Source organism: Actinomadura opuntiae (assembly GCF_030283205.1).
Lineage (GTDB): Bacteria > Actinomycetota > Actinomycetes > Streptosporangiales > Streptosporangiaceae > Spirillospora.
On the sequence record NZ_JASNWF010000016.1, the window covers coordinates 112,813 to 226,529 of the forward strand.

107 protein-coding genes and 3 tRNA genes (1 of these 110 running past the window's edge) are annotated in these 113,717 nt (G+C 73.1%); 78 read left to right on the plus strand and 32 right to left on the minus strand.

Annotated elements, in window-relative coordinates:
* The 3 genes from QP089_RS31540 to QP089_RS31550 all read left to right on the plus strand — a co-directional run.
* On the plus strand, positions 1-673 hold the 3' portion of the coding sequence (locus QP089_RS31540) for an NAD(P)H-dependent glycerol-3-phosphate dehydrogenase (protein ID WP_285916751.1). It extends 317 nt beyond the left edge of the window; 673 of the gene's 990 nt are visible here — the last part of the coding sequence; the start codon falls outside the window, past its left edge; its stop codon occupies positions 671-673.
* Positions 674-760: 87 nt separating this feature from the next.
* The gene (locus QP089_RS31545) at positions 761-1,885 is read left to right on the plus strand and encodes a D-alanine--D-alanine ligase family protein (protein ID WP_285916477.1); all 1,125 of its coding nucleotides are present in this window, start codon (positions 761-763) and stop codon (positions 1,883-1,885) included.
* 134 nt (positions 1,886-2,019) lie between these two features.
* A complete protein-coding gene (locus tag QP089_RS31550; protein ID WP_285916478.1) occupies positions 2,020-2,697 on the plus strand; it encodes an acetamidase/formamidase family protein in 678 nt (225 codons plus the stop codon).
* Here the strand turns inward: QP089_RS31550 and QP089_RS31555 are convergent.
* Positions 2,694-3,407 (minus strand): enoyl-CoA hydratase-related protein, encoded by a 714-nt coding sequence (locus QP089_RS31555; protein ID WP_285916479.1) that lies wholly within the window; start codon positions 3,405-3,407, stop codon positions 2,694-2,696. The genes QP089_RS31550 and QP089_RS31555 overlap by 4 nt on opposite strands.
* Before the next feature lie 77 nt (positions 3,408-3,484).
* On the opposite strand from QP089_RS31555, the gene QP089_RS31560 reads away from it, so the two are divergent.
* The 7 genes from QP089_RS31560 (at position 3,485) to QP089_RS31590 (ending at position 8,123) form a co-directional block, all read left to right on the plus strand.
* On the plus strand, positions 3,485-4,060 hold the full coding sequence (locus tag QP089_RS31560) for a TetR/AcrR family transcriptional regulator (RefSeq protein ID WP_285916480.1): 576 nt from the start codon (positions 3,485-3,487) through the stop codon (positions 4,058-4,060).
* 114 nt (positions 4,061-4,174) lie between these two features.
* Complete coding sequence (locus tag QP089_RS31565; protein ID WP_285916482.1) at positions 4,175-5,068, plus strand: metal-dependent hydrolase; 894 nt, start codon at positions 4,175-4,177, stop codon at positions 5,066-5,068.
* Positions 5,065-6,096 (plus strand): PDR/VanB family oxidoreductase, encoded by a 1,032-nt coding sequence (locus tag QP089_RS31570; RefSeq protein ID WP_285916484.1) that lies wholly within the window; start codon positions 5,065-5,067, stop codon positions 6,094-6,096. Before QP089_RS31565 ends, QP089_RS31570 begins: the two co-directional genes overlap by 4 nt.
* A 75-nt stretch (positions 6,097-6,171) precedes the next feature.
* Positions 6,172-7,626 carry a protein kinase domain-containing protein gene (locus QP089_RS31575; RefSeq protein WP_285916486.1) on the plus strand — a complete coding sequence of 485 codons (1,455 nt, stop codon included), beginning with the start codon at positions 6,172-6,174 and terminating at the stop codon, positions 7,624-7,626.
* A gap of 237 nt (positions 7,627-7,863) precedes the next feature.
* Positions 7,864-7,937: transfer RNA gene (locus QP089_RS31580), tRNA-Leu, on the plus strand.
* A 5-nt stretch (positions 7,938-7,942) separates the two neighbouring features.
* Positions 7,943-8,015: transfer RNA gene (locus tag QP089_RS31585), tRNA-Leu, on the plus strand.
* A gap of 26 nt (positions 8,016-8,041) precedes the next feature.
* A tRNA-Tyr gene (locus QP089_RS31590) sits at positions 8,042-8,123 on the plus strand.
* An 18-nt stretch (positions 8,124-8,141) separates the two neighbouring features.
* Here QP089_RS31590 and hpnR read toward each other — a convergent pair.
* Complete coding sequence (hpnR, locus tag QP089_RS31595; RefSeq protein WP_285916488.1) at positions 8,142-9,617, minus strand: hopanoid C-3 methylase HpnR; 1,476 nt, start codon at positions 9,615-9,617, stop codon at positions 8,142-8,144.
* A gap of 134 nt (positions 9,618-9,751) precedes the next feature.
* On the opposite strand from hpnR, the gene QP089_RS31600 reads away from it, so the two are divergent.
* Entirely contained in the window at positions 9,752-10,366 is a 615-nt protein-coding gene (locus QP089_RS31600) for a TetR/AcrR family transcriptional regulator (RefSeq protein WP_285916490.1), read from the plus strand.
* On the opposite strand, the gene QP089_RS31605 is transcribed toward QP089_RS31600, so the two are convergent.
* Together QP089_RS31605 and QP089_RS31610 are read right to left on the minus strand one after the other, a co-directional pair.
* Positions 10,363-10,839: a DUF3515 domain-containing protein gene (locus QP089_RS31605; RefSeq protein WP_285916491.1), complete on the minus strand. Its 477-nt coding sequence runs from the start codon at positions 10,837-10,839 to the stop codon at positions 10,363-10,365. The two genes, QP089_RS31600 and QP089_RS31605, sit on opposite strands and share 4 nt — an antisense overlap.
* Positions 10,826-11,059, minus strand: a complete 234-nt coding sequence (locus QP089_RS31610) for an Lrp/AsnC family transcriptional regulator (RefSeq protein WP_151542521.1) — start codon at positions 11,057-11,059, stop codon at positions 10,826-10,828. The genes QP089_RS31605 and QP089_RS31610 overlap by 14 nt, the downstream gene beginning before the upstream one ends.
* A gap of 188 nt (positions 11,060-11,247) precedes the next feature.
* On the opposite strand from QP089_RS31610, the gene QP089_RS31615 reads away from it, so the two are divergent.
* The 3 genes from QP089_RS31615 to thiD all read left to right on the plus strand — a co-directional run bounded on the left by QP089_RS31615 (position 11,248) and on the right by thiD (position 14,093).
* Entirely contained in the window at positions 11,248-12,168 is a 921-nt protein-coding gene (locus QP089_RS31615; RefSeq protein WP_285916493.1) for a thiamine-phosphate kinase, read from the plus strand.
* A 101-nt stretch (positions 12,169-12,269) separates the two neighbouring features.
* On the plus strand, positions 12,270-13,229 hold the full coding sequence (locus tag QP089_RS31620) for a cellulose binding domain-containing protein (protein ID WP_285916496.1): 960 nt from the start codon (positions 12,270-12,272) through the stop codon (positions 13,227-13,229).
* 51 nt (positions 13,230-13,280) lie between these two features.
* A complete protein-coding gene (gene thiD, locus QP089_RS31625) occupies positions 13,281-14,093 on the plus strand; it encodes a bifunctional hydroxymethylpyrimidine kinase/phosphomethylpyrimidine kinase (RefSeq protein WP_285916498.1) in 813 nt (270 codons plus the stop codon).
* Positions 14,094-14,320: 227 nt separating this feature from the next.
* Here thiD and rpmB read toward each other — a convergent pair whose 3' ends face one another.
* Positions 14,321-14,515 carry a 50S ribosomal protein L28 gene (rpmB, locus tag QP089_RS31630; protein ID WP_285916499.1) on the minus strand — a complete coding sequence of 65 codons (195 nt, stop codon included), beginning with the start codon at positions 14,513-14,515 and terminating at the stop codon, positions 14,321-14,323.
* A 201-nt stretch (positions 14,516-14,716) separates the two neighbouring features.
* On the opposite strand from rpmB, the gene QP089_RS31635 reads away from it, so the two are divergent.
* From QP089_RS31635 to QP089_RS31775, 30 genes are all read left to right on the plus strand, one after another.
* Complete coding sequence (locus tag QP089_RS31635) at positions 14,717-16,300, plus strand: fatty acid kinase ATP-binding subunit FakA (protein WP_285916501.1); 1,584 nt, start codon at positions 14,717-14,719, stop codon at positions 16,298-16,300.
* A 33-nt stretch (positions 16,301-16,333) separates the two neighbouring features.
* Entirely contained in the window at positions 16,334-18,523 is a 2,190-nt protein-coding gene (gene recG, locus QP089_RS31640) for an ATP-dependent DNA helicase RecG (protein ID WP_285916503.1), read from the plus strand.
* A 62-nt stretch (positions 18,524-18,585) separates the two neighbouring features.
* Positions 18,586-18,654 carry a putative leader peptide gene (locus QP089_RS48925; RefSeq protein ID WP_353070652.1) on the plus strand — a complete coding sequence of 23 codons (69 nt, stop codon included), beginning with the start codon at positions 18,586-18,588 and terminating at the stop codon, positions 18,652-18,654.
* A 64-nt stretch (positions 18,655-18,718) separates the two neighbouring features.
* Positions 18,719-19,579, plus strand: coding sequence for a HEAT repeat domain-containing protein (locus QP089_RS31645; protein WP_285916505.1), 861 nt, complete (start codon positions 18,719-18,721; stop codon positions 19,577-19,579).
* A gap of 183 nt (positions 19,580-19,762) precedes the next feature.
* Positions 19,763-20,329, plus strand: a complete 567-nt coding sequence (gene rsmD / locus QP089_RS31650) for a 16S rRNA (guanine(966)-N(2))-methyltransferase RsmD (protein ID WP_285916507.1) — start codon at positions 19,763-19,765, stop codon at positions 20,327-20,329.
* An 84-nt stretch (positions 20,330-20,413) separates the two neighbouring features.
* A complete protein-coding gene (locus QP089_RS31655; protein WP_285916508.1) occupies positions 20,414-21,868 on the plus strand; it encodes a penicillin-binding transpeptidase domain-containing protein in 1,455 nt (484 codons plus the stop codon).
* A gap of 134 nt (positions 21,869-22,002) precedes the next feature.
* The gene (gene coaD, locus QP089_RS31660) at positions 22,003-22,485 is read left to right on the plus strand and encodes a pantetheine-phosphate adenylyltransferase (protein WP_285916509.1); all 483 of its coding nucleotides are present in this window, start codon (positions 22,003-22,005) and stop codon (positions 22,483-22,485) included.
* Positions 22,486-22,590: 105 nt separating this feature from the next.
* A complete protein-coding gene (locus tag QP089_RS31665; protein ID WP_285916511.1) occupies positions 22,591-23,232 on the plus strand; it encodes a YceD family protein in 642 nt (213 codons plus the stop codon).
* Position 23,233: 1 nt separating this feature from the next.
* Positions 23,234-23,413: a 50S ribosomal protein L32 gene (gene rpmF, locus QP089_RS31670; protein WP_151545395.1), complete on the plus strand. Its 180-nt coding sequence runs from the start codon at positions 23,234-23,236 to the stop codon at positions 23,411-23,413.
* A gap of 314 nt (positions 23,414-23,727) precedes the next feature.
* The gene (rnc, locus tag QP089_RS31675; protein ID WP_285916513.1) at positions 23,728-24,561 is read left to right on the plus strand and encodes a ribonuclease III; all 834 of its coding nucleotides are present in this window, start codon (positions 23,728-23,730) and stop codon (positions 24,559-24,561) included.
* On the plus strand, positions 24,554-25,447 hold the full coding sequence (gene mutM, locus QP089_RS31680) for a bifunctional DNA-formamidopyrimidine glycosylase/DNA-(apurinic or apyrimidinic site) lyase (protein WP_285916514.1): 894 nt from the start codon (positions 24,554-24,556) through the stop codon (positions 25,445-25,447). The genes rnc and mutM overlap by 8 nt, the downstream gene beginning before the upstream one ends.
* Before the next feature lie 205 nt (positions 25,448-25,652).
* On the plus strand, positions 25,653-25,961 hold the full coding sequence (locus QP089_RS31685) for an acylphosphatase (protein WP_285916516.1): 309 nt from the start codon (positions 25,653-25,655) through the stop codon (positions 25,959-25,961).
* A 178-nt stretch (positions 25,962-26,139) separates the two neighbouring features.
* The gene (locus tag QP089_RS31690; protein WP_021598747.1) at positions 26,140-26,337 is read left to right on the plus strand and encodes a hypothetical protein; all 198 of its coding nucleotides are present in this window, start codon (positions 26,140-26,142) and stop codon (positions 26,335-26,337) included.
* 335 nt (positions 26,338-26,672) lie between these two features.
* A complete protein-coding gene (gene smc, locus QP089_RS31695) occupies positions 26,673-30,341 on the plus strand; it encodes a chromosome segregation protein SMC (RefSeq protein WP_285916522.1) in 3,669 nt (1,222 codons plus the stop codon).
* 329 nt (positions 30,342-30,670) lie between these two features.
* On the plus strand, positions 30,671-31,042 hold the full coding sequence (locus QP089_RS31700) for a globin domain-containing protein (RefSeq protein ID WP_353070648.1): 372 nt from the start codon (positions 30,671-30,673) through the stop codon (positions 31,040-31,042).
* A gap of 7 nt (positions 31,043-31,049) precedes the next feature.
* Positions 31,050-32,258 (plus strand): globin domain-containing protein, encoded by a 1,209-nt coding sequence (locus QP089_RS31705; protein WP_285916526.1) that lies wholly within the window; start codon positions 31,050-31,052, stop codon positions 32,256-32,258.
* 5 nt (positions 32,259-32,263) lie between these two features.
* A complete protein-coding gene (locus QP089_RS31710) occupies positions 32,264-32,950 on the plus strand; it encodes a DivIVA domain-containing protein (RefSeq protein ID WP_285916528.1) in 687 nt (228 codons plus the stop codon).
* Positions 32,951-33,075: 125 nt separating this feature from the next.
* Entirely contained in the window at positions 33,076-34,239 is a 1,164-nt protein-coding gene (gene ftsY / locus QP089_RS31715) for a signal recognition particle-docking protein FtsY (RefSeq protein ID WP_285916530.1), read from the plus strand.
* A gap of 274 nt (positions 34,240-34,513) precedes the next feature.
* Entirely contained in the window at positions 34,514-35,857 is a 1,344-nt protein-coding gene (locus QP089_RS31720) for an ammonium transporter (protein WP_285916532.1), read from the plus strand.
* Positions 35,854-36,192, plus strand: a complete 339-nt coding sequence (locus QP089_RS31725; protein WP_285916533.1) for a P-II family nitrogen regulator — start codon at positions 35,854-35,856, stop codon at positions 36,190-36,192. The genes QP089_RS31720 and QP089_RS31725 overlap by 4 nt, the downstream gene beginning before the upstream one ends.
* A gap of 7 nt (positions 36,193-36,199) precedes the next feature.
* Positions 36,200-38,557 (plus strand): [protein-PII] uridylyltransferase, encoded by a 2,358-nt coding sequence (locus QP089_RS31730; RefSeq protein ID WP_285916534.1) that lies wholly within the window; start codon positions 36,200-36,202, stop codon positions 38,555-38,557.
* 141 nt (positions 38,558-38,698) lie between these two features.
* The gene (gene ffh, locus QP089_RS31735; protein ID WP_285916535.1) at positions 38,699-40,312 is read left to right on the plus strand and encodes a signal recognition particle protein; all 1,614 of its coding nucleotides are present in this window, start codon (positions 38,699-38,701) and stop codon (positions 40,310-40,312) included.
* A 281-nt stretch (positions 40,313-40,593) separates the two neighbouring features.
* Positions 40,594-41,043 carry a 30S ribosomal protein S16 gene (gene rpsP, locus QP089_RS31740; RefSeq protein WP_285916536.1) on the plus strand — a complete coding sequence of 150 codons (450 nt, stop codon included), beginning with the start codon at positions 40,594-40,596 and terminating at the stop codon, positions 41,041-41,043.
* 1 nt (position 41,044) lies between these two features.
* Entirely contained in the window at positions 41,045-41,287 is a 243-nt protein-coding gene (locus QP089_RS31745) for an RNA-binding protein (protein ID WP_021598307.1), read from the plus strand.
* Between the two features lie 137 nt (positions 41,288-41,424).
* Positions 41,425-41,937, plus strand: a complete 513-nt coding sequence (gene rimM, locus QP089_RS31750; protein WP_285916542.1) for a ribosome maturation factor RimM — start codon at positions 41,425-41,427, stop codon at positions 41,935-41,937.
* Complete coding sequence (gene trmD, locus QP089_RS31755; RefSeq protein WP_285916544.1) at positions 41,934-42,716, plus strand: tRNA (guanosine(37)-N1)-methyltransferase TrmD; 783 nt, start codon at positions 41,934-41,936, stop codon at positions 42,714-42,716. Before rimM ends, trmD begins: the two co-directional genes overlap by 4 nt.
* Positions 42,717-42,831: 115 nt before the next feature.
* On the plus strand, positions 42,832-43,182 hold the full coding sequence (gene rplS / locus QP089_RS31760; RefSeq protein WP_151591224.1) for a 50S ribosomal protein L19: 351 nt from the start codon (positions 42,832-42,834) through the stop codon (positions 43,180-43,182).
* A 172-nt stretch (positions 43,183-43,354) separates the two neighbouring features.
* Positions 43,355-44,254 (plus strand): signal peptidase I, encoded by a 900-nt coding sequence (gene lepB, locus QP089_RS31765; RefSeq protein ID WP_285916546.1) that lies wholly within the window; start codon positions 43,355-43,357, stop codon positions 44,252-44,254.
* Positions 44,255-44,855: 601 nt separating this feature from the next.
* Positions 44,856-45,584: a ribonuclease HII gene (locus QP089_RS31770; protein WP_285916549.1), complete on the plus strand. Its 729-nt coding sequence runs from the start codon at positions 44,856-44,858 to the stop codon at positions 45,582-45,584.
* Positions 45,581-45,895, plus strand: coding sequence for a DUF2469 domain-containing protein (locus tag QP089_RS31775; RefSeq protein WP_285916551.1), 315 nt, complete (start codon positions 45,581-45,583; stop codon positions 45,893-45,895). The genes QP089_RS31770 and QP089_RS31775 overlap by 4 nt, the downstream gene beginning before the upstream one ends.
* Positions 45,896-45,995: 100 nt before the next feature.
* Here the strand turns inward: QP089_RS31775 and dprA are convergent, their stop codons facing one another.
* From dprA to QP089_RS31790, 3 genes are read right to left on the minus strand one after another with little or no spacing between them, the layout of a single operon-like run.
* Positions 45,996-47,135, minus strand: a complete 1,140-nt coding sequence (gene dprA / locus QP089_RS31780; RefSeq protein WP_353070649.1) for a DNA-processing protein DprA — start codon at positions 47,133-47,135, stop codon at positions 45,996-45,998.
* Between the two features lie 11 nt (positions 47,136-47,146).
* Positions 47,147-48,700: a YifB family Mg chelatase-like AAA ATPase gene (locus QP089_RS31785; RefSeq protein WP_285916553.1), complete on the minus strand. Its 1,554-nt coding sequence runs from the start codon at positions 48,698-48,700 to the stop codon at positions 47,147-47,149.
* Positions 48,701-49,054 (minus strand): YraN family protein, encoded by a 354-nt coding sequence (locus QP089_RS31790; protein ID WP_285916555.1) that lies wholly within the window; start codon positions 49,052-49,054, stop codon positions 48,701-48,703.
* 153 nt (positions 49,055-49,207) lie between these two features.
* On the opposite strand from QP089_RS31790, the gene QP089_RS31795 reads away from it, so the two are divergent.
* Complete coding sequence (locus QP089_RS31795; RefSeq protein WP_285916556.1) at positions 49,208-50,113, plus strand: tyrosine recombinase XerC; 906 nt, start codon at positions 49,208-49,210, stop codon at positions 50,111-50,113.
* Between the two features lie 133 nt (positions 50,114-50,246).
* Here the strand turns inward: QP089_RS31795 and QP089_RS31800 are convergent, their stop codons facing one another.
* Positions 50,247-50,963, minus strand: coding sequence for a murein hydrolase activator EnvC family protein (locus QP089_RS31800; RefSeq protein WP_285916558.1), 717 nt, complete (start codon positions 50,961-50,963; stop codon positions 50,247-50,249).
* A 399-nt stretch (positions 50,964-51,362) separates the two neighbouring features.
* Between QP089_RS31800 and rpsB the strand changes: the two genes are divergently transcribed.
* The 5 genes from rpsB (at position 51,363) to QP089_RS31825 (ending at position 55,831) form a co-directional block, all read left to right on the plus strand.
* Complete coding sequence (gene rpsB, locus QP089_RS31805; protein ID WP_285916561.1) at positions 51,363-52,415, plus strand: 30S ribosomal protein S2; 1,053 nt, start codon at positions 51,363-51,365, stop codon at positions 52,413-52,415.
* Positions 52,416-52,497: 82 nt separating this feature from the next.
* A complete protein-coding gene (gene tsf, locus QP089_RS31810; protein ID WP_285916563.1) occupies positions 52,498-53,334 on the plus strand; it encodes a translation elongation factor Ts in 837 nt (278 codons plus the stop codon).
* A gap of 101 nt (positions 53,335-53,435) precedes the next feature.
* Positions 53,436-54,170, plus strand: coding sequence for a UMP kinase (pyrH, locus tag QP089_RS31815; protein WP_285916753.1), 735 nt, complete (start codon positions 53,436-53,438; stop codon positions 54,168-54,170).
* 51 nt (positions 54,171-54,221) lie between these two features.
* Entirely contained in the window at positions 54,222-54,779 is a 558-nt protein-coding gene (gene frr, locus QP089_RS31820) for a ribosome recycling factor (protein ID WP_285916565.1), read from the plus strand.
* 56 nt (positions 54,780-54,835) lie between these two features.
* A complete protein-coding gene (locus QP089_RS31825) occupies positions 54,836-55,831 on the plus strand; it encodes a phosphatidate cytidylyltransferase (protein ID WP_285916567.1) in 996 nt (331 codons plus the stop codon).
* A 43-nt stretch (positions 55,832-55,874) separates the two neighbouring features.
* On the opposite strand, the gene QP089_RS31830 is transcribed toward QP089_RS31825, so the two are convergent.
* Positions 55,875-57,020: a suppressor of fused domain protein gene (locus tag QP089_RS31830; protein ID WP_285916570.1), complete on the minus strand. Its 1,146-nt coding sequence runs from the start codon at positions 57,018-57,020 to the stop codon at positions 55,875-55,877.
* 128 nt (positions 57,021-57,148) lie between these two features.
* Here QP089_RS31830 and rlmN point away from each other — a divergent pair, with 128 nt between their 5' ends.
* The 3 genes from rlmN to QP089_RS31845 all read left to right on the plus strand — a co-directional run bounded on the left by rlmN (position 57,149) and on the right by QP089_RS31845 (position 59,757).
* A complete protein-coding gene (gene rlmN, locus QP089_RS31835; protein ID WP_285916572.1) occupies positions 57,149-58,297 on the plus strand; it encodes a dual-specificity RNA methyltransferase RlmN in 1,149 nt (382 codons plus the stop codon).
* Between the two features lie 66 nt (positions 58,298-58,363).
* Entirely contained in the window at positions 58,364-58,864 is a 501-nt protein-coding gene (locus QP089_RS31840; RefSeq protein ID WP_285916573.1) for a DivIVA domain-containing protein, read from the plus strand.
* Between the two features lie 77 nt (positions 58,865-58,941).
* Complete coding sequence (locus tag QP089_RS31845; protein WP_285916575.1) at positions 58,942-59,757, plus strand: DUF1963 domain-containing protein; 816 nt, start codon at positions 58,942-58,944, stop codon at positions 59,755-59,757.
* Positions 59,758-59,798: 41 nt separating this feature from the next.
* Here QP089_RS31845 and QP089_RS31850 read toward each other — a convergent pair whose 3' ends face one another.
* Positions 59,799-60,488 carry a hypothetical protein gene (locus QP089_RS31850; protein ID WP_285916577.1) on the minus strand — a complete coding sequence of 230 codons (690 nt, stop codon included), beginning with the start codon at positions 60,486-60,488 and terminating at the stop codon, positions 59,799-59,801.
* Between the two features lie 229 nt (positions 60,489-60,717).
* Positions 60,718-61,443: an ABC transporter ATP-binding protein gene (locus tag QP089_RS31855; protein ID WP_285916579.1), complete on the minus strand. Its 726-nt coding sequence runs from the start codon at positions 61,441-61,443 to the stop codon at positions 60,718-60,720.
* Positions 61,444-61,530: 87 nt separating this feature from the next.
* On the opposite strand from QP089_RS31855, the gene QP089_RS31860 reads away from it, so the two are divergent.
* Entirely contained in the window at positions 61,531-61,983 is a 453-nt protein-coding gene (locus QP089_RS31860) for an HIT family protein (protein WP_353070650.1), read from the plus strand.
* A 493-nt stretch (positions 61,984-62,476) separates the two neighbouring features.
* On the opposite strand, the gene QP089_RS31865 is transcribed toward QP089_RS31860, so the two are convergent.
* Positions 62,477-62,746: a type II toxin -antitoxin system TacA 1-like antitoxin gene (locus tag QP089_RS31865; RefSeq protein WP_285916582.1), complete on the minus strand. Its 270-nt coding sequence runs from the start codon at positions 62,744-62,746 to the stop codon at positions 62,477-62,479.
* A gap of 115 nt (positions 62,747-62,861) precedes the next feature.
* A complete protein-coding gene (locus QP089_RS31870; protein ID WP_285916583.1) occupies positions 62,862-63,353 on the minus strand; it encodes an Lrp/AsnC family transcriptional regulator in 492 nt (163 codons plus the stop codon).
* A 164-nt stretch (positions 63,354-63,517) separates the two neighbouring features.
* Between QP089_RS31870 and QP089_RS31875 the strand changes: the two genes are divergently transcribed.
* From QP089_RS31875 to QP089_RS31900, 6 genes are all read left to right on the plus strand, one after another.
* The gene (locus QP089_RS31875) at positions 63,518-64,951 is read left to right on the plus strand and encodes a gamma-aminobutyraldehyde dehydrogenase (protein WP_285916584.1); all 1,434 of its coding nucleotides are present in this window, start codon (positions 63,518-63,520) and stop codon (positions 64,949-64,951) included.
* A 116-nt stretch (positions 64,952-65,067) separates the two neighbouring features.
* Positions 65,068-66,219, plus strand: a complete 1,152-nt coding sequence (locus QP089_RS31880; protein WP_285916586.1) for an ABC transporter ATP-binding protein — start codon at positions 65,068-65,070, stop codon at positions 66,217-66,219.
* Entirely contained in the window at positions 66,216-67,460 is a 1,245-nt protein-coding gene (locus QP089_RS31885) for an ABC transporter substrate-binding protein (protein WP_285916588.1), read from the plus strand. Before QP089_RS31880 ends, QP089_RS31885 begins: the two co-directional genes overlap by 4 nt.
* Positions 67,460-68,329, plus strand: coding sequence for an ABC transporter permease (locus QP089_RS31890; protein WP_285916590.1), 870 nt, complete (start codon positions 67,460-67,462; stop codon positions 68,327-68,329). Before QP089_RS31885 ends, QP089_RS31890 begins: the two co-directional genes overlap by 1 nt.
* Entirely contained in the window at positions 68,326-69,153 is an 828-nt protein-coding gene (locus QP089_RS31895) for an ABC transporter permease (RefSeq protein WP_285916592.1), read from the plus strand. Before QP089_RS31890 ends, QP089_RS31895 begins: the two co-directional genes overlap by 4 nt.
* 18 nt (positions 69,154-69,171) lie before the next feature.
* A complete protein-coding gene (locus QP089_RS31900; RefSeq protein WP_285916594.1) occupies positions 69,172-70,581 on the plus strand; it encodes an NAD(P)/FAD-dependent oxidoreductase in 1,410 nt (469 codons plus the stop codon).
* Positions 70,582-70,693: 112 nt separating this feature from the next.
* Here QP089_RS31900 and QP089_RS31905 read toward each other — a convergent pair whose 3' ends face one another.
* Complete coding sequence (locus QP089_RS31905; protein ID WP_446474103.1) at positions 70,694-71,194, minus strand: PH domain-containing protein; 501 nt, start codon at positions 71,192-71,194, stop codon at positions 70,694-70,696.
* Positions 71,195-71,360: 166 nt separating this feature from the next.
* Here QP089_RS31905 and QP089_RS31910 point away from each other — a divergent pair, with 166 nt between their 5' ends.
* The gene (locus QP089_RS31910; protein ID WP_285916596.1) at positions 71,361-72,035 is read left to right on the plus strand and encodes a hypothetical protein; all 675 of its coding nucleotides are present in this window, start codon (positions 71,361-71,363) and stop codon (positions 72,033-72,035) included.
* Here QP089_RS31910 and QP089_RS31915 read toward each other — a convergent pair.
* From QP089_RS31915 to QP089_RS31950, 8 genes are all read right to left on the minus strand, one after another.
* Entirely contained in the window at positions 71,996-73,204 is a 1,209-nt protein-coding gene (locus tag QP089_RS31915) for a hypothetical protein (protein ID WP_285916597.1), read from the minus strand. The two genes, QP089_RS31910 and QP089_RS31915, sit on opposite strands and share 40 nt — an antisense overlap.
* Positions 73,205-73,370: 166 nt before the next feature.
* Positions 73,371-74,243, minus strand: coding sequence for a glutamate ABC transporter substrate-binding protein (locus QP089_RS31920; protein WP_353070651.1), 873 nt, complete (start codon positions 74,241-74,243; stop codon positions 73,371-73,373).
* Positions 74,244-74,263: 20 nt separating this feature from the next.
* Positions 74,264-75,805: a GlnX family signal transduction membrane protein gene (locus QP089_RS31925; protein WP_285916598.1), complete on the minus strand. Its 1,542-nt coding sequence runs from the start codon at positions 75,803-75,805 to the stop codon at positions 74,264-74,266.
* Positions 75,802-76,599: an FHA domain-containing protein gene (locus QP089_RS31930; RefSeq protein ID WP_285916599.1), complete on the minus strand. Its 798-nt coding sequence runs from the start codon at positions 76,597-76,599 to the stop codon at positions 75,802-75,804. The genes QP089_RS31925 and QP089_RS31930 overlap by 4 nt, the downstream gene beginning before the upstream one ends.
* A 2-nt stretch (positions 76,600-76,601) precedes the next feature.
* Complete coding sequence (locus tag QP089_RS31935) at positions 76,602-77,957, minus strand: vWA domain-containing protein (RefSeq protein WP_285916601.1); 1,356 nt, start codon at positions 77,955-77,957, stop codon at positions 76,602-76,604.
* Positions 77,954-79,339, minus strand: a complete 1,386-nt coding sequence (locus QP089_RS31940; protein WP_285916602.1) for a protein phosphatase 2C domain-containing protein — start codon at positions 79,337-79,339, stop codon at positions 77,954-77,956. The genes QP089_RS31935 and QP089_RS31940 overlap by 4 nt, the downstream gene beginning before the upstream one ends.
* Positions 79,336-81,705: a serine/threonine-protein kinase gene (locus tag QP089_RS31945; protein ID WP_285916603.1), complete on the minus strand. Its 2,370-nt coding sequence runs from the start codon at positions 81,703-81,705 to the stop codon at positions 79,336-79,338. Before QP089_RS31945 ends, QP089_RS31940 begins: the two co-directional genes overlap by 4 nt.
* 62 nt (positions 81,706-81,767) lie before the next feature.
* Entirely contained in the window at positions 81,768-83,027 is a 1,260-nt protein-coding gene (locus QP089_RS31950; RefSeq protein WP_285916604.1) for a hypothetical protein, read from the minus strand.
* A 197-nt stretch (positions 83,028-83,224) separates the two neighbouring features.
* Between QP089_RS31950 and QP089_RS31955 the strand changes: the two genes are divergently transcribed.
* On the plus strand, positions 83,225-83,755 hold the full coding sequence (locus QP089_RS31955; protein WP_446474102.1) for a helix-turn-helix transcriptional regulator: 531 nt from the start codon (positions 83,225-83,227) through the stop codon (positions 83,753-83,755).
* 187 nt (positions 83,756-83,942) lie between these two features.
* Here QP089_RS31955 and QP089_RS31960 read toward each other — a convergent pair whose 3' ends face one another.
* Positions 83,943-84,824, minus strand: a complete 882-nt coding sequence (locus tag QP089_RS31960) for a lysophospholipid acyltransferase family protein (protein ID WP_285916606.1) — start codon at positions 84,822-84,824, stop codon at positions 83,943-83,945.
* A gap of 134 nt (positions 84,825-84,958) precedes the next feature.
* Between QP089_RS31960 and QP089_RS31965 the strand changes: the two genes are divergently transcribed.
* A complete protein-coding gene (locus QP089_RS31965) occupies positions 84,959-85,792 on the plus strand; it encodes a TrmB family transcriptional regulator (RefSeq protein WP_285916607.1) in 834 nt (277 codons plus the stop codon).
* Between the two features lie 5 nt (positions 85,793-85,797).
* Here the strand turns inward: QP089_RS31965 and QP089_RS31970 are convergent, their stop codons facing one another.
* From QP089_RS31970 to QP089_RS31985, 4 genes are all read right to left on the minus strand, one after another.
* Positions 85,798-86,934, minus strand: a complete 1,137-nt coding sequence (locus QP089_RS31970; RefSeq protein ID WP_285916608.1) for a carboxylate-amine ligase — start codon at positions 86,932-86,934, stop codon at positions 85,798-85,800.
* A gap of 89 nt (positions 86,935-87,023) precedes the next feature.
* Positions 87,024-87,791: a methyltransferase domain-containing protein gene (locus tag QP089_RS31975; protein WP_285916609.1), complete on the minus strand. Its 768-nt coding sequence runs from the start codon at positions 87,789-87,791 to the stop codon at positions 87,024-87,026.
* Between the two features lie 40 nt (positions 87,792-87,831).
* Positions 87,832-88,611, minus strand: coding sequence for an alpha/beta fold hydrolase (locus tag QP089_RS31980; RefSeq protein WP_285916610.1), 780 nt, complete (start codon positions 88,609-88,611; stop codon positions 87,832-87,834).
* Between the two features lie 82 nt (positions 88,612-88,693).
* Positions 88,694-90,322 carry a PucR family transcriptional regulator gene (locus tag QP089_RS31985; RefSeq protein WP_285916611.1) on the minus strand — a complete coding sequence of 543 codons (1,629 nt, stop codon included), beginning with the start codon at positions 90,320-90,322 and terminating at the stop codon, positions 88,694-88,696.
* 171 nt (positions 90,323-90,493) lie between these two features.
* Between QP089_RS31985 and QP089_RS31990 the strand changes: the two genes are divergently transcribed.
* Both QP089_RS31990 and QP089_RS31995 read left to right on the plus strand, forming a co-directional pair.
* Complete coding sequence (locus QP089_RS31990) at positions 90,494-91,825, plus strand: aspartate aminotransferase family protein (RefSeq protein WP_285916612.1); 1,332 nt, start codon at positions 90,494-90,496, stop codon at positions 91,823-91,825.
* A complete protein-coding gene (locus QP089_RS31995; RefSeq protein WP_285916613.1) occupies positions 91,825-93,342 on the plus strand; it encodes a CoA-acylating methylmalonate-semialdehyde dehydrogenase in 1,518 nt (505 codons plus the stop codon). Before QP089_RS31990 ends, QP089_RS31995 begins: the two co-directional genes overlap by 1 nt.
* Here the strand turns inward: QP089_RS31995 and QP089_RS32000 are convergent.
* Positions 93,278-94,813, minus strand: a complete 1,536-nt coding sequence (locus tag QP089_RS32000; protein WP_285916614.1) for a hypothetical protein — start codon at positions 94,811-94,813, stop codon at positions 93,278-93,280. The genes QP089_RS31995 and QP089_RS32000 overlap by 65 nt on opposite strands.
* 360 nt (positions 94,814-95,173) lie before the next feature.
* Between QP089_RS32000 and QP089_RS32005 the strand changes: the two genes are divergently transcribed.
* The 12 genes from QP089_RS32005 (at position 95,174) to QP089_RS32060 (ending at position 110,647) form a co-directional block, all read left to right on the plus strand.
* Positions 95,174-95,521 carry a hypothetical protein gene (locus tag QP089_RS32005; RefSeq protein WP_285916615.1) on the plus strand — a complete coding sequence of 116 codons (348 nt, stop codon included), beginning with the start codon at positions 95,174-95,176 and terminating at the stop codon, positions 95,519-95,521.
* Positions 95,522-95,940: 419 nt separating this feature from the next.
* Complete coding sequence (locus tag QP089_RS32010) at positions 95,941-97,218, plus strand: extracellular solute-binding protein (RefSeq protein ID WP_285916617.1); 1,278 nt, start codon at positions 95,941-95,943, stop codon at positions 97,216-97,218.
* 759 nt (positions 97,219-97,977) lie between these two features.
* Positions 97,978-99,198 carry a 1-deoxy-D-xylulose-5-phosphate reductoisomerase gene (dxr, locus tag QP089_RS32015; RefSeq protein ID WP_285916760.1) on the plus strand — a complete coding sequence of 407 codons (1,221 nt, stop codon included), beginning with the start codon at positions 97,978-97,980 and terminating at the stop codon, positions 99,196-99,198.
* Positions 99,199-99,305: 107 nt separating this feature from the next.
* Positions 99,306-100,505 carry a M50 family metallopeptidase gene (locus QP089_RS32020; protein ID WP_285916618.1) on the plus strand — a complete coding sequence of 400 codons (1,200 nt, stop codon included), beginning with the start codon at positions 99,306-99,308 and terminating at the stop codon, positions 100,503-100,505.
* A 109-nt stretch (positions 100,506-100,614) separates the two neighbouring features.
* A complete protein-coding gene (gene ispG, locus QP089_RS32025) occupies positions 100,615-101,808 on the plus strand; it encodes a flavodoxin-dependent (E)-4-hydroxy-3-methylbut-2-enyl-diphosphate synthase (protein ID WP_285916620.1) in 1,194 nt (397 codons plus the stop codon).
* A gap of 402 nt (positions 101,809-102,210) precedes the next feature.
* Positions 102,211-103,863 (plus strand): alpha/beta hydrolase, encoded by a 1,653-nt coding sequence (locus QP089_RS32030; protein ID WP_285916622.1) that lies wholly within the window; start codon positions 102,211-102,213, stop codon positions 103,861-103,863.
* 295 nt (positions 103,864-104,158) lie between these two features.
* Positions 104,159-105,763 carry an alpha/beta fold hydrolase gene (locus QP089_RS32035; RefSeq protein ID WP_285916623.1) on the plus strand — a complete coding sequence of 535 codons (1,605 nt, stop codon included), beginning with the start codon at positions 104,159-104,161 and terminating at the stop codon, positions 105,761-105,763.
* 138 nt (positions 105,764-105,901) lie between these two features.
* Positions 105,902-107,500 (plus strand): alpha/beta hydrolase, encoded by a 1,599-nt coding sequence (locus QP089_RS32040; protein WP_285916624.1) that lies wholly within the window; start codon positions 105,902-105,904, stop codon positions 107,498-107,500.
* A 71-nt stretch (positions 107,501-107,571) separates the two neighbouring features.
* Positions 107,572-107,700, plus strand: a complete 129-nt coding sequence (locus QP089_RS32045; RefSeq protein WP_285916625.1) for a hypothetical protein — start codon at positions 107,572-107,574, stop codon at positions 107,698-107,700.
* Positions 107,701-107,708: 8 nt separating this feature from the next.
* On the plus strand, positions 107,709-108,551 hold the full coding sequence (locus QP089_RS32050; RefSeq protein ID WP_285916762.1) for a GNAT family N-acetyltransferase: 843 nt from the start codon (positions 107,709-107,711) through the stop codon (positions 108,549-108,551).
* Between the two features lie 96 nt (positions 108,552-108,647).
* Positions 108,648-109,622, plus strand: coding sequence for a hypothetical protein (locus tag QP089_RS32055; RefSeq protein WP_285916626.1), 975 nt, complete (start codon positions 108,648-108,650; stop codon positions 109,620-109,622).
* A 116-nt stretch (positions 109,623-109,738) separates the two neighbouring features.
* Positions 109,739-110,647, plus strand: a complete 909-nt coding sequence (locus QP089_RS32060) for a hypothetical protein (RefSeq protein ID WP_285916628.1) — start codon at positions 109,739-109,741, stop codon at positions 110,645-110,647.
* A 4-nt stretch (positions 110,648-110,651) separates the two neighbouring features.
* Here QP089_RS32060 and QP089_RS32065 read toward each other — a convergent pair whose 3' ends face one another.
* Positions 110,652-111,053, minus strand: coding sequence for a DUF3037 domain-containing protein (locus QP089_RS32065; protein WP_285916630.1), 402 nt, complete (start codon positions 111,051-111,053; stop codon positions 110,652-110,654).
* A complete protein-coding gene (locus tag QP089_RS32070; RefSeq protein ID WP_285916632.1) occupies positions 111,050-111,877 on the minus strand; it encodes a HipA family kinase in 828 nt (275 codons plus the stop codon). Before QP089_RS32070 ends, QP089_RS32065 begins: the two co-directional genes overlap by 4 nt.
* A gap of 45 nt (positions 111,878-111,922) precedes the next feature.
* Here QP089_RS32070 and QP089_RS32075 point away from each other — a divergent pair, with 45 nt between their 5' ends.
* Complete coding sequence (locus tag QP089_RS32075; protein WP_285916634.1) at positions 111,923-112,588, plus strand: cyclase family protein; 666 nt, start codon at positions 111,923-111,925, stop codon at positions 112,586-112,588.
* Here the strand turns inward: QP089_RS32075 and QP089_RS32080 are convergent.
* Positions 112,585-113,664, minus strand: coding sequence for a glycoside hydrolase family 113 protein (locus QP089_RS32080; RefSeq protein ID WP_285916635.1), 1,080 nt, complete (start codon positions 113,662-113,664; stop codon positions 112,585-112,587). The two genes, QP089_RS32075 and QP089_RS32080, sit on opposite strands and share 4 nt — an antisense overlap.
* Positions 113,665-113,717 lie beyond the last annotated feature (53 nt).

The window sequence follows — 113,717 nt, forward strand, 5'->3', positions numbered from 1 at the left end:
CACCCGGCGGATGTCGGAGGTGGTCCGCGAGGTCGCCGACGTCCCCGAGGAGCGGGTCGCGGTGTTCAGCGGCCCGAACGTGGCGCGCGAGATCGTGACCGGCGAGCCGAGCGCCGCGGTCGCCGCGTGCGTGGACGAGGAGGCCGCGCGGCAGCTGCAGGCCGCGACCATGACCCCCTACTTCCGCGTCTACACCTCCACCGACGTGATCGGCGTCGAGCTCGGCGGGGCGATCAAGAACGTCGTCGCGCTGTGCGTCGGGATGTCGGTCGGGCTCGGCTTCGGGTCCAACACCCAGGCGGTGCTGATGACCCGCGGGCTCGCCGAGATCACCCGGCTCGGGATCGCGCTCGGCGCCGACGAGCACACCTTCGCCGGGCTCGCCGGGATGGGCGACCTGGTCGCCTCCTGCGTGTCGCCGCTGGCCCGGAACCGGACCTTCGGCGAGAACCTCGGCCGCGGGATGACCCTCGAGCAGGTCATCGCCGTCACCAAGCAGACCGCCGAGGGCGTGAAGTCCTCGGAGGCGGTGCTGGAGCTGGCCCGCAAGCACAACGTGGAGATGCCGATCACCGAGGCGGTCGTCTCGGTGCTGTACCGCGGCACCCCGATCCGGGAGGCGGCGATCGCGCTGATCTCCCGCTCGCCGAAGCCGGAACGGTACGGGGTGTGACGCGCCCGCGGCGGGCCGGCGGGCGGCCGGGGCGCGCCCGGATCGTTCGTGGCCGGTCCGTACCGATCACCGATAGGGTCGGGAATCATGTCCGAGGTTTCTAAGACGCGCGTGGCCGTGGTGTTCGGCGGGCGCAGCTCCGAGCACGCGATCTCCTGCGTCACCGCGGGCGCCGTGATGGCCGCGATCGACCGGGACCGCTACGACGTGCTGCCGATCGGCATCGCCCGCGACGGCCGCTGGGTGCTCGCCCCGGAGGACCAGCGGCTCGCGATCGAGGACGGCCGGCTCCCCGAGGTGTCCGGCGCCGGCAGCGCCCTCGCGCTGCCGTTCGACCCCGACGACCGCGGCCTGATGGTCGTCGAGCCCGGGAAGGTCCCCGCCACGCTCGGCGAGGTCGACGTCGTCCTGCCGCTGCTGCACGGCCCGTACGGCGAGGACGGCACCATCCAGGGGCTGCTCGACCTGGCCGGCGTCCGCTATGTCGGCGCCGGGGTGCTCGCCAGCGCGGTCGGCATGGACAAGGGGTTCATGAAGCTGGTCTGGCAGGCGCGCGGGCTGCCCGTCGGCCCGTACGTGCTGATCGGCGACCGGGAGTGGCGGCGCGAGCGCAAGCGCAAGCTCGACGAGGTCAAGGAGCAGCTGGGGCTCGTCGCCGGCCGCGCGGTGTTCGTCAAGCCGGCCCGCGCCGGGTCGAGCATGGGCATCACCCGGGTCGCCGCCGAGGCCGACCTGGAGGCGGCGGTCGAGATGGCCCGCGAGCACGACCCCAAGGTGATCGTGGAGGCGGCGATCGAGGGCCGCGAGATCGAGTGCGGCGTGCTGCAGGGCCTGGACGACGGCCCGCCCGAGGCCAGCCTGCCCGCCGAGGTGCTGACGGCGAGCGGCCACGACTTCTACGACTTCGAGACCAAGTACCTCGACGCCGGCACCCGGATGGTCATCCCGCCGGACCTGCCCGCCGAGGCGATCGACGAGGTCCGGACGGTCGCGGCGCAGGCGTTCGAGGCGCTGGACTGCGAGGGCCTCGCCCGGGTCGACTTCTTCCACACCCCCGACGGCCGCTGGATCCTCAACGAGATCAACACGATGCCCGGCTTCACCCCGGCGTCGGCGTTCCCGCAGATGTGGGCCGCGACCGGCCTGGACTACCCGTCCCTGGTCGACCGCCTGATCCAGACGGCGCTGCGCCGCCCCATCGGCCTGCGCTGACACGGCACCGGGCGGCTCTTCCGCCCGTGGTGAAGGCCGGGTGACCTGACGTTCGCGGCCGTGAAATCCGGCGGAAACGGGGCCGGGACAGGATCGGATCGTTCCCGGTCGCCGTTCTGGAAGGACGCCCCGCCTTGACGCTCTCACCCGCCGTGCTGCCCGTCCCGTCCGCCGCGCCCGCCGCCGCGGAGGTGACGCGGCCGGTCCCCGGCCACAACCGGTGGCACGCCGCGATCCCCGGCGTCGCCGAAGTGATCACCGGCGGTTCGGTCCGGCTGGAGTGCGCGGGCCGCGAACCGGGGGAGGACCCGGTGCTGTGCGGCCCCCTCGTGGTCGTCGGCGCCGAGCCCGGCGACGTCATCGTGGTGGACGTCCTCGGCGTCGGCCGCGCCGACGGGCTGTACTGCGCGTCCGGGCATCCCGGCGTCATCGGCTGCGCCCCGCCCGAGCGGTCCGTCCGCGCGGCGGCGCCGGAGGATGCGGGCCCGGTGCTGCTCGGCGGCGTCCATCCGGCGCTGCGCGCGCGGGTCGAGGCGGAGGCGGTGCGAAGCCGGGCGCGCGGCCGGGACATCGGCGGCTGCGCGATCGCGCCGCTCACCGCCGGGTCGCGGATCCTGCTGCCCGTCCACGTGCGCGGCGCGAAGCTGTCGGCGGGCGACCTGCACTTCCCCGCGCGCGGCACGCTCGACTGCGCGGCGGCCGCGCTGCCCGGCTGGATCGACCTGCGGATCAACCTGACCCGGCGCGGGGTCGAGCGGTTCCGGGTGGACGGGCCGATGCTGATGCCCTCCCCGTCTCCCCGGATCGCCTAGCGGAGGCTCGGGGCCGGGCCGATGGCCTGGAGCGCCAGGGCCGTCTCGTGTTCCAGGGCCGCGCGCTCGTCGCGCCCGGCCTGGCCGAGGATGGACGCGCGGGCGGCCTGGAGCGCGGGTTCGGGCAGGGACGCCAGGCGCGCGGCCAGCGCCAGCGCGGCCGGGAGCGCCTCTCCGGCGGGAGTGAGTTCGCTGATCAGGCCGCAGCCGAGGGCCTCGCGGGCGGGGACGCGGCGCGCGGTGAGCGCGATCTCGAGGGCGCGCGCGATGCCGATGAGGCGGGGCAGGCGGACCGTGCCGCCGTCCAGTGACGGAAGGCCGTGCTCCAGGTTGAGGAAGCCGAACTCGGCGGTCTCGGACGCGACGCGCAGGTCGCACCAGAGGGCCAGCTCGAACCCGCCGCCGAAGCAGTAGCCCTCGATCGCGGCGATGACCGGCTTGGACGGCGGCGTGCGGGTGACCGCCATCGGCGGCGGGCCGTCGGCGGTGGGCGGCGGGAAGTCGCCGGCGGCCATCGCCTTGAGGTCGTTGCCCGCGCAGAACGTCCCGCCCGCGCCGGTCAGGACGGCGACCCGCGCGTCGCCGTCCGCGAACTCCTCGAAGGCGCGCGCCAGCCCGGCGGCGGTCGGGACGTCGACCGCGTTGCGGCGGGCGGGCCGGTCGAGGGTGATGATCTGGACGGCGCCGTCGCGCTCGGTCCGCACGGTCATGGGGGCCTCCGGTCTGAATAGATTGATCGTCATATTAGATAGATCGATCTAGCGGCGACAAGGGCTAGGGTGGGGCCATGGCGCGCGACACCCGGACCCGGCTGCTGGAGGCGAGCGCCCGGCTCTTCCGCGAGCAGGGGTACGCCGGCACCGGGCTGAAGCAGATCACGTCGGCGGGCGAGGCCCCCTGGGGCTCGCTGTACCACTTCTTCCCGGGCGGGAAGGAGCAGCTCGGCGCCGAGGCGGTCGCGCACTCGGGCGACCGGTACCTGAAGCTGTTCGACATCGTCTTCGACGGGGCGGGCGGCGATCTCGTGCGGTCGGTCCGCGACTTCTTCCAGCTCAGCGTCGAGGCGCTGGAGCGGTCGGGCTGGGCGGACGGGTGCCCCATCGCGACCGTGGCGCTGGAGACCGCGAGCACGAGCGAGCCGCTGCGGCACGCGTGCGCCGAGGTGTTCGCGGCCTGGCAGGAGGCGGTCGCGCGGCGGCTGCGGGCGGCCGGGCTGCCGGACGGGCAGGCCGCCGACCTCGCGACGTACGTGCTGAGCGCCTTCGAGGGCGCGATCGTCCTCAGCCGGACGGCGCACGACACGCGGGCGCTGAGGGTGACCGGCGGCATCGTCGCCGAGACCGTCCGGGCCTCCCTTCCCTGACCGCGGACGCGGGGGTGACGATCCTCACCGGACCGTGCCATTGTTGGGCGCCGGAGCCGCCGGTAACTTACTGGACAGTTCGTCAATAACCCGTGGCGCGCGGGAGGGAAGCCCATGTCGGTTCAGCGTCCGCCGGTGCGGCCCCCGGAGCCGGAGAACATCGTCCTGCAGGCCCGGGACGTCCGGTTCGACTGGTCGGACGTCCCGCTGCACTGGATCCCCCGCGACCCGGTGGCGACCCACCTCATCAACGTCCTGCACATGCTGCTGCCCGCCGGTGAGGAGTGGTTCGTCCGGGTGTTCAAGGAGGCCGTCCCCTACATCAGGGACGACCGGCTCCGCGAGGACGTGCTCGGCTTCATCGGGCAGGAGGCCATGCACGCCGCCTCCCACGACGCCGTCCTCGACCACTTCGTCGAGCAGGGCCTGGACGTGCGGCCATTCGTCCGGCAGGTCGAGTTCGTCTTCGAGGACCTGCTCGGCGACCGCGGCCTGGAGGGCGAGCGCAGGCGCGCCTGGCTGTTCGAGCGGATCGCGCTGATCGCCGCGATCGAGCACTTCACCGGCGTGCTCGGCGACTGGATCCTGAACGCGCGGGCGCTGGACGAGGCGGGCGCGCACCCGATGATGCTGGACCTGCTGCGCTGGCACAGCGCCGAGGAGGTCGAGCACCGGCACGTCGCGCACGACCTGTTCATGCACCTCGACGGCTCCTACGGGGCCCGGCTCCGTGCGATGGGCGAGACGATCACCATGCTCGGCGCGCTGTGGCACCGCGGGCACCGCTTCCTGATGGCCCGGGACCCCCTCGTCCGGGGACGGATCAAGGGCGGGATGCGGCATCTGCGCCGCACCGGCCCGGCGGGCCTCACCCCCAGCGGCCGGATGGTCGGCGCCTCGGTGGTCCGCTACCTCAAACGCTCCTACAGCCCGCTGAACGAGGGGTCCACCAGCCAGGCACTGGCCTACCTGGCCTCCTCCCCGGCGGCGCGGGCGGCGCAGCGATGATCCCGCCCGACCTGCGGGGCCGGCGCGAGCGCGACCCGTTCTGGGTGGCGGTGAACGCCGCGTTCAACGGCATCCAGCGCTTCCGGTCACTGCGCGCGCCCGCGCCGCCGCGCGTCCGCCCGGTCGACCGGACGATGCGGCTGATCGTCCTGGAGGTGCGCCCCGAGGCCGAGGACGTGGCGTCGGTCCGCCTCGGCGCCGTCGACGGGCGCGCCCTGCCCGGCTGGCAGCCCGGCTGCCATCTGGACGTCCTGCTTCCCTCCGGGCGCCGCCGCCAGTACTCGCTGTGCGGGGACCCGGCCGACCGGCGCACGTACCGCATCGCCGTCCGCCGCCTGCCGGACGGGGGCGGCGGCTCCGTGGAGATGCACTCCCTTCAGGAAGGCGCGTCGCTCGCCGTGCAGGGGCCGCGGAACGCGTTCCCGTTCCTGGCGCACGACCGGTACCTGTTCCTGGCGGGCGGTATCGGCATCACGCCGATCCTGCCGATGGTCACGGCCGCCGAACGGTTCGGCGCGAACTGGCGCCTCGTCTACACCGGCCGGACCCGGGCGTCCTTGCCGTTCCTCGACGAACTGCCCACGGGACGCGTGACGGTCCGCACCGACGACGAGCACGGCGTCCCGTCCGCCGCAGATCTCCTCGGCGACGTCACCGGTGGGACCGCCGTGTACTGCTGCGGCCCCGCCCCGATGATCGACGCCGTCCGCGCGGCGGTCGGCCCGGACGCGACGCTGCACTACGAGCGGTTCGCGCCATCGCCGATCGTCGGGGGGAAGCCGTTCGAGGTGGAGTTGCGGCGCAGCGGCCGGGTCCTCGCGGTGCCCGCCGACCGGTCCGCCCTCGACGTCATCCGGGACGTGCTTCCGGACGTGGCCTACTCCTGCCGGCAGGGGTACTGCGGCACCTGCCGGACCGGCGTGCGGGCCGGCGACGTCGACGACCGCGCGCCGTCCGACCAGGGCGACGCCACCATGCTGACCTGCGTCTCGCGCGCCACCGGCGGGCGGATCACCCTCGATCTGTGACCCGGCGGCGGCCCCGGCCGCCACCGGAATATGCCAGGCTTGGGGGATCTGGTCCCGCCCCGAGGAGAACGCGCCGTGCCGCCTGCCGACCTGCCGGACCGCATCGGCCCCTACCGGGTGGTGGACCGGCTCGGCGAGGGCGGGATGGGCACGGTCTACGTCGGGCTCGACGGCACCGGCCGCAAGGTCGCGATCAAGGTGATCCGGCGCGAGTACGCCGCCGACCGGCAGTACCGCGCGCGGTTCCAGGCGGAGGTGGCGGCGGCGCAGCGCGTCCGCCCGTTCTGCACCGCGCCGGTGCTGGACGCCGACCCGCTGGCCGACCCGCCGTACCTGGTGACCGAGTTCGTGAACGGCCCCAGCCTGGACGCCGCCGTCGACAAGGACGGCCCGCTGCGCGGCGCCGACCTGGAGGCCGTTGCGGTCGGCATCGCCACCGCGCTCACCGCGATCCACGACGCCGGCGTCGTGCACCGCGACCTGAAGCCGGCGAACGTCCTGCTGTCCACCTTCGGCCCGCGCGTGATCGACTTCGGCATCGCCCGGTCGGTGGACGGGACGCGCCTCACAGCGACCGGCGGCATCGTCGGCACCCCCGCGTTCATGGCGCCCGAGCAGCTGGACGGGCGCGGAGCGACCTCCGCGTCCGACGTGTTCGCCTGGGGCGCGACCGTGGCGTTCGCCGCGCGCGGCGGCCCCTGCTTCGGCGGCGACTCGATCCCGGCGATCATCCACCGGATCGTCAGCGGCGAACCCGACCTCGGCGGGCTGCACGGGACGCTGCTGGGCGCCGTCGAGGCCGCGCTCGCCAAGGACCCGGCGCGCCGCCCGTCCGCCCAGGCGCTCCTGGACCGCCTGATCTCCGGCGGCGCGCCGCGGCAGATCCCGGCCGCCCCGTCGCGGACCGGCGCGTCCGACCGAGGGCCGCAGACCCCGCCGCCCGCCGCGCGGCACACGGGCCTGTCCCAGACACCGCCCCCGCCGCACGCGCAGACGCCGCCGCCCGGCCCCGCGCCGTCGCCCGCGCTGGCGGCGGGCGAGGCCGACGCGCTCGTCGAACGGCAGTACCGGCAGGCCGCCCAGGCGGGCGACCCGTCAGCGATGCGCAACCTCGCGGTGCTGCTGAGCATGCAGGGCCGCACGGCCGAGGCCGAGTCGTGGCAGAAGTACGCCGACGCGGTCGCCTCCCGGCAGGCGCCGTACGCGCCGCCGGCGGCCGCCGGCGCGTACGGTCCGTCGACGCAGCCGCCGCATGCAGCCGGAGCCCGGCCGAACCCGTACGCCAAGCGGTCCTACAACCACGCCTCGATCTACGCGCTGACCTGCGGGCTGGTCGGGCTGATCTCCTGCGGGCTGACCTCCATCCCGGCGATCGTCGCCGGGCACATCGCGTGGGCGCGGGTGCGCCGGTCCGGGCAGCGCGGCCTCGGCTTCGCGATCACCGGGATCTCGCTCGGCTGGCTCATGGTCGCGTTCTGGCTGCTGGTCCTGCTCGGCTGGTCGCTGCCGGACGACACCTCCGGCGGCTGAGCGCCGCCCGCCCGCCCGCGCGATAAATGCGTTGCCGGCCCCGCGCGGCGGATGGCACCGTGGAACACGTCAGCCCGTCCAAGACGGTGACACGAGACCTCGAGAGGAGGACCGGCCATGGCGATGGAGCAGCTACGACTTCGACTGCCTTCGGCGTCGCACGCCCGCCCCGGCCGGTATCCCCTCTTCTAGAGGCCCCCTGGCCGAGCCGCCGCGAGCGACGCCTCGCACAGACCTGCGGCTCTACCCCAACAGGCAGAGGGGCCATCCTCAGACGGTGGACGTTCCGGGTTCGAATCCCGGGAGCCGCACGCACGCCTCCGTAGTCCAACGGTAGAGACAGCGGCATGAGGTGCCGTGTGCTGGGGGTTCGAATCCCTCCGGAGGTACGGCGCGGGCCATGGTGCCCGCACACGGGGCGGCGCCGACGTGGGAGAGTCGGGCCTGTCTGTAAAACAGGTGCATTGTCTGAGCGGGTTCGAATCCCGCCCGCCCCACCGCGACCCCCGACGCGCTCAGCGCTGGCGTTCGTGGATGTAGAGCTCCTTGCGGCCGGCGGGACCGACCGCGCGGTGGTCCGGGATCGGCAGCTCGTAGCGGACCTTCCGCAGGTGGTCGCCGTACTGCCGGTCGGCGTTGTAGACCGACCGGAACTTCCAGATCGACCGGGCGAAGTTCGTCTGCCCGCGCCACAGGTGGCGGCCCATGATGCCGAGCGTCTGGGCCGCCGCGGCGACGCCGAGATGCTTGCGGTTCATCACCGCCTGGGTCCGCACCAGCTCGCGGTAGAACTCGTGCAGCGGCAGGTTCGTCGGCACGACCGCGTGCTGGATGTCGAAGAGCCGGTAGTCGCGGGTGGTGAGCTTGCGCGACTCGGTGTGCCAGATCTCCGTGCCGGGATAGGGCGTCATCACCGTGAGGTTGACGATCTCCGGCACCGACAGCGCCCACTCGCGGACGAGCTTGAACTGCCGCGAATCCCACGTCGGGTCGACGATCAGGTTGACGGCGACGGTGAGGCCCATCGCCCGCGCGAGCTCCAGGGCCTTGATGTTGGTGTCGGGGCTCGTCCGCTTGCGGTACCGGTCGAGGCCCTCCTCGTCGAGCGCCTCCATGCCGAGGAACATGTAGTTCAGGCCGAGCCGCCGCCACCGCTCGAAGACCTCCGGATGGCGCAGCAGCACGTCCGCGCGGGTCTCCAGGTAGTACTCCTTGCGGATGCCGCGCCGCTCCACCTCGGCGGCGATCGCGTCGCCGTGCTCGGGCTTGATGAACGCGACGTCGTCCACGATGAACAGGCCGGGCTCGCGGATCGAGGCGATCTCTTCCGCGGCGGCCTGCGCCGACACCTTCCGGTAGGTGCGGCCGTAGAACGTCCACGCGCTGCAGAACGAGCAGTCCCACGGGCAGCCGCGGGTGAACTCGATGGACGCGGCCGGGTCCAGGACGCCGATGAAGTACCGGTGGCGGCGCCTCGTCAGGTCCCGCGCGGGCCGGGGCGCGTCGAGGCTGTCGAGCAGCAGCGGCACCTTCTTGCAGGTGCCCTCGGCGGTCACCGCGCCCGGCACCTCGCCGAGTCCGCCGTCGCGCGCCGCCTCCAGCAGCAGCGGCGCCGCCACCTCGCCCTCGCCGCGCAGCACCGCGTCCAGCGCCCCGTTGGCCTGGTCGAGGACGTGCGCGGCGATGAACGACACGCTGTGCCCGCCCGCGAAGACGAAGCAGCGCGGCAGCCGGCGCTTGACCTCCTTGGCGAGGTCGAGCACCTCCGGCACGTTGGCCAGGTAGTTCACCCCGAAGCCGACCGCCTCGGGCTGGAACTCGCGCAGCTCGCGGCGCAGGTCGTCGTGGGTGAAGACCTGGAGGTCCAGCAGCCGGACCTGGTGCCCGGCGGCGCGCAGCGCGGCGGCGACCCGCTCCACGCCGAGCGGCTCCAGCCGCAGGAAGATCTCCGAGTACATCAGGCCGCTGGGATGGACCAAGAGGGTGCGCATGGGTTCCTTCCCGGCTCAGCGGGTGTCTCCGTGGGTCTGCCGGGCGCGCTCGCCCGCACAGCGGACTGTTACCCGTGATCACACAGGGTTAACAAAGTTGCCGGAGCGTCGCCGTCGAACTAATGTCCGGACATGTGTCCGGAGACCTGACGACCGAGCCCACCCGCCGCCGCCTCACCCCGCGGCAGGCCGACACGGTGCGGCGGCTCACCGACGCCGCCGTCGAGGAGGTCCGCGACACCGGCTACGAGGGGCTGACCGTCCGCAACGTGGCCCGCCGCGCGGGCGTCGCGCCGGCCACCGCCTACACCTACTTCGCGTCCAAGAACCACCTGATCACCGAGGTGTTCTGGCGGCGGCTCAGCGCGCTGCCGGACGTCGGGCCCGGCGGCCCGGACGGCTCCGGCGGGGCGGCCGCGCGGGTCGAGCGGGTGCTGCGCGAGATCGTGCTGCTGGTCTCCGACGAACCCGAACTCGCGGCGGCGTGCACCACCGCGATGCTCGGCACCGACCCCGACGTCCGCGAACTGCGCGGCCGCATCGGCGCCGCGATCCGCGCCCGGCTGCGCGCGGCGCTCGGCGAGCACGCCGACCCGGCGGTCCTCGGCACGCTGGAGATGGCCTACTCCGGCGCGCTCCTGCAGGCGGGCATGGGCTACACCTCCTACGCCCGCATCGCCGACCGGCTCGCCGAGGCGGCGCGGCTCATCCTCACCGGCCCGCGCCAGGCCGGCCCGGGGTCCCGCTAGATCTGCCCCTCGGGCTTGGCCGGGATCGTCGCCTTGATCGCGGGGGTCAGCTCGATCAGCACGTCCCCGGCCGGCCGGTACTTCGCCGGGACGGTCACCTCGACGTAGGCCTGCCGGCCCACCGCCGTCCAGGTCACCGGCCGGTCCACCGGCTCCCCGAACCAGCTGATCCCGTTGATGTCCACCAGCTGCGACGTCTGCCGCAGCGTGGCCGGGACCGGCACGCCGCAGCGCAGCGCGATCGCCGGCGACCCCCACGCGGCCGTCAGCTGCGAATCGGGCTTCGTGTCGCGCAGCGATTGGCCATGCACCTTCGCGGGCAGCCGCAGCCCTTCGCAGAGCCGGAGCGTCGCCGTGTCCGGACGCGGCACCGGGACCTCCACGGCCCCGTCCCCGCAGGCCGCGGGCAGCAGCGCGAGCGGGACCAGCAGCACCGGCGCCCAGCGGACCCGGAACCGGTCAGATATGGACAATGGGGCACGTGAGGGTGCGCGTGATCCCCTCGACCGTCTGGATCTGCGCGACGACGAGCTTGCCCAGCTCGTCCACATTCCGCGCCTCCGCTCGGACGATCACGTCGTAGGGTCCCGTGACGTCCTCCGCCAGGGTCACGCCCGGAACACCGGAGATGTGGCCCGCGACCTCGGCCGCCTTGCCCACTTCTGTCTGGATGAGGATGTAGGCCTGCACCAACACGTCCTCCCAGGGCGGAGAAATAGCCGTCGGACGGTCACCGTATCGTGTTACGCGCCGCCGCGGGCGCCCGGGGGGCGCACAGTACGGGCACAGAACGGCCACCAGGCCCGCATGGCACGGGCACGGTGCGCGCACGGGGCCGGACGGGGCGGGCGGTACAGGGTCGCGAAGCGGGAACGGGGCGGATGGGCACCATCGGGGAGCTGGGGGAGTTCGGGCTGATCGGCGAACTGACGCGCGGGCTGCCGCAGGGGGCCGACGTCCGGCTCGGCCCCGGCGACGACGCCGCGGTCATCGCCGCGCCGGACGGACGGGTCGTCGCCACCACCGACCTGCTCGTCGAGGGGCGGCACTTCCGCCGCGACTGGTCGGGCCCCTACGACATCGGCCGCAAGGCCGCCGCGCAGAACCTCGCCGACGTCGTCGCGATGGGCGCCCGCCCGACCGCGCTGCTCGTCGGGTTCGCGGCGCCGCCGTCCACCGACGCCGGCTGGGCCGTCCGGCTCTACGAGGGGCTCGCCGACGAGTGCCGCCGCGCGGGCGCGTCCGTCGCGGGCGGCGACGTGGTCGGCGCACCTCAGGTCACCCTCGCCGTCACCGCGCTCGGCGACCTGGCCGGCGCGCGCCCGCTCACCAGGTCCGGCGCGCGCCCCGGCGACGTCGTCGCCGTGCGGGGCAGGCTCGGTCACGCCTCCGCCGGGTGGGCGCTCCTCGCCGAGGGGCGGGACGGCCCCGCCGAGCTGATCGCCGCGCACCGCCGTCCCGAGCCGCCCTACGAGGCGGGGGCCGAAGCGCGGAAGGCGGGCGCGACGGCGCTGCTCGACGTCAGCGACGGCCTCGTCCAGGACCTCGGGCACATCGCCGCGGCGAGCGGGGTGCGGATCGACGTCGACTCCGCGACACTGGTCGTCCCGGAGGTCCTCGGCCCGGACGGGCTGCGGCACGTGCTCACCGGCGGCGAGGACCACGGGTTCGCCGCGACGTTCCCGCCGGATTCGCCGCCGCCCCCGTCCTGGACGGTGATCGGAGCCGTACGGGAGGGGGACGGGGTGCGCGTCGACGGGCGCGTTCCGGACGCCGCCGGATGGGACCATTTCCGGGGGTGAACAGCCCATTAACGCCGGAGGTCCGCCGGTGCGCTTTCCCGCATCCGGTAGGCATGTTTGGTACTGGTTTGGTATACATCCTGTGATCGAAGAGGAATGGGATGGGACGACACACCAAGCGCGAGCAATCCGAGGACGAGCCCGTGCCGGACGATCCGGCGCCGACGGGACCGTTCTACGGAGCTCCCCCCGGACCGTCCTTCGAGGCCTTCTCCGGCCCGACCGACGACCAGGTGTTCTTCTCCTACGAACCCTTCCCGGCCGGTACGCCCGCGGGCCCGCCGCCCGCCGCGCAGCGCCAGCACGGCCCTCCGGAGCAGCTCCGCTTCGAGCCCTACCCCGGTGACTACCCGGGCGGCCTGCCCGCCTCCGTCACCGGCCACGACGACCGCGCCTACGGCGACGGGCCCTTCCCGGGCCCGGCCGACGACCGCGCTCCCATCCCCGCCGCCGCTCCCGCCCCCGGCCACCCGGACGACCCCGCGCCCGCCGCTTCGGCGCCCGCCGCACCCGGCGACGACCCGGCTCAGCCCCGCTCGGCCCGGACCCGCGTCGCCAGGCTCGTCTCCGCGCTGCCCGTCCCGATGCTGCCGATCGTCGCGCTCGTCATCGCCGTCGGCGTCGTCGCGTACGCGCTGAGCACCCAGCAGATCTCCCTCAACTTCGCCGGCGGCGCCCCCAAGGACCCGGTCAACCCGCGCGACAGCACGGTCTCCCAGCGCGGGCCGGGCAACCGCGCCAGCCGCGCGAGCCGCCCCGACGGGCTCGTCATCGCCTTCCACGTGACGTCCCGCACCAGCACGGCGTTCCGGGCCACCGGCACCATCACCAACCAGGGCCGCAACCCCGTCGAGCGCTGGGCGGTGGCCTTCCGGATCCCGGACGTGACGTTCCGCGCGGTCAGCGGCGCGACCCTGGTGAAGACCGGCAAGCTCCTCTACGTCCGCGGCCGTGCCGGGATCGCGCCGGGGCGCTCGGTCCAGTTCGTGTTCACCGCGACCGGCAAGCCCCGCAAGCCGACCTACTGCATCATGAACAGCCTGGCCTGCACCATCCTGTGACACCCCGGCCGGGAGCGGCGCCGCGCTACAGATCGCCATAGAGTGGACGCCATGCAGCAGAACGCGTCCGCGCCCCGCCAGGCCCCGCCCCTCGTGCTCACGATCGCGGGCTCGGACTCCGGCGGCGGCGCCGGGATCCAGGCGGACCTGAAGACCATGCTCGCCCTCGGCGTGCACGGGATGAGCGTCGTCGCCGCCGTCACCGCGCAGAACTCCCTCGGCGTCCAGGGCTACTGGGAGCTGCCGGCGGAGGCCGTCCGGGCGCAGCTGGACTCCGTGCTGTCCGACATCGGCGTGCACGCGATCAAGACCGGGATGCTGGCGTCCACCGCGCTCGTCGAGACCGTCGCCGAGGCGCTGGCCGCCTCCGACGCCCCGTCCGTCGTGGACCCGGTCGGCGTCTCCAAGCACGGCGACTCGCTGCTGGCGCCGGACGCCGTCGACGCCGTCCGCTCGGCGCTGCTGCCCGCCGCGACGGTCGTCACCCCGAACCTCTACGAGGTCGAGCAGCTCACCGGTGTGAAGGTGGTGGACGAGGCGGGCCTGCGCGAGGCCGCCGAAGCGGTCAAGGCGCTCGGCCCCCGCTGGGTGCTGATCAAGGGCGGCCACCTGCCGGGCGAACCCGCCGACCTGCTGTTCGACGGGGAGCGCGAGCACCGCTTCACCGCGCCGCGGCACGACAACCGGCACACCCACGGCACCGGCTGCACGCTCGCGTCCGCGATCGCCTCGCACCTGGCGCTCGGCGACGACGTCCCGACGGCCGTCGGTAAGGCCAAGGAGTACGTCACCGGCGCGATCGCGGCGGGGTTCCCCCTCGGCGCCGGTATCGGCCCGGTCGACCATGGCTGGCGATGGCGCTGACACAACCCCGGCCCAAGGGCCTCGCCTAGCGGCTCGGCCCTTGACCGTGCTTGGGCGAGTGCGGCATCGCTTCGCGCTCTTCCCGGGGGAGGCTCGCCTCCACCGGTCAGTCAACGCGCTCGCTTGGCGGCTGCGCGCCGAAAAGAGGTCCGGACATGCGAAAGTCGGTTCACCGGGCCTTCCCGATGAACCGACTCAGGCCCGGCCGAACCGACTCGGCCGCGTGCTCAGACGGTCGGCTTGACGATCTTGCCGGCCTTGATGCAGGAGGTGCAGACGTTGATCCGCTTGGTGCTGCCGTTCACGACGGCGCGCACGCGCTGGATGTTGGGGTTCCAGCGGCGCGGGGTGCGGCGGTGCGAGTGGGAGACGCGCATGCCGAAACCGGGTCCCTTGCCGCAGACGTCGCAGACGGAAGCCACGGGAAACTCCAAGTGGGTGTCGATGCTCTACCGGAGCGCAACCGTCGCCGCCGCGGGCGGGCCGGGTGTCATGAGCGCTCACTGATGAGCGCCTCGGACGAGGCGCACGGATCAGACTAGCCGAACGGCCCACGACTAAGCGAATCGATCCCGCGGTCAGGTGCCTGGCGCCCGGTGGGGAGCGCACTGCAAGATGACCCGATGGTCCTTGATGCGGCGTCGGTGCGTCGATGGTGCAGGCTCGCGGCGGACGCGCTCGGCCGCACCCGCGGGGAGATCGACGCGCTGAACGTGTTCCCCGTGCCCGACGGCGACACCGGCACGAACCTGCATCTGACGGTGCTCGCGGCGGCGGACGCGGCGGACGCCCTGCCGCCCGGCGCGGGCGCGGCGGACGTGTGGCGGGCGCTCTCCCAGGCCGCGATGCTGGGCGCCCGCGGCAACTCCGGGGTGATCCTGAGCCAGGTCCTGCGGGGCATGACCGAGGTCCTCGTGGCGGCGGTGCGGCCGGACGGCGAGGCCCTGGCGGAGGCGCTGAAGCATGCGTCGGCACTGGCCAGGACGGCGGTCGAGCATCCCGTCGACGGCACGATCCTGAGCGTGCTGGACGAGGCGGCCTCCGCCGGGTCGGCCGCGTCCGGCGCGGGCCTGGCCGGGACGGCCCGCGCGGCGGCGGACGGCGCGCGCCGGGCCCTGCGCCAGACCACCGGGCAGCTCGACGTGCTGGCCCGCAGCGGGGTGGTGGACGCGGGCGCCGCCGGGATGTGCGTGGTGCTCGACGCGCTCACCGCCGTGGTCACCGACGAGTACCCGGAGCACTACGAGGTCCCGTCCCGCACCGCCGGCACGGCGCGGCCGCAGGCCGGGCCGCCCGAGCCCCAGGGCCCCGGTTACGAGGTCATGTACCTGCTGGACGCGCCGGACGAGGCCGTCCACCGACTGCGGGAGAAGCTCGACGGCCTCGGCGACTCGCTCGTCGTGGTGGGCGGCGACGGCCTGTGGAACGTCCACGTGCACGTCGACGACGCGGGCGCGGCGATCGAGGCGGGCATGGCCGCCGGGCGCCCGCACCGCCTCCGCGTCACCTACCTGCACGCCGCCACCGGCGAGGGGCACCCGCCGCACGTCGGCCGCGCCGTGATCGCGGTGACCGCCGCCGACGGGCTGGCCGCCCTGTTCGAGGAGGCCGGGGCCAAGGTGGTGCGGCGCGAGCCCGGCGCGGTGCCGCCGCTGGCGGTACTGGCCGAGGCGATCCTGGCGGCCGGCGACGAGGTGGTGGTGCTGCCGAACGAGCCGGAGGTCCTCGCGCTCGCCGAGGCCGCCGCCGAACGCGCCCGCGACGGCGGCGCCCGGATAGCGGTGGTGCCCGCCAAGGCGTCCGTGCAGGGGCTCGCGGCGCTCGCGGTGCACGACCCGCTGCGCCGCTTCGGCGAGGACGTGATCGAGATGACGCGGGCCGCCGGCGCCACCCGGTTCGGGCACCTGGAGGTGGCCGCACAGGAGGCGGTGACGAGCGTCGGCCTGTGCCGTCCCGGTGACGTCCTCGGTCTGATCGAGGGCGACGTCGCGACGATCGGCTCGGACATCGCGCAGGTCGCCCGGAACGTCCTGGACCGGATGCTGTCCGGCGGCGGCGAGCTGGTCACGCTGGTCGCCGGGCGGCACGCGCCGCCCGGGCTGGCCGGGACGCTGGAGGAGCACCTGCGCGGCGCCCATCCCGACGTGGAGGTCGGCGTCTACGACGGAGCGCAGCACCGCTACCCGCTGCTCGTCGGAGTCGAGTGATTGCCGTCCCCGGCATGGGCTAGAAAGGAGTCCGTGGCGAATCTCGACGAGCCGTTGCGCAAGGTCCTGGGCGACAAGACCGCCAAGGTGCTGGAGAAGGGCCTCGACCTGGGCACGGTCGGCGACCTCCTGCACCACTACCCGCGCCGCTACGCCACCCGGGGCGAGCTGACCCCGTTGAACGAGCTGCTCGACGGCGAGCACGTCACCGTCATGGCGGAGGTCGTGAAGGTCCAGGGCCGCACGCTGACCCGCAGTCCCGGCTACGTCCTGGAGATCACCGTCACCGACGGGACGGGGCAGCTGAAGCTGAGCTTCTTCGGCCGCAAGGGCTCCTACCGTCCCGAGAAGGACCTCTCGCCGGGCACCCGCGGCCTGTTCGCGGGAAAGATCAGCACCTACCGGCCGCGCAGCGGGAACGTCCAGCGCCAGCTCACCCACCCGCAGTACAAGGTCGTCGCCGAGCGGACCGCCGAGCAGGCCGCGCAGGAGTGGGCCGACGAGATCATCCCGATCTACCCGTCGACCAAGGGCCTGGACATCGAGACCATCGGCAAGTCGGTCGGGATGGTCCTGGACCAGCTCGACCTCTCCGCCGACCCGATGCCCGAGACGCTGCTGCGCCGCCGCGACCTCATCGGCCTGCGCGAGGCTTATGAAGGCATCCACCGCCCCAAGAGCTGGGACGAGCTGAGCCGCGCCCGCGCCCGCCTGAAGTGGGACGAGGCGTTCGTGGTGCAGGTCGCGCTGGCGCAGCGCCGGCTGGCCGCAGCCGCGCTCCCGGCCAAGCCGCGCCCGCCGTCCTTCGGCGGCGTCCTCGCCGAGTTCGACGCCCGCCTGCCGTTCGAGCTGACCAAGGGCCAGCGCGAGGTCGGCGACGAGATCGCCGCCGACCTCGCCCTGGAACACCCCATGCACCGCCTCCTCCAGGGCGACGTCGGAGCCGGCAAGACCGTGATCGCATTGCGGGCGATGTTGCAGGTGGTGGACGGGGGCGGGCAGGCGGCGCTGCTGGCGCCGACCGAGGTGCTCGCGCAGCAGCACTACCGGTCGATCACCGGGATGCTCGGCGACCTGGCGCAGGCGGGGCAGATCGGCGGCGCGGAGCACGCGACGCGGGTGGCGCTGCTCACCGGGTCGCAGGGGGCGAAGGCGCGCAAGGCGGCGCTGCTGGACGCGGCGTCCGGCACGGCCGGGATCGTCGTCGGCACGCACGCGCTGCTGCAGGAGACCGTGCAGTTCGCCGACCTCGGGCTCGTGGTGGTGGACGAGCAGCACCGGTTCGGCGTCGAGCAGCGGGACGCGCTGCGCGAGAAGGTCGACGGCGGCCGTCCGCACGTGCTGGTGATGACGGCGACGCCGATCCCGCGGACGGTGGCGATGACCGTGTTCGGCGACCTGGAGACGTCCGTGCTGGGGCAGTTGCCTGCGGGGCGCTCGGAGATCCAGACGCATGTGGTGCCGCCCGAGCGGCCGAACTTCCTCGCGCGCACGTGGGAGCGCATCCGGGAGGAGGCCGCGCAGGGGCGGCAGGTCTACATCGTCTGCCCGCGCATCGGGGAGAAGGAGGGCGACGAGGGCGACGCCGTCGCCGCCGACGAGGACGGCCGGCGCTCCCCGCTCGGCATCATGGAGCTGCTGCCGCAGCTGGAGGAACTGCTGGCCGGGCTGCGGATCGGTGTCCTGCACGGCAAGCTGCATCCCGACGAGAAGGAAGCGGTGATGCGCCGCTTCACCGAGCGGGAGCTGGACGTCCTGCTCGCGACGACGGTGATCGAGGTCGGAGTGGACGTGCCGAACGCGACCGTGATGGTGATCATGGACGCGGACCGGTTCGGGGTGTCCCAGCTGCACCAGCTGCGCGGCCGGGTCGGGCGGGGCTCCCTGCACGGGCTGTGCCTGCTGGTGACCGACGCCGAGCCGGGGAGCAAGGCGCGCGAGCGGCTGGACGCGGTGGCCTCCACGACCGACGGGTTCCGGCTGTCGCGGCTCGACCTGGAGCAGCGGCGCGAGGGCGACGTGCTGGGCGCCGCGCAGGCGGGCCGCGCGTCGAGCCTGCGGCTGCTGACGCTGCAGCGCGACGAGGACGTCATCCGCGACGCGCGCGAGGAGGCGACGTCGCTGGTCGAGGCCGACCCCGACCTGTCCGGCCACCCGGGCCTGGCGACCGTGCTGGCGTCGCTGCTGGACGAGGACCGCGCCGACTTCCTGGAAAAGGCCTAATTCCTACCTATTAAGTTGACTTTACGCCGGTTCGCCGCCACCATGGTCGTGTGACCCCGAACGTGGCCCTCATCGCCCGGCTGCACGTCGATCTCCGGCGGGTGGCCAGCGCCCTGTGTTCCCGTCGCTGATCCCGCCCGGGCCCGGCACTCGCCCGGCCCGCTTCCGGACCGACGGCTTCCAGGAGGCCACACCATGACGATCACCCAGCTCAACGACGTGGAGGAGTCCCTCCGCGCCCCCGACCCCGCGACCCGCGCCGCCGCCCTCACCGCGCTCACCGCCGCCGTCCGCGCCGGGGACGCGCCGCGCGGCGCGGGCGACACCCTCGCCTGGGCGCTCGCCGACGAGGACGGGCAGGTCCGCTCCGCCGCCGCCGACGCGCTGCGCCGGCTGCCCGAGCTGTACATCGGCGAGGACGGCATCGAAGCGCTGCGGCTCGCCGCCGCCCGCGGCCGCGACGGGCTCGTCCGCGACACCGCCGCCGAACTGCTGGCGATCCTGGCCCGGGGCGCCGGCGAGCTGTACGCCCAGGGCCTGCAGGACGACGAGCCGCAGGTCCGGATCCAGGCCGTGCTCGGGCTGACCGCGCTCGGCGCCGTGCCGGAGGTCGCCGACGCCGCCGACGACCCGTCCCGCGAGGTGCGGGTCGCCGTGGCCGAAGGCCTCGCCCGGCTCCCCGGCCCGGCCGCCCTCGCCGCGCTGGAGCACCTGCTCGCCGACCACGACCCGGTCGTCCGGATGGCCGCCCTCGACGCCGCGGCCGACCTGGGCGTCCCCGGACCGCTGGAGGGGCGCGTGGTGGCCGCCGCCGCGCACGCCGGCTGGCAGGTGCGCCGCCGCGCCGTGCGCGCGCTCGGCAGGGCGCGGGCCGACGTCGCGATCCAGCCGCTCGTCCGGGCCCTCGGCGACCGCGTCGTCGACGTGCGCCGCGCCGCCGTGCGGGCCCTCGAGCAGTGGGCGGCCGACCGTCCCGAGGTGCTCACGGCGCTCACCGAAGCCCTCACCGACCCGGACCCGGGTGTGCGCACCCAGGTCCGCTGGGCGCTCGCGTAGGCGTACGCGAGCGTGCGGGCGGGCCGCCGGCGTGGCACGGCGCCGGCGGCCCGCCCGCCTTCCCCGCGCCGGTCTCGATGCGGGCGGGACGTTCTGGGGTGGGACGCCCTGCTCGCTTCGAGGCCGGCGCGGACCGATGCAGCGGCGCACCGGCGGGCCATCCGGTCCTGGGAGACTGGACCCATGACCAGGGTCATCGCGGGAACCGCGGGAGGGCGGCGGCTGGCCGTCCCGGCCGGACGGGACACCAGGCCGACGAGCGACCGGGCGCGGGAAGGGCTGTTCTCCACCGTGCAGGCGCTGCTCGGGCCGCTGGACGGGCTGCGCGTCGCCGACCTGTACGCCGGGTCGGGCGCGGTCGGGCTGGAGGCGCTGTCGCGGGGCGCGGCGCACGCCCTGCTCGTCGAGTCGCATCCGCGGGCGCTGAAGGTGATCCGGCAGAACGCCGGCGCGCTCGGGCTGCCGGGGGCCGTCCCGCTGGGCGAGAAGGCGGAGCGGCTCGCGCGCACCGCACCCGACGCGCCCTACGACCTGATCTTCGCCGATCCGCCGTACGCGCTGCCGGACGACGCCGTCACCACTCTCCTCGAAGACCTGCGCGACCACGGCTGGGCGGCGCCGGACGCGCTGGTCGTCGTCGAACGTTCCGTCCGCGGCCGTGATCTGGTCTGGCCGGACGGATACGAGGGGGAGAGGGATCGACGCTACGGCGAGGCCGTGTTCTGGTACGGAAGGGCGGTCGGCGCCTGAACGTTCCCTGAACCGACGCCGTAAGGCCCCTGAGAGTTGCGCGGTGCAACGGGTCGCGCGGCGCCGCGCGGGTAGATGCCGGGCATGAGACCCGGGATCGACCGCGCCTTGGGAGCCACGTGGGTCGTCGCACTCGTGATGACGGTCGCGCTGCTCGCCAACGTCACCTACGTGCAGGGGTTCGAGGCGCAGGATCTGCGGGACAGCAGCCTCAACGCGCGCCGCCTGCTGGACCGCAACAAGGTCGAGCGCGGCCCCATCGTCGCCGGCGGGCAGCGGCTCGCCTGGTCGGAGCTGACCTCGGACGGCAAGACCTACCAGCGGCACTACGCCTACAGCAAGATCTTCTCTCCGATCACGGGGTACTTCTCGCCCTTCACGCAGACCGGGCTGGAAGGCGCCGAGAACCACTTCCTGGACGGCAGCGACTCCCGGCTCGCCACGACCAACCTCGTCGACAAGCTCATCGGCAAGAAGATCCCCGGCGGCACCGTCGAGACCACGATCGACGTAAAGGCGCAGCGCGCCGCCTACGAGGCGCTGCAGGCCACCGGCGCGCGCCGCGCGGCGGCCGTCGCGATCGACGCCGAGACCGGCGCGATCCTGGTGATGGCCTCCACGCCGTCCTACGACGCCAACGACGTGTCGGTGCTGAGCGGCGACAAGGCGCAGGCCGTGTTCAAGAGGCTGAACGCCGAGCCGCTCAAGCCGCTGCTGAACAAGGCGACCGGCGAGGTGTACCCGCCCGGCTCCACGTTCAAGACGATCGTCGCCTCCACCGCCCTGACCGCGGGCAAGAGCGAGGACTCGCAGGTCCGCGCCGGGCGCAGCTACCAGGCGCCCGGCGGCGGCCAGCCGATCAACAACGACGCCGGCGACATCGGCGGCGAGTGCGACCAGAGCGCGATCCCGCTGATCGACGCCTACGCCCAGTCCTGCAACACCACGTTCGCCTACATGGGCGCGCAGAGTCCGGGCAACGCGGCCGTCCGCGCGCAGGCGCAGAAGTTCGGGTTCGGCGACCGGATCGAGATCGAGGACGAGATGTCCGCCGCGCCGAGCTCGTTCCCCAAAACCGACCAGCCGGTGCTGAGCGCGCTCGGCTCGATCGGCCAGGGCAGCACCGTCGCCACTCCGCTGCAGATGGCGCTGGTCGCCGCGGGCGTGCTGAACGACGGCAAGATCATGAAGCCGTACCTGGTGGACAAGCTGCGCGCCTCCAGCGGCACGGTGGTCGACCAGGCCCGCCGCGGCGTGCTGGCCCGGCCGCTGACGTCCGACCAGGCGAGCCAGATGCGCGACCTGATGGAGGCCGTCGTCAAGAAGGGCACCGGCAAGACGCTGCAGGGCACCTCGGTGCTCGGCGGCAAGACCGGGACCGCCGACGTCACGAACGCCGCGTACAACGACCGCTGGTTCATCGGCTTCGGCCCGCGCCCGGACGCCAGGTACGCGGTCGCGGTGATGACCGAGAAGGACGGCTACGGCATCGAGTCCGGACCGATCGCCGCGAAGATCATCGACGCGCTGGGCGGCTGATCCCGCCGGCGCGGCGCCCGGGGGAGGCCGGGCGAGGCGGGGGCGCCGGGGGCGAGCCCGGGTGAAAGCGGGCCGAACCGGATTTGGTACGTTCGCGCCGCAGGTCAGAAACCGGGACCGAAGGGGTTCGCGCCGTGCGCCGTGTCGTCTGTCCGGGATCGTTCGACCCCGTTACCAACGGGCACCTCGACATCATCAGCCGCGCCTCCCGCCTCTACGACGAGGTGGTGGTGGCCGTGCTGATCAACAAGAACAAGAAGAGTCTCTTCACCGTCGACGAGCGCGCCGACATGATCACGGCCGTGGTCAAGGAGTACGGCAACGTCAAGGTCGACAAGTTCTACGGGCTGACCGTGGACTACTGCAAGGAGCAGGACATCCCGGTGATCGTCCGGGGGCTGCGGGCCGTCAGCGACTACGAGTACGAGCTGCAGATGGCGCAGATGAACCACCGCATCGCGGGCGTGGAGACCCTCTTCATGGCGACCAACCCCGAGTACGCCTTCCTGTCCTCCAGCCTGATGAAGGAGGTCGTGAAGTTCGGCGGCGACATCTCCGGCCTCGTCCCCGACAGCGTCCACGACCGCCTGGTGGAGCGGCTGCAGCAGCAGCCCTGACCGCGGGGCGGCGGGGCCGCCGCAGGTGGCGGGGCCGCGAGTTGGGGCATCGGCCGGTCTTCGGTACCCTGGGACATCGGCCATCACCGGCGGCCGCAGTTCGCCATGCCTCACGAAAGCAGGATTCCGCTGACTCGCCTCGATCCCAACGCCCCGCTCGTGCTCGACACCCGAGCTCTCAGCAGGCAACCCGGGTCGTCGCGGGAGATGCGCCTGTCCGTGCCGGCCCCGGAGGACTTCGGCGTCGAGATGGTGGGCGTCCCCGAGGGCGCCGCGATCGAGCTGGACCTGCGGCTCGAGGCGGTGCTGGAGGGGGTGCTCGTCACGGGCACGGCGACGGTCCCCCTGGAGGGGGAGTGCGCCCGCTGCCTGGACCCGATCGCCTCGACCTTCGAGGCGGACTTCCAGGAGCTCTTCGTCTATCCTGACACCCGCTCCGGCGGGAACGCCGAGGACGACGAGCTCCGCCTCGAGGACGATCTGATCGACCTCGAACCGGTGCTCCGGGACGCGGTGCTGCTCGCGCTGCCGCTCTCGCCGCTGTGCCGGGACGACTGTCCCGGGCTGTGCGCGGAGTGCGGCGCACGGCTGGCCGACGACCCGGACCACCACCATGACGTCGTCGACCCGCGCTGGGCGGCGCTGCAGGACCTCGCCGGCGAACCGTCGCCGGGGCCTCCCGAGGGGGGACGCGGGGACTCCGGTCCCCGTGGATCAGTCGACCAACAAGGAAAGCAGGAGGGCTGACGTGGCCGTCCCGAAGCGGAAGAAGTCGCGCAGCAACACGCGGCACCGGCGCTCGCAGTGGAAGGCCACCGCGCCGACCCTCGTCGAGTGCCCGACGTGCCGTGACAAGAAGCTGCCCCACACGGCGTGCGCGACGTGCGGCACCTACGACCGGCGGCAGGTCATCGCCCCGTCGGCCTGAGCCTTTTCGCATCCCGGGGGGCGGACCCGCCGGCGGCGCGCCCTCGCGGCGCGGCGCCGGCGCCCGCCCCTCGCGGATGCGCGGCAACCCGACCACCCCGGCGCGTGACGTCGGCGTGGTGAGCGGCGCGGACCCTGCGCCCGGAGCCGTGGTGCACGCCGGGACGACCGACCGGCGCGCACCTCGTCTTCGCGGACGGCGTCCTTCCCGGGCCACCCGGGCGCCTCGTGCTTGCTCGCCGTCGCGGCCTCCCCGGCCGCCGCGCCCTTGCGGCGACCGCGCCCCGCGCGGTGCCCGGCCTGCGAGGAGGGCCTGTGAGCAAGAAGTCGTCCGATCCCGCTCCCGACCGCGCGGAGCTGTCCCGCGCCCTCGGCGTCGAGGTCGGCGCCGAGCTGCTGGAACGCGCGCTGACGCACCGTTCGTACGCCTACGAGAACGGCGGCCTGCCCACCAACGAGCGGCTGGAGTTCCTCGGCGACTCGGTGCTCGGCCTGGTCGTCACCGACACCCTGTTCCGCGGGCATCCCGACCTGCCCGAGGGGCAGCTGGCCAAGCTGCGCGCTGCCGTGGTGAACATGCGCGCGCTGGCCGGCGTGGCCCGCGCGCTCGGCGTCGGCGCGCACATCCGGCTCGGCCGGGGCGAGGAGGGCACCGGCGGCCGCGACAAGGCCTCGATCCTCGCCGACACCCTGGAGGCGCTGATCGGCGCCGTCTACCTCGACCGGGGGCTGGACGAGGCGTCCGCGCTCGTGCACCGGCTGTTCGACACGCTGATCGCCCGGTCGGCCGGGCTCGGCGCCGGGCTGGACTGGAAGACCTCGCTGCAGGAGCTGACCGCGGTCGAGGAGCTGGGCGTCCCGGAGTACCACGTCGCCGAGAGCGGCCCCGACCACCAGAAGACGTTCCGCGCCTCGGTGCGGGTCGGCGGCACGACCTACGGCGACGGCGAGGGCCGCAGCAAGAAGGAGGCGGAGCAGCACGCCGCCGAGGCCGCCTGGAACGCCATCCGCGAGATCGTCGTCGCGCGGGAGACGGCCGCGCAGGCCGCCGCCCATGACGAACCGCCCGCGGCCGGGCCCGACGAGCAGCCCGCGGCCCGCAAGGCCGGCGCCAAGGGATCGCGCTCGCCCGGGCTCGCCGGTGCCTGAGCTTCCCGAGGTCGAGGTCGTCCGGCGGGGGCTGGACCGCTGGACGGCCGGCCGGACGATCGCCGCGGCGCAGGTGCTGCACCCGCGATCGGTGCGCCGGCACGAGGCGGGCCCGGCCGACTTCGCCGGGCGGCTCGCCGGGCGCACCGTGCTGAGCCCGCGCCGCCGCGGCAAGTACATGTGGCTGCCGCTGCGCGCCGCCGCGGAGGACGAGCCGGGCGAGGCGCTGCTCGCCCACCTCGGGATGAGCGGGCAGCTGCTGGTCGGCGAGCCGGACCGGGAGCGCGAGAAGCACCTGCGGGTCCGGGTGGTCTTCGACGACGGCGGCCACGACCTGCGCTTCGTCGACCAGCGGACGTTCGGCCACCTCATGGTCGCCGACCTCGTCCCGGACGCGTTCGCCGCCGGTGCGCTCGTCCCCGAACCGATCGTGCACATCGCCGCCGACCCGCTGGAGGACGCCTTCGACGCGGAGGCGTTCTACCGCGCGCTGCGCCGCCGCAAGACCGGGATCAAGCGGGCGCTGCTCGACCAGTCGCTCATCAGCGGGGTCGGCAACATCTACGCCGACGAGGCGCTGTGGCAAGCGCGGCTGCACTGGGCCCGGCCGACCGAGACCATGACGCGGGCGGAGGCCGTCCGCGTGCTGGAGGCCGCCAGGGAGGTCATGGGCGCCGCCCTGGCCGTCGGCGGCACCTCGTTCGACAGCCTGTACGTCAACGTCAACGGGGAGAGCGGTTACTTCGAGCGGTCGCTGGAGGCCTACGGCCGCCGCGACGAGCCCTGCCGCCGCTGCGGCACCCCGATCCGCCGCGACGAGTTCATGAACCGTTCGTCCTACAGCTGCCCGGTCTGCCAGCCCAAGCCCCGCCGTGCGCGCTACTAGGGCGGCGTTGTTGTCGCAATCCCGGCCCAAGGGGTTCGCCTAGCGGCTCGGCCCTTGACCGGGCTTGGGCGAGCGCGGCCTCGCTTCGCGAGCTTCCCGGTGGGGGCTCGCCTTCGGCTTCGCCCCACCGGTCAGGTAGCGCGCTCGCGTGCGGGGTGAGGCGCGCTGGCAGACTGGATCTTCGGATTCACGGTGGGGGGGCGCCATGGGTGACTTGGAGCAGGAGACGGTGCGGGTGACCGCCTGGGTGCGGGGGCGCGTGCAGGGGGTCGGCTTCCGCTGGTGGGTGCGGGCGCGGGCGCTGGAGCTGGGCCTGGCGGGCAGCGCGACGAACCTGAGCGACGGGCGCGTGGAGGTCGTGGCGGAGGGCCCGCGCGAGCGCTGCGAGCGGCTGCTGGAGCTGCTGGAGGGCGATGCGCCCGGCGGCGTGCCGGGACGGCCGGGGCGGGTATCCGGCGTGGTCAGGCGGTGGAGCGAGCCGCGCGGCGAGGCCGCCGGTTTCCTGGAACGGTGACCGGGTAGGGGGTTCCGGTTTTTACCTGCTAAACTAGTAGAGGAAGGTTGTTACCGGCCTGTGATGTCCGTCTTGACCAGGACACCGGCCGGTGCGACTCTAGTTGATACGCGCACCGACTTCAGATGCTTCTCGTGCGCGATCCCTGCTGGTTACTCAGCGTGGAGGACCCTTAGTCATGGCGAAGGCTCTACTCGGCCACGTCGGCGGTCCCGACCCCCGGATGGTCGCGGAGATGCGGCGCCTGCAGCAGCGCGTGCGGGATCTGGAGGCCGAGCTCGTACGGCTCCAGGCGGAGAACGACGCGCTTGCGACGGCGACGGACGACGACGTGATGTCGCTCGCGGTGAAGGACCGTGAACCGGCGCTGACCTGATCGGCGCCTTTCTTCTCGAAGTGGACACAGGGGACGCCGATCACCAGGCGTCCCTTCTGTTTTGCCCGTCGCCGGCCGACCCGTCCGTCCAGGTGACCGACGGTTCGGCGGGCCGCCGGGCGGTCGTCCTCCGGTCAAACCTTCGTCGCGTTTTGGTCTGACCGGCTTCGAGCGCTCCGCGGCGATCGCCGCATTTACGGGCATGTGTCCGGCGTCCCGGGTCGTGCCCCGAATCCGCCTCCCATCCGTGCGGGTGCCGTGCCCGCACCGCCCGCGGCCGGTATCGTTCGTTCGGATTCCCGGAGCCGGCAGCGCAGGAGGAGGACGACGGGCGCGTGTACCTGAAGACCCTGACGCTGCGCGGCTTCAAGTCCTTCGCGTCCTCGACCACCCTGAAGTTCGAGCCCGGCATCACCGCGGTCGTCGGACCCAACGGGTCGGGCAAGTCCAACGTCGTGGACGCGCTGGCATGGGTGATGGGCGAGCAGGGCGCCAAGTCGCTGCGCGGCGGCAAGATGGAGGACGTCATCTTCGCCGGCACCGCCAGCCGGGCGCCGCTCGGCCGCGCCGAGGTCGTGCTGACGATCGACAACTCCGACGGGGCGCTGCCGATCGACTACACCGAGGTCACGATCAGCCGGCTGATGTTCCGGTCCGGGTCCAGCGAGTACGCGATCAACGGCGACTCCTGCCGGCTGCTGGACATCCAGGAGCTGCTGTCGGACTCCGGCATCGGCCGCGAGATGCACGTCATCATCGGCCAGGGCCAGCTCGACCGCGTCCTGCACTCCGGGCCGGAGGGCCGCCGCGCGGTCATCGAGGAGGCGGCCGGCGTCCTCAAGCACCGCAAGCGCAAGGAGAAGGCGCTGCGCAAGCTGGACGCGATGCAGGCGAACCTCGCCCGCGTCCAGGACCTCACCACCGAGCTGCGCCGCCAGCTGAAGCCGCTCGGCCGGCAGGCCGAGATCGCCCGCCGCGCCGCCGTCATCCAGGCCGACCTGCGCGACGCCCGGCTGCGGCTGCTCGCCGACGACCTGGTGACCCTGCGCACCAAGCTGGAGCAGGAGGCCGCCGACGAGGCCGCGATCCGCGAGCGCCGCACCGAGACCGAGCGTGCGCTGAACGAGGCGCAGCAGCGCGAGGGCGTGCTGGAGGCCGAGGAGGCCGAGCAGGCGCCCGAGCTCGCGCAGGCGCAGGACACCTGGTTCCGGCTGTCGGCGCTCAAGGAGCGGCTGCGCGGCGTCGCCGACCTCGCCGCCGAGCGGCACCGCAACGCCTCCGAAGCCCGCGAGGAGGAGCGGCGCGGCCGCGACCCCGAGGACATGGAGCGCGAGGCCGCCGAGATCCGCGAGCAGGAGGAGATGCTCCGCGCCGCGCTCGACGAGGCGCAGGACGCGCTCGCCGACGCGGTCGAGCAGCGCACCGGCGCCGAGGAGGCGCTCGCCGCCGAGGAACGCCGGCTGCAGGCCGCGGCCCGCGCCGCCGCCGACCGCCGCGAGGAGCTGGCCCGGCTGCGCGGCCGCGTCGAGGCGCTGCGCAGCAAGGCCGCGGCGGGCCGCGCGGAGATCGGCCGGCTCGTCGACGCGCGCGACGAGGCCGGGCAGCGCGCCGAGACCGCGCAGGCCGAGTTCGAGGCGTTCGAGGCCGAGGTCGTCGAGGACCCGGCGCTCGCCGCCGAGCACGAGCTGGCGCAGGGGGCACTCGCCACCGCCAAGGACGCCGCCGAGGCCGCCCGCGCCGCCGTCGACGAGCCGCGCCGCGCGCTCAAGGACGCTCGCGCCGCCGTGGCCGCCGCCCGGTCCGCCGACCAGGCCGCGCAGAAGAAGGTCGCCGCGCTGCAGGCCCGGATCGAGGCGCTGAACCTGACCCTCGCCAGTGCCGCCGACGGCGGCGAGGCGCTGCTCGCGGCCGGTGCCGACGGCTCGGTCGAGGGCGTGCTCGGCACGGTGGCCTCGCTGCTGACCGTCCGCCCGGGGTACGAGACCGCCATCGCCGCCGCGCTGGGCGACGCCGCGCAGGCCATCGCCGTCGGGTCGCTCGACACGGCCGAGGCCGCGCTGACGCTGCTGCGCGCCCGCGACGCCGGACGGGCCGGCCTGCTCATCGGCGGGGGAGATCCCGGCCGGGCCGACCGCGTGCCCGGCGTCGACTACGCGGTCGACGCGGTGACCGTCCCCGACACGGTGCGTCCCGCGCTGGAGCATCTGCTGCGCGGCGTCGCCGTCGTGGACGACGTCCCCTCCGCCGCCGCGCTCGTGCGCCGCGAGCCCGCGCTGCGCGCCGTCACCCGCGACGGCGATCTCGTCGGCGCGCACTGGGCGCAGGGCGGCGCCGCCGGCGGCGGGCAGAGCCTGCTGCAGATGCGCGCCACTCTCGACCAGGCCACCGAAGATCTCGCCGCCGCGGAGACCGCGGCCGAGACCGCCGCCGACGAGCTCACCGCGTCTGCGGAGGCCGAGCAGTCCGCGCAGGCGGCCCTGGACGCCGCGCAGGCCGCCGCCAACCAGGCCCAGACGGGGGTCAACCAGGCCCAGGCCGAGCTCGACCGGGTCCGCGCACGGGTGCGCGAATTCGACGCGCGGGCCGCGCAGGAGGCCAAGCGCGCCGCCCGGCTGGAGGCCGACGTGCGCGCCGCGCGCGGCGAGGCCGAGCGCCTCACCAAGGCCCTCGACGCGGCCAACGAGTCGCTGGAGCGCGACACCGAGGCCGCAGAGGAGCTGGAGCTGCGGCTCGCCGAGTCGCAGGAGGCCGCCGAGGTCGCCGACGAGGCCGGGGACGACACCGACGCCCGCGACGAGCTCGCCGAGCGCTGCCGGGTGCTGCGCTCGTCGGAGATGGAGGCGCGCCTGGCGGTCCGCACCGCCGAGGAGCGCGTGCAGGCCATCACCGGGCGCGCCGACGCCTTGGAGCGCGGTGCCCGCCGCGAACGCGAGGAGCGGTCCCGCGCCGCCGAGCGCCGCGCCCGCCGCGAACTCCAGGCCAGGACCGCCAAGGCCGTCCTCAGGGGCGCGCGGACGGCGCTGGAGCGGATCGAGCTGTCGCTGGCCGCCGCGGTCCGGCGGCGCGAGGCGGCCGAGCAGGCCAAGGCGGCCCGCGAGGCCGAGCTGAAGGTCGTGCGCACCCAGGTCCGGGAGCTGTCGGGCACCCTGGAGCGCCTGGTCAACGTCGTGCACGGCAACGAGGTCGCGCGCGCCGAGCAGCGGCTGCGCCTCGAGCAGCTCGAACAGCGCGCGCTGGAGGAGTTCGGCCTGGAGGTCGAGTCCCTGGTGAACGAGTACGGGCCCGACCAGCCCGTCCCGCCCGACCCCGACCAGGGCGAGGACGCGGTGCCCGTCCCGTACGTCCGGGCCGTCCAGGAGAAGCGCGCCAAGTCCGCCGAGCGGCAGCTCAACCAGCTCGGCAAGGTCAACCCGCTGGCGCTGGAGGAGTTCGCGGCGCTGGAGGAGCGGCACGCCTTCCTCACCTCCCAGCTGGACGACCTGAAGAAGACCCAGCGGGAGCTGCTCGCCCTGGTCAAGGAGGTCGACGACCGGGTGCAGCAGGTGTTCGCCGCCGCCTACGACGACACCGCCCGCGAGTTCGAGCGGATCTTCGCGCGGCTGTTCCCCGGCGGTGAGGGCAGCCTGTCGCTCACCGAGCCGGACGACATGCTGGCCACCGGCGTCGAGGTCTCGGCCCGCCCGCCGGGCAAGAAGGTGAAGCGGCTGTCGCTGCTGTCGGGCGGCGAGCGGTCGCTGGTCGCGATCGCGTTCCTGGTCGCGGTGTTCAAGGCCCGCCCGTCGCCGTTCTACGTGCTCGACGAGGTCGAGGCCGCCCTCGACGACACCAACACCCAGCGGCTCATCACCGTGTTCGAGGAGCTGCGCGAGTCGTCCCAGCTCATCGTCATCACGCACCAGAAGCGCACCATGGAGGGCGCCGACGCCCTCTACGGCGTCAGCATGCGCGGCGACGGCGTCACCCAGGTGATCAGCCAGCGGCTGCGCGAGCAGGAATCCGCCTGATCTTTCATTTGCTGACAATACCCGGCCATTTTCGATGTGCCGGGGTATAGGGCGCCGTCTCGTTATGTGGACGCGTGGAAGTTATTTCCCGGCCCAATGGCGCGCGCCCCGCCGGCATTCTCGCCGGTGACGGGTGAACGGGGGCCGCCACGTGCACCGACCGTGACGCGGCGGCGACGCTGGCGGCCTTGTGCCCGCCCGGGGCATTCCACTAGTCATGTGCCCCGTGGTTCCCCGGACTCCCTTCCCGGACGCCCCGCCCGGGTGCGGCGGACCACTGGAGAGGCATGGTCGTGGACCCGCAGAAACTCAAGGATAATTTCGCTCAGGTGGGCGCGAACGGGATTATCGTCGCCGAATATTTCTACGCGGATCTGTTCGCCCGGGAACCGCAGCTCAGGAGCATGTTCCCGGCGTCGATGAACAAGCAGCACGAGGTGCTGCTGGGCGCGCTGTCGCAGATCGTGTCGTCGGTCGACGACACCGGCGCGCTCGTCCCGTTCCTGCAGGACCTCGGCCGCCGGCACCGCGGCTTCGGCGTCGCCCCCGAGCACTACGCCCCCGTCGGCGCGAGCCTGCTGGCGACCCTCGCCCACTTCAGCGGCCCCGACTGGAACGAGGACCTGGAGCGGGACTGGGCCGCCGCCTACGGCCTGGTCGCCCAGGTCATGACGGAGGCCGCCGCCGAGCCCGTCGCCTGACCGCGGCGTGGACGCCCAGCGCCTCAAGGACAACTTCGCCGCCGTCGCCGAGCAGGGCGACGCCGTCGCGTTGTTCTTCTACGCCGACCTGTTCGTGCGCAACCCGCACCTGCGCGACATGTTCCCGATCGGGATGACCGGGCAGCGCGACAAGCTGCTGCGCGCCCTCGGCCAGATCGTCGCCAAGGTCGACGACCTGCCCGCCCTCGTCCCGTTCCTGCGCCAGCTCGGCCGCGACCACCGCCGGTTCGGGATCGTCGCCGAGCACTACCCGAACGTCGGGGCGAGCCTGCTCGCCACCCTCCGGCACTTCTCCGGCCCCGCCTGGACCGAGGACGTCGAGAGCGACTGGAACGCCGCCTACAGCCTGGTCGCCAAGGTCATGCTGGAGGCCGCCGACGAGGACGCGCTGTCCAGCCCCGCCTGGTGGAACGGCCAAGTCGTAGCCGCGGAGCGGCGCCGCTTCGACATCGCCGTGCTGCGGATCCAGCCGGACCGCCCGCTGCCCTACACGCCCGGGCAGTCCGTCGCGCTGGAGGTGCCGTCCCGGCTGCGGCACTGGCGGTACTACTCGATGGCGAATGCGCCCCGTCCCGACCACACCGTCGACTTCCACGTCCGGCTGGTGGACGGCGGGCCCGTCAGCCCCGTGCTCGTCCGCGCGACCCAGCCCGGCGACCGCGTCCGGATGGGGGCGCCCATCGGCACCCTCACGCTGGACGAGTCGTCCAACCGGGACGTGCTGCTCGTCGCGGGCAGCACCGGGCTGGCGCCGCTCAAGGCAATCCTCGAGCAGATCGCCGGCCGCCCGCGCCCGCCGCGCGTGCACCTGTTCTTCGGCGCCCGCGACCGCGACGGCCTGTACGACCTGGAGCACCTGAGCAAGCTCGCCGCCGAGCTGCCCTGGCTGACCGTCGTGCCCGCCGTGTCCGACGAGATCGTGCCGGACGAGACGGGCGGGCACGGCTTCTCCTCGCAGCTGCGGTCGGGCGCGGGCCCTGGCCACCTGGGCCTCGGTCACGCGGGCGGCGCCCATGGGGGCATCGAGCACGGCAGCCTGCCGGACGTGGTGGCCAGGCGCGGTCCCTGGCCCGGACACGACGCCTACGTGTGCGGGCCCGCGGCGATGGTGGAGCCCGCCATCGAGCGGCTCACCGCGTCCGGTGTCGCACGCGACCGCATCCGCCTGGAAACCTTCGCCGACGCACAGAGGTGACCGCCGTGAACTCCCTGAACCTGCCCGTCGTGCCCGACGGCTCCCGGCTGACCCCCGGCGAGCTGCAGTCGGTGGTGTTCGCGCGCGCCGCCCTCGGCCGCCGCGGCTACGACGAGGAGCAGGTCCGCGACTTCCTGCAGTACGTCGAGCGGGAACTCGTCCAGATCCTCAACCACAAGGCCGCGCTGAGCGAGGAGGTGAACCGGCTGCGCGCCCAGGCGGGGCGCGGCGGCGGCGTCATGGCGCCCGAGGACGCGCACTTCCAGGCCGTCCGGATCCTGTCGCAGGCGCAGCAGACCGCCGACCTGTACGTCGCGGACGCCGAGCGCTACACCCGCGAGCTGGCCCACGAGGCCCGGCTGCACCGGGAGGCGATCCTGTCCGACGCCAAGGGCCGCGCCGAGCAGATGCTGGAGGACGCGCACCGCAAGGCCGCCGAGGTCGCCGACGCCGCGGTGCGCTCGGTGCCGCCGCCCGCCGCGACGGCGCCGTACGGGCCGGGCGCCCCGCCCGACGACGGGCGGCGGCACGATCTGGAGCGCGAGATCGCCTACCTGCGCACCTACAGCGAGGTCTACCGCACCCATCTGCGGTCCTATCTGGAGGCCCTGCTGCGCAACGTCGACGAGTGGGAGAGCTCGGAACGGGCATCGGTACCGGGGGAGACCCCGGGGCCGCCGCTCCGGGGCTGATCGAGCACGCCCGGCAGGGCGTGCTCGTCGCGCGTGCGGGAGCACGGCATGATCGGCGGGATGGCCGGCGGGGTGATCGGCGGGTGTTCGGCCCAGCCGCCCCCGTCTGGGAAACTGGGGACGCTATGGAATATGTGATCGTCATCGTCGCACTGTGCGCGGTCGCGCTGATCATCGGCGGGGTCACGCTGCTGCGCCGCCCGGTCCGCCGCCGCCGTCCGCCGGTCCCGCCCGCCGAGCGGCCGCCCGCCGAGCAGCACGGCGCGACCGCCGTCGACGAGGCGGAGGCCGCGGCGCCCACCCTCGAGCGGGCGCCGCCGACCGAGGCGCCGGCGCCGCCGCCCACCGTCGAGATCGAGCAGCCGCCGCCCGGCGCCGGACGGCTCGTCCGGCTCCGCGCCCGGCTCGCGCGCTCCCAGAACGCGTTCGGCAAGACCCTGCTCGGGCTGCTGTCGCGCGACACCCTCGACGAGGACGCCTGGGAGGAGATCGAGGACACCCTCATCACCGCCGACATGGGCGCCGCCGTCGCCCGCCAGGTCACCGACGACCTGCGCACCCGGGTGCAGGTGCTCGGCACCCGCAGCCCCGAGGAGGTCCGCGCGCTGCTCAAGGAGGAGCTGGTCAAGCAGATCGGCGCCGACCTGGACCGCTCCCTGCGCACCGATGCGCACGGCGACCGGCCCGCGGTGCTGATGGTCGTCGGCGTCAACGGCACCGGCAAGACCACCACCTGCGGCAAGCTCGGCCGCGTCCTGGTCGGCGACGGCAACACCGTGCTGCTCGGCGCCGCCGACACCTTCCGCGCCGCCGCGGCCGACCAGCTGGAGACCTGGGGCACCCGCGTCGGCGCGCAGGTCGTCCGCAAGGACGAGGGCGCCGACCCCGCCAGCGTCGCCTTCGACGCGGTGAAGCAGGGCATCGACACCAAGGTCGACGTGGTGATCATCGACACCGCGGGGCGGCTGCACACCAAGACCGGGCTGATGGACGAGCTCGGCAAGGTCAAGCGGGTCGTGGAGAAGCAGGCCGAGGTCGACGAGGTCCTCCTCGTCCTGGACGCCACGACCGGCCAGAACGGCATGCAGCAGGCCCGCGTGTTCGCCGAGGTCGTCAACGTCACCGGCGTCGTGCTGACCAAGCTGGACGGTACCGCCAAGGGCGGCATCGTGGTGCAGGTGCAGCGCGAGCTGGGCGTCCCGGTCAAGCTGGTCGGCCTGGGCGAGGGTCCCGACGACCTGGCCCCGTTCGAGCCCGAGGCGTTCGTGGACGCGATCCTCGGCGACTAGCCACCAGCCACCGGCCGACCCGGCGCCCCGCGACCCCATTGCGGTCGCGGGGCGCCGGCCTTTTCGGGCGCCGCTTCGTCCGCGCCGGGCCATGACCGGCAGAAAAGGAAACCGTCACCGGCCCTTGGGTAAGGCCGTGAGGGTTCCGAAACACCCGTGAAACATGCGGTAGTGCGGTTTCACACCCCCGAAACACCGGAGCCGTCCGGGTGAAACGGCCGCACAAGAATCTCTGAGCATCCACGTTTCCGGTCGAGGAGGGGCACTCTCCGAGATGAAGATCGATACAGGCGCGACCGCCTGGATGCTGGCGGCCTCGGCGCTGGTCCTGCTCATGACACCCGGGTTGGCCTTTTTCTACGGTGGCATGACGCGGGCCAAGAGCGTCCTCAACATGATGATGATGTCGTTCGGCGCCATCATCACCGTGACCATCCTCTGGGTCCTCTTCGGGCACTCCGTCGCCTTCACCGACAACGGCAGTTCCTTCGTGAACAAGTTCATCGGGGGATTCGACGCCGTCGGGCTGAAAGGCGTCGCGACGCAGGTCTCCGAAGGGCTGCTGAAGGACCAGAGCGACAACATCCCGACCATGGTCTTCTCGATGTTCCAGCTGACGTTCGCGATCATCACGGTCGCGCTCATCAGCGGCGCCATCGCGGACCGTGCCAAGTTCGGCGCCTGGATGGCGTTCACCGTCGCCTGGGCCACGCTGGTGTACTTCCCCGTCGCGCACTGGGTGTGGGGCACCGGCTGGCTGAACAAGCTCGGCATCGAGGACTTCGCGGGCGGCACCGTCGTGCACGTCAACGCCGGAGCCGCGGGCCTGGCGCTGGCGTTCGTGCTCGGCAAGCGGCGCGGCTGGCCCAAGGAGCCGATGCGCCCGCACAACCTCCCGTTCGTACTGCTCGGCGTCGGCCTGCTGTGGTTCGGCTGGTTCGGGTTCAACGCGGGGTCCGAACTGGCCGTGGACGGCACGACCGGCCTGGCCTTCATGAACACCCAGATCGCCACCGCGGTCGCCGCCGGCGCCTGGGCGCTGGTGGAGAAGCTGCGCGACGGCCACGCCACCACGCTGGGCGTCGCGTCCGGCGCCGTCGCCGGCCTCGTCGCGATCACCCCGGCGTGCGGGTTCGTCGACCCGTGGGCGGCGATCGTCCTCGGCGCCATCGCCGGCACCGCCTGCGCCTACGCGATCGGTCTGAAGTACAAGCTCGGCTACGACGACTCCCTCGACGTCGTCGGCGTCCACCTGGTCGGCGGCGCGATCGGCGCCCTGTCGCTCGGCTTCCTGGCCGCCTACCCGTTCCTGCCGGGCCAGCACAAGGGCCTGCTCTACGGCGGCGGCGCGCACCAGCTGGGCCTGCAGGCCCTCGGCCCCGTCGTGATCGGCTTGTACTCCTTCGCGATGGCCTGGATCATCGGGAAGATCATCGACAAGACCATCGGGTTCCGGATCTCCGCGGACGACGAGGCCGCCGGGATCGACGTCACCGCGCACGCCGAGACCGCGTACGATCTCGCTCCCACCGGGGGCGGCGGCGGCCGCGCCCCGGTGCCCGGCAGCGCGGCACCCCGCCCGGTGTCGCCCGACAAGAAGGTGGAGGCCGACGCGTGAAGCTGATCACCGCCGTCATCAAGCCGTTCAAGCTGGACGAGGTCAAGGCGGCCCTGGAGTCCTTCGGGGTCAAGGGGATGACCGTCAGCGAGGCCAGCGGCTACGGCCGGCAGAAGGGCCACACCGAGGTCTACCGCGGCGCGGAGTACAAGGTCGACCTCGTGCCCAAGCTGCGGGTCGAGGTGCTGGTGGACGCCGAGGACGCCGACGACATCATCGACGTCATCGTCAAGGCGGCCCGCACCGACAAGATCGGCGACGGCAAGGTCTGGGCGGTCCCGGTGGACACCGTGGTCCGCGTCCGGACCGGCGAGACCGGCCCGGAAGCCCTCTAGGAGCGGTGTGACCCTCGTCCATCCTCCGGCCGGAGACCGGGCTTCCGAGGCCGCCCGCGCCGCCCTGGCGGCGGCGCGGGCCGCCCGTGCCGCCGACCTGGACCGCCGCCTGGCGGCCCTGCTCGCCGACGCCGAGGCCGCCGGCCGGGATGCGCCCCCCGCCACCCAGCCCCCCTCGCCGGGCGCCCGCCCGGCACCCCCCGAACCGGGAAGCGTCGCGCTCGCGGCCGTGGGCAGCCACGGGCGCCGCGAGCTCACCCCGGGCGGGGACCTCGACCTGGTCCTGCTGCACCGCGGACGCGCCGACATCGCCGAGATCGCCGACCGCCTCTGGTACCCGATCTGGGACTCCGGCCTGCGCCTCGACCACTCCGTCCGCACCGTCGCCGAGGCCCGGACGGTCGCGCGCGGCGACCTCAAGGCGGCGCTCGGGCTGCTGTCGGCCCGCCGGATCGCCGGCGACCACGTCCTCGTCGACGAGCTGCGCGCCGCCGTGCTGGCCGACTGGCGCGCCGACGCCCGCGCCCGGCTGCCGGAACTGGCCGCGATGTGCCGGGAGCGCTGGGAGAAGCAGGGCGAACTGGCGTTCCTGCTCGAACCCGACCTCAAGGAGGCCCGCGGCGGCCTGCGCGACGTCCACGTCATGCGGGCGGTCGCCGCGTCCTGGATCGCCTCCGCGCCGGACGGGCGGGTCACCGCCGCGCACGACCTGCTCCTCGACATCAGGCACGCCCTGCACGAGGCCACCGGGCGCGCCACCGACCGGCTCGTCCTGCAGGAGCAGGAGGCCGTCGCCCGCGCGGTCGGCATGCCGGGCCCCGACGCGCTGCTCAGCGCGATCGCCGAGGCCGCCCGGACGATCACCTACGCGGCCGACCAGCTGTGGCGCCGCGTCGAACGCGCCACCCGCCGGCGCGCCGCGCCCCTCGAACGCCGGCCGGTCGGCGACGGCGCCGTCGAGCACGACGACGAGGTCGTCCTCGCCCGCAACGCCGACCTGAAGGACCCCGCGCTCATCCTGCGCGTCGCCGCCGCCGCGGCCCAGGCGGGCCTCCCGCTCGCCCCCGCGACCGTCGCCCGCCTCGCCGCCGACGCCGCCGTCCCCGCCGCGCCCTGGCCCCCCGCCGCCCGCGACGCGCTGGTCGCGCTGCTCGGCGCCGGACCGCCCGCCATCGGCGTCTGGGAGGCCCTCGACCAGGCCGGGCTGATCGTCCGGCTGCTGCCCGACTGGGAACGCGTCCGCAACCGCCCGCAGCGCAACCCCGTGCACCGCTTCACCGTCGACCGGCACCTCGTCGAGACCGCCGCCGGCGCCGCCGCCCTCACCCGCGAGGTCGCCCGCCCCGACCTGCTGCTCGTCGGCGCGCTGCTGCACGACATCGGCAAGGGCCTGCCCGGCGACCACTCCACCGCCGGCGCCGCCCTCGCCCGCGACCTCGGCGCGAGGCTCGGCTTCCCCGGCGGCGACGTCCAGGTGCTGGAGACGGTCGTCCGCCACCACCTGCTGCTGCCCGAGACCGCCACCCGGCGCGACCTCGACGACCCCGTCACCATCGAGACCGTCACCGCCGCCGTCTCCGCGGTCCCCGGCCGCGAAATCGAGACGCTCGAACTGCTCGCCGCCCTCGCCGTCGCCGACGGCAACGCCACCGGCCCCGCCGCCTGGGGCCCCTGGAAGGCCCGCCTCGTCGCCGAACTCGCCCGCCGCGCCGCCGCCGCGCTGGCGGGCGGCACCCCGCCGCCCCCGCCCGCCCTCGGCGCCGACCGGCTCGCCCTCGTCCGCCACGACGGCGCCGCCGTCCGCGTCAACGGCTCCCGGATCACCATCGCCTCCCCCGACCGCGCCGGGCTGCTCTGGCGCGCCGCCGGCGTCCTCGCCCTGCACCGGCTCGCCGTCCGCACCGCGCACACCGTCTCGTCCCCGGCGACCGGCGCGGACACCGCCGTCCTGGACTTCACCGCCGTCCCCGAGTACGGCGCGCCGCCCGACCCCGCCGCCCTCGAGGCCGACCTGCGCCGGATGCTCGCCGACCGGCTCGACGTCGCCGACCGGCTGGACCGCCGCGCCCGCTCGGTCCGGGTCCGGCCCGGCGCCGCCGTCCCGCCGCCGCGCGTCATGATCCTCGACGACGCGTCCGACACCGCCACCGTCGTCGAGGTCCGCGCGCACGACCGGCCCGGGCTGCTGTGGCGGATCGGCCAGGCCCTCGGCGCCTGCGGTCTGCACATCCGCGCCGCCCAGGTCGACACGCTGGGCGCCGAGGCCGTGGACGTCTTCTACGTCGTGGACGAGGCCGGCGCCCCGCTCACCGACCCCGCCGCGCTCTCCGCGGTCCGCGACCGGATCCTGGACGCCCTCGGCTGATCTCGCCGGGGCGTCCGGCGGGGCCGTCACCTCGACGGGCGTCCCCCGGGCGAGGGGATCGGCGCGAGCGGGCGGGAAGCGGCCGGCGACCCTATACGCTGATAGGCGATCCCTGAAGCTTTCCAAGGACGGTCCAGACACGTGTTCGAGACGCTCTCCGACCGGTTGACGACGGTCTTCTCGTCGCTGCGCAGCAAGGGCCGGCTTTCCGAGGCCGACATCAACGCGACGGCGCGCGAGATCCGCATCGCGCTGCTTGAGGCCGACGTCGCGCTGCCCGTGGTCAAGGACTTCATCGCGCAGGTCAAGGAACGGGCGCGCGGCGCGGAGGTCTCGCAGGCGCTGAACCCGGCGCAGCAGGTCGTCAAGATCGTCAACGAGGAGCTCATCAACATCCTCGGCGGCGAGACCCGGCGGATCCGGTTCGCCAAGACCCCGCCGACCGTGATCATGCTGGCCGGCCTCCAGGGTGCGGGCAAGACCACCCTCGCCGGCAAGCTGGCCCGGCACCTCAAGGCCGAGGGCCACACGCCGATGCTGGTCGCGGCCGACCTGCAGCGCCCGAACGCCGTCCAGCAGCTCCAGGTCGTCGGCGAGCGCGCCGGCGTCCCGGTCTTCGCCCCCGAGCCCGGCAGCGGCGTCGGCGACCCGGTGGACGTCGCCCGCCGCTCCATCGACCAGGCCCGGCACGCCCAGCACGACGTCGTCGTCATCGACACCGCCGGCCGCCTCGGCATCGACGCCGAGATGATGCAGCAGGCCATCGACATCCGCGACGCCGTCAAGCCCGACGACGTGCTGTTCGTCGTCGACGCCATGGTCGGCCAGGACGCGGTCAACACCGCCCAGGCGTTCATGGACGGCGTCGGCTTCGACGGCGTCGTGCTCACCAAGCTCGACGGCGACGCCCGCGGCGGCGCCGCGCTGTCGGTCCGGCACATCACCGGCCGCCCGATCATGTTCGCCTCGACCGGCGAGAAGCTGGAGGACTTCAGCGTCTTCCACCCCGACCGGATGGCCGGCCGCATCCTCGACATGGGCGACATCCTCACCCTGATCGAGCAGGCCGAGCAGGCGTTCGACGCCGAGCAGGCCGAGCGGATGAGCAGCAAGTTCGCCTCGGGCGAGGACTTCACCCTCGAGGACTTCCTCGAGCAGATGATGATGATCCGCAAGCTCGGGCCGATCGGCAACCTGCTCGGGATGATGCCGGGCATGGGGCAGGTCCGCGACCAGATCAGCCAGATCGACGACAAGGACCTCGACCGGATCGCCGCGATCATCCGCTCGATGACCCCCCAGGAGCGCGCCGAGCCGAAGATCATCAACGGTTCGCGGCGGGCCCGCATCGCCGGGGGCTCCGGCGTCTCCGTCGGCGAGGTCAGCAGCCTGGTCACCCGGTTCTTCGACGCGCAGAAGATGATGCGGCAGATGGCCGGCGGCATGGGCCTGCCCGGCATGCCCGGCGGCCGCCGCAAGGCCGCCAAGGCGGCGAAGACCGCCAAGAAGAAGGGCAAGCAGCGCAGCGGCGACCCGCGCAAGCGCGCCGCCGGCGGCAAGCGCCCGCAGGAGCAGCAGCCCGCGGCCGACGGCATGCCGAAGGGCCTGCCGCCCGGCCTCGGCGGCCCCGGCGGCGGCCTGCCCCCGGGCCTCGGCGGCCCCGGCGGCGGCCTGCCCCCGGGCCTCGGCGGCCAGCTCCCGCCCGGCTTCCAGATGCCCGACCTCGGCAAGCTCCAGAACCGCAAGAACAAGTAGACCGTCCCCCCAGCGCCCCGCCCCGGTTCCGCGGCGGCGGTGCCGGTGCGGTGTCGGTGCGGCGGCGGGGGCGCGGCGACGGTGGCGCGGCGGGGCAACACGGCGCCCGCCGATTGCGCGTTCACGGCGACGATCTGGCAGAATGACAGGCTGGAAACCCGGACCCGCGAGGCGCCCTCTCTCGTCCTGCGCGGCCGGAGTCCATCGGGCGGCGGTGAGCCGGTGTTCCCCACCTGGCACGGGCCGCCCACCCCGTCATGAATCTGGAGTACACCACACCCGTGGCAGTCAAGATCAAGCTCAAGCGTCTGGGGAAGATCCGGAACCCGCAGTACCGGATCGTCGTCGCCGACGCCCGCACCAAGCGTGACGGGCGGGCCATCGAGGAGATCGGGCTCTACCAGCCCAAGCAGGAGCCGTCGCTCATCCAGATCGACTCCGAGCGCGCGCAGTACTGGCTCGGCGTCGGCGCGCAGCCGACCGAGCCCGTGCTCAACCTGCTGAAGATCACCGGCGACTGGCAGAAGTTCAAGGGCGAGCCCGGCGCCGAGGGCACCCTCAAGGTCGCCGAGCCCAAGGCCGACAGGAAGGCCGCCTTCGAGGCCGCCGTCAAGGAGTCCATGGGCGACGACGCCGCCGAGGCCACCGCCACCCGCGCCAGGAAGAAGGCCGAGCCGAAGAAGTCCGAGGCGAAGGCCGCTGAGACCGACGAAGCCAAGAGCGAGGGCTGACGTGCTCGAAGAAGCGCTCGAGCACCTGGTCCGCGGGATCGTGGAGAACCCGGACGACGTCCGGGTCCGCGCCCGCCGGATCAGGGGCGGCCGGGTCCTGGAGGTGCGCGTGCACCCCGAGGACCTCGGCAAGGTCATCGGCCGCAGCGGTCGTACCGCCAAGGCCCTGCGCACCGTGATCAGCGCCCTCTCCGGGGGCCGTTACGTGCGCGTGGACCTGCTCGACGTCAACGAGGTCCGCTGAGTGAGCCCCTGGCATCGTGCATGCCGGGGCCCGCTCGCCCCGGCGGCGGCCGTCGCGACGGCCACCGCCGGGGGCGGTTCGCCGGCGGGCCCCCGGCCCGCCGGCCCTCGTCGCTTCGCCCCCCGCGGGCGGGCCCGATGAACGACCCGCTGGTCGTCGGGCGCATCGGGCGCCCGCACGGGATCCGCGGCGAGGTCACCATCGACGTCCGCACCGATGACCCCGGTGGCCGGTTCGCCGCCGGCACGCGGATCGCGACCGATCCCGCGTCCGCCGGCCCGCTCACCGTGGAACGCGCCCGGTGGCATTCGGGCCGCTTGCTCCTGCGCTTCGCCGGAGTCGACGACCGCGACGCCGCGGAGACCCTCCGCGGTACGTGGCTGGTCGTCGACTCCGGAGACATCCCCCCGTCCGCCGACCCGGACGAGTACCACGACCAGCAGCTGATCGGGCTCGCCGTCGTCACCGCCGGCGGCGCCGAGGTCGGCGAGGTCGCCGACATCCTGCACCACGGCCAGGACCTGCTGGTCGTCCGCGGCCCCGGCGGCGAGACGCTCGTCCCGTTCGTCGCCGCGCTCGTCCCCGAGGTGGACGTCCCCGGAGGCCGGCTCGTGATCGACCCGCCCCCCGGACTGCTCGACGGATCATGAGACTCGACATCGTCACGATCTTCCCGGAGTACTTCGCCCCGCTGGAGATCTCCCTGCTGGGCAAGGCGCGCCGCGCCGGGCTGCTCGACGTGCACGTGCACGACCTGCGCGGCTGGACGCACGACCGGCACCGCACGGTGGACGACACCCCGTACGGCGGGGGTCCCGGCATGGTGATGAAACCCGAACCCTGGGGTGAGGCGCTCGACGCCATCGCGCCACCCGGGTCGGCGCCGCGCCTGGTCATCCCGACGCCCAGCGGCCGGCCGTTCACCCAGGCGCTCGCCGCCGAGTACGCCGCCGAGCCCTGGCTGCTGTTCGCCTGCGGCCGCTACGAGGGCATCGACTCCCGCGTCGCCGAGGAGGCCCGCACCCGGATGCCCGTGGACGAGGTCAGCCTCGGCGACTTCGTCCTCGCCGGCGGCGAGGTCGCGGTGCTGGTCATGGTCGAGGCGGTCGGGCGGCTGCTGCCGGGCGTCCTCGGCAACGCCGACTCCGTCGCCGACGACTCCTTCGCCCCCGGCGCGATGGAGTCCCTGGTGGAGGGCCCCGTCTACACCAAGCCCCCGGTCTGGCGCGACCGCGCCGTCCCGGACGTCCTGCTCTCCGGCCACCACGGCGCGATCGCCCGCTGGCGCCGCGACGAGGCCCTGCGGCGCACCGCCCGGCACCGTCCCGAACTGCTGCCCCGCCTCGCCTCCGGCGCCCTCGACGAGCATGATCGCCGGGTGCTGCGGGAGGCCGGTTTTCCGGTTGACGCCGAAGATATGGCAGACTGAAGCGTCCGTGCGCTCGTACGCGCGGCACGAAGACCTACTCTCCGCGGCGCGACGCCCCCACCCATGTCCCATGGGGCCTCTCGACGCCCGCGTTCGACCCAGAGGAACCGCTGCGATGCACACCCTGATCCAGGAGATCGAGAAGGCCGCCATGCGCGCCGACGTCCCGGACTTCCGTCCGGGCGACACGCTGAAGGTGCACGTGCGCGTCACCGAAGGCAACCGGAGCCGTATCCAGGTCTTCCAGGGCGTGGTGATCCGGCGGCAGGGCGGCGGCGCCCGCGAGACCTTCACCGTCCGCAAGGTCAGCTACAGCGTCGGCGTCGAGCGGACGTTCCCGCTGAACAGCCCCTCGATCGACAAGATCGAGATCGTGACCCGCGGCGACGTGCGCCGCGCCAAGCTCTACTACCTGCGCAACCTGCGCGGCAAGGCCGCCCGCATCAAGGAGAAGCGCGACTTCTGATCGCGACGGTGTCGGCCGACGCCCCGGGAACCCGTCGCGGTCCCCGGGGCGTTGCCCGTTTCGGTCGGGTATGGCCGACGGGACGGGTGACGACACGCCCAGCCGACCGGTGTGCGGGGTCCGCCGCCGCTAGGCTTTGTCTCTGATGGCAGAAGAGGACGATCGGAGAGACGTGCGATCCGAAGCCGAGGGCGCGGTGCCCGATGAAGAGGAGACCGTGACCTCCGCCGGGGAGACGGCCGACGACGACTCCGCCGACGACGACGGCAAGGGGAAGAAGAAGAGGCAGGGCTCGTTCTGGAAGGAACTGCCCATCCTGATCGTCGTCGCGGTCGTCCTCGCCCTCGTCATCAAGGCGTTCGCGGTCCAGGCGTTCTACATCCCGTCCGGTTCCATGGAGAACACCCTCCAGATCGGCGACCGGGTCCTCGTCAACAAGATCGTCTACCACACGCGCGACATCCGCCGCGGCGACGTCGTCGTCTTCAACGGCCTCGACTCCTGGGACCCCGAGACCCACATCGCCAAGCCGACGAACCCCTTCTCCAAGGCGCTGCGCGCCGTCGGCACCGCCTTCGGCGTGGCGCCCAACGAGAAGGACTACATCAAGCGCGTCATCGGCGTCCCCGGCGACCACGTCCACTGCTGCGACGCCCAGGGCCGCGTCACCGTCACCGACTCCCACGGCGTGGTCCGCACCCTGGAGGAGAAGTCCTACCTCTACACCGACCCGGTCACGCACGAGCAGAACAAGCCGTCCAACGAGCCGTTCGACGCCTACGTGAAGCCGGGCCAGCTCTGGGTCATGGGCGACCACCGCGACCTGTCCTACGACTCCCGCTCCCACCGCGGCGACCCTGGCGGCGGCACCATCCCCACCGACCGCGTCATCGGCCGCGCCTTCGTCATCGTCTGGCCGCTGAACCGCATCGACTCGCTCCCGATCCCCGACACCTTCAAACAGGCCGGCACCAGGACCGCCTCCCTCGCGGCCCCCGCCACCCCCATGACCCTGGCCATCGCCGGCACCCTCCCCCTCGCCTACCTCCGCCGCAAACGCCACCCCAAATAAAGCGCCCCAGCGCCACCGAAACCCCAGGCCGCCTACCGCCGAGCCCGCGAACCTACCCTGATCAGCAGTCCGCGCAGCCACCCAGGTCCGTGGAGCTTGAGCCCGCTCCTCCGTCCACGCAGGCGGGCCGCCGTAGTCGAGTCGTCCTCGTCGGCGAGACCGACTTTGGCTAGCCGGCCCTACGGGTGGCGTCCGTTTTGTGGTGGCCGCTGCTCAGCGTGATGGCAGCGGATCGTGCCGCACGGGCTGCAGCGGGCTCTGGCGTACTTGTTTGGGGCGGACGGCGGGCTGCTGGGCTTGTTTGATCGTCCTGGGCCTAGGGCGGCGGGTGCTCGCCAACGGCCTGTGGCCTGGGGCGTTGCTGGTGGTTGGGTTGGGGGGCTCGTGAGTGGGTGGGGTTTGTCGGCGTCGGTTGTGGTGGGGTCGGGCGGTTGTGGGTTCTGCTGGTGGTTGGGCGCGTCGCTTGTGGTGAGGTCAGGGTTGGTGTGCTCGGTGTTTACCTTTTGGGCGTGGGGGACTGCTGTTCGGGTGATCGGGGACATGCCCGGAAGAGTGGTATTCGGGGAGCGGCGGGGTGTTGGGGGGACGTACGCTGCGGAGCATGAAGGGTCGTCCGCTTCGCTTCACGCCGCGCCGGGACGCGGGGATGCACGCCTATGAGCGCGCGCTGGAGCACGCCGGGCTCAGTCCGGTGGCGGGCGTCGACGAGGCGGGCCGGGGGGCCTGCGCGGGGCCGCTGGTCGTCGCCGCCGTGATCCTTCAGGGCGGACGGGGCGGACGCATCGAGGGGCTCACCGACTCGAAGATGCTGACCCCGGCGCGACGCGAGGAGCTGTACGCCGAGATCACCAGGCGGGCGCGTGCGTGGAGCGCGGTGATCATTCCATGTCATGACATCGACCGGATCGGGCTGCACCGCTGCAACGTCACCGGTATGCGGCGGGCTCTGGCGGCCCTGGACACCCGGCCCGCCTATGTGCTCAGCGACGGGTTCCCGGTGCCGGGGCTGGAGGCCCCGGGACTGGCGGTCATCAAGGGCGACCAGGTCGCCGCGTGCGTGGCGGCCGCGTCCATCGTCGCGAAGGTCACCAGGGACCGCATCATGGTGGATCTTCACCGGCGCTACCCCGAGTACGGCTTCGACGTCCACAAGGGGTACGTGACGCGCGTGCACGGCGCGGCGCTGGCCGAGCACGGGCCTTGTCCGGAGCATCGCTTCTCCTACGTCAATGTCGGGCGTGCCTTGCGTAACAATGGGGAAGTGGCCTTGGGGGAGGAGACCGACGGGGAGGTCCCCGGCGAGGGCCGTACGGAAGGGGCACGGGTGTGAGCGCCGAGGATCTCGAGAAGTACGAGACCGAGATGGAGCTGCAGCTCTATCGCGAGTACCGCGACGTCGTCGGGCTGTTCACCTACGTCGTCGAGACCGAGCGGCGGTTCTATCTCACCAACTCGGTCGACCTGCAGGTGCGCGGCGCCGACAATGGCGAGACGTTCTTCGAGGTCACGATGCAGGACGCCTGGGTCTGGGACATGTACCGTCCCGCCCGCTTCGTCAAGAACGTGCGTGTCGTCACGTTCAAGGACGTCAACGTCGAGGAACTGGCGAAGAGCGAATTCGAGCTCCCCTCCGATCAGTGATGTCCGGCCGCTCGGGGGCGGCGCTCGGGCCGTGATCATGGGTGCGCTCTCCCGTGGCGGAGTTCCGTGGTCTCGGGCATGTCAACTCCTCCCGAGTGCGTCAGTGCGGTGACTTGGCGGATCTGGTGAGCCGCCAGCCGTTGGGGGCTCGTTCGATGAAGCCGGACGCGGCCAGCAGGCCGAGCTTGGCGTTGACGGCGGCCATGTCCATGCCGGCTTTGGCGGCCAGCGCGGCCGGGCCGGTCGCGCCCCGGCCCGGGAAGGCCTCCAGGACGGCGCGGGTGACCGGTTCCAGGCGGTCCCGGGGGAGGACGGGCGTCTGCGGCGGCGGGGCCAGGTCGGCACCCAGCCGCCCGACGGCCTCGATGATCTCCTCGGTGCGGCTGACCAGGACGGTGCCCTCCTGCCGCAGCAGCTGGTGGCAGCCCACCGATGATCTCGAGGTGACCGGCCCGGGCATCGCCATCACGACCCGGCCGAGCTTGCGCGCCCACGCGGCGGTGTTGAGCGCGCCGCTTCGGGCCTCCGCCTCGACGATCACCGAGCCGCGGGACAGGGCGGCGATCACCCGGTTGCGGACGAGGAAGCGCAGGCGGTGCGGGTGGGTGCCCGGCGGCGACTCGCTCACCAGCAGAGACCGGCGCGCCATCTCGGCGAACATGCCCTCGTTCGAGGCCGGATAAGGGACGTCCACGCCGTTGGCGAGGACCGCCACCGTACGGCCGTCGGCGGCGAGGGAGCCGCGATGGGCGGCGGCGTCGATGCCGAGCGCGCCGCCCGAGACCACCGTCCAGCCGTCGTCGGCGAGTTCGGAGGCGAAGTCGGCGGCCATCCGCTGCCCGTAGGGGGAGGCGGCGCGGGAGCCGACCATAGCGACCGAGCGCAGGCAGGCGTGCCGCAGGTTCTCGGGGCCGCGGAGCCAGAGCGCGTAGGGGCGTTCGCCGCCGAGGTCGTCCAGGGTGGTGGGCCATTCCGGTTCGCCCGGGCAGACGAGGCGCCCGCCGAACTGCGCGCAGACGGCCAGGTCCCGGTCGGGTTCGGCGGTGGCCAGCCGGATGCGCCAGTGTTCGAGCCGCTGGATCTCCTTGGGAACGGCGGGCAGATCGGGCGGGACGGCCCCCGAGCGGATCGTGTCGAGCGCCCCCTCGGGACCGCAGTGGCCGATGACGCGGTTGAGGAACGCGTCCCCGGGCTCCGCGACGGCGGTGAGCGCGGCGCGGGCGGCCCTCTCCGGGGTCATGGGGATCATGGTCATGAGCGCCCCGCATGCCACAGCGCCAGGGCGCCGCCGATGTCGTCCGCGTCGGGTTCGTCATGACCGGCGAGGTCGGCGATCGTCCACGCGACGCGCAGGACGCGGTCGAGGCCGCGCGCGGTGAGGGTCCCCCGTTGCAGCGACTCGTCCGCCGTCCGCATCGCGTCCGGACCGGGCGTGAAGCGGCGGCGCAGCTCCGGCCCGGGGATCTCGGAGTTCGACCTCCACGGGGTCCCGGCCAGGCGTTTCAGGGTCCGCTCCCTGGCGAGCAGGACGCGTTCGGCGACCACCTTGCTGGCTTCGGCGAACTCCAGGTCGTAGCGCAGCTCGGCCCTGGTCGCGGGCGCCAGCTCCAGCTTGAGGTCGATGCGGTCGAGGAGCGGCCCGGTGACCCGCGTGCTGTACTTGCGGCGCACCCCCGGGGCGCAGGAGCAGTCGACCTGCTTGGCCGCCGCGCAGGGGCACGGGTTGGCCGCGAGGACGAGCGTGAAGCGCGCGGGGAAGCGCGCGGTGCCCTCGGCCCGGCTGATCCGCACCTCGCCCTCCTCGAGCGGCTGGCGGAGGGCGTCGAGGGTCCCCGCCATGAACTCGGGCGCCTCGTCCAGGAACAGGATGCCGCGGTGGGCGAGGGAAACCGCGCCCGGTTTCAGCACCCGGCCCGATCCGCCGCCGACCATGGAGGCCCGGCTGGCGGTGTGGTGCGGCGCGTGGAACGGGGGCTGGGTGATCAGCGGTTGGCCGGGCGGGAGCGTCCCCGCGACGGAGTGGATGGCGGTGACCTCCAGCGCGGAGTCGGGCTCCAGCGGCGGCATCAGCGTCGGCAGCCGCTCGGCCAGCATGGTCTTGCCGCAGCCCGGTGGGCCGCTGAAGTAGAGGTGGTGGCCGCCCGCGGCGCTGATCTCCAGCGCCCGCCTGGCCTCCGCCTGGCCCCGGACGTCGGCCAGGTCGAGATCGGCCGGGGCGTCGGACCGCCGGGGCGACGGCCCGTCCACCGCCACCGGGGTGTCGTCGGGCTCGGCCTCCTCGATGGGCGGCGGCTCGTCCCGCAGGATGCACAGCAGGCCGCGCAACGTGGCCGCGGAGACCACGTCCACGCCAGGCACGAGCTCTGCTTCGGCGGCGTTCGCGCGTGGCACGACGACCGTCCGGCAGCCGTAGTTCGCGGCGGCCAGCACCGCGGGCAGCACACCCTGGATGGGGCGGAGCCGGCCGTCAAGTCCGAGTTCGCCGATCAGCACCAGCCCCGCGCAGGACCGCGCCGGGACGACCTCGGCCGCCGCGAGCAGCGCCACCGCGATGGCCACATCGAAGATGGAGCCCTTCTTCGGCATGCTCGCCGGGAACAGCGACACGGTCACGTGGCGGTTGGGCCAGTCCTCACCCGAATTGAAGATCGCCGCGCGGACGCGGTCGCGGGCCTCGCTGAGCGCGGTGTCGGGCAGGCCCACCAGGTGCAGGCCAGGCACCCCGCTGGTGAGCGCCGCCTCGACGTCCACGACGAAGCCGTCCACCCCCACCAGGGACACCGAACGGGTCTTGGCGAGCGTCATTCAGCACACCTCCTTCAGATGATCGATCGAGAAGCCGTCGCCTGCGACGACCAGGCCGAGCACGTCCACCCGGACGGAGGTGCCGCTGACGCCGTGCGCGGCGGCCCACCGCCAGGCCAGCCGCCGTAACCGCGCGGACTTGCTCGTGGTGATCGCTTCGAGCGGGTCGCCGAACAGCGCCGAACGGCGCGTCTTCACCTCGCAGACGACGTGGGCGCGGCCGTCGTGGGCGACGATGTCGAGTTCGCCTTCGGGGCAGCGCCAGTTGCGGTCGAGGACCTTCCAGCCGAGCCCGGCCAGATAGGCGGCCGCCGCGTCCTCGCCGCGCCGGCCCAGTTCGATGTGGGCGGTCATGTGCCTCACCTCCGGGCTCCGACGCTGCCCGACGCGGAATCCGCGGAATAGGTGAACGTCGTTCTGTGGAAAACCTCGCGGCAATTGCGGTGATCCGACGAAAACGGTCTTTTGGTGCTTGCTTCGGGACGGTGGGTGCCGCAGCGTGGCCCTGTGGATCTGAACGAGGCCGTGGAGGAATTCGGGCGGCACCTACGCGCCGAACGCGGGGTCTCGCCGCACACCCTGCGCGCCTATCTCGGCGACCTGACGGACCTGTGCGCCTATGCGGCCGACGTCGGGGTGACGGACCCGGCCGACCTGGACGTGTCGCTCCTGCGCGCCTGGCTCGCCCGCCAGCACGCGCTCGGGCGGGCACGCGCCACCCTCGCCCGCCGGACGGCGGCGGTACGCGCGTTCACCCATCACCTTCACCGGCGCGGCCTTCTGCAGGACGATCCCGGCCTGCTGCTGGGCACGCCGAAGAAGCGCCGCGACCTTCCCGGTGTGCTCACTCAGGACGACGCGGCGCGCCTGCTCGACACAATGGACGCCGAAGGGCCGATGGGGTTCCGCGACCTGGCCGTCCTAGAGCTGCTCTACGGGACCGGCGTACGCGTCAGCGAGCTGTGCGGGCTCGATATCGACGACCTGGACACCGGCCGCCGGACGATACGCGTCCTCGGCAAGGGGGACCGCGAGCGCACCGTCCCCGTCGGCGAACCGGCCCTGCGCGCCGTCCAGGACTGGCTCAGGGCGGGACGACCGGCGGTGGCGACCGCGACCAGCGGCCCCGCGCTGTTCCTTGGCGCCCGGGGCGGCCGGCTCCATCCGACGAGCGCCCGCCGGATCGTCCATTCGCGGATCTCCGAAGCGGGGCAGATGCCCGATCTCAGCCCTCATGGACTCCGCCACACCGCGGCCACGCACCTCTTGGAAGGCGGCGCGGACCTCCGAAGCGTCCAGGAGATCCTCGGCCATGCTTCCCTGCAGACCACCCAGCTCTACACCCATGTCTCGGCAGAACGCCTCAAACGGGTCCACCGCCAAGCCCATCCCCGCGGCGCCCGAGACGACTAGAGCGTTACCAAGGAGCCACTGCCTTTGCCGCCGGACACACCGCTTACGGAACGGCCTGGCTCTGCTCCGACCGCTGCGATCCGGGCCTGAGATTCTGCGGCCCGGCGGTTAGGACGCCAGGCCCGCCGGGGGGTTACGTGCGCTCCTGCCGGCGTTGCGGGGTGCGGCGCAGGCGGCGTTCGTGGGCCAGGTCGATCACACCCGGCGGCGGACGGCGGGCACGGGCGCGTGTCCGCGTGCGGCGCCATGCGAACGACAGGGAGTAGGCGAGGAACAGGCCCGTGAAGGCGCCTCCGGTCGCCGTCGTCGCGTCACGGAGGGTCATGCTCGGCGCCGGCGGATCTTCGGGAGGCGCGTGGCGTTCGTGCTCCTCGGACGGCGCCGCCCGCGGCCACCGGGGGAGGAGCCGGACTTCCCGCCTGACCAGGCTCAGCGGATCGAGGTAGACGCGCCCCTTGCGCAGCCCCCAGTGCAGGCAGGACGTCGGGCAGTGCGAGCGGCCGTCCTCGAGGACGCCGATCCGGGCGCCCACGGCCACCCGGCGTCCGGCATGGACGCTCGGACGGACGGGCAGGTACGTCGTGCGCAGCGGCCCGTGGTCGACGGCGACGACGCCTCGTCCGGCCAGGCGCCCGGCGTAGGAGACGCGCCCGGCCCCGGCGGCGTAGACCGGCTCGCCGGGACGCGCCGCGAGGTCGACCCCGCGGTGGCCGGGGCCCCACGGGACGGCCGGTGGGGAGAAGGCGCGCAGCACTTGCGGAGCGGGCGGCCCCAACGGCCATCGCCAGGCGCTCACTCCCGGAGAGCCGGTGGTGATCACGCAGGTCAGGAGTAATGTGAGCAAGGTCATGCCGAGGAGCCTGCCGCCCCGCGAGCCGGTCCGTCGAGAAGGTCCGCCAACTGTGGATAACCGCTCGGTCCGTTGATTCACGGGCGCGTCCGCGCCCTGATAATCTGTAGTCGTGCCCGGAAGGACACCGGCCAGGGCCAGGCCGTCGCCGATCCGCCGTCCGGCGGGGAGGCGGGAGCCGCTCCACGCGAGCGGAGAGGTCACAGATCCGGGGAGCGTTCCGGATCACAGCCGCTCGGGGCCATCCCGGCGGCTGATTTCACGCGTCCGCATGCCACCGAAGACACATGGTGGGGCGCCGCCCCTCGGTCCGTCGCCGCGGCGACGGTGGGGCGATGCCCGGGCGCAGGGCGACAACCAAATGCGGCCCGGAAGGGCCAGAGAAGGAGAACACGGGCAATGGCACCCGTCGTCACCATGCGGCAGCTCCTCGAGAGCGGCGTCCACTTCGGCCACCAGACCCGCCGGTGGAACCCGAAGATGAAGCGCTTCATCCTCACCGAGCGCAACGGCATCTACATCATCGACCTGCAGCAGTCGCTGTCCTACATCGACCGCGCCTACGAGTTCGTTAAGGCCACGGTCGCCCACGGCGGCACGATCCTGTTCGTCGGCACCAAGAAGCAGGCCCAGGAGTCCATCGCCGAGCAGGCCACCCGCGTGGGCATGCCCTACGTGAACCAGCGCTGGCTGGGCGGCATGCTGACCAACTTCTCCACCGTCCACAAGCGGCTCACCCGGCTCAAGGAGCTGGAGGAGATCAACTACGACGACGTGGCCGGCTCCGGGATGACCAAGAAGGAGCTGCTCGGCCTGCGCCGTGAGAAGGACAAGCTGGAGCGCACCCTCGGCGGTATCCGCGACATGGCGAAGGTTCCCAGCGCCATCTGGATCGTGGACACCAAGAAGGAGCACATCGCGGTCAACGAGGCCAAGAAGCTCGGCATCCCGGTCGTGGCCATCCTCGACACCAACTGCGACCCCGACGAGGTCGACTACCCGGTCCCGGGCAACGACGACGCCATCCGCAGCGTCAGCCTGCTGACCCGCGTCGTCGCCGACTCCGTGGCCGACGGCCTGCTCGCGCGCGCGGGCGCCGCCTCCGGCGGTGACGAGAAGCCCGCCGAGGGCGCCGCCTCCGGTGCCGCCGAGCCGCTGGCCGAGTGGGAGCGCGAGCTGCTGGAGAACAAGCAGGCCGAGGCCGACGCGGCCGCCGCCGCTCCGGCCGAGACGGCCGCCGAGGCTCCGGCGGAGACGCCCGCCGAGGCTTCCGCGGACGCGCCCGCCGAGGCTCCCGCCGAGACCTCCGAGGCTCCCGCCGAGGCCGCCGAGGCCGCCGAGGCCGCCGAGGCCGCCGAGGCCCCCGCCGAGGCCCCCGCCGAGGCCCCCGCGGAGGCGGCGCAGGACACCGAGGCTCCGGCCGAGACCCCCGCCGAGGGCCAGCAGGCTTGATCCCCGGTCCCGGCGGCGTCGCGAGGACGCCGCCGGGACCGTCGCGGGTCCACGACCAACGACGAGAGAAGCGAAGAGAGCGATGGCTAACTTCACCGCCGCTGACGTCAAGCGGCTTCGCGAGCTGACCGGCTCCGGCATGATGGCCGTAAAGAACGCCCTCACCGAGGCGGACGGCGACTTCGAGAAGGCCACGGAGCTGCTGCGCCTCAAGGGCGCCAAGGACGTCGGCAAGCGCGCCGAGCGCACCGCCGCCAACGGCCTGGTCGCCGAGCACTTCAACGGCTCGGGCGACGGCGCGCTGCTGGAGCTGAACTGCGAGACCGACTTCGTCGCCAAGAACGCCCAGTTCATCGAGCTGGCGAACCGGCTGGTCGAGTTCGCCGCGGGCAGCGGCGCGACGGACGCGGCGGGCCTGCTCGGCGCCGAGATCGAGCCCGGCACGACCGTCCAGGCCCTGATCGAGGAGAACAGCGCCAAGATCGGCGAGAAGCTGGAGCTGCGCCGCTTCGCCCACTTCCAGGGCGCCTACGTGGCCAGCTACCTGCACAAGTCCGACCCGTCCCTGCCGCCGACCACCGGCGTGCTGGTCGAGCTGGACCAGGAGAACGCCGAGGTCGCCAAGGACGTCGCCCAGCAGATCGCGGCGATGGCCCCCAAGTACCTCACCCGCGAGGAGATCCCCGCCGAGGCGATCGAGAAGGAGCGGGCGCTCGCCGAGCAGCTCACCCGCGACGAGGGCAAGCCCGAGCAGGCCATCCCGAAGATCGTCGAGGGTCGGGTGAACGCCTACTTCCGCGACTTCGTGCTGCTGGAGCAGGCGTTCGTGAAGGACGGCAAGAAGACCATCGCGAAGGTCCTCGACGAGGCCGGCGTGAAGGTCGTGCGCTTCGCCCGGTTCAAGGTCGGGCAGGCGTAGGGGCACTCTGGAGAGAGGAACCCCAGATTCAGCGACGCAACGAGGAGGCCGCCGACGTGCCGGACAAGACGACCACTAGCGCGACGGCGGCCTCGTCGTCCGTGCGGCACGCGCCGCGCGCGGGCTGGAAGCGGGTGCTGCTGAAGCTCTCGGGCGAGGCGTTCGCCGGGCGCGACCCGCTCGGCATCGACCCCGAGGTCGTGCAGCACGTCGCGGAGGCCATCTCCGAGGCCGTGCGCGACGGCGTGCAGGTCGCGGTGGTGTGCGGCGGCGGCAACATGTTCCGCGGCGCGGTCATGGCCGAGCGCGGCATGGACCGCGGCCGCGCCGACTACATGGGCATGATCGGGACCGTCATCAACTGCCTCGCGCTGCAGGACTTCCTGGAGAAGCTCGGCCTCGACACCCGCGTGCAGACCGCCATCACCATGAGCCAGGTGGCCGAGCCGTACATCCCGCGGCGCGCGATGCGGCACCTGGAGAAGGGCCGGGTGGTCATCTTCGGCGCGGGGCTCGGGCAGCCGTTCTTCTCCACCGACACCACCGCCGCGCAGCGCGCGCTGGAGATCGGCGCGGAGGCCGTCCTGAAGGCGACTCAGGTGGACGGCGTGTACGACGCCGATCCCCGTAAGAGTCCAGAGGCGGTCAAGTTCGACCGTTTGGATTACGGTGAAGTTCTACAGCGGGGTCTGAAGGTCATGGACGCCACGGCCATCAGCCTCTGCATGGACAACGCGCTCCCCATCGTGGTCTTCGACCTCATGGGGCAGGGCAACATCGTCCGGGCCGTCCGGGGTGAGAAGATCGGCACGCTGGTCAGCCCGGCACAGGGCTGACCGCGGCCCGGAACGCGGTGCCAGGGCCGACCAGATGACATGGGAGTCACAGTGATCGACGAGACCCTCCTCGAAGCCGAGGAGAAGATGGAGAAGGCGGTCGCGGTCGCCAAGGAGGACTTCCAGGCCATCCGCACCGGCCGGGTCACCCCCGCCATGTTCAACAAGATCACCGCGGAGTACTACGGCACGCCGACGCCGGTCAACCAGCTGGCGTCGTTCACCCTGCCGGAGCCGCGGATGGTCATCGTCCAGGTCTTCGACAAGTCCTCCATGCAGGCGGTGGAGAAGGCGATCCGCGACAGCGACCTCGGCGTCAACCCCACCAACGACGGCAACGTCATCCGGGTGGTCTTCCCCGAGCTGTCGGAGGAGCGCCGCAGGGACTTCATCAAGGTCGCCGGCACCAAGGCGGAGGAGAGCAAGATCTCCATCCGCAACATCCGGCGGCGCGCCAAGGACACCCTCGACAAGCTCGCCAAGGACGGCGAGGTCGGCGAGGACGAGGTGCGGCGCGCGGAGAAGGAGCTCGACGACACCACGCACAGGTACGTGGCGCAGATCGACGATCTGCTCGAGCACAAGAAGGCCGAACTGCTCGAAGTTTGATGGGACTCGACGACGCCGGGGGGCCCGCGGGCTCCCCGGATGAGCCGGAGGTCGACATGCCCGGCCCACCCCCGGGAGAAGCTCTGGACTCGCCCTCCGGCGAGGCGCCGGACGCCTCTGCCGGGAAGACCGGTGAGGAGGGCGCGCCCTCCGGGGCGACGCCTGCCGCGGACGCGCGCCCGGACTCCGCGGAGGAGCCGGCCGCCGATCCCTCGGACGGCGCGTCCGCCGCGAAGCGTGAAAGCAGGACCGGCAGGAACCTGCCGATGGCCATCGGCGTGGGCGTCGCCCTTGGGGCGCTGGTCCTGCTGTCGCTCTACACGGTCAAGCCGATCTTCCTTGCCGTGATGGTCGTCTTCCTGTTCCTCGGCATGCGGGAGCTGACGGACGCGTTCAGGTCGCGCGGCATCAGGGTCCCCTTCATCCCGCTGGCCACGGGGATGGTGGCCACTCCGGTCGTCGCCTACGTGTGGGGTCCGACGGCCGTGGTCGCGGCCGTGTCCCTCACCGTGCTGTCCATGCTGATGGTCCGGATGGCGGAGGGTGCGGACGGCTACGTCAGGGATGTCGCCGCCGGCTCGTTCGTCACCGGATACCTGGTGCTGATGGGCGGGATCGTCGCCCTCCTCATGCAGCCGGGCGACGGGGACGACCGCACCGTCATCTTCATCGCCACCACGGTCGCCAGCGACATCGGCGGCTACTTCGCCGGCACGTTCCTCGGCAAGCACAAGCTCGCCCCCACGATCAGCCCGAAGAAGACGTGGGAGGGCGTCACCGGCTCCGCGATCACCTGCATGATCGTCGGCGGCTGGCTGGTGTGGTGGCTGCTGGACGGCGGCCACGCCTGGCAGGGCGCGATCGTCGGCCTCGCGGCCGTGGTCACCGCGACGGGCGGCGACCTCATCGAGTCGATGATCAAGCGGGATCTCGGCATCAAGGACATGGGAACGCTCCTGCCCGGCCACGGCGGGGTCATGGACCGTCTCGACTCGCTGGTCGCGACGGCTCCCGTGGTGTGGCTGCTGCTGGAGCTGTTCGTCCCCAGCTAGGCCCCGGGCGGCTTCCGGCACGCGACCGGCGGGCGTCCAGCGGCTAGGAGACGACCCAGGAGCGGCCCTGCTGCGCCAAGCGCCGGATGAGCGCGTCCGAGCCTTCGCTCTTGGCGTAGCGGTGTTCCTCCCCGGTGATGGGGACGAGCCACAGCCACCGGACGGGATCGCCTTCCACGGACAGTCCCGTGAGGGCGGGCGCGGCCGGACCGTTCAGGCGATCAGGGTCGTCCAGGAGCAGTACTCCTTCCCACGCGCCGCCATCGTTGCCCAGGGGGAACGTACGGGCCTCGTGATACCACTTGACCACGTCCCCTGGGGCGAACCATGTCACCGACCGCCACGGATACTGGGCGAGCCACGGAAAAATGCTTCCCGCACGCTGGCTCGGGAGGGTGCTCGCTACGGCGAGTTCTATGCGGGCGTAGGGGGCGACGTCGTCCTCGTACAGCTCCACCGTGGGCATCCGCTGGCGGCTCATCCCGACGGAGCTGAGGATGGTGAAGTGGCGGTCGCCACGGGCCGGCCGCTCCGTCACCCCGACGGTGGGGGACGGTGACGTCCGGCCTGCCGAGAGTTGGCGCCCCACGTCGTGCCAGTAGTGGCCACCGGGGCCGAGGCGTTGCAGCAGATGGCCGAGGACGGACTGCTGGTAATCCGCCCACGAGCCGTCGGCGCGGCACATCTTCCAGTGCGCGCGTGCCCGCTCGATGCGCGGGCCGAATTCCGCGATCTCCTCGTCGATGGGGAAGGCGAACGGGCTCTGCGCCGTGGCGTCGCGCGCGTAGCCGGGAATGCCGCGGCCCATGTCGGACCATCCGGGGATCACGAACAACGGGTCGCCCGCCTCCAGGACGGCGACGCCGTCGCCCTCCTCGAACCACACCACTTCCAGAGCGGACGCGTCCAGCGCCTCGCGTCCCTGCGGATGGGCGACGTGCGATTCCGGCAGGAGCGGCGCGCTGCCCGCCTCAAGCCGCGACCGGTCCAGCGAGGCGGGGGCCTTGCGGTGGTTGGCGACCCAGACCGCGCCGATCACCGAGTCCCGGGCGTCCCGCAGATAGGCCACGGTCACCTCGCCGTCGGATTCGATGACCAGCCTGCGGCTGCCGTAGGGGCTTGCCTCGGCGTGCACGATCGTGGCGGCGGGGCCCCGGGGCGATGCGGCGCCCCTGCGCAAAACCGACATGATCGAGACCTTAGTCCCAGACAAGGTCATGCGCAGCGATGTCGCAGCGCGCGCGGGAAGGACCGGACAGGGCGGATGCTGCGCGCACGGACGAGGCATCGGCAGGTGTTTGCGACACTGGAAGCACCATGTCTGCCACCACCGAACCCGCCACCGCGGGGGCCGCGCCCAAGAAGACCCCGGCGAAGCTCGTTTTCGCCGCGCCGCGGCGCGGCAAGCCGCCCCGGCACCTGGCCGACCTCACGCAGGCCGAGCGCCGCGAGGCGGTCGCGGAACTGGGCGAGAAGCCGTTCCGGGCCGACCAGCTGTCGCGGCACTACTTCTCCCGTCTCATCGACGATCCGGCGAAGATGACCGATCTGCCGGCCACCGTCCGGGACCGGCTCGTGTCCGAGCTGCTGCCCTCGCTGCTCACTCCGGTCCGCGAGCTGGACTGCGACGGCGGCAAGACCCTGAAGACCGTCTGGAAGGCGTTCGACGGCGTCCTGTTCGAGTCGGTGCTGATGCGCTACCCGGACAGGGCCACGATGTGCGTCTCGTCCCAGGCAGGCTGCGGCATGAACTGCCCGTTCTGCGCCACGGGGCAGGCGGGCCTCACCCGTAACCTCTCCACGGCCGAAATAGTGGAACAGGTCGCGGCCGGCGCGCGCGCAATGGCGCGCGGGCGGATCCCTGGTGGTCCCGGTCGCGTCTCCAACATCGTCTTCATGGGGATGGGGGAGCCGCTCGCGAACTACAAGGCCGTTATCGGCGCGGTACGCCGCATTACCGATCCGGCACCCGCCGGTTTGGGGATCTCGCAGCGTTCGGTCACGGTTTCCACGGTCGGCCTCGTCCCGGCTATCGAGAAGCTCGCCGCCGAGGACATGTCGGTGCGGCTCGCGGTGTCCCTGCACGCGCCCGACGACGAGCTGCGCGACGACCTCGTCCCCATCAACAACCGTTGGAAGGTCGCCGAGGTCCTGGACGCCGCGTGGGCCTACGCCGAGCGCAGCGGACGCCGCATTTCGATCGAGTACGCCCTCATCAAGGACGTCAACGACCAGGCCTGGCGGGCCGATCTTCTCGGCAGGCTCTTGCGCGGCCACCTCGTACACGTCAATCTGATCCCGTTGAACCCGACGCCGGGGTCCAAGTGGACCGCCTCGCGGCCGCAGGACGAGCGGGAGTTCGTCCGCCGCCTGGAGGCCCACGGGGTCCCGGTCACGGTGCGCGACACTCGGGGCAGGGAGATCGACGGGGCCTGCGGGCAGCTGGCCGCGGCGACGAAGGACTGATCGCGCCGGCGGCGCCCCCGGGCCCCGCGGGCGCGGGAACGAGGGCTGAGGAGCGCGGTGGCGCTGATGAGCACGCGGCTGCCGGTGGCGTTGCGGGGCTATGACCGGGCCCAGGTGGACGGTCTCCTCGAGCGGATTTCGGGTGCGCTGAACGGCGGGCAGCCGATGTCGGCGGACGAGGTGCGGACGGTGCGCTTCGACATCGTCCTGCGCGGCTACGACCGCCGGGCGGTGGACGAACTGGTGCGCGAATGCATCAGGGAACTGCAGAGCAAGGCGCCGATCGCCGAGCGTCCCGGCCGTCCCCGGGCCAATCCCGGCTGGCTGATCAACTGGATCCAGAACGCCCGGTTCTCCGGCTCGGGCGTGCGCGGCGGCTACGACGTCCGGGACGTCGACGCGTTCCTCGACCGCGTCGTCTCCGGGCTGCGCGGCGCGGCCCCGCCGGTGACGGCCCGCGACGTCCGGGAGAGCGCGTTCCGGGTCGTCCGGCTGGGACCGGGCTACGACGAGCAGGAGGTCGACCGGTTCCTCACCCAGCTCGCCGGGGCTCTCGAGGGCCGCTGACGCCGGCCCGCCGCGGAGTTATCCACATTTTCGCTGCGGGGTGGTGACCGCTGCCGGCGCCCAGCAGGCTTCGGGGCATGGACCACTTCGACGCGCAACGCCGGCGGCTGAGCTCCTTCCTCGGCCTGCTGTTCACCTCCGAGATCATCTCGGTCCTGCTGTCCTTGGCCCGGCCCGCGGTGCGGCTCGGTGCGGTCGGCGGCGTACCGGTCAGGCTGGGCGGTGCCCCGGTGCTGCCCGCGACGGCGGCCTGGCCGGTCTGGAGGGGCCGTCCGCTGGACTTCCTCGGCGCCGTCGACTTCACCGAACTCGCCGCGTTGGGGGAGATCCCAGGGCTTCCCCGTAGCGGCACCGCTGCCTTCTACTACGCGAGCGGAACGCCGCGTCCGTGGGGTGACGCGTGCGGGCAGCGGGACGGCTGGCGCGTGTTCACCGGCGATCTGCACCGCGCCGAACCACCGCCCGGCGCCCTGTCCTATCCGCCGGCGGATCTGTGCGCGGCTCCGTTCCTTTCGCTGCCCTCACCCCAGGAGCCGGTCCTAAGGCGTCTCGAACGCCTTCACCGCGGCTTCCTGGCCGAGTACGAGCAACTGCACGCGGTGTGGTCCACGCAGGGCACGCCCGCGCACCAGCTGGGCGGCTGGCCCGACCTCGTCCAGCGGCCGATCGGCCCCGACTGCCTGTACGCCTCCACCGGCCGCCCGCTGGTCACCCTCGAATCCCCGGAGCTGTCCCCGGACGACCAGGTGGCCGTGGACGACTGGCGCCTCCTGCTCCAGCTCGACTCCGATCACCGCCTCGGCTGGTACTGGGGTGACCCGGGCCGCGTCTACTTCTGTTCCCGCCAGGACGACCCATTGGAGCGAGCATGGCTGACCGTCCAAGCGACCTGACGTCCCGCAGGACCGTCCGTCCCCGGCGCCGATGCGACGGGTCAGTGGCGGAGGCGGGTGACGATCACGTACCCGGCGCAGACGACGGCCGACCAGAGGGCCAGATGCAGGACGAGGCCGGGGAAGTCCGAAAGGAAGGCGGTTGGGCCGTCGTGCGCGGCCCGCAGCCACTCGATCATCGGAACGGAGAGCCAGGAGAGCCGACCGAGGCCCAACAGCAGCACGGCCGTCGCACTGCCCAGCAGTGCCAGGAGCGACACCCCCGGGTCCGGGATCACCGCCCGGCTCGTCCAGGCGCCGAGCAGCGTGCCGGCGAGCGCGACCGGCACGCTCAGCGCGCACCCCGCCAGGATCGCCCGCCCCGACGCTCCCACCAGAAGCGCCTGCACGAGAGGAGTGACCAACACGACGGCGCCCAGGCAGAGGTTCACCGCGTAGGCGGCGAGCAGACCGGCCCACGTGGGCGCCCAGCGGTGCCGTGCCGCGGTGGCCGACAGCGACCGCTGCTCGTCCGGCTGCGTGTCCAGCAGGGCCCGCGCCGCCCAGGCCCAGACCGGGAACATGAACGCCGCCACGTCTCCGAAGGCGCCGACGGCCAGGGTGGTCCGCTCCGGCCCGCTCGGCCCTTGGAGCAGCACGAGCACCACGACCAGCGCGACGACGATCACCGGATGCAGGACGCGCAGCGACCGCACGTACCCCGCCACCTGAAAACGCGCGAGCGCGATCATCGCCCCTCCTTCATCCACCCGACCCCCGCCCGGCGAACAGTCCCACCCGCGCCCCCGCAGCAAACCCGCCGCAATGACTCGACGAAGCGGCCACTGCGAACAGGCCCCCACTCCCTTGATGAACGCGTGCAGGCGGCACCGGCGGGCGTCACCTCCCCGAGCGACGGACTTGCAGGCGCTGACGGCCCGTCCTGGTTGATCACTAAGGCGGTCTTGCTAGGCGAGGGGATCATTGGTCGGGTCTCCGGACGGTGTAGCCGTCGGCGCGAAGCTTGGTCTCGACGGTGTCGGCGTCGCCTTCGGGGACCACGACCTCGAGCACCGTGAGCCTTGGCGTGTCAGGGTCCTCGCCGGGGGCGAGGCGGGTGACCGTGCCGCCCGAGACCTGGAGCCGGTCGATGTCCGGAAGTGATTCGATGCAGCGCTGGTGGTCGCTGATGACCACGGTGCAGCCGTCGGCGGCGAGACCGGCGATCAGTTCCGGCAGGATGTCGCGGGTCGTGGCGTCCAGGCCGGCGAAGGGCTCGTCCAGGATCAGGAGCCCCGGATCGCCCATGAGCGCCTGGGCGAGCCCGACCTTCTGCGCACTGCCCTTGGACAGTTCCGGTAACCGCACATCGAGGAGGTGCTCGAAGGAGAGGCGTTCGGCCCACGTGCCGATGGCGTCGTCAGGCACTCGCCCGATGGCCGCCATGTGGGCGAGGTAGGCGCGGACGGTGAACGGCTGATCCACAGGGAAGCGCTCGGGCGCGTACCCGACCCGGCTCGGCCGGTCCCGCACGGAACCCCGGCTGGGGGTGCGCAGGCCGGCGACGAGACGCAGGAGCGTGGACTTGCCCGAGCCGTTCCGCCCGGTCACCTCGGTGACGCCGCCCGCCGGGAGGGAGAGCGTGACGTCCCTCAGCACCCAGGGGCCCCTCCGGTGGTAGCGGAAGGCGACATCGTCGAGCCGCATAGGACCCGAAGGCTAGCGACGGAAACCTAAGGGCGCCGTTAGAGAGGAGGCTGCGCAGGTTGGGCCGCGGGCGGCAGAATGCCGCGCATGGCTGACTCCGCGACCGGCAAGACCTGCGTCTTCTGCGAGATCGTGAAGGGGGAGCGACCCGCGCACATCGTCCTCGACGTCCCGGACGCGCTCGCGTTCCTCGACACCCGGCCGCTCTTCAAGGGGCACACCTTGCTGGTGCCGCGGACGCACGTCGAGACGCTGCCGGACCTGCCCGCCGACCTCCTCGGGCCGTACTTCGGGCACGCGCAGCGGCTCGCCGCAGCCATGGAGTCGGTGCTGGACGCAGCCGGATCGTTCGTGGCCATGAACAACCGCATCAGCCAGAGCGTCCCGCACCTGCACGTCCACGTCGTCCCCCGCAACCGCAAGGACGGCCTGAGGGGATTCTTCTGGCCACGCCAGAAGTACGACTCCGACGCCGAAGCCGCCGACTACGCCGCCCGCCTCGCCGCCGGCCTCACCGACTCGGCCTCAAGCGCGGACTGAGGCGGAAGCGGGGCGGAAGGGGATCCGTCGCCTGGGGTAAGAGAAGGGGCGCTCGCGTCCAGCGCGCCGTGGGGTGGAGCGCCCTCGTCTGGCCTTACGGGTGGCGCGCGGCCGGGTGGCGCGCGGCCTTGCGGGTGGCGTGCGGCCTTTTGCGGGTGGCGCGCGGCCTTTTGCGGGTGGCACGCGGCCTTGCGGGTGGCACGCGGCCTTGCGGGTGGTGTGTGGGCTGGCGGGTGTGGTGGCGTGTGGACTTGCGGGGTGGCGCGCGGTCGGATGGCGCGGTGGTCTGGCGCGTGGCGTGTGTGCGTGGCGCGCGGTCGGGCGGCGGGTGGCGTGTGGTTTTGCGGGGGCGTGCGGTCTTGCGGGGTGCCGCGCGGTCTTGTGGGGTGGCGTGTGGGCTTGTGGAGTGGCGTGTGGTTTTGCGGGGTGGCGTGTGGTTTTGCGGGGTGGGGTGTGGGCTTGCGGGGGTGGGGTGGTGCGTTTTGTGGGTGGGTTAGGGGAGGGCTAGGAGGAGGGCTATGTAGGGTTCGGCCGCGTTGGGGTCGGGTGCGGGGTCCGGGGTGGCGGCGCGGAGGGCGGCGGCGTGTTCGTAGAGGTCGCGCTCGGCGCGGTCGAGGGCGGCGGACAGGACGTAGTCGTCGACGGTCCAGCCGATCAGTTCGGCGGCCTTGCGGATGGCGAGAAGCTGCTCTGCGGACGTGCCGAGGACGATGCGGCCGTCGGCTCCGGGGGCGGGAAGGTCCTGGCGGACCGACTCAGACATGGCCGGTCTCCTTCCTTGCGGCACCTCAAAGTACGCCGGGAGGGGTTGCCGGGGCATCCTCACTCAGGACGAGAATCGACGGATGGCGGGCGATGGCGGACGGCGGCGCGCGGCCTCAGCGGGTGCCCCAGGAGTAGGTCTGTTTCCGCAGCTTGAGGTAGACGAAGCTCTCGGTGGAGACGACGCCGCGGACGGCGCGGATCCGGCCCAGCAGTTCCAGCAGGCGCTCGTCGTCCTCGCACACCAGCTCGAGCAGGATGTCGAACGAGCCGGCGGCGATGACGACGTAGTCGATCTCGTCGACGGCGGCGAGCTCGTCGGCGATCGTCTCCAGGTCGCCCTCGCACTTGACGCCGATCATCATCTGCCGGGAGAAGCCGAGCATCAGCGGGTCGGTGACGCCGACGATCTGCATGACGCCGGCGTCCAGGAGCTTCTGCACCCGCTGCCGCACGGCCGCCTCGGACAGGCCGACGGCCTTGCCGATGGCGGCGTAGGAGCGGCGGCCGTCCTGCTGGAGCTGTTCGATGATCTGCTTGGCGGTCGCGTCGAGCTGGACGGCCGGCCGGGCCGTTCCCCGGCGGGCGGGAGGGCGCTCCTCCGTCATCGTTGGTACTCCTAGCTGCGGCATCGAGGGTGTGAGGCGGCTGGACCAAGTGAATTAGTCGTGAAACTGGATCGTAACAACGGAATCACTTGTATTGGTCGAGATCCTCTGTCAGGGTCAGGCCAACGGGACAGTTCGGGCGGCGGCGCCCAGGAAGGATCGAGATGAGCGGCGAACGGCTGCGCAACTTTATCGGTGGCGAGTACGTGGACGCCAAGGACGGGCGGACGCTGGAGGTGGTCGACCCCAGCACCGGCGAGGCGTACGCGCAGGCGCCCGTCTCCGGCGCCGGGGACGTCGACGCCGCGTTCCGCGCCGCCGCGGAGGCGTTCCCTGCCTGGCGGGACGCCACCCCCGGCGAGCGCAGCCTGGCGATGCTCCGGTTCGCGGACGCGGTCGAGGCGCGGGGGCGCGAGCTGGTCGAGGCGGAGAGCCGCGACACCGGCAAGCCCGTCCAGCTCACCATGGAGGAGGAGCTGCCGCCGATGGTGGACAACCTCCGCTTCTTCGCGGGGGCGTCGCGCGTCCTGGAGGGCAAGGCCACCGGCGAGTACCTGGCCGACCACACCTCCTCCATCCGGCGCGAGCCGATCGGGGTCTGCGCGCAGGTGACGCCGTGGAACTACCCGATGATGATGGCGGTCTGGAAGATCGGGCCGGCGCTGGCGACCGGCAACACCGTGGTGCTCAAGCCGTCGGACACGACGCCGGTCAGCACGCTGATGCTGGCGGAGATCGCGGCGGAGTTCCTGCCGCCGGGCGTCTTCAACGTGATCTGCGGCGACCGCGACACCGGCCGCGCGCTGGTGGAGCACCCGACGCCGCAGATGGTGTCGATCACCGGCAGCGTCCGGGCGGGCATGGAGGTCGCCGCGTCCGCCGCCAAGGACCTCAAGAAGGTGCACCTGGAGCTCGGCGGCAAGGCGCCCGTCGTGGTGTTCGACGACGCGGACGTGGAGTCGGCGGCGCAGGGCATCGCCGAGGCCGGCTACTTCAACGCCGGGCAGGACTGCACCGCGGCGACGCGGGTGCTGGTCGCCGACCGGCTGCACGACGACTTCACGGCGGCGCTCACCGAGGCGGCGCGCGGCACCGTCGTCGGGCCCCCGAGCAACACCGACGCGTTCTACGGACCGGTGAACAGCGCCGCGCAACTGGAGCGCGTCCAGGGCTTCATCGACCGGGTGCCGGGGCACGCGGAGGTGCTCACCGGCGGTACGCGGGCCGGCGACACCGGCTACTTCTTCGAGCCCACGGTCGTCGGCGGGCTCCGCCAGGACGACGAGATCGTGCAGAACGAGGTGTTCGGCCCGGTCATCACCGTCCAGCGCTTCTCCGACGAGGCGCAGGCGATCGAGTGGGCGAACGGCGTCCGGTACGGCCTGGCGGCCAGCGTGTGGACGCAGAACCACGGGCGCGCGATGCGCATGAGCAAGGCACTGGACTTCGGGGCGGTGTGGGTGAACACCCACATCCCCTTCGTCTCGGAGATGCCGCACGGGGGCTTCAAGCACTCCGGCTACGGCAAGGACATGTCGATGTACGGAATCGAGGACTACACCCGCGTCAAGCACGTCATGCACTACATCGGCGCCTGAGGGACGCACCGCGGCGGTGCGCGGGCCGGCGTCCGTTCCCCCGGACGGGCGCCGGCCGGCGCGGGGGCGCCGCCGCGGTGGCCGGGCGCCACGAGCTCGTGAAGGAAACCCAGCCCATGACCGAAACCCAGCCCGCCCCGGCGCGCGACGACCCGGGTCGCGCAGTTCCCGCCATCGAGCTCACGGGAGTCGAGAAGACCTACCACGCCTACGGCGAGGCCGTCCCGGCGGTCCGCGGCGTGGACCTGGAGATCGGGCAGGGGGAGTTCTTCTCCCTGCTCGGCCCGTCCGGATGCGGCAAGACCACCACCATGCGCATGATCGCCGGCTTCGAGGAGCCGACGGGCGGCGAGATCTACCTGCACGGACGCAGCGTCACCGGCGTGCCCGCCAACCGCCGTGACGTCAACATGGTGTTCCAGTCGTACGCGCTGTTCCCGCACATGAACGTCTTCGACAACGTCGCGTTTGGGTTGCGCCGGCGCGGCGTCGGCAAGGCCGACGTCAAGGCGCGGGTCGGCGAGATGCTGGAGATCGTCGACCTGACGGGCCGGGAGCGGCGCCGTCCCGCCGAGCTGTCGGGCGGCCAGCAGCAGCGCGTCGCGCTGGCCCGCGCGCTGGTCAACCGGCCGCGCGCGCTCCTGCTGGACGAGCCGCTCGGCGCGCTGGACCTGAAGCTCCGGCAGGCGATGCAGGTCGAGCTGAAGCGGATCCAGCGGGAGGTCGGCATCACGTTCGTGTACGTGACGCACGACCAGGGCGAGGCGCTGACGATGTCGGACCGGATCGCGGTGATGAACGACGGGCTGATCGACCAGCTCGGCACGCCGCGGGAGATCTACGAGCATCCGGCGACGCGGTTCGTGGCCGGGTTCATCGGCACGTCCAACCTGCTCGGCGGGGAGGTCACCGAGGTGTCGGGGGGCGCCGCCGTGATCTCCTACGGGCCGGACGGGCGGATCGAGGTGCCGGTGCGCGGCGGGCCGGCGGTCGCGGCGGGGGAGCGGCTGGAGCTGACGGTCCGGCCGGAGAAGATCGGCATCGGGGCCGACAAGCCGGCCGGCGACCTGTGCGGCGTGCGCGGCACCGTGACCGAGGTCGTCTACCTCGGCACCTCGACGAGCTACAACGTCACCACCTCCACCGGGGCGGACGTGGTCGTGTTCCTGCAGAACGCCACGGGCGCCGACGACATCGCCGTTCGCGGGGACAGCGTCTGGCTGTCGTGGGACCCGCGCCACTCGTACGCCATAGGAGCCCCCCAGTGACGAACATCGACCCCGCGTTCCTGCGCGGACTGACCCGTCCCCGGCTGGCACGTTCCACCCCGTCCCGCCGGGACGTCCTGCGGCTGATGGGCGCGGCGGGCGCGGGCCTGGCCCTGTCGGCCTGCGGCGTGAAGGGGCAGGGCGGCAAGGGCAAGGTCACCCAGAACGACGTGCAGAAGTACTGGTCGGGCAAGGCCAGGACCGGCAAGCTCAACTGGGCGAACTGGCCGGGCTACATGGAGGACGACCACGCGACCATCAAGGCCTTCGAGAAGGCCACCGGGATCAAGGTGGACTACAAGGAGGTCATCCAGGAGATGGGCCCCTGGTTCGGCAAGATCCAGGCGCCGCTGGCGGCGAACCAGTCCATCGGCTTCGACCTGATGGTGATGACGAACGGGATCCAGCTCGAGCAGTGCCGGCAGCTCGGCTACCTGGCGCCGCTGGACCTGTCCCGGCTGAAGAACTTCCAGGCCAACGCCGGGGCGACGTTCAAGAACCCGTCGTACGACCCGGGCAACGCCTTCACGATCCCGTACGAGTCGGGCATCACCGGGATCGCGTACAACACCAAGTACGTGAAGGAGGAGATCACCAGCATCGCGCAGCTGTTCGACCCGAAGTACAAGGGGCGGGTCGGCATGATGGGCGACTCGCAGGAACTGGGCAACTTCGGGATGTTCCTGCTCGGCGTCGACCCCGAGAAGTCGACTCCGGCCGACTGGGAGAAGGCCGCGGCGAAGCTGCGCGAGCAGCGCGACAAGGGGATCGTCCGCAAGTACTACAACCAGGACTACGTCGACGCCGTCAGCAAGGGCGACGTGTGGATGACGATGGCGTGGTCGGGTGACGTGTACAGCATGACCAGTCCGGACGTGCGGTTCGCCATCCCGAAGGAGGGCGGCACCATCTGGACCGACAACATGTGCATCCCGAAGACCGCGAGCAGCCCGGTCGACGCTCTCACGCTGATGGACTGGCTGTACGTCCCGGAGAACAACGCGCCGCTCACCGAGTTCGTCAACTACATCACGCCCGTTCCGGGAGTGAAGCAGGTCATCGCGGCGGACGCGGCGAAGGCCACCGGTGACGACAAGAAGGACCTGACCCGGCTCAGCGCGAGCCCGCTGGTGTTCCCGTCCGAGGCCGACATGCAGCGGCTGCGGCACTACCGGCGGCTCACGCAGGCGGAGGAGGCGCAGTACCAGAAGATCTTCGAGCCCATCGCGAAGGGCTCGTGATGGCCCGCCGGTCCAGGGGCGGCGCGTCGACGCCGTACCTGATGATCCTGCCGAGCGGGCTGTGGATGCTGGCGTTCTTCATCGTCCCGATCGTGCTGATGGTGTCGCTGTCGCTGCAGACGGGCAACCTCATCGACGGGTTCCGCCAGACGTTCCACTGGCAGAACTACACCGACAGCCTGAACACCTACGGCGACAAGGTCGTCCGGTCGCTCTGGTACGGGCTGCTGGCGACGATCCTGTGCATCGCGCTCGCCTATCCGGCGGCGTACTGGATCGCCTTCCGCGGCGGGCGCCACAAGTCGACGTACCTGTTCCTGCTCCTGCTTCCGTACTTCGTGTCGTTCATCCTGCGGACGGTCTCGTGGAAGCTGGTGCTGACCGACAACGGGCCGATCCTCGGGCCGCTGCGCGACCACGGCATCGTGCCGTCCGGTTTCCACGTCCTGGACACCGGCGTCGCGGTGGTGTCGGGGCTGACCTACAACTTCCTGCCGTTCATGGTGCTGCCGATCTACGTGGCGCTGGAACGGATCGACGAGCGCGTCGTCGAGGCGGCCTACGACCTGTACGCCGGCCGCGCGCAGGCGTTCGCGCGGGTCGTGCTGCCGCTGTCGCTGCCCGGCGTGTTCGCCGGCGTCATCATGACGTTCGTGCCGGTGTCGTCGGACTACGTCAACGCCGAGGTGCTGGGCGGCCCGCAGAACACGATGATCGGGAACGTGATCCAGACGGAGTACTTCGACAACAGCGCCTACCCGATCGCGTCGGCGCTGTCGTTCGCGCTGATGGCGATCCTGCTCGTCGGCATCTTCGCCTACGCGCGGACGCTGGGCACGCAGGACGTTCTGGAGGCGGCGGGACGATGACGACGCTCACCCCCACCCGGACGGCGCGTCCGGCCGCGCCGCGGCGGCGCCGCCGCATCGCCGGGCTGCACCTCTACACGCTGCTGCTGATCGCGTGGCTGATCCTGCCGATCGCCATCATGATCCTGTTCGGCTTCAACGACACGCACAGCAAGCAGAACTTCCAGTGGCAGGGCTTCACCCTCAAGTGGTACGTCCACCTGTTCGACAAGGGGGACTTGACCACGGCGGCCGTCAACTCGCTGACGATCGCGCTGCTCAGCACCGCCATCACCACGGTCATCGGGACGTTCGCCGGCATCGCGCTCGGCCGGTACCGGTTCCGCGGCAAGGGCGCGACGAACCTGGTGCTGTTCATGGCGATCTCCTGCCCGGAGATCGTGATGGGCGCGTCGCTGCTGTCGATGTTCGTCACGTTCAACCTGCCGCGCGGCTACCTGACGATCCTGGTCGCGCACGTGATGTTCTCCATCGCGTTCGTGGCCGTGACGGTGCGGGCGCGGGTGGTCGGGCTCGACCCGGCGGTGGAGGAGGCCGCGCAGGACCTCGGGGCCGGCCCGTGGACCCGGTTCCGCCTGGTCACCCTGCCGATGATCATGCCCGGGGTGGTCGCGGGGGCGCTGCTGGCGTTCGTGCTGTCCATCGACGACTTCGTGATCACCAACTTCACCAGCGGCTCCACCATCACGTTCCCGCTGTGGATCTACGGCTCGACCCGGACGGGGACGCCGCCGCAGGTCAACGTGATGGGGACGATCATCTTCGCGGTCGGCGTGGTGATCGCGGTGGTGGCGGCGCGGCGCAGTATCCGCGCGTCCCGCTGAGCCCGCCAGGATGGACCCGTGGACGTGTCGAAGGCGCTCGCGGAGGCGGAACCCGCGCCTTACTGGCTCGCCGGCGCCGGCCGGCCCGAGCCGGGGCCGGCGCTCGCGGGGGAGGTGACGTGCGACCTCGCCGTGGTCGGCGGCGGCTACGGCGGCCTGTGGACGGCCCTGCTCGCCAAGGAGCGCGACCCGTCCCTGGACGTGGTCGTGCTGGAGGCCGGGCGGGTGGGGTCGGCCGCGTCGGGACGCAACGGCGGGTTCTGCGCGGCCAGCCTCACCCACGGCCTGGAGAACGGCGCCGGCCGCTGGCCGGACGAGATGCACGCCCTCGAACGGCTCGGCTGGGACAACCTGCGCGCCATCGCCGCGACCCTCACCCGCTACGGCATCGACGCCGAGTGGGAGCCGACCGGGGAGATGACCGTCGCGACGGCGGAGTGGCAGGTCCCGGCGCTGGAGCGGGAGGCGGAGAGGGCGTACGAGCTGGGCTGGGAGCCGATCCTGCTCGGCCCGGACGCCGTCCGCGGGGAGGTCGCCTCGCCCACCTACCTCGCCGGGCTGTGGGACCGCGACGCCGTCGCCATGGTGCATCCCGCAAAGCTCGCCTTCGGGCTGGCCGCCGCGTGCAGGTCCCTCGGCGTCCGCATCCATGAGAACACGCGGGTGACCGGTCTGCGGTCGGACGCCGGCAGGCTGCGGCTGAGCGGCGCGTACGGGTCGGTGACGGCCCGGCACGTCGCCCTCGCGACCGGCGCGTTCCCGCCGCTGCTGCGGCGCATGCGGGGCTTCCTGGTCCCGGTGTACGACTACGCGCTGGTCACCGAGCCACTCACCCCGGCGCAGCGGGAGGCCGTCGGCTGGAAGCACCGGCAGGGCCTCGGGGACGGCGCGAACCAGTTCCACTACTACCGGCTCACGGCGGACGACCGGATCCTCTGGGGCGGGTACGACGCCGTCTACCACTACGGGAACGGGCTGCGTCCGGAGCTGGAGAACCGTCCCGCCACGTTCGCCGCCCTGGCGCGGCACTTCTTTAGCACCTTTCCCCAGCTCGAAGGCATCCGCTTCACCCACGCGTGGGGAGGCGTCATCGACACGTGCAGCCGTTTCTGCGCGTTCTACGGGACGGCCCACGACCGCAGGCTCGCCTACGCGGCGGGCTACACCGGCCTCGGCGTCGGAGCCACCCGCTTCGGCGCCGACGTCATGCTCGACCTCCTCCGCATCGGCCTGGCGCCCGGCGAGGAGACCGAACGCACGCGGCTGGCGATGGTGCGCTCCAAGCCCGTCCCGTTCCCGCCCGAACCGCTCAGGTACGGCGTCATCGAGCTCACCCGGCGGGAGATCGCCCGCGCCGACCGCAACGAGGGCCGCCGCGGCCTCTGGCTCCGCACCCTCGACCGCCTCGGCCTCGGCTTCGACTCCTAAGGAACAGCAGTGCCCGCCTCCGGCGGGCACTGCGAAGGAATCCGGCCCGTCGCGAGGAAGTGATCGCGCGAAAGAATCTGGCCCGTCGCGGGGCGTGTGGCGCGGGCTGGGGTTAGTCGGGGGCTTCTTCGGTGGCGCCGAAGATGACCGAGGAGACTTCCAGGTAGAGCTGCTCCGGGTAGGGCATGTAGCCGACGTTGCGCAGCGCCTGCTTCTGTCCGGCCGACTCCAGGATGAACTCGCCGTACCCGAGCATCCGCCCGGCGACGGACCGCTCCAGCGTGATGTCGGTGACCTTCGCCAGCGGCATCATCGCGATGGTGCGGTTCAGCACGCCGCTGATCAGCATCACCCGGTGCTCGGTGACCAGGAAGAACTGGAGGGACCAGGCGGCGACCTTCCAGACCAGGTAGCCGATCACCGGCAGCCACAGCCACCAGATCCAGATGGTCCCGGTGACGGCGGAGACCGTGGCACAGAGGATGAGGCTGGCGACGACGACGACGGCCGGCAGCAGGAGCACCGCCGGATGCCGGCGTACCGCGATGACCCGGCCCTCGTAGGCCATCAGGTACCTGTCGACGGTCCGCGACTTGGAGTCGCGGTAGACCATCATGTCCTGCAGATTCACGGCGGCGTCCTCGTCATGATCCGGTGTGTCCAACCGTAGCCCACCGCGGACCGGCGATGCAGGGACCGCGGGGTAAGGCGGGCGGGTCCGCGCGGGGAACGCGGCATTGGCCTTGTGCGCGCCGGGCACGCGCCTGATGATGTTGCTCATGGACGGCGTGCGCGACCCCGGGGAGCAGCCGCAGGAGGACCGCGCGGGCGCCCGCGGGCCGCAGGGCGGCTGGTCCCCTCCCGACGTCATGGGGCGCCCGATCTGGCGGCTGCTGCTGCGCGGGCTCGGGGTGTACCTGCCGGGCTGGCGGACGCCCGAGACGGTGCTGCGGGTCCCCGGCGGCGCGACCGGGTTCGGCCCGCCCGCGTTCGTGGACGGCGACGCCGGTTTCGGGCTGCAGCTCCCGGACCGCCGCCGGGGCCTGGAGCCCGACCGGGAGATCTACGTGAGGGGCCGCGAGAACCCGAGCTTCGGCATCGTGGTGGCGGGCCCGGCCGAGGCGATCGGCAGCCGGGTCGTGGACGCGGCGGTGCTGATGCGGTTCGCGCGGCGGCTGACGTTCGAGGAGCTGTTCGACACCGGCGACGCCGACTCGGTGCCGTACGCGGTGCGCGGGGCGCGTGCGGTGGAGAACGTGGTGTTCCTCGACCGGGCCGCGGGCGTCGGCCTGTGCGCGGAGGTCGAGCCGGTGACGCGCGCCCTGCACTGCCCGCTGTACGTGCGGATCGGCGGCCCGGCGGAGCGGACGGTGCGGGCCTACGGCGTGGACGGCGCCCCGAGTGACGGCGCGGCCTACGGGGTGGAGGACCAGGCGGTCAGGTCCCACAGCTGATGGGACGGCAGCCGCCGCAGCCGCTCGGTGGCGGAGGACGGGTCCCAGAACACCTCGTCGCTCTCCAGCTCCAGTGACTGCGCGGCGGTCAGCACCGCGCACAGCAGCTCGTCGCGGGTCCGGACGGCCATCAGCGGCCCGATCTGCGCCACCGCTCCCGAGCACTCCGACAGGGTGCGCAGCAGCGCCTTGAGGGCCTCCTCGTCCTCGGGGGCGCGCGGGGGCTCCACGCCGGGCGGCAGGCCGGGCTCGACGCGGGCGAGGCCGCCGCGCCGGTCGCCGCCGTTGGCGCTGAGGCCGTTGCGCGGCGCCGCGCTTCCGGCCGAGATGAGCAGGGCGCTGAAGGCGCCGGCGAGGTCCTCGGCAGCCAGCCCGCCGAGGAAGTAGCGGCGCCGCTCGGGGGAGCCGGGCGCCGTGCCGTCGGTGCCCTCGGCCGTGCGGAACCGGACGTTCAGCCGGCTGGCCCGCACGCACCGCTCGTACATCTCGGTGAGGATGTCGTCGAGCTGGTCGTCGCGCGTCCACAGCCGCCCGGTCGCGGTGACGGACGTCCCGCCGGGGTGCGTGCGCGGCCGGCCGGTCAGCGCGGCGGTGACGGTGTCGTCCAGTTCGCCCTCGGTGTACTGGAGCAGCTCGGTGACGACGTCCTCGACGTCCTCCAGCGTGCGGGTGAGGGTGCGCTGCAGTTCGAGGATCTCCTCGCCGCCGCGCTCCAGCTCGGCGAGCCGGTCCAGCGCGCCTTCGACCTGCCCGGCGACCGCCGCCGCGCCGGTGCTGGTCACCGAGCGCACCGACGTCTCGATCTCGCCGAGCTTGCGGCGCAGCGCGGTCAGCGTGATCCGCTGCTGCTCCAGGTCGTGCAGCCGGCCGGCCTGGACGCGCAGGTGCTCGTCGGCCTGGTGGACCCGCCCGGCCAGCTCCTCGACCTGCTCGCTGCTGTGCCGCAGCCGGCCGTCCAGCGCCGGCAGCACGTCCTGCTTGACCCGCGACAGCTCGGCGGTGAGCTGCTCGCCGACCGTGACCAGCACGTTGTTCTGCTTGGTGACCTGCTCGTTCAGCTCGTCGACGCGGCGGGTGAACGCGGTGGCCTGGTTGCGGCTCTGGCGGCCCGCGTAGAGTTCCAGCGCCCCGACCACGACGCACAGCACCACCAGGATGACCGTCGTCATGGCACTCCTCGGGCGGGGCGGTTCCTACCGGAATGGGTTTTGATCGCGACCATAACTTACGATCACGCGCGCCGACCGGAACTTACGTAACCGACTGATCTCAGTGACCGTCCGGTCTCATCCGCCCTTCATGCCACGCCACCGACGCCGTTGTGTGCTCGACCGGTTACGATTCGTCGCAGCCCTCGAACTGGGGCACGGTGGTGGTGACCTTCAACCCCGACGGGTCGAACCACTTGTGCAGCAGCCGCGGCGCGGTGCCGTCCTGGTACATCCCGGTGATCGCCTTGTTCACGGCCTCGCAGCCGTCCACGTCGTCCTTGCGCAGCCCGATGCCGTACGGCTCGTCCGAGAACGGCGCGTTGACGATCTTCACCTTGTGGCCCTGCCGGGCGGCCTGCGCGGCCAGGCCCGCCAGGATGAGGTCGTCGGTCGAGACGGCGTCGAGCCGGCCGGCGGTGAGCCCGGCGAGGCAGGCGGCGTACCCCTCGCTGGCGCCGACGTCGGCGGGCCGCGCGGCGACGCCCATCTCGTCGCGGACGCGCGGGAACGACACCGACCCGGCGACCCGGCACAGCCGCTTTCCGGTCAGGCCGTGGACGTTCTTCACCGCGGACGCGTCGGACTCCCGCACGAGGACGTCCTGGTGCGCGACGTAGTACGGCCCGGCGAACGCGACGTCCAGCTTCCGCTCGGGCGTGATGGAGTAGCTGGCGACGACGAGGTCGACCTTGCCCGCCTTGATCAGGCTCTCGCGGGTCTTGGACGTCACCGGCGCGAAGCGGACGTGCGACCCGGTGACGCCGAGCCGCCTGGCGACCTCCTTGGCGATGTCGATGTCGAAGCCCTCGTAGGTGCCGCCGGCCCGGGACCCGACGCCCGGCTGGTCGGTGTTGACGCCGATCGTCAGCTCGCTCTCGTGCGCGACGGACGACTCGCCCGCGTCGGCGATCCCGCACGCGGCCGCCGCCAGCGCCGTCCCGGCGGCCAGCAGCGCCGCCGCCGCGCGCCGGGCGCGCCCGTCCCGCCGCATCCCCATGGTCCTCATTCCGCGCGCTCTCATCTCTGCCACCGGTACTCGGCCAGGCGCGGCCGCACCCCGAGGAGCGCGAGCGCGACGATGACGACGCCCGCGACGGGCAGCACCGCGTACCAGCCGCGCGTGCCGTGCTCGCCGTCCTCGACGGCCTGGTCGAAGGCGGCGTGGTGGATGCCGATCAGGGCGTGCATGTCCTTGTCGTAGCGGGCGAAGTCGGCGGTGGCCGCGCCGCGCGCCGCGATGGCCTCCTCGCGCCGCCCGCCGTCGGCGAGCTCGCGCATCCGGTGGTCGTTGAGCTGGACCCTCTGGTAGTCCGCCAGGACGCGGTTGAGCGCGGCATCGGTGTTCACGGGCCGGGCGAGGTCATCGACCCGGCCGGCCTCCGCGCCGAGGAAGCCGAGGAACGGCGCGCGTCCCCCATCGGCTGACAGCCCCTTCTGCACGGCCGCGTTGTACTCGTCGAGGCTCCCGGCCTTCAGGTACAGGATCGTCTGCGACTTCTGCAGATAGACCTGCTCGTAGGTGTCGGCGCGGTCCGGGTCGAGCAGGAAGCGCGTCTCGTCGGCGTTCGCGCTGTTGCCGATGGCGCGCGCCCGCGACAGCGACAGGATCGGGTCGAAGCCCTGCTCCTTCGCCCGGCGCAGGTCGTCGGCCTGCCCGGCGAGCATCGCGGCGCAGGAGGCGACGAGCGCCAGCGCGCCGAGCGTGGCGAGTGCCAGGCCCGGGTTCAGCAGACGCCGGAAGCGCCGCGCCAGGTACACCTGGAGCCCGGCCAGGACGGCCAGCAGGGCGACCCCGGCGACGATGACCCACACCGCGCCCGTCCGGACGTCGGACCGCTTGTCCTCGTAGGTGTGCCGGACGAGGGTGCCGTTGTCGAGCGTGAGGTTGTACGCCTTCGGCAGCAGGTCGAGCTTCATCATGTCGGTCGCCTGCCGGTACACGTCCAGCACGCGCTGCGGCGGACGTCCCGACGTGCGGGTGGACTGCTGGTCGAGCAGCAGTGCCTGCGAGGCGAGCCGCTCATAGCGGCCGAGCCCGTCCAGCAGCTCGCGGGCCGTGTTGTCCTCGGTGGTCTCGTCGGCCAGCTTCGCGGCCTTCAGCAGCGCGTCGCCGGCCTTCTGCCGGTCCTGGTCGTAGCGGGCCAGCGCCTGGTCGCGCCCGCCGCCCTGCGCGTCGCCGGCGAGCAGCGCGTTGGCGAGCTGGGCGTCCATGTCCGACAGCTGGAAGTACATGTCGCCGGTCGCGACGACCTGCGGACCGGCGTCGTGCCCGATCACCCGGACGCCGTCGCGGGCGTCGCCGACCGCGGTCCAGGCGACCGCCAGCAGGACCAGGAGCACCACGGCGACCACGGCGGTCAGCGCGCGGATCCGGCCGGCGACGGTGCGCGGCAGGAACCGTGCGATACCCGTGGGCTCCGCGGCGTCCGCGCGTCGCGGCCGCCGCGGGCGCCGCGACGACCGCGGCTCTGGCGGGGCGAAGGCGCCCGCGGCGGGCGCGGCGGGACGTCCGGACGGTGGGCCCGGCGGTCCCGCCGGCGCCTGCTGGACGGCCGTCATATCGCCTCGTCTCGGGTCAGCGTGATGGTGGTCCAGGCGCCGACGTGGATGCGGTCGCCCGCGGACACCGGGACCTCCACGTTCAGCGGGATCGGCTCGATGGAGCCGTTCAGGCACGTCCGGTTCGTGGAACCGGGGTCGACGAGCGTCCACGTGCCATTCGGCTTGGCCAGCAGCACCGCGTGGACGTGCGAGACGCCCGGGTCCTCCGGCGGCTCGTGCAGGTCGATCTCCGGCGGGGACGCCTGCGCCGAGCTCCGCCGCCCGATGCGGACCTGCCGGCCGCTGAGCGGGATCCGCCGCTCCGGCGCGTAGGGCGGGAACGCCAGCGACGCCGAGTCGGGCCCCTCCTCGGCGATGACCGCGTTGTAGTACTCGCGGTCGGCCACGACCACGGCCGTCCAGCCCGTCGCGCCGGGCACGGGAGGCGCCGGGACGGGCGGAGCCGGAACCGGGGGCGCGGGCACCGGCGGTGCGGGCACGGGCGGGGCCGGGACGGGCGGCGCGGGCACCGGCGGAGCCGGAACCGGCGGGGCGGGAACGGGCGGCAGCGGAACGGGCGACGAGGGCGGGGTCGGCCGGCCGCCGCCGGCCACGAAGTCGTATCCGCAGATCTCGCAGAACCGGTCGGTGCCGGGCTCGCCGCAGTCCGGGCAGGGCCGCTCCCCGCCGCCACCGGTCGGCCCCGGGACGGGCGGGGACGCGGGAGCGGGCGCGGAGCCGCCGATGAGCGCGCCGCACTCGTCGCAGTAGTCGGTGGCCTGGGACGTGTGTCCGCTGGGGCAGATCGCCATGCTCAGCCCTCGCCCCGCCGCGTCGTCACGGTCTCGTCCTTGCGCGTCGTCGGGGTCCCGGCACCGCGGGTCCGGACGGTCTTGGTGGACCGGGTGTCGAGCGTCATCTCGTCCGCCTTGTCCACGTCGCGGCGCAGCCGGACGGTCCCGGTCGCCGCGTCGACGACGTCCACGACCCGGCGCAGCAGCGAGGTGATCTCCTCGTTGCCGGCCTGGTCGGCCAGCACCACCGCGCGGCCGAGCCGCGCCGTCGCGGTGTCGGTGTCGCCCTTGGCGCGCGCCTCGAGGCCCTCCTGGATGGCCTGCGCCAGCTCCGCCTGCCCGGTGTAGTCGGCGACCCGCGGGTTGATCTTGGTGGAGAGCGCCTCGTCGTCGGTCCACTGCGCGAGCACGTTGCCGGTCGCCAGCACCTGCGCCTCCTCACCGGGCGCCCCCGGCACGACCAGCTTCACCCACGCGGCGCGCACCTCCTTGCCGACCTCGCCGGGCGGCACCTCCACGCAGACGTGGTAGTCGCGGCTCTCCGCGCCCCAGGCGCCGAGCGGGTAGTCGCCCGCCTGCGGCGCGGACTCCACGCGCTTGTCGCTCAGGTCGTCCACCGACGGCATGACCTGCTTGACGAACCTCAGCGTCGCGGTCTTCGGCGTCCACACGCGCAGCGCGACGTCGGCGACGGCCTTGCCCATCGCCGCCTCGGTCATCGCCCGGAAGTCGGCCGCGAGGTCGTTGGTGTCGCGGATGAACTCGACGCTGCCGAGCAGCGCGGAGGCGATCCGGCGCAGCTCGGCGACCTCCCAGTCGGTGCCGATGCCGCGGCAGTCGCAGACGAACCGCCCCGCGCAGCGGGCCAGCGCGGCGTTCAGCTGGTCGGGCGTCTCGTGCTGGTTCTTGCCGTCGGTCAGCAGGATCGCCTGCCGGACGGCGCCCTGCCGGGCGTCGAAGATCTCGTCGGCGAGCCGCAGCCACGACCCGATCGCGGTGCCGCCGGACGCCTTCAGCCGCCCCAGCTCCTGCCTGGCCCGCCGCCGGTTGTCCTCGGTGGCCTTCACCAGGCCGGGCTGCTGCGGGAAGACCATCGACGCCGCGTTGGAACCGGAGACGATCGCGAAGTCGACGCCGTCGCGCAGGGTGTCCACCGCGGTCTGCGCGGCGGCGACCGCCGCGCGCAGCTTGCTGTCGGGGTAGGACATCGAGCCGGACGTGTCGATGATGATCACCACCGCGGCGTCCACCGCGGACGGCGACGGCAGCGCCGGGCCGGTCGCCTCGACGGACACGACGGCGTGCACCTCGCGGCCGCCCGCGGGCAGGTACTTGTTCTGGTCGACCTTGACGGTGAATTGCGGCTGCTCGCTCATCGGTGCTGCTCCGTGCTCTCGGGTGGCGTGCGCGGGGGGACTGGGGGAGAGGGGAAGGGGACCACCGCGACGGTGATGTTGTCGCGCCCGCCGGCCTCGAGGGCGTGCTGGACGAGCGCCCGCGCGGCGCCGAGCGGATCGGCGGCCGGATCGGGCCGCTCCCCGCCCGCCGAGCCGTCCGCCGAGCCGTCTGCGGTGCCTTCCGCGGTGCCTTCCGCCGGGCCGCCCGCAGCGCCGTCCGGCCCGCCGAGGAGGGCCGCCAGGTCGGCGGCGGCCGGGAAGTAGTTCCACAGGCCGTCGCTGCACACCAGCAGCGTGCCGGGGCCGGTCGGGCGGAACGTCGCGACGTGCGGCCGGACCTCGCCCGCGTCCGCGCCCAGCCAGGCGGTGATGACGTGCGCGTTCGGGTGCGCCTCCGCCTCCGCCTCGGTCAGCGAGCCCTGCGCCACCATGATCGCGGCCCAGGAGTCGTCCTCGGTGAGCTGCCGGGACGGGCCCAGCTCGGCCATGTCGCCCGTGTTCGGCTCGGTGTCGCCGCCCGCGTCGCCGTCGCCCGCGCCGTCGGGCCTGGTCGCGTCCGGCTGCGTGTCCTCCAGGCGGCCGTCGGCCGTCGCGCCCTCCTGCGCGGACAGCCAGTAGGCGCGGCTGTCGCCGACCCACCCGACCGTCAGCGTCGCACCGCGCGTCACCGCCGACACGTACGTGCACGACGGCGCCTCGGACGGGGACGCGGCGAGCGCCGCGACCGCACCGGCCGCCTTCAGCGCCGCCGCGCGGGTCGCCTCCTCCGGGTCCTCGCCGGCGTCCAGCAGCGCCGCCAGCTCGGCCGCGGCGGTGTCGGCCGCCGCGCGGGACGCCTCGTCCGGACGCTGCGAGGAGCCGACCCCGTCCGACACGACCGCCACGATGCCGGCGGCGTGCGCGGCGAGGGCGAGCGCGTCCTCGTTGCGGCTGTAGCGCCGGCCGCGGTCGCTGGCCCCGGCCGCCGCGAGCGCGCCCGAGCCGTCGGCCCCGGACCCGTCCGGGCTCCCGGCCGCCGGAAGGCTGATCTCCACATGGTCGCGCTCGGCGGGCTGCCGCACGCCGCAGCGCTCGCAGTAGCCGTCGGCGTCGATCGCCGCGCCACCGCATTCCGGACAGGGACGCCCGGCCGCCCGGCGCCGCGCGAGCGAGGCGGAACTCTGCCGAATCGTCGCGCCCTCGCGCGGAGGCACGCCGCTCTCGCCGGGAACGGCGGGCGGCGGGTCGCCGAGCTTGTGCCCGCAGTTCTCGCAGAACACGTACCCCGGGTAGACGATCTCCTTGCACGCGGGGCAGGTCGGCTCGGCCGGCTTGGCGGCGGCGTTGTCGATGTCGGGGCCGATGGTGGGCTCGTCGGTCACAGGAGCGTCCTCGGGCGTACGGCGTTGGCGGAGTCGATGAGCAGCCGGGACTCGTCCCGGCTGCGGGAGCGGCGCGCCAGCTCCCGGTAGGTGCGTTCCAGCCGGCGCCGCAGCGCGGCCTCCTCCAGCGGCTCGCCCATCAGCGCGCCGCCCCGCGCGCCGTTGCCGGCGCCGCCGGGCAGCCAGCCGAGGGCGGCCTCCAGGATCTCGGCGGCGAGCCTGTCGCGGCGCTCGTCGTCCAGGTCGAGGCCGCGCAGCCGCTCGCCCGCCGCGACCAGCTCGGCCGCCGACAGCTCCGCGGGCGCGCGGCCGCGCACCGCCGTCGTCACCGCCGCGACCTGCGCGGGCACGTACCGGATGGAGATCTTCGGCACCGCGTCCAGCGCCGCGACCGCCTGCGCCCGGCGGCCCGCGGCCAGATGCACCCGGGCCAGCCCGAACGCCGCGGTGAGGTAGCCGTGGTCGGTCCGCCACACCAGCTCGAACAGCCGGACGGCGCCGTCCGGCGCGGAGTGCTCGCGGCAGTAGGCCAGCGCCAGCTTCGGCGCCGCCTCGCCGGGCAGCAGCCCGTACAGCCGGTCGAAGCACCGCTCGGCCTCGGCCGTCCGCTCCCCGGCGAGCAGCGCCACCGCGCGGTACCAGTCGACCCGCCAGTCACCGGGACGGCTCAGGGCGACCTCGCTCAGCAGCGCCGACGCCTCGCCCGCCGCGCCCGTCTCGATCTTCACGCGGGCGAGCGCCAGCAGCACCTCGGGCGTGCGCTCCGGCGCGTTCTCCAGCACCGGGCCGAGCTGCTCGTCGTCCAGCGCGGTCAGCCCCGCCAGGAACGCGGCGGCCGGGTCGGCGCCGTCCACCAGCGGCACCGGCAGCGCCGACGCCGCGATCCGCGGCGGGACGGGCGGCAGCGCGGACTCGGCGGACAGGTCGCCCGCCATCCACGGGTCGAACCGCTCGGGCCCGAACAGCGCGGACGGCGCGGGACGCGGCGCGCCCTCCTGCGCCGCCACCACCTCGCGCAGCACGCCGGTCAGCTGCTCGGCCATCTCCGCGGCGTCCTGGAACCGCTCGGCCGGGTCCTTGTGGGTCGCCCGCCGCAGGAAACGGTCGTAGGACTCGAACTCCTGCAGCAGCGGCACCTCGTCGCGCGGCGGCAGGCTGTCGACGTAGGCGCGGGTGTAGCCCTTGAACGGGAAGCTCAGCACGGCCAGCGCGCGCCCGACCGTGTAGAGGTCGGAGCTGACGGACGGGCCGGCGTCGGCGATCTCGGGCGCCTGGTAGCCGATCGTGCCGTAGATGGCGCCGTCCGGGTCGTCGAGGCGCCGCACCCCGCCGAGGTCGATGAGCTTCAGCTCCTCCTCGGACTGGATGACGTTGTCGGGCTTGAAGTCGCAGTAGACCAGGCCGTTGGCGTGCAGGTAGTCGAACGCGCGCAGGACCTCCAGGCCGTAGGCGATGGCCTGCGGGAGCGGCAGGTGCTTCTCGCCGGTGGGCTGCGGCTGCTCCAGCAGGATGTCCTTGAGCGACCGGCCGCCGACGTACTGCATGACGATGTAGTCGTCGCCGTCGTGCTCGACGAAGTTGTAGATCTTGACGATGTTGGGGTGGTCGACCGCGGCGAGGTAGGCGCGCTCGGCCTCCGCCGCGATCCTGGCGTCGGCGTCGCCGGTGTCGAGCAGGCCCTTGAGCACCACCCACCGGTTGCTGACCCGCTCGTCCCGCGCCAGGTAGATCCAGCCGAGGCCGCCGTGCGCGATGCAGCCGAGCACCCGGTACTGGTGGGCGACCAGGTCGCCCGGGCTGAGCTTCGGGGTGAAGGAGAACCCGGTGCCGCACTTCGGGCAGAACCCTTCGGTGCGGCCCGGCCGGTCGGCGCGGCCGCGGCCCACCGGCTCACCGCAGTTGGAGCAGAACCGCTTGCCCTCGGCGACCTGCGGGTCGCTCATCACCGCCGACGACGGGTCCCGGTACGGGACGCGCGGCACCTCCACCAGATCGGCGCCCAGCATCCCGCGCCGTCCGGACGACCGCGACGAGCCGGTGCGGGTGCTGCCCGTCCGGGGCGTCCCACTGGTTCCGGTGGTCCCGGACGAGGCCGGCGACTGGTCAGGGGAAGCGCCGCATTCGTCGCAGTATCCGTCGGCGATGGTCCCGGAGCACCCCGGCTGGCGGCACTTGTCGTCGGGCGGCGCGGACGGGGCGGGCGGTGCCTGGACGGCAGGCGAGGAGCCGCACTCGTCGCAGTAGCCGTCCACGATCGTCCCCGAGCATCCCGGCTGGCCGCAGGCGCTGGACGCGGTGGAGGACGCGGCGGAACCGGACGCCGGCGGACCGGGCGTGGTGGACGGGCTCGGCGAGGCTGGCGGCATGCCGCATATGACGCAGTAACCGTCCTCGATGGTTCCGCCGCAGTCCGCCGCGGTGCACTGGCTCAACGTTCCGCTCCCTTCGCCCGCGAGGTGATCGCCTGCTGGTACTCCGAAAGCGTCACGGTCGCCTTCCGCAGGTCGCACGGCGAGGTCCAGAGCAGCTCGCGGGCCCGCTCGTAGAGCGCGGCGAGCCCGGCGTCCTCGGCGCCGCCGAGCCGCGCGGCCTTCGCCCGGTACGCCTCCAGCCGTCCGCGCAGCTCCTCGCGCCGGTCCAGCAGCCCCCGGATCATCTCGACGTCCCGGCGGGCCCGGTCCAGCGCGCCGCGTGCCTCGCGTTCCAGGTCGGTGACGCGGCCGGCCAGCTCGTTCCAGCCGCCTCCTTTCGCCGCGTGCGCGTTCGCGGCCCGCGGCGGCCCGCCGACGGCCGCGAGCCGGTCGGCGAGCGTGGCGGACATGTCGGTCAGGTCCGGCAGCACCGGGGAGGCGATCTTGGCCAGCACCTCGTCGCGGACGCGGCGCGCCTCGGCCTCCGCGGCGCGCAGCGCGTCCAGGTCCGCCGCGATCCGCGCGATCCTGTCGGCGAAGCCGTCGCGCAGCCGGTGCGCCTCTTCCAGCCCGCGCCGCGTGTCCGCCAGCGCGGTCCGCAGCGCGTCCAGGCGGCTGGTGTCGGGACGCCCGCCGTTGGCGAGCGCGAGCGGATCGCTGCGTATGAGCGCCGCCACGTCCCGCAGCTCCGCGGTCAGCCGGTCCAGATCGGGATCCATTCCGCCGAGCGAATCCAGCAGCTCGGAGGCGGCGCGCCGCTCGGCCTCGACCTCCGCGAGCCGGGACAGCAGCGCCGACCAGACGGCGTCGAGCGCTGCGACGGTCTTCGCGACGTCCTCGTACAGCGGCGTCATCCGCGAGACGACCGCCCGCAGGGTCAGCCTCTCGCCCGCGGGGACGGCCAGCAGCGTGCGGCGCTCGAGCGGGACCTCCACGGCGGGCAGCTCGACCGACGGTCCGGTCAGCAGCCGCGCCAGCTCGGCGAGCTGCGACTGGTTCGGCCGCGAATGCCGGGCGCGCAGCCGCTCGGCCTCGGCGAGCGTCCGCCCGTAGAGGTCGAACAGCGCCCAGATCTCCACCGTCCGCGACCGCACCTCGGCCTGCACCCGGCGCGTCCTGCCCTCGAGCGCGGCTCCGTCCAGCAACTGGAACCCCTGGTGCCCCTCCAGTTCGAGCAGGGCCGTGCTGATGCGCTCCTTCTCGTCGCGCAGCCGCGCCAGCGCCCGGTCGGCCTCGTCCCGGTCCCAGGGGGGCCGGGCCGCCCGCGGATCGCTCACCGCCCGTCCACGATCATGTGTCCGCCCCGATTCCCCCGAATAGAGCCCGTTTTGGGCACAGTGTTCCCCATGCACGGTGGGCATCTCAAGCACGGGCGCCCCCGGGCCGCGTCCCGCCGTCCGCCGTGCGTCAGGTGACGCTTTCCGGGCGTGCCCGGGCACTGCGAAATGTCAGTGTTCGAACGTATGATCGAACCATGGCGAACGTTGCGACGCACCTTCGGTCCACCCCCGCGCACGGCGCGGCCTCCGGCACCATGCTCACCGCCGCCGAGATCGCGGCCCTCGCGCTCTCGCTCGCGCACCTCGGCGCCGGCCCGCAGGCGACCACCGCCCGCCGCGCCCTGCGCTCCCTCCTCGACCCCGCCTCGCCCGGCGCCCACGACGACGTGGTCGCCGCGACCGTGGCCACCCTCACCGCGCCCCTGGACGCCTCCACCGCCGACCGCGCCCGCGTCATCGCCGCGGCCATCACCGAGCACCGCGTCGTCCGGCTCTGCTACGGCGACGCGGGCGCGAACGTGACGATCCGCGAGGTGGAGCCCGTCACCTGCCTCGTCCACCGCGACCACTGGTACCTCGTCGGCTGGTGCCGGATGCGGCGCGGCGTCCGCGCCTTCCGCTTCGACCGCATCCTCGCCGTCGAGTCCACCGGCCTCCCCGCCCGCCCCCGCCGCGCCGACCGCTACCTGCCCTTTCAATCCAGGACCCTTGGCGTCAGGCGCTAGGGCGCCTTCCTTCGGCGGGTCCTGCGGCGATCGCTGCATCGCTCCGACTCGCCCTGGGGGCTCGCTTCGCGATCGGATTCTCGCTCGCTCGAATCCGGCTTCGCACGCGATCGCAACGTTGCGGTCGGTGCGGGGTCGGGGTTCGGGCGTGCGGGTGTTGCGGGTTCACGCCTTTCGTGCCTTTCGGTTAGCGGAGGAGGCAGCGGGGGGCGCGGACGGCGTGGCCGATGAGGCGGCCCGCCCTGCGGGACAGCCGGCCCGCCGGGGTGCGGGACGGGTCGTCGCGCTGCTCGGCGCGCAGGCCGTGGACGATCCCCTCGACGGCCTTGCGGGCCAGGTCGCGCACCTCGGTGACCGCCCGGTCGTCGTCGGCGCGGCCGGCCCACAGGGACGTGTCGATCGGCTCGCCGAAACCGAAGTAGAGCCGCTGCGGGCGCGGGACCGGCGTGAGCCCGATGCCGCGCGACACCGGCATCAGCACGTCGTCGCGCATCCCGCGCTCGCCCAGCACGGCGCGGCCGAGCAGCCGGGCCGGGGCCAGCAGCGGGCTGCTCGGGTCCAGCACGGTCGTGAACATCTCCTCCACGCCGACCGAGCCGAACGGGATGATCGGGCAGCCCGCCTCCACCGCCAGGCGCGCGAAGCCCAGCCGGCCCTCCCACTGGAGCCGGTAACGGTCCGCGCGGTGGCGGGTGGCCTCCCGGGCCCCGCCGGGGAACACCACGACCATCTGCCCGTCCCGCAGCAGGGCGCGGCAGTTGTCGCGGGTGCCGTCGACCGAGCCGCCCAGGTCCATCACCGTGCGCCAGCCCGGGATCCGCCAGTGCGCGTGGTCGGCCAGCGACCGCACCCACACCCCGCGCCGCCGGTGGATCTCGAAGAAGATCAGCGGCGCGTCGACGACCCCGTACACCGTGTGGTTGCCGACCAGCAGCGCGGGCCCGGTCCGGGGCACGTTCTCCATGCCGCGGAAGACGGGCGAGGTGTACGCGCGCCACGGCTCCAGCGCCAGGTTCGCGGCCCGGATCAGCGCGGGCGACGGCGGGGTCCAGTCGAGAGGGGAGGCCATGCCGCCGATCGTAAGGGAGCCCGACCGCCGCCCCTGACCCGAGGGTCAGTGAACGCTTACAACACCGGGTTCGGGTGGCGCGCACCAGAGCGACGCGGGGTGTTCCGGGTGGGGGAAGAACTAGCATTGCGGCGGTGAGCGCGCGGGAGGTCCTTGAGCATCTGCAGCGGCTCGGCATGTCCGGATACGAGGCCAAGGCGTACGTTGCCCTCGTCGGGGCGGGCAGGCCGGTCAACGGGTACGAGGTGGCGAAGCGGTCCGGGGTGCCGCGCAGCACGGTGTACGAGACGCTCGGCAAGCTGGTGGCGCGGGGCGCGGCGTACGAGCTGCGGGGGTCGTCGGACGCGACCGAGTACCTGCCGCTGCCCCCGGACGCGCTGCTGGACCGGATGCGGCGGGAGTTCGACGGATCGGTCGGGGTGCTGCGCTCGGCGCTTCCGGCGGTCGCCGCCGCGCCGGAGGGGCACCTCATCCACGGCCTCAAGGACGCCGAGGCCATGCTGGACCGGGCGGAGGACGTGGTGGCGGGCGCCCGGCGCGACCTGGTCATGTCCGTGTGGCCGGAGGAGACGCGGCGGCTGCGGGAGGCCGTCATGGACGCGGCGGAGCGGGGCGTCGAGGTGTCGGTGGTCTCGTTCGGCGAGGACGCCGACCCCTTCGGCGGCGACGGGACGGGCCACGTGTACCGGCACCGCTACTCCGCGCCCGAGGCCGTCCTCGAAGACCTCGGCTACCGGCTGCTGGTGGTCGTCGGCGACCGGCGCGAGGCCGTGGTGGGCGGCTTCGGCGAGGGGGTGGCGTGGGGCATCTACACGGCGGACCCGGCGGTCGCTCTGATGGCGGCGGAGTACGTCCGGCAGGACATCGCGCTGCAGATCCTCGCCGAGCGTGTCGGTGCCGGTGAGCTGGACCGGCTGTTCGCAACCGATCCGGGCCTGCTCCGCCTGCTGGGCCGCGGCCGAGGCTGAGCGTTTCAGGCGGCCGCGGTGTGGGTGACGGCGTCGGAGACGACGGCCGTCACGTCGCGTGTCCGGGCGTAGACGGCGCGTTGCAGCTGGGCGCCGTTTCCGCGATCCAGTAGGCCGTGCAGCAGGCGGGTGGCGGCGTCCAGATCGCCCATCCGGTCGAGCGCCGGGCCGAGGTGCTCCAGCAGCGCGCGGACGACGTCGCGGACGGGCGCGGCGCGGCGGGTCGCCGGGTGCACGAGCTCCTCGCGCAGCCCGGACCGTCCGGCCCGCCACATCGCCAGCCGCATCAGGTCGGCGCGGACGGGATCGGGCGGCTCGCCGGCGTGCCACGCCTCGGCGGCGGTGTCGACCAGGGCGCGGACCAGCGCGGCCATCAGCACGGCGTCGTCGGCCCGCAGGCACACGTCCGGGACGCGGATCTCGACGGTGGGGTAGCGCCGCGACAGCCGGGCGTCGAAGTAGATCATCCCTTCGTCGACGAGCGCGCCGGTGGCCAGCAGGGCCTCGACGGTGGCGCGGTAGGCCTTGGCGGAGCCGAACAGCTCGGTCGGGCCGCTGGAGGGCCAGCGCCCCCAGACCTGGTGCCGCCAGCTGTCGTAGCCGGTGTCGTCGCCCTGCCAGAACGGCGAGTTGGCGCTGAGGGCCAGCAGCGGCGGCAGCCAGGGCCGGATCCGGTCGAGGACGGCGACGCCCTCGTCCGGCGACTCGACGCCGACGTGCACGTGGCAGCCGCAGGTGAGCTGCTCGTCGGCGGTGGGGCCGTAGGCGTCGGACATGCGCCGGTAGCGGCGCGACGGGGACAGCGACGGCCGGACGGTGACCGGCGAGGTCGCCAGCGCGGCGACCGCCGCCCCGACGCCCGCCGCGGCCTGCGCCGCCGCCTGCCGCGCCGACCTGACATGCGCGGACACCTCGTCCAGGGTGCGGCAGACCGGGGTGCAGATCTCCAGCTGCTCGCGCTGCAGCTCGCACTCCAGCGGCTCGGACCGCCTGCCGCCGTTGAACAGCACCTCGTCGTGGCGCCGGGCGTACTGGACGACGGAGCCCGAGACGGCCTGCGGCGCGCCGCTGGCGGGGTCGACCAGGAGGAGCTCCTCCTCCACCCCGAAGGTGCGCATGCCCGCCGAACTGCGAAGTGTCACCAGATAGTTGTGCCCGGAGCGACCTGAAGTACCTCCTCCGGGCCACACCCGGATGGCCGGAGGTGGCGCGAACAATGCCCGGGATCGACCTAGCGCCGGGCCGGGCGATCTGCTCGGGCGAGGACGATGACGAACGAGGCCGTCACCATGACCGGACCGCGGTCCAGATGCTCCCGCCACCGCGCGGCGGCCTCCGGTTCCAGGCGGCCCGCCTCGACGGCGCGCGCGGTGGCGCGGCGCAGCTCGAACACCTGTTCGGCCGTGGCCGGATCGCGGAACACCGGGGCCGCGTTCAGCACCGACAGGACCATGAACCCGGCCTCCTCCGCCAGCCGCGGCACCTGCCGCCCCATCGCCTGGTTGCGGTTGGCCCGCTCGGCGACGAACCGGGTGAACGCCAGGCTCGTCGCCAGGTCCGGGTGGTCGATCGCGAGCGTGTGCCAGTCGGGCTCGGCGAGCGCGACCAGCCCGCCGGGCCGCAGCACGCGCCGGATCTCGCGCAGCGCCCGGGACGGATCGTCCAGATGGATCATCACGCGGTCCATCCGGGCCCGGTCGGCGGCGCCGCTGTCCAGCGGAAGGGCGTGCGCGTCGGCGTGCTCGACCCGGGCGCCCGGCAGGCCCGCGGTGCGGCGGCGCGCCTCGTCCACCATGGCGGTGTCGTGGTCGACGCCGATCACGGCGCCGGACGGCCCCGCCGCGGACGCGAGCGCGGCGAGGTCGGTGGCCGGGCCGCAGCCCACGTCCAGCACCGTGTGGCCGGGCTCGATGGCGAGGGCCTCCAGCATGTGGCGCTTGTAGGCGACCGCGGAGTCCGTCGCGGCGATTCTGTCGAGGTAGCCGATGGTCGCTGCCATGCCGCCGATCGAAGCAGGCGGATGTGGAGGAGATGTGCCCTTACGGTGCCAGCCAGGTGCGCAGCAGCGCGCCGGTCTCCTCCAGGCGGTCGATGTAGAGCATGTGGCCGGACTCGATCTCGGTGATCGTCAGCCCGGGGCCGAGGGCGGCGCGGCAGTCCACCACGAACTCCGGCCGCACCAGGTCGGCCATCGTCGCGATCACCAGATGGGTCGGCAGGTCGGCGGGCGGGGCCACGTGGGGGCGCGCCATCTCCGAGTACGCCGTCACGATCGAGGCCGGCTCGTACCGCCAGCGGGTCCGCCCGTCCGGGGCGTGCTCCAGGTGCTCGGCGAGCTCATCGTTCACCGTCTCGCCGGACGCCCCGGACCACCGCGCCACCAGCGACGCCCGCGCCTCGACGGCGTCCGCGAACGACACCTGCGCCATGTATCCGCGCGCGTTCTCAGCCGCCTCCACCGGGTCGAGCCCGATCGCCGGGTCCAGCAGGACGAGCCGCCGCACCCGGTGCGGGGCGGTCCGCGCGAGATGCACTGCGATCATCCCGCCGTAGGAGTGCCCCACCAGGTCGACCTGGTCGAGGCCCTCGGTGTCCATGACGTCGAGGACGTCCTCGACGTGCTGCTCGACCCCCCACGGCGGCTCGTGCGGCGAGCGCCCGTGCCCGCGCAGGTCGGGGGCCAGGGTGTAGCGGTCCGCGAGATGACGCTCGGCCGTCCGCCGCCATCGGGCCCCATGCCCCGTGACGCCGTGCAGCGCGACCAGCGGCGCCCCTGATGGATCCCCGTACCGATGAACATGCAACGCCGCGTCCGTCATGCCGAAAAGCGTAAACGGCGTCCCACGCTCCGGCCTCCCGTTCGCCGATCGCCTCCGGTCGATCTCCGGCCGTCCGCGCGGGTCAGGGGCGTTCCCAGCGGACGGAACTGAGGGCGAGCAGGGCGACGTGGAAGGAGACGCAGGACTCGACGTCGTCGAGGTCGGCGTCCAGGACGCGTTCGATGCGGCGGAGCCGCTCGTAGAAGGCCGGGCGGGACAGGTGGGCCTGCTGGGCGGCGACGGCCTTGTTGCGCCCGGATTCCAGGTACAGCTCCAGGATGCGCGTGAGGTCGCTGCCGCGCTGCGCGTCGTACTCCAGCAGCGGCCCGAGCTCGCGTTCCACGAAGGTCTGGACGCGGGCGTCGTCGCGGAGCAGGTGCAGCAGGCCGCGCAGCCGCAGGTCGGGCAGGCGGTAGAACAGCCGGGCGCCCGAGCCGCGGGCGGCGACGTCGGCGACCTGCTCGGCCTCCAGGAACGAGCGGCGGACGTCCCGGATCGTCTCCACGACCGAGCCCGCGGCCATCACGGTGTCGCCGCCGGTCCGCTTGCGGATCCGGGTGGCGACCTCGGTGAGGACGGTCTCGGCGTCGGCGCGCGCCGGCAGCGAGGCCAGCACGCCGACCCGGGCCTGCGGTCCGCCCTCGTCCAGCACGCCGACGAGGGCGGCGAGGCGGGCGTCCTTGCAGGCGGCGGCGGCCGTCTCGGCCAGCGCGGACAGCTCCCCGACGGGCGGCGCGGACCCCCTTGAGGCGAGGGCGCCGCGGTGCCGCAGCACGGCGCCGAGCAGCCGCCGGCCGGACAGCGGCACGCCGAGGGCGCGGGCGCGGGCGGCGGCCTCCTGCGGGTCGGAGTAGGCGTGCGCGAGGATCCGGGCGATGATCGTGCCGTGCGCCTGCCGCTCGACGCTCTCGGCGTGCCGGTCCAGCAGCCGGCCGAGCGCGAGGGTGGTGGCGGCCCGCTCGATCAGCACGGTCTCGCGCGGCGACGGCGGCGAGCCCAGAACGATGATCAGCCGCCCCCAGTCCTCGCCGCGCGCCCCGACCGTGGTGACCAGCCAGCCGGACGCGGCGTCGTAGCCGGTGCGGGTGCCCGGCCGGACGGCCCGCGAGCGGGTCTCCCACGCCGACAGCAGCTCGGCGGGGTCGCGGCCGTCGGCGTCGGCGGCCAGCACCCGGTGGGAGAGGTTCTCCAGCACGACCGGGTGCCCGCCGATCGCGGCGACCTGCCGGACGACCTCGTCGGTGGAGGCGCCCTCCACCGACAGCTGGGTGAAGATCTCGTGCAGCTGCTCGGAGGCGCGCAGCTCGGCGAACTGCTCCTGAACGATCCGGGCGTGCACGGACTCGGTGATGTCGACGAACGCCGGCTCGTGCGCCAGCACGACCACCGGGAGGCCGAGATCCTCGGCGGCGGCGAGCAGGGCGGGCGGCAGCCGGCTGGCGTACCGCCGGCCGAGCTCGATCATCAGCCCGCTGACGCCGACCTCGGCGAGGTCGGCGATGTAGGCGCGCAGCCGGTCGGGCTCGTCGGGCAGCGCGATGCCGGTGGTGAGCACGAGCTCGCCGCCGTGCAGCAGGTGCGCGATGTCGGTGACCTCGGCGACGTGCACCCAGCGGACGCGGTTGCCGGTGCGGTCGGCGCCCGCGACGACGCGCGGCTGGCCGCGGCGGACCGCGTCGAGCTGGAGGACGTCGTCGAGTGTGGGCAGCATCGCCCGCGATGATATCCGACAACCTGTCAATGAGGGTGACCGCGACCTTTACAGGGTGTAGCCGGGCCGGGAAGCGCCCGGCCGGGCGGTGTTCCACTCCGTCAACCGGCGGGCCGGTGTCCTGACACTCTGCCGCTGGCCCCGCGGTTCCGCCCGAACGAGACTTGGGCCATGTCGGAACACGCGAACCTGCTCCGGCGCCACAGGGCGGTCATGCCGTCCTGGATGGCGCTCAACTACCAGGACCCCATCGAGATCGTCGGCGGCAAGGGAAACCGTGTGACCGACGCCGAGGGCAACGGCTACCTCGACTTCTTCACGGGGATCCTCACCAACATGATCGGGTACGACGTGCCCGAGGTGCGGGAGGCGGTGGAGCGGCAGCTCGCGACCGGCGTCGTGCACACCTCCACCGCCTACCTGCTGCGCGGCCAGGTCGAGCTGGCCGAGAAGATCGCCCGGCTGTCCGGCATCCCGGACGCGAAGGTGTTCTTCGCCAATTCCGGCACGGAGGCGAACGAGACGGCGCTGCTGCTGGCCGCGTACGCGCGCCGCAGCGACCAGGTGCTCGCGATGCGGCAGAGCTACCACGGCCGCTCGTTCGGCGCGACGGGCATCACCGGCAACCGGGCCTGGACGAACCTGTCCTACTCGCCGCTGAACGTCCACTTCCTGCACGGCGCCGACCGTCACCTCCCGCAGTTCGCCGGGATGTCGGACGAGGCGTACGTCGACGCGTGCGTGCAGGACCTGCGGCACGTCCTCGCGACCGCGACCGGCGGCGACGTCGCGGCGCTGATCGCGGAGCCGATCCAGGGCGTCGGCGGGTTCACGATGGCGCCGGACGGCCTGTTCGCCGCCTACAAGGAGGTCCTCGATGAGGCGGGCATCCTGTTCATCTCCGACGAGGTGCAGACCGCGTGGGGACGGACCGGCCAGGGCTTCTGGGGCATCGACAACCACGGCGTGACGCCCGACATGATGACGTTCGCCAAGGGCCTCGGCAACGGCTTCGCGGTCGGCGGCGTCGTCGCGCGCGGCGACCTGATGGACGCGCTCCACGCCGTCGGGCTCTCCACGTTCGGCGGGAACCCGATCTCGATGGCGGCGGCGAACGCGACCCTCGACTACGTCCTGGACCACGATCTGCAGGCCAACGCCGCCAAGCAGGGCGCGAAGATCATCGGCGGGCTGCGGGAGGCGTCGGCTCGGTTCCCGATCGTCAAGGACGTCCGCGGCAAGGGCCTGATGTTCGCGATCGAGCTGGCGGATCCGGAGACCGGCGAGCCGAGCCCGCCGCTGGCCGCCGCGCTGATGGAGGCGGCCCGCGCGCGGGGGCTGCTGGTCGGCAAGGGCGGCCTGTACGGCAACGTGGTCCGCATGGCACCGCCCCTCACCCTGACCGACGCCGAGGCCCTCGAGGGCCTCGGCATCCTGACCGCCTCGCTGGAGTCCGTGTCCGCGGACGCCGCCGCGAAGACCGCAACCGGAAAGACCGCCTGATGACCGACACAGAGCCCCAGACCCGGCACATCACCCACTGGATCGGCGGCAAGCCGTTCGACGGGGACGCCGCCCGGCGCGGCGACGTCTACGAGCCCGCGACCGGACGCGTCGCCGGGCACGTCGACTTCGCCTCCGCCGCCGAGGTGGACGCCGCCGTCGCCTCCGCGAAGGCCGCCTTCTCCGGCTGGCGGGACGCGTCCCTGTCCAAGCGGACGTCCGTGCTTTTCCGGTTCCGCGAGCTGGTGGCCGCGCACCGCGACGAGCTGGCCGCGCTGATCTCCGCCGAGCACGGCAAGGTGCTGTCGGACGCGGCGGGCGAGGTCGCGCGCGGCCTGGAGGTCGTGGAGTTCGCCTGCGGCATCCCGCACCTGCTCAAGGGCGGGTTCTCGGAGAACGTCTCGACGAGGGTGGACGCCTACTCGATCCTCCAGCCGCTCGGCGTGGTCGCCGGGATCACCCCGTTCAACTTCCCCGCGATGGTGCCGATGTGGATGTTCCCGGTGGCGATCGCGTGCGGGAACACGTTCGTGCTCAAGCCGTCGGAGAAGGACCCGTCGGCGTCGGTGCGGATCGCCGAGCTGTGGGCCGAGGCGGGCCTGCCGGACGGGGTGTTCAACGTCGTCCACGGCGACAAGGCCGCGGTGGACGGGCTGCTGCACCACCCGGACGTCAAGGCCGTCAGCTTCGTCGGCTCCACGCCGATCGCGCGGTACATCTACGAGACGGCCGCCGCGAACGGCAAGCGGGTGCAGGCGCTCGGCGGCGCCAAGAACCACATGCTGGTGCTGCCGGACGCCGACCTCGACCTCGCCGCCGACGCCGCGGTCTCGGCGGGCTTCGGCTCGGCGGGGGAGCGCTGCATGGCGATCTCCGTCGTGGTGGCCGTCGACCCGGTCGGCGACGAGCTGATGGCGAAGATCCGCGAGCGGGTCGCCCAGCTCACGGTCGGGCCCGGGGACGACCCCGAGTCGGAGATGGGCCCGCTGGTGACGAAGGCGCACCGCGACAAGGTCGCCTCCTACCTCGAGTCCGGCGTCGCGCAGGGCGCCACCCTCGCGATCGACGGCCGCGAGACGCCGGTCCTCGGCGGCGCGGGCGACGGGTTCTGGCTCGGCCCGACCGTCCTCGACCACGTCACCCCGGAGATGGACGCCTACAAGGACGAGATCTTCGGCCCGGTGCTCGCGGTCGTGCGGGCCGGCTCGTACGAGGAGGCCATGGAGCTGATCTCCGCCAACCCGTACGGCAACGGCACCGCGATCTTCACCAACGACGGCGGGGCGGCGCGCCGCTTCCAGAACGAGGTGGAGGTCGGCATGGTCGGGATCAACGTGCCGATCCCGGTGCCGATGGCGTACTACTCCTTCGGCGGCTGGAAGGACTCGCTGTTCGGCGACAGCCACGCGCACGGCATGGAGGGCGTGCACTTCTACACGCGCACCAAGGCCGTCACGGCACGCTGGCTCGATCCTTCTCACGGCGGCGTGAACCTAGGGTTCCCCACCAACGGGTGACGGTCTCCGCCTCCGCGCGGCCGGTCTCCGCACCGGCCGCGCGGGCGCGGATCGCCGAGAGGCCGAGGCCCACGGCGAAGCAGGCGAACGGCACCGCGGGCACGACGTAGCGGTAGTCGAAGTCGGCGCTGGCGATGGGGAACAGCAGCAGCGTCGCCGCCGTCCCCCACATCATCAGGACCTCGCGGCGCCGTTTGCGGGCGGCCGCGACGGCTAGGGCGCCGAGCCCGAACACTGCACCGATCGCCGGTCCCGGCAGGAACCAGTGCTTCTGGTAGCCGACCATGCGATCCGCGTAGGGCTGGACGACCTCGCTTGGCGTTCCCGTCCGGCCGTAGTCCATCGCGTCCGCCAGCACGGTGCCGGGATGGCCGGTCCTGGTGGCGTAGGCCAGGCCGCTGGGGAAGAGCTGCGGCCGGTCGGGGAAGTGGTACAGCCGCTCGGTCGTGGAGTTCGGATAGTGGTACCGGCGCGGGCTGAACGCGCGGCCGACGCCGTCGCCGATCGCCTGGAGGTAGTCGCCGGGCTGCGCCAGGATCGCCCGGACGGAGAACGCGCGCAGCGTGGCGTTGGCCTCCGGGGACACCACGGGCGACAGCCGCACGCGCGGCGGGATGTCGCTGCGCCAGATCAGATGGCCGGGCGCGTCCTTCTCGGCCTTGGTCGCCGGGTCCAGGCACAGCGCCGCCTGGTCGGGCGGCGGGTGCATCTTCGCGCAGTCGGCGAACCCGGCCGTCCGCCCCCACAGGTAGATGCCGTCGGACGTGGTGAGCGCGTAGGTGCCGTGCTCGGCGTGGAACCACAGCGCGTACGCGGCGATCGGGACCGCCGCGGCGGCGCCGAACGCCAGCGCCGGCCGCCACCCGCGCCGCCACAGCAGCAGGCACACCAGCACGACCGGGACCAGCGGCGCGCCCGCCGACCGGACGAGCACCGCGTAGCCGAGCAGGAGGCCCGCGGCCGCGGCCGTCCACCAGACCGGGCCCTCCCCGTCGCGGACGCGCCACAGCAGCAGCGTCAGCGCGCCCGCGATCAGGAACATGAACAGCGTCTCGGACATCAGCAGGTGTTCGAGCTCGATCTGGTACGCGTCGTACAGCACGGGCAGCGTGACCAGCGCGGACGCCCAGGGAGGCAGGCCGGCTCGGCACAGCACCGCGTACGCCATCACCGCGATCGCCAGGCCCATGAGGTGCTGGACGACCACGACGGCGGTCAGGCTGTGCAGCGGCTCCAGCAGCCGCAGCACGAACGAGTAGCCGAGGGTCTTGCTCGGGGACGGGGTGGGCCGCAGCGCGTAGCCGATGTAGAAGTACGAGTCGCCGGTGAACCACAGGCCGTGCGGATAGGCGAGCACCGCCGTCCAGCGCAGCGCGGCGCCGCCCGCGAGCGCGAGAACGAACGGTGCGTGCCGGAGATACCGACGAAACGCCCAGATAGCATTAAATGGCGCAAAAAGCCTTGACGGCACGCGGGACCGCCCTCGCGGTGCTCGATGTCGGAACGCGGGAGGAGGCCACGCTAGCCGGGCCCCGTGACGCACCGGTGAACGCGGGGTTGCGGCCGGTGATCCCGGCCCCGCCGCGCGCCGCGAACCGGCAGGCCGGACCGGGCGCCCGGCACTTTCCCACGCCCGTCGATTTCCGTCGTTGATTTCCGTCCGGGCCGCGCCGACGAATAATGGCTACACCCATTGACTGGCTCTGTGACGGGCGACACAATCGCACTGTCGCAATTAAAAGAGACGAAATTAAAAGTCAGGCTCCGGAGTCAGAACCGGGATCCGGTGTTCGGTGACCGGTGGGGACGGGACGAGCAGGAGAGCCGCGCTATGACCGCTGACGACCATGCCGCGGAGGTCGACGCGCTCGGAAGGCGATTTCCGGGCTGGACGATCTGGTTCGGACCGTTCACCCGCCACTGGTGGGCGCTGCCGCCGCGCGGCACCGGCGCCGGCGAGTTCCTGGAGGCCGACACCCCGCAGACCCTCATCGCACGGATCGAGGTGGTCGAGCACACCCCACCCAGGCGTCCCCTGATCGGCGACGGCCCCAGGCCGTCCCGCGACCCCCGGCAGAGCGCGCGGCGTCCCTCGAATCTCCTCCGTCTCGAGGGCGTCACACCGCCGCCGCTGCGCCGGGCGCCGGTGATCGCGTGGCCAGGCAGCACTGCAAGGTGATCCGCTGTTCCCCAACCTCGCCACGTCCACCGGCTGCGCCGCGGCCCCGGGAAGGGCGGCAGCCCGCGCCACATCCCTCTCCAGCAACCTCCGTGTGGCGCGGACACCGGCACCCCGCCGCCCTCCCGGGGCCGTGTCGTTCCCGTGTGCGGGCCTCCGCGTACGGGACCGGAAATGGCTTCGGAAATGGCCTTTCATAGCCGAATCATCCGCACTCGCGGAGTGAAGAGGCGGAGTCGCGATCACGTGTAATCCCGGCGACTCCCGTTATGACTCGGAAGAATAGGCGCGGGAAACCGGCGAATGGCTTGCGAACGCCCCGCCGGCACCGTCGCGAATGGCGGTCGCGCCGCCCGCCCGCCGACGTCCCGGACGGGGCGCGCACCGCCCCGCCGTGCCGGAGACGCTACGCTGCGCCGATGGGGCCGTCCGCGACGGGAGGCGGCGCCGCGGAGGGGATCGGGAGCGACATGCGGCGGAAGGCCGGCCGGGCGGCGGACGGCGGGAGGCGGGCCGGGCGGCTGGCGGCCCTGGCGGCGGCCACGGTGCTCGCGGGCGCGGGCCTCGCCGCGTGCAGCGACGAGACCCCCCCCGAACCGGTCGGCGTCGCCAAGGCGGCCAGCACCCTCGGCCCCGGCGAGGGCACGCTCAACCTGCTCGCGCTGCCGGGCTCGGTGGAGAGCGGCACCACCGACCCGCGGGTCGACTGGGTCACCCCGTTCCAGGAGCGCACCGGCTGCAAGGTCGGCGTGAAGCTGGTCAAGACGCCGCAGGAGATGTACGACCTCATGCGCGACAAGGACCGCCGCTACGACGGCGTCGCCGCGCCGCCGGAGGTCGCCGGCCGGCTCGTCGCCGAGGACCAGGTCACCGCGGTCAACACCGGCCTCGTGGACGGCTACAAGAAGCTGGAGCCGAGGCTGCGGAGCCTGCTGAAGCAGGACGGCGAGTACTACGGCGTCCCCTACGTCTGGGGCGCGAACCTGCTCATGTACGACACCCGGGCCGTCCAGCCGCCGGCGAGCTGGGCCGCCCTGTTCGACCCCGGGCAGGCCCGCCGCTACTCCGGCAAGCTGATCGTGCGCGACACCCCGCTGTCGATCGCCGAGGCCGCGCTCTCCCTCAGGACCCGCGACCGCAAGCTCAAGATCGGCGATCCCTACTCGCTGACCCCGCGGCAGCTCGCCGCGGCGGGCCGCGTGCTCGCCCGGCAGCGCCCGCACGTGCTGAAGTACGCCGAGCGGCCCGCCGACACGATCAGCGCGTTCGCCGGGGGAGCGGCCGTGCTCGGCGAGGCCGGCCCCTACGAGGTGGACGTCCTGGACCGCGCCGCCAAGCCGGTGCAGGCCGCCGCGCCGTCCGAGGGGATCACCGGCTGGATGGACGCCTGGATGATCGGCGCCCGCGTCCAGCACCCCAACTGCATGTACCAGTGGCTGCAGTGGACCGCGTCCCCGGACGTGCAGCAGCAGGTGGCCGAGTGGACCGGCGTCGCCCCCGCCAACCCGCAGGCGTGCTCCGGCGACCGGCTGCGCGCCGGTTTCTGCACCGCCTTCCACGTCGGCGACCGCGACTACATCGACAAGATCATGTTCGCGCACGCGCCGACCCGCGCCTGCGGCGGCAGGTCCAAGAAGACCGACTGCACCGACTACGCCGAGTGGACCAAGACCTGGCTGGAGTCCACCAAGTCCTGACAGACCTCCCCAACGCCCCCGGCCGTCCGAACGCAACACACCCCAGCCCGCACGCGAGCGCGTTATCTGACCGGTGGGGGCGAAGCCGAAGGCGAGCCCCCACCGGGAAGCTCGCGAAGCGAGGCCGCGCTCGCCCAATCACGGTCAAGGGGCGAGCCGCCAGGCGAGCCCCTTGGGCCGAGATTGCATTAAGTGCGGCGCGCCCGGCCGCCCCCAGCCGGGCGCGCCTCTCGGGTGGTCCCGGGCTTCCCCCCGAAGGCCCGGGTCACCCTTCTCCCTGGAGAGACCTCCATGACGACGGCGTCCAGCGCCGTCGTCCGCGCCGGGACCGGTTCCCCGACCGGTCGCGCGGCGTTCGTGAGCGGCTCCCGGGGTCCCCGCGGCGTGCGGGGTGCCGGCGGGGCCGGTGCGCAGTCGTCGCACGCGAACACCCCGGACGAGTCCGGCAGGCGGCCGACGCGGACGCGCGGCCGGGGCCATTTCTTGCGGCAGACGACGCACGCGTCGCCGAAGCGTTGAGCGGGGCTCAGCGCTCCCGGGTCGAACGTCGGCTCGCCCGTCCGGTCCATGTCCCATCCCCCTGGCGGGAGTCGAATCACGTCACTCCTTTATAGGCGTGATCTGGTGTTGTCCCAGCTAGTGAAGGTGAAAGGGGCGGCAAAGGCTCACCGGCCCGCGCGCCGGCCGGACGGGCCGCCGGGCGCTGGCGGCCGGGGATCGCGGGACGCCCGCGGAGCGATGTCCGACAATGGTGCGGTGATGTCTCCCTCAGGCGCCGCCGCGCCCGCCGTACGCGAACTGGTCGTCCTCGGCTCCACCGGCTCCATCGGGACCCAGGCCCTCGACGTCGTCCGCCGCAACCCCGACCGGTTCCGGGTCGCGGGCCTCGCGGCCGGCGGCGAGCGGGTCGGGCTGCTGGCCGAGCAGGCGCTGGAGTTCCGCCCGGAGGTGGTCGCGGTCGCCAAGGCGTCCGCCGCGCAGGAGTTGCAGCTCGCGTTCTACGCCGAGGCGAAGCGGCGCGGCTATGCCGCGGGCGAGTACGCCATCCCGAAGATCGTCGCCGGTCCGGACGCGGTCGCCGAGGTCGCGGCGTGGCCGTGCGACGTGGTGCTGAACGGGGTGACGGGCGCGCTCGGGCTGGCCTCCACGCTGGCCGCGCTCGACGCGGGCCGCACGCTCGCGCTCGCCAACAAGGAGTCGTTGATCATCGGCGGGCCGCTGGTGAAGGAGCGGGCGCGGCCGGGGCAGATCGTCCCGGTCGACTCCGAGCACTCGGCGCTCGCGCAGTGCCTGCGCGGCGGCCGGGCGGAAGAGGTGCGGCGGCTGGTCCTGACCGCGAGCGGCGGCCCGTTCCGCGGCCGGGCCAGGGAGGAGCTCACCGATGTCACGCCCGAGCAGGCGCTGAACCACCCGACCTGGGACATGGGCCCGGTCGTCACCATCAACTCCGCGACCCTGGTGAACAAGGGCCTGGAGGTCATCGAGGCGCACCTGCTGTTCGACGTCCCGATGGACCGGATCGAGGTGATGGTGCACCCGCAGTCGTTCATCCACTCGATGGTGGAGTTCGCCGACGGCTCGACGCTGGCGCAGGTCAGCCCGCCCGACATGCGGCTGCCGATCGCGCTCGGCATCGACTGGCCGGACCGCGTTCCCGACGCCGCGCCCGGCGTCGACTGGACGAGGGCGCACACCTGGGAGCTGTTCCCGCTCGACGACGAGGCGTTCCCGGCCGTCGCGCTCGCGCGCCGCGCCGGCGAGCTGGGCGGGACGGTCCCGGCCGTTTACAACGCGGCCAACGAGGAATGTGTGGAGGCGTTCCGCGCCGGACGACTGCCGTTCCTGGGGATAGTCGACACGATCACGCGGGTAATGGAGGAGCACGGGACCGGCACGCCCGGCGACCTGGCACTCGACGACGTGCTGGCGGCCGACGGCTGGGCGCGCGCACGGACAAGGGAAGTGACAGGGCTCGACTGACCCCGGCGGAGCCGGCCGGGGGCGCGGGGGGCGTCCCCGCGGCGGGAACCGGTCGGGGCGTGGGGGAGTTCCCCTTCGGGCGGCACTGACCCCGGGAGGGGGATCGGATGGCCTTCGCCTTGGGCGCGGTGGCGTTCGTCATCGCGCTGCTGGTCTCGGTGATGCTGCACGAGGGCGGGCACCTGCTCACCGCCAAGCGGTTCGGGATGAAGGCCACCCAGTACTTCGTCGGGTTCGGCCCGACGCTGTGGTCGCGCACCCGCGGCGAGACCGAGTACGGCGTCAAGGCGATCCCGCTCGGCGGCTTCGTCAAGATCGTCGGCTACACGCCGCTGGAGGAGGTCGACGAGGCCGACCGGCCGCGCGCGTTCTACCGGCAGCCCGCCGGGCGGCGCGCGATCGTCATCGCGGCGGGCGTCGTGGTGAACTTCGTGTTCGCGTTCGTGCTGCTGATGGCGATGGCGATGACCGTCGGCGTCCGACAGTCCGGCTCGGTGACCACGACCGTCGACCAGGTCAGCTCCTGCGTCCCGGCGCGGCTGCAGGACGACTGCGGCGCCGGCCGTCCGGCGTCCCCGGCGAAGGCCGCCGGGCTGCGCGCGGGCGACCGGGTCCTCTCGTTCAACGGCACTCCGGTGTCGGACTGGGAACAACTGCGCGACGCGATCGACAAGGCCAAACCGGGGGAGACCGTTCCGCTGGTCGTCCAGCGGGCGGGCGCCGCGGGCCCGGTGACGCTGCGGATCCGGCTGGCGGACGTCGGCGGGGACCCGTTCGTCGGCATGTCCGCGCGGGTCGTCGGGGCCGGCTACGAGCGGACGGGCCCGCTCAACGCCGCCGTGTTCGCCGGGCGCGGCATCGGCAGGACCGTGCAGAGCATGGGGCGGATCGTGGTGGACCTGCCGTCGGCCGTCCCGAAGCTGTTCACCCCCGAACGGCAGAGCTCGCCCGGCGGCCAGGTCGGCAGCGTCGTCGGCGCGACGGAGGTGTCGGGGCAGATCTTCTCCTCGCACAGCTCCGTCCGCGACAAGGTCGCCCTGTATCTGTCGCTTGTCATCTCGGTGAACATCTTCTTAGGCGCGCTCAACGTCGTGCCGCTGCTGCCGCTGGACGGCGGGCACCTCGCGGTGGTCGCCTACGAGCGGCTGCGGGTGCGCTTCAACGGGATCAGGGGGCGCCCCGATCCCGGCACCGTCGACATGACCAAGCTCATGCCCTTGACGTATCTGGCGGTGCTGGTGCTCGTGGGGCTCGGCGTCCTGCTGATCCTCGCCGATCTGGTCAACCCCCTGCGGATGCCGCAATGAGCGGCAGGTTTACCGAACGTGGCCGAGCGGTCACACTATTGCATGCCGGTCGCTGTCACGCCGGCCTTGCGGGGCGCCTAGGCTGGGGAAAGCGAGTCAGAGGAGAGGGATGAGCGTTTCACTGGGAATTCCGACGGTCCGCGGCGAGGGCGACGGACAGGGGGCGCAGGGACCGGTCGCGGCGCGCCGCAAGTCGCGCCAGATCATGGTCGGCGACGTGCCGGTCGGCGGCGACGCCCCCGTGTCGGTGCAGTCCATGACCACGACCCTCACCGCCGACGTCAACGCCACGCTGCAGCAGATCGCGGAGCTGACCGCGTCCGGGTGCCAGATCGTCCGGGTGGCGGTGCCGTCGCAGGACGACGCCGAGGCGCTGCCCGCGATCGCCAAGAAGTCCCCGATCCCGGTCATCGCCGACATCCACTTCCAGCCCAAGTACGTGTTCGCGGCGATCGACGCGGGCTGCGCGGCGGTCCGGGTCAACCCCGGCAACATCAAGAAGTTCGACGACAAGGTCGGCGAGATCGCGCGCGCCGCGCAGGACGCGGGCGTCCCGATCCGGATCGGCGTCAACGCCGGCTCGCTGGACAAGCGGCTGCTGGAGAAGTACGGCAAGGCCACCCCGGACGCGCTGGTGGAGTCGGCGCTGTGGGAGTGCTCGCTGTTCGAGGAGCACGGCTTCCGCGACATCAAGATCTCGGTCAAGCACAACGACCCGGTCGTGATGATCCAGGCGTACCGCAAGCTCGCCGCCGCCTGCGAGTACCCGCTGCACCTCGGCGTCACCGAGGCCGGGCCCGCCTTCCAGGGCACGGTGAAGTCCGCGGTGGCGTTCGGCGCGCTGCTCGCCGAGGGGATCGGCGACACGATCCGGGTATCGCTGTCGGCGCCTCCGGTCGAGGAGGTCAAGGTCGGCACGGCGATCCTGGAGTCGCTCGGGCTGCGGCAGCGCGGCCTGGAGATCGTGTCGTGCCCGTCGTGCGGCCGCGCCCAGGTGGACGTGTACACGCTGGCCGAGCAGGTCACCGCGGGCTTGAAGGACTTCCCGGTGCCGCTGCGCGTCGCGGTGATGGGCTGCGTCGTGAACGGCCCCGGCGAGGCGCGGGAGGCCGACCTCGGCGTCGCGTCCGGCAACGGCAAGGGCCAGATCTTCGTCAAGGGCGAGGTCGTCAAGACCGTGCCGGAGGCGCAGATCGTGGAGACGCTGATCGAGGAGGCCATGCGCATCGCCGACGACATGGGCATCGAGATCGGCGAGGACGGGTCGGTGTCCGGCCCCGGCGCGCAGGTCGTGGTGAGCTGACGGCCCCGGCCGGCGCCGCGCGCGCCGGCGGCGCCGCGCGACCGATGATCGTGCGGGGCGACCGTGTGAGATGACGACGTGACGTGACCGCCGCAGCCCGTAGGGGCGTGCGGGCGGAACGGGTCTGACGAGGGCCCTCGGGTGATGCACCCGAGGGCCCTTTTTCGCGTTCGGGCAGGTGCCCGCCGGTGCGGCGGCCGCCCGCGGCGCGGGGACGGGCGGGCGCCCCCACCGAAGGCCCGGAACCCGAACGTCCGGCCATATCACAAAGTTCCGTGGATCTTGTCACGATTCTGCATCTGCTCACGACAAGCTCTGTTGTCGGACTTGTCCGCAGGACAACAATCTTCACTTGTTTACCCAAATGTCTGACTCATCCGGGTCGGCAGGTTAGGGGGATATGTGAAGAGGACTGTCGTCGTGGCCGCGGTGGCCGGGCTCGGGCTCTCCGGGCTCGGCGCCGCGAGCGCACAGGCCGCGGGCCCCTCCGCGGCCAGGGGGTTCGACCCCGCCGCGGTGAAGTGGCACGCCTGCCCCGCGGACTTCGTCCAGCAGGTGCACGACCTGTACGACGGGCTGTACCCGGTCTCCAAGATCGTGCAGTGCGGCGAGCTGCAGGTGCCGCTGGACTACGCCAAGCCGAGCGGCAAGAAGATCACGCTGCAGCTGACCCGCACCCCGCACACCGGCACGGGCGCCGCCAAGGGCGACATGGTGGTGAACCCGGGCGGTCCGGGCGGCGGCGGCGCGCTGTTCGGCCCGCGGGTGTTCGCGCAGAACTCCGCGGCGCTGAAGGACGCCTACAACGTCATCGGCTTCGACCCGCGCGGCGTCGGGATGAGCGTCCCCGCGCTGAGCTGCGACCCGAACTACACCAACGCCCCCCGTCCCGACTACGGCACCGGCGACCGCGCCTCGGTCTCGGTGTGGCTGAAGAAGTCCAAGTCGTACACCGACGGGTGCCGGAAGTCCGACAAGATCGGCCTGCTGAACCACATCAAGACGACCGACTCCGTGCGCGACATGGAGTCGATCCGCAAGGCGCTGCGCGACAAGAAGCTCGACTTCTACGGCGCCTCGTACGGCACCTACCTCGGCTCGGTCTACGCGACGATGTTCCCGAAGACCGTGGGCCGGATGGTGCTGGACGGCAACGTCGGCCCGTCGGACGTGTGGTACGTGGCCAACCTGAACCAGGACGTCCAGTTCGACAAGAACATGGACTACTACTTCGGGTGGATCGCCAGGTACGACTCCGTCTACCACCTGGGCACCACGCAGAAGGCCGTGCGCTCGTTCTTCTACAAGCTGCGCGCCACGCTCAAGACCAAGCCGGTGTACTACACCGACCCGAGCAGCGGCCAGAAGTTCGCCGTCGGCCCGGACGAGCTGACCGACGCGATCCAGAACGCCGCGTACCGGCGCAGCCAGGCGGTGTGGAACAGCTACGCGGTGGGCCTGCGCGCCTACACGACCGGTGACGCCGCGACGTTCGTCGGTACCTTCGGCGCGCAGACGACCGGCGGCGCGGACGACAACGGCTTCGCCGTCTACAACGCCGTGCAGTGCACCGACGTCCAGTGGCCGACGAGCTGGGCGAAGTGGGAGCGCGACAACGTCCGGATCAACAAGAAGCACCCGTTCCTCACCTGGGGCAACGCCTGGTACAACGCGCCGTGCCTGACCTGGCCCGCCAAGGCCGGCAAGCCGGTGAACGTCGGGCACAACCGCGACCTGCCGCGCAACATCCTGCAGTTCGAGGGCAGCGAGGACGCGGCGACGCCGCTCGCCGGCGCGCTCGACATGCACCGCCGGCTGAAGGGCTCGCAGCTGGTCATCCAGGACGGCGACCGCACGCACTGCATCGTGCACCGCGGCTCGGCGGCCGTGGACGCCATCTTCGACCAGTACTTCCTCACCGGGAAGCGGCCGGGCCGGTCCATCACGCACGTCCCGCAGCTCGGCGACCCGGTGCCGCCGGCGCAGGCCTCCGCCAAGTCGCTGTCCACGACGGCGGCGAAGACGGCGCGCCTGGACGCCGACGTCATCCGCTGAACCCCGTGACCGGCTGATCCATCCGGCCGGGCCGCGGAACGGCCGAGGAGGGCCCTGGGGAGCGATCCCCGGGGCCCTCTTCGCATGCCGGCCGGGTCCGGCGGTCCGGAACGGTCGACATCACGAACATTCGCTGATCTTGTCACGATTTCATATCTGGTCACGACGGGCTCTCCCGCCATATCGCCCAGAAACGCCACAATCTCCACGCAATCCGCGCATCCGCTATGCATCGGCGCTGCTCCCCCCTCCGAGCCCGACCGGGGCTCCGGAGCCGCCGATCTGAGGGGGTCAAGTGAAGAGGATCGTCATCGCCACGGCCGCCGCGGCCGTGGCGGCGGGCGGCGGCACCGTGGCCGCCGTCTCCGCGAACGCCGCCGCCGGCCCGTCGGCCGCGGCGCCGGTCGCGGCGAGCGGGATCAACTGGGGCAAGTGCGAGGTCAGCGGCCCCGATGACCCGATGAACAAGGCCCAGTGCGCCCAGGTTCAGGTGCCGCTCGACTACACCAAGCCGAACGGCCGCAAGATCTCCATCGCGGTGTCGCGCTACAAGCACACCGACGACAAGAACTACCAGGGCGTGCTGTTCGTCAACCCGGGCGGACCCGGCGGCACCGGCATCGAGTACGCGCCCGCGCTGGCCCGCTGGATGGGCGGCGTCGGCCACGCCGCCACCGCCGCCAAGTACGACATCATCGGCTTCGACCCCCGCGGCGTCGGATCCAGCCAGCCGGCGCTGACCTGCGACAAGACGTGGTACAACCCGGTCCGGCCGGACTACGTCCCGCACTCGGCCAAGGACGAGGCCGTCTGGAAGGCCAAGGCGAGGAAGTACGCGCAGGACTGCCAGCGCAAGTTCGGCTGGATGCTGCCGCACATGCGCACCACCGACGCCGCGCGGGACGTCGACACCATCCGCGCCGCGCTCGGCCAGCAGAAGCTCAGCTGGTACGGCTTCTCCTACGGCACCTACTTCGGCGCCACCTACGCCACGCTGTTCCCGAACCGCGTGAAGCACATGGTGCTGGACGGCAACGTCAACCCGAAGACGGTCTGGTACGACGCCCAGCTCGAGCAGGACAAGGCGTTCGAGCGCAACATGAAGTCCTGGTGGGCGTGGACCGCCAAGTGGGACTCGATCTACCACCTCGGCAAGACCGAGAAGGCGGTCGAGGCCAAGTACTACGCCATCCGCGCCGCGGCCAAGAAGTCCCCGATCGCCGGCAAGATCGGCCCGGACGAGCTGGACGACATCGTCCTGACCGCCGGCTACAACACCGGCTACTACATCCCGTTCGCGCAGGCGCTGTCGTCCTGGGCCAACGACAAGGACGCCTCCGGCCTGCTCGACTGGCTGAACACCGGCGGCGAGGACAACGACTTCGCCGTCTACAACGCCGTCCAGGCGGCCGACGCCCCGTGGCCGCGCAACTGGAACAAGTGGCACAACGACGCGGCCAAGCTCTACAAGGAGGGCTACCGCTTCAACACCTGGAGCAACGTCTGGTTCAACGCGCCGATCGCGTACTGGCCGTTCCAGGGCGGCCCGCGGCTCAAGCTGAAGGCGAGCAAGGGCCTGCCGGGCATGCTGCTCGTGCAGTCGTCGCAGGACGCCGCGACCCCGGTCGCCGGCGGCTACAACATGCACAAGGTGTTCCCGTCCTCGCGGCTCGTCCTGGAGGTCGGCGGCAAGACCCACGCCAACACGCTGAACGGCAACGCGTGCCTGGACGACAAGGTCGCCGCCTACCTCGACAGCGGCGCGCTGCCGGGGAGCCGGCACGGCGCGGACGCCTACTGCAAGGCCGTCCCTGCGCTGAACGACCCGGACCCGACGGCGATGACGGCCAAGGCCGCCGGCGCCGTCGCGGGCAAGGACCTGCCGGTCGGCCGTCCGTAGCCCTCCGGCTCACCGCGTGACGCTCGCGGCGTGCCCGTCCTTCGGGGGACGGGCACGCCGCGAGATCCGTTTTCGGCGGGAATCGCGCGAACCCGGCGGTTCCCGCGGCGCGCGGGTGCGCGCCGGTAGAAAGCGGGAGTGCTGAACCACGCTGGAAGAAGGGCCGCCGCCGCGACGGCCCTCGCCGCGGCCGCGCTCGCCGGCACCGCCGCGCCCGGTGCGCCCGCGACCGCCGCCCCCGCACGGCCCGGTCCCGACCCCGCGCCGAGGCCCGCCGGGCTCGCCTGGCACGCCTGCCCCGCCAAGGACGCGGTCGAGGGCGGCCGCCTCAAGGGCCTGCAGTGCGCGACGCTGCGGGTGCCGCTGGACTACGCGCGCCCGCACGGCGAGCAGATCACCCTCGCGCTGTCGCGGGCGCGGCACACCGCGAAGAAGAGCCAGGGCGCCGTCCTGCTCAACCGCGGCGGCCCCGGCGCGCACGGCCGCGACCTCGCGGGCGTCTTCCACGCGGCGATGCCGAAGAGCGTCGCCGCGTCCTACGACTGGATCGGCTACGACCCGCGCGGCGTCGGCGCCAGCAGGCCCGCCCTCGTCTGCGACAGGAGCTACCAGGACCCCGGACGCGCGCGGCCCGACACCGTCCCGGAGAACGCCGCCGCGGAGCGCGCCTGGAAGCAGCGGGCCCGCGCCTACGCCCGGGACTGCGCGAAGAGGTACGGCAAGGTCCTGCCGCACATGGGTACGGCCGACTGGGTGCGCGACCTGGAGGCGATCCGGCGGGCGCTGCACCAGAAGAAGATCAACTACTTCGGCTACTCGTACGGCACCTACCTCGGCGCCGCGTACGCCTCGGCCCACCCGGGGCGCGTCCGCCGCATGGTCCTCGACAGCGTCGTCAAGCCCAGCGGGGTCTGGTACGGCGACAACCTCGACCAGAACGTGGCCTTCGAGAAGCGGATCAAGGCGTACTTCGGCTGGGTGGCCCGGCATCACGCCCTCTACCGGCTCGGGAAGACCGGAGGCGAGGTGGCCGCCGCCTACGCCCGCACCCGTGCCGCGCTAAAGGCCAAGCCGATCGACGGCAAGATCGGCCCGGACGAGCTGGACGACCTGTTCCTCGCCGACGGCTACGGCAACTACAGCTGGCCCTCGCACGCCGCCGCGCTGTCGGCCTACGCCGTCCGGCACGACGCCCGCCCGCTGCGCAGGATCTGGCAGCCGCCGACCTGGCTGGACCAGAACAACTACGCCGTCTACAACGCCGTCCAGTGCCGCGACGCCGCCTGGCCCCGCGACTGGAACCGCTGGGACGCCGACAGCCGGCGGCTCTACCGCGAGGGCTACAAGTTCGAGACCTGGAGCAACACCTGGTACAACGCGCCCTGCGCGTTCTGGGGCGCCCCGGGCGGGCCCCCGCCCCGGGTGGGGGCCGGCAGGTCGCTCGCCCCGATGCTGCTGGTGCAGGGCACCGAGGACGCCGCCACCCCCTACCCCGGGGCGCTGGAGACCCACCGGCTGTTCCCGACGTCCCGGCTGCTCGCGCAGGTCGGCGGCGGCAACCACGGGGTGTCGCTGTCGGGCGACCGGTGCGTCGACCACGCCGTCGCCGCCTACCTGGGCAAGGGCACGCTGCCGGCCGGCCGACCCGGCCCGGACGCCACCTGCAGGGCCCCGGCGCCTCCGGGGGCCGGCCCCGCCAAGAAGCCCGGACGGTCGCACCACGCCGCACACCGCTGAATCCGCCCGCGAACCCGCCGGTAGGGAGCCGGTGGAGGTGGGAGGGCCGGGAACGGCATAGGCTTGTCAGCGTGGTGCTGACAGTGCTGTACGCCGCGCCGGCCGCCGCCGCGCCCCGGGAGGCCGGCCGGGGAGCCGCGCCCCGGGAGACCGCGCCTCGGGAGACCGCGCCCGGCGCGGTCCGGGCCGGGAGCCGGTAGCCGTGCGCATGCTGGGGTCGCTGCCGGTACGGGTCCTCGACGACCGGTACCGCGCGGAGGCGCTCGCGATCCTCGACGCCGACCCGGTGGCCAACGTGTTCGTCGGGTCCCGCGTGCACGCGGCGGGGCTCGATCCGCGCCGCCTCGGCGCCCAGATGTGGGGCTACCTGCGCGACGGCCGGCTGTCCGCGCTGTGCTACTCCGGCGCCAACCTGATCCCGGTCGCCGCCGGTCCGCAGGCCGTCCGGGCGTTCGCCGAGCGGGCGCAGGCGCAGGGCCGCCGCTGCTCGTCGATCGTCGGCCCGGTCGACGCGGTCGGCGACATGTGGGAGATACTCGCGCCGTACTGGGGGCCGCCCCGCGCCGTCCGCGCGGCGCAGCCGGTGATGGCGACCTCCACCGTCCCGGGCGTGCCCGCCGACCCGGGCGTCCGGCGGGTGCGGATGGAGGAGTTCGACGTCGTCTACCCCGCTTGCGTCGCGATGTTCACCGAGGAGGTCGGGATCTCCCCGAACAGCGGCGACGGGGGAGTGCTGTACCGCGCGCGGGTCGCCGAACTGATCCGCGAGGGCCGCGCGTTCGCCCGCATCGAGGACGGCCGGGTCATGTTCAAGGCCGAGGTCGGCGCCGTCACGCCGCGCGCCTGCCAGGTGCAGGGCGTGTGGGTGCCGCCGGACCTGCGCGGGCAGGGCCTGTCGGTGGCGGGCATGTCGGCGGTCGTGCGGGAGGCGCTGCACAGCATCGCCCCGACGGTGTCGCTGTACGTCAACGACTACAACACGCGAGCGCGGGCCGCGTACCGCCGCGTCGGCTTCGCCGAGTACGGCTCGTTCATGTCGATCCTGTTCTGACCGCCGCATCCGCCCGCGCGGCGCCGGACTTGTCGTTGCGTGCCGGATCTGCGATGGATGCCTGACTCGATGCCCACCGGCCGATACCATCCGGCCGTGGAGTTCGCCGTGGCGTTGCGGCAGGCCGTCCGGGCCAGCGGGCTGACCCTGGAGCGGATCCGCCACCGGCTCGGCCGGCGCGGCGTGACCGTCAGCGTGGCCACGCTGAGCTACTGGCAGCGCGGCCGCAGCCGCCCCCGTTCCCGCGCCACCGTCGCGGCCCTGGAGGAGATCCTCGGGGTGCCGCCGGGCACGCTGACCGGCCTGCTGGACGGCGCCGGGCCCGCCCCCGCCCAGGCGCGCGGCGGCGCGCCGTCCACCGTGCCGCCCGCCGCGCCTGCCGGCACGGCGAGCGAGCTGTGGCCCGATCCGGTGCGGTACGCGGCGCTCGTCGGGCAGCTCGACCGGTCCGGGGACCACCGGCTCGAACGGCTCAGCGTCCATGACGTCTACCGGCTCGGCGCGGACGGCCGGTGCTGGACGCTGTCGGTCCGCGCGGTGCTGCGGGCGGCGGGCGACGATATCGACCGCGTCGTCTGCGTCCACCGCACCGGCCCCGCCGACCCGGCGGGCGAACCGCCCGCCGAACCGCCCGGGGACGCGGAGGCGCCCGGGGACGCGGAGGCGCCCGGGGACGCGGAGGCGGCGGAGCTGGCGGGCGTCCGGTACTGCCGGCCCGGACGGGTCCGCGCGGGCGGCGGGATGGTGGCGTTCGAGCTGGTCTTCGACCGCGTGCTCGCGGCCGGCGACACGGCGGTGGTCGAGTACGACCTGCGGCCGTCCGGCCCCCGCCCGCCCGGGCCGCCAGACGGCTACGACCGGCGCTTCTCCCGTCCCGTGCACGACTACGTCGCGGTCGTCGAGTTCGGCGCCGGCCGGTTGCCCGCCCGCTGCTACGGCTTCACCGCCGACGGGCCGCGAGCGCCGCGGCGGCGGCTCGGCGAGCTGTGGATCGGCACGTCGGGGAGCGCGAACATCGCGGTCGGGGCCGTCCGGCACGGGATCGTCGGGATCGAATGGGAGTGGCAGTGACCGAACCGGCTGTCGACTTGCCGTCGCCCGCGCCTTACAGTGAGGCTGAAAGTTGCAAGCACGTCAGTCAAGGCCGTTGGGCGGGGGCCGGCCGGAGCGGATCCGGAGGCCGAGCAGTGCAGAGCGTCGCCGAGGACGATCTCCTCCAGGTCCTGCGGTACGGGCCTTTCAACGTGGCGTTGCAGGCCGCCATCCAGGCCCGCGGCCTCAGCCTCGAATCGCTGCGCCGCCGGCTGGAGGCGCAGGGCGTCGCCGTCAGCCTGTCCACCCTCAGCTACTGGCAGCGCGGCCGCACCCGGCCCGAACGCGCCGGCTCGCTGCGCGCGGTCCGCGGCCTGGAGGTCATCCTCGAACTGCCCCGGCACTCCCTGCTCACCCTGCTCAAGCCGACCGCCGAGCGCCCGCCGGGCCCGTTTCCGCCCATCGAGGAGCTGTGCCCCGAACCCGGCGTCCGCGACCTGCTGGCCGAGATCGGCGACGGCGGCGAACGCCGGCTCACCGGCCTCAGCCTGCACGACCAGCACGTCATCGGCCGCCGCCGGGAGCTGCGCGAGGTGCGCACCCGCGCGGTGTTCCAGGCGCAGCAGCGCGGCGTCGACCGGTGGATCGCCGTCTACCACCACCCGCACGGGCTGCTGCCGTCGACGCGGACCGCGCGCGGCTGCCGGTTCGGCCGCGTCCGGATGGACGCCTCCAGCGGCCTCATCGCCGCCGAGCTGCTGTTCGACCGGGCCCTCGGGCGCGGCGAGACGTACCTGCTCGAGTACGGGTTCGGGTTCGACGAGAGCGGCCCGCCCGTCACCGAGGAGGGCCGCGGGTTCCGCACGCCGCAGCACGAGTACCTCATCGAGGTGAGCTTCCACCCGGCCGCGCTGCCCGCCCGCTGCTACCGGACCTGGCGCCCCGACGGCCACACCGCCCTGGAGGACGCCGCCGACCTGCGGCTGTCCAGCTACCACAACGTCCACTTCATCGAGTTCGGCATGCCGGCCGGCTACCACGGCATCCGCTGGGAGTGGTCCTAGCCGGTCACTTCACGAGCAGGACGAGCAGGCGGTCGAGCTCGGCGGCGGGGTTCTCGGTGAGGCCGGCGTGCACCGGACCCGGCTGGACGATCGTGCTGCGCGGCGCCGTCAGCCACCGGAACCGCGCGCCCGGGGCCTCCCGCGCGGCCTGCCCCGCGCCCTCGCCGCCGCAGCAGATCGCGTCCACGCCCTTCAGCGCGGACCGCACGCCCTCCAGGTCCAGCGACGGGTCGAGCGCGAGCAGCCGCCGCTCGTCCAGGTGGGTGCGGCAGCCGAGGTAGTCCAGCGCGCGGCAGTACACCACGACGCCCACGTTCATGCTCTCGCCCCGCTCGACCCGCGGCACCACGCGCAGCGCCGCGTACTCGAACACCGTCGGCTCGCCCGCGGTCCGGATGTTGCTCATGAAGGACCGCCCAGCCAGCTCGGGCGGTTCTCGCCGCGCCGCGTCCCGGTGTCCGGCCGGTGCGCGCTGACGTCCAGGCCGGGCAGCCAGTCGCGCGGCTTGCCGGCGCGCGGCAGCAGGACGTCCACGTAGGCGTCCCGCAGCTCCTGCGGGCCCGCGAACCCGGGCTCGTTCTCCAGCCACAGGTCGGGCACCAGCGCGGTCACCTCGCGCAGCAGCCCCTCGGTGATCCGCGGGGCGAGGTCGGCCTCCGCCTCCTCCAGCCGGGTGGCGAACGGGGTCAGCACGTGGTCGTCGACGTCGTACGGGCCGGAGAACAGCCGGGCGGCGTTCGCCCACGCGTGGTGGAAGATCAGGCTCGCGCCGTGGTCGATCAGCCACACGTCCCCGTGCCAGACCAGCATGTTCGGGTTGCGCCAGCTCCGGTCGACGTTGCCGATGAACGCGTCCAGCCACAGCACCCGGGAGGCGAACAGCCGGTCCGGCTTCCAGCCGAGCGGGTCGAAGCCGAGCGAGCCGGGCAGGAAGTCGACGCCGAGGTTGCGGCCGGGGCTGGCCTTCAGCAGGTCCTGCACGTCCGGGTCGGGCTCGTGCCGGCCGATCGCCGGGTCGAGGTCGATGAGCACCTGGTCGGGCACCCGGAACCCGAGCCGCCTGGCCAGCTCGCCCGCGATCACCTCGGCGATCAGCGCCTTGCGGCCCTGCCCCGCGCCGTGGAACTTCATGACATAGGTGCCGAGGTCGTCGGCCTCGACGACGCCCGGCAGCGACCCGCCCTCGCGCAGCGGCGTCACGTACCGGATGGCGGTCACATGTGGCAACACGTCGCAACGCTACCGGGTGCGCGCGCGGCCGGGATAATCGGCGGCATGGCCGTTGAGCTGCTCGACCTGTCGGTCCCGATCTCCACCGGCATGCCGGTGTATCCCGGCGACCCCGAGGTGGAGGCCGTCCCCGCCCTGACGGTCGCGGACTCGGGCGTGAACGTTCTGCGCCTGCACCTGGGGTCGCAGACCGGCACGCACGTGGACGCGCCGTTCCACATCGACGACGCCCTGCCCCGTCTCGACGAGCTGCCCCTGACTCGCTTCATCGGCCGGGCGGTCGTCATGGACGCTCGCGGTCTCCCGCCCCGCGCGCCCATTAGTCCGAACCTGCTCCCGGACGGCCTCGCTCCCGGGGTCGTCCTGCTCATCGCCACCGGCTGGTCGTCGCACTGGGGAACCGACGACTATCTCGCCCACCCCTACCCCTCGCCCGAGACCGCGGAGGCCATCGTCGCCGCCGGGGTCCGCACCGTCGGCATCGACGCCCTCAGCGTCGACCGCACCGCGCCGCCCGGGTCGGACGACTTCTCGCTCGCCGCCCACCGCGCCCTCTGCGGCGCCGGCGCCGTGATAGCCGAGAACCTCACCAAGCTGGCCCCGCTCCTGGAAGCCCAGGCGGCGCGCCGTCCGATCGAGGTCTCGCTGTTCCCGATCGCCCTCGCCGCCGCCGACGGCGCCCCGGTCCGCGCGGTCGCCCGCCTCGGCTAGGCGGCGTAGCGGCGCGCTAGCGTGCGGAACGCGAGCTTCGGTTCCCAGTGGCCGGTCTTCTCGTAACCGAGCCGCGAGCCCGGCGGAAGCACCTTGACCAGCGAGAACCCCGCCATGTCGAGGTCGTGGCGCGGGTCGGGCGAGTAGGGCGAGCCCGGGTCGATGAAGTTGTAGACGAACGCGCCGTGCACGCCCTCGGCCTCGTAGACGTCGAGCAGCTCGGAGATGTAGCGGGCCTGCGTCCTCTCGTCGCGGACGTAACCCGGCGGGACGACGGGCGGGTCCTGCGTCCAGTCGACGATGTCGAAGCCGTCGCCGCCGCGCTGGTCCGCGCCCCGGTACGTGCAGCATCCGAACTCGGTGATGACGACGGGCTTGCCGAAGCGGTGCAGCGCCCGGACGTCGTGGACGTAGGTCGCCTTGTTCGAGGCGTCCCGGTACAGGTCGACGCCCACCACGTCGAAGCCGCGCCAGGCGACGTCCTCCCAGACGCCCGAGGTGTAGGTGAGGCGCCCGCCGAACACCGGCCGGACGGCCTTCAGCGCCCGCCGGAGGAACGCGTTCAGCCGCTCGTCGTACCCCTCGCCCGCCGGCGTGCCGAGGTTGCCGGCGCGCTCCTGCCAGTCCTTGCCGGGCACGAGACCGGCCATGAAGATCGTCAGCTCGCAGCCGAGCGAGATGCCGACGCCCGGATGCGCGCGGCGGAGCCGCTCGGCCTCCCGGGCGACCGCCGTCACGAACCGCAGCGTCGTGCGGGCGTCCTTGTCGAACTGGCGCGGCTCGAACCAGACGAACATGCCCTCGTCCGCCGCGCAGCGCGCCGCGAGCACGAGGCGCCGCAGGTCGGAGCCGAGGATGATGAGCGCGTTGCAGTGCAGGTCGCGGCGGATCGCCCGGATCTCGCGCCGCACGTACGCGGGGTTCCACACCTCGCGCTCGGTGTCGTAGTTGACGCCGTGCTGCGGCAGCCGCCGTCCCGGCGACGCGGCGAGCGCCGGCCGGGCCGCGGCTCCGCACGCGATGACCGCCGCCGTCCCGGCGAGCGCTGTTCTGCGGCTGATCGGTGCCTGTGCCATGGGGTGCTCCTCGCTGGTCGGACGGCCTGCGACGAGTCTTTCCAGGACGGCGC

Coding starts and splice junctions, on each gene's coding strand:
- QP089_RS31635 (WP_285916501.1), top strand. CDS start 14,717: ATGGTCCTTGATGCGGCGTCGGTGCGTCGATGGTGCAGGCTCGCGGCG.
- QP089_RS31915 (WP_285916597.1), bottom strand. CDS start 73,204: ATGACGACGGTCATCCTGGTGGTGCTGTGCGTCGTGGTCGGGGCGCTG.
- dxr (WP_285916760.1), top strand. CDS start 97,978: ATGTCTCCCTCAGGCGCCGCCGCGCCCGCCGTACGCGAACTGGTCGTC.
- ispG (WP_285916620.1), top strand. CDS start 100,615: ATGAGCGTTTCACTGGGAATTCCGACGGTCCGCGGCGAGGGCGACGGA.
- QP089_RS31880 (WP_285916586.1), top strand. CDS start 65,068: ATGACCGAAACCCAGCCCGCCCCGGCGCGCGACGACCCGGGTCGCGCA.
- QP089_RS32050 (WP_285916762.1), top strand. CDS start 107,709: ATGCTGGGGTCGCTGCCGGTACGGGTCCTCGACGACCGGTACCGCGCG.
- QP089_RS32020 (WP_285916618.1), top strand. CDS start 99,306: ATGGCCTTCGCCTTGGGCGCGGTGGCGTTCGTCATCGCGCTGCTGGTC.
- QP089_RS31565 (WP_285916482.1), top strand. CDS start 4,175: ATGTCGGTTCAGCGTCCGCCGGTGCGGCCCCCGGAGCCGGAGAACATC.
- QP089_RS31845 (WP_285916575.1), top strand. CDS start 58,942: ATGGACCACTTCGACGCGCAACGCCGGCGGCTGAGCTCCTTCCTCGGC.
- thiD (WP_285916498.1), top strand. CDS start 13,281: ATGCAGCAGAACGCGTCCGCGCCCCGCCAGGCCCCGCCCCTCGTGCTC.
- QP089_RS31840 (WP_285916573.1), top strand. CDS start 58,364: ATGAGCACGCGGCTGCCGGTGGCGTTGCGGGGCTATGACCGGGCCCAG.
- dprA (WP_353070649.1), bottom strand. CDS start 47,135: ATGACCCCGGAGAGGGCCGCCCGCGCCGCGCTCACCGCCGTCGCGGAG.
- QP089_RS31995 (WP_285916613.1), top strand. CDS start 91,825: ATGACCGACACAGAGCCCCAGACCCGGCACATCACCCACTGGATCGGC.
- QP089_RS31830 (WP_285916570.1), bottom strand. CDS start 57,020: ATGTCGGTTTTGCGCAGGGGCGCCGCATCGCCCCGGGGCCCCGCCGCC.
- QP089_RS31825 (WP_285916567.1), top strand. CDS start 54,836: ATGCCCGGCCCACCCCCGGGAGAAGCTCTGGACTCGCCCTCCGGCGAG.
- rlmN (WP_285916572.1), top strand. CDS start 57,149: ATGTCTGCCACCACCGAACCCGCCACCGCGGGGGCCGCGCCCAAGAAG.
- rplS (WP_151591224.1), top strand. CDS start 42,832: ATGCACACCCTGATCCAGGAGATCGAGAAGGCCGCCATGCGCGCCGAC.
- QP089_RS31930 (WP_285916599.1), bottom strand. CDS start 76,599: ATGGCGATCTGCCCCAGCGGACACACGTCCCAGGCCACCGACTACTGC.
- QP089_RS31895 (WP_285916592.1), top strand. CDS start 68,326: ATGACGACGCTCACCCCCACCCGGACGGCGCGTCCGGCCGCGCCGCGG.
- QP089_RS31875 (WP_285916584.1), top strand. CDS start 63,518: ATGAGCGGCGAACGGCTGCGCAACTTTATCGGTGGCGAGTACGTGGAC.
- QP089_RS31975 (WP_285916609.1), bottom strand. CDS start 87,791: ATGGCAGCGACCATCGGCTACCTCGACAGAATCGCCGCGACGGACTCC.
- QP089_RS31925 (WP_285916598.1), bottom strand. CDS start 75,805: ATGACGGCCGTCCAGCAGGCGCCGGCGGGACCGCCGGGCCCACCGTCC.
- QP089_RS31545 (WP_285916477.1), top strand. CDS start 761: ATGTCCGAGGTTTCTAAGACGCGCGTGGCCGTGGTGTTCGGCGGGCGC.
- QP089_RS31615 (WP_285916493.1), top strand. CDS start 11,248: ATGGGCACCATCGGGGAGCTGGGGGAGTTCGGGCTGATCGGCGAACTG.
- QP089_RS31620 (WP_285916496.1), top strand. CDS start 12,270: ATGGGACGACACACCAAGCGCGAGCAATCCGAGGACGAGCCCGTGCCG.
- QP089_RS31785 (WP_285916553.1), bottom strand. CDS start 48,700: ATGACGCTCGCCAAGACCCGTTCGGTGTCCCTGGTGGGGGTGGACGGC.
- QP089_RS32080 (WP_285916635.1), bottom strand. CDS start 113,664: ATGGCACAGGCACCGATCAGCCGCAGAACAGCGCTCGCCGGGACGGCG.
- QP089_RS32075 (WP_285916634.1), top strand. CDS start 111,923: ATGGCCGTTGAGCTGCTCGACCTGTCGGTCCCGATCTCCACCGGCATG.
- QP089_RS32065 (WP_285916630.1), bottom strand. CDS start 111,053: ATGAGCAACATCCGGACCGCGGGCGAGCCGACGGTGTTCGAGTACGCG.
- trmD (WP_285916544.1), top strand. CDS start 41,934: ATGAGACTCGACATCGTCACGATCTTCCCGGAGTACTTCGCCCCGCTG.
- hpnR (WP_285916488.1), bottom strand. CDS start 9,617: ATGCGCACCCTCTTGGTCCATCCCAGCGGCCTGATGTACTCGGAGATC.
- QP089_RS31800 (WP_285916558.1), bottom strand. CDS start 50,963: ATGACCTTGCTCACATTACTCCTGACCTGCGTGATCACCACCGGCTCT.
- QP089_RS31955 (WP_446474102.1), top strand. CDS start 83,225: ATGGCGAACGTTGCGACGCACCTTCGGTCCACCCCCGCGCACGGCGCG.
- rpsB (WP_285916561.1), top strand. CDS start 51,363: ATGGCACCCGTCGTCACCATGCGGCAGCTCCTCGAGAGCGGCGTCCAC.
- QP089_RS31570 (WP_285916484.1), top strand. CDS start 5,065: ATGATCCCGCCCGACCTGCGGGGCCGGCGCGAGCGCGACCCGTTCTGG.
- QP089_RS31980 (WP_285916610.1), bottom strand. CDS start 88,611: ATGACGGACGCGGCGTTGCATGTTCATCGGTACGGGGATCCATCAGGG.
- QP089_RS31860 (WP_353070650.1), top strand. CDS start 61,531: ATGGCTGACTCCGCGACCGGCAAGACCTGCGTCTTCTGCGAGATCGTG.
- rimM (WP_285916542.1), top strand. CDS start 41,425: ATGAACGACCCGCTGGTCGTCGGGCGCATCGGGCGCCCGCACGGGATC.
- QP089_RS31910 (WP_285916596.1), top strand. CDS start 71,361: ATGGACGGCGTGCGCGACCCCGGGGAGCAGCCGCAGGAGGACCGCGCG.
- QP089_RS31945 (WP_285916603.1), bottom strand. CDS start 81,705: ATGCCGCCAGCCTCGCCGAGCCCGTCCACCACGCCCGGTCCGCCGGCG.
- QP089_RS31855 (WP_285916579.1), bottom strand. CDS start 61,443: ATGCGGCTCGACGATGTCGCCTTCCGCTACCACCGGAGGGGCCCCTGG.
- QP089_RS31960 (WP_285916606.1), bottom strand. CDS start 84,824: ATGGCCTCCCCTCTCGACTGGACCCCGCCGTCGCCCGCGCTGATCCGG.
- QP089_RS31850 (WP_285916577.1), bottom strand. CDS start 60,488: ATGATCGCGCTCGCGCGTTTTCAGGTGGCGGGGTACGTGCGGTCGCTG.
- QP089_RS31555 (WP_285916479.1), bottom strand. CDS start 3,407: ATGACCGTGCGGACCGAGCGCGACGGCGCCGTCCAGATCATCACCCTC.
- QP089_RS31720 (WP_285916532.1), top strand. CDS start 34,514: ATGAAGATCGATACAGGCGCGACCGCCTGGATGCTGGCGGCCTCGGCG.
- QP089_RS31770 (WP_285916549.1), top strand. CDS start 44,856: ATGAAGGGTCGTCCGCTTCGCTTCACGCCGCGCCGGGACGCGGGGATG.
- QP089_RS31870 (WP_285916583.1), bottom strand. CDS start 63,353: ATGACGGAGGAGCGCCCTCCCGCCCGCCGGGGAACGGCCCGGCCGGCC.
- QP089_RS31890 (WP_285916590.1), top strand. CDS start 67,460: ATGGCCCGCCGGTCCAGGGGCGGCGCGTCGACGCCGTACCTGATGATC.
- QP089_RS31985 (WP_285916611.1), bottom strand. CDS start 90,322: ATGCTGCCCACACTCGACGACGTCCTCCAGCTCGACGCGGTCCGCCGC.
- QP089_RS31685 (WP_285916516.1), top strand. CDS start 25,653: ATGGGTGACTTGGAGCAGGAGACGGTGCGGGTGACCGCCTGGGTGCGG.
- QP089_RS31645 (WP_285916505.1), top strand. CDS start 18,719: ATGACGATCACCCAGCTCAACGACGTGGAGGAGTCCCTCCGCGCCCCC.
- QP089_RS32010 (WP_285916617.1), top strand. CDS start 95,941: ATGGGGCCGTCCGCGACGGGAGGCGGCGCCGCGGAGGGGATCGGGAGC.
- QP089_RS31665 (WP_285916511.1), top strand. CDS start 22,591: ATGCCTCACGAAAGCAGGATTCCGCTGACTCGCCTCGATCCCAACGCC.
- QP089_RS31905 (WP_446474103.1), bottom strand. CDS start 71,194: ATGGTCTACCGCGACTCCAAGTCGCGGACCGTCGACAGGTACCTGATG.
- QP089_RS31990 (WP_285916612.1), top strand. CDS start 90,494: ATGTCGGAACACGCGAACCTGCTCCGGCGCCACAGGGCGGTCATGCCG.
- QP089_RS32005 (WP_285916615.1), top strand. CDS start 95,174: ATGACCGCTGACGACCATGCCGCGGAGGTCGACGCGCTCGGAAGGCGA.
- ftsY (WP_285916530.1), top strand. CDS start 33,076: ATGGAATATGTGATCGTCATCGTCGCACTGTGCGCGGTCGCGCTGATC.
- tsf (WP_285916563.1), top strand. CDS start 52,498: ATGGCTAACTTCACCGCCGCTGACGTCAAGCGGCTTCGCGAGCTGACC.
- QP089_RS31935 (WP_285916601.1), bottom strand. CDS start 77,957: ATGAGCGAGCAGCCGCAATTCACCGTCAAGGTCGACCAGAACAAGTAC.
- QP089_RS31560 (WP_285916480.1), top strand. CDS start 3,485: ATGGCGCGCGACACCCGGACCCGGCTGCTGGAGGCGAGCGCCCGGCTC.
- QP089_RS31865 (WP_285916582.1), bottom strand. CDS start 62,746: ATGTCTGAGTCGGTCCGCCAGGACCTTCCCGCCCCCGGAGCCGACGGC.
- QP089_RS31690 (WP_021598747.1), top strand. CDS start 26,140: ATGGCGAAGGCTCTACTCGGCCACGTCGGCGGTCCCGACCCCCGGATG.
- QP089_RS31790 (WP_285916555.1), bottom strand. CDS start 49,054: ATGACCGCCCACATCGAACTGGGCCGGCGCGGCGAGGACGCGGCGGCC.
- QP089_RS31920 (WP_353070651.1), bottom strand. CDS start 74,243: ATGGGGATGCGGCGGGACGGGCGCGCCCGGCGCGCGGCGGCGGCGCTG.
- QP089_RS31655 (WP_285916508.1), top strand. CDS start 20,414: ATGAGACCCGGGATCGACCGCGCCTTGGGAGCCACGTGGGTCGTCGCA.
- rsmD (WP_285916507.1), top strand. CDS start 19,763: ATGACCAGGGTCATCGCGGGAACCGCGGGAGGGCGGCGGCTGGCCGTC.